The sequence below is a fragment of the Enterobacter sp. JJBC genome (assembly GCF_036936505.1).
Taxonomy (GTDB): domain Bacteria; phylum Pseudomonadota; class Gammaproteobacteria; order Enterobacterales; family Enterobacteriaceae; genus Enterobacter; species Enterobacter hormaechei_C.
Genome location: NZ_CP136935.1, coordinates 1495952 through 1610266, shown reverse-complemented (window position 1 = coordinate 1610266; position 114315 = coordinate 1495952). Strand labels below are relative to the sequence as shown.

General features: G+C 56.7%; 111 protein-coding genes (2 of these 111 only partly in view). 53 read left to right on the top strand and 58 right to left on the bottom strand.

Annotated features, from left to right (window positions below):
* The 10 genes in view from gspL to gspC are tightly spaced (at most 15 nt apart) and all read right to left on the bottom strand, a layout consistent with a single transcriptional unit that may run on beyond the window.
* Positions 1-936, bottom strand: partial view of a type II secretion system protein GspL gene (gene gspL, locus RY075_RS07710; RefSeq protein WP_302378511.1) — the 5' portion only. 198 nt of this gene lie to the left of the window's left edge; the window shows 936 of its 1134 coding nt (coding positions 1-936); it begins with the start codon at positions 934-936; its stop codon lies off the left edge, out of view.
* A gap of 15 nt (positions 937-951) precedes the next feature.
* A complete protein-coding gene (gene gspK / locus RY075_RS07705; RefSeq protein WP_045337399.1) occupies positions 952-1962 on the bottom strand; it encodes a type II secretion system minor pseudopilin GspK in 1011 nt (336 codons plus the stop codon).
* The gene (gspJ, locus tag RY075_RS07700; RefSeq protein WP_032657884.1) at positions 1959-2618 is read right to left on the bottom strand and encodes a type II secretion system minor pseudopilin GspJ; all 660 of its coding nucleotides are present in this window, start codon (positions 2616-2618) and stop codon (positions 1959-1961) included. The genes gspK and gspJ overlap by 4 nt, the downstream gene beginning before the upstream one ends.
* Positions 2615-2995 carry a type II secretion system minor pseudopilin GspI gene (gene gspI, locus RY075_RS07695; RefSeq protein ID WP_023315726.1) on the bottom strand — a complete coding sequence of 127 codons (381 nt, stop codon included), beginning with the start codon at positions 2993-2995 and terminating at the stop codon, positions 2615-2617. Before gspI ends, gspJ begins: the two co-directional genes overlap by 4 nt.
* A complete protein-coding gene (gene gspH, locus RY075_RS07690; protein ID WP_023315725.1) occupies positions 2988-3473 on the bottom strand; it encodes a type II secretion system minor pseudopilin GspH in 486 nt (161 codons plus the stop codon). Before gspH ends, gspI begins: the two co-directional genes overlap by 8 nt.
* Entirely contained in the window at positions 3473-3922 is a 450-nt protein-coding gene (gene gspG, locus RY075_RS07685) for a type II secretion system major pseudopilin GspG (protein ID WP_003858352.1), read from the bottom strand. The genes gspH and gspG overlap by 1 nt, the downstream gene beginning before the upstream one ends.
* 3 nt (positions 3923-3925) lie before the next feature.
* On the bottom strand, positions 3926-5134 hold the full coding sequence (gspF, locus tag RY075_RS07680) for a type II secretion system inner membrane protein GspF (protein WP_017384864.1): 1209 nt from the start codon (positions 5132-5134) through the stop codon (positions 3926-3928).
* On the bottom strand, positions 5134-6612 hold the full coding sequence (gspE, locus tag RY075_RS07675; RefSeq protein ID WP_022650700.1) for a type II secretion system ATPase GspE: 1479 nt from the start codon (positions 6610-6612) through the stop codon (positions 5134-5136). Before gspE ends, gspF begins: the two co-directional genes overlap by 1 nt.
* Positions 6613-6626: 14 nt before the next feature.
* Positions 6627-8549, bottom strand: coding sequence for a type II secretion system secretin GspD (gspD, locus tag RY075_RS07670; RefSeq protein WP_022650699.1), 1923 nt, complete (start codon positions 8547-8549; stop codon positions 6627-6629).
* A gap of 13 nt (positions 8550-8562) precedes the next feature.
* Positions 8563-9294, bottom strand: coding sequence for a type II secretion system protein GspC (gspC, locus tag RY075_RS07665; protein ID WP_059370727.1), 732 nt, complete (start codon positions 9292-9294; stop codon positions 8563-8565).
* A 300-nt stretch (positions 9295-9594) separates the two neighbouring features.
* On the opposite strand from gspC, the gene RY075_RS07660 reads away from it, so the two are divergent.
* Positions 9595-11157, top strand: coding sequence for a peptidoglycan-binding protein (locus RY075_RS07660; RefSeq protein WP_338628381.1), 1563 nt, complete (start codon positions 9595-9597; stop codon positions 11155-11157).
* Positions 11157-11789, top strand: a complete 633-nt coding sequence (locus tag RY075_RS07655; protein WP_023324384.1) for a hypothetical protein — start codon at positions 11157-11159, stop codon at positions 11787-11789. The genes RY075_RS07660 and RY075_RS07655 overlap by 1 nt, the downstream gene beginning before the upstream one ends.
* A 3-nt stretch (positions 11790-11792) precedes the next feature.
* On the opposite strand, the gene RY075_RS07650 is transcribed toward RY075_RS07655, so the two are convergent.
* The 3 genes from RY075_RS07650 to RY075_RS07640 form a co-directional block, all read right to left on the bottom strand.
* Positions 11793-12416, bottom strand: a complete 624-nt coding sequence (locus tag RY075_RS07650; RefSeq protein ID WP_022650695.1) for a helix-turn-helix domain-containing protein — start codon at positions 12414-12416, stop codon at positions 11793-11795.
* Between the two features lie 269 nt (positions 12417-12685).
* Complete coding sequence (locus RY075_RS07645) at positions 12686-13516, bottom strand: N-acetylmuramoyl-L-alanine amidase (RefSeq protein WP_022650694.1); 831 nt, start codon at positions 13514-13516, stop codon at positions 12686-12688.
* Positions 13513-13836, bottom strand: coding sequence for a heavy metal-binding domain-containing protein (locus tag RY075_RS07640; protein ID WP_003858361.1), 324 nt, complete (start codon positions 13834-13836; stop codon positions 13513-13515). Before RY075_RS07640 ends, RY075_RS07645 begins: the two co-directional genes overlap by 4 nt.
* 97 nt (positions 13837-13933) lie before the next feature.
* Here RY075_RS07640 and RY075_RS07635 point away from each other — a divergent pair, with 97 nt between their 5' ends.
* The 6 genes from RY075_RS07635 to artJ all read left to right on the top strand — a co-directional run bounded on the left by RY075_RS07635 (position 13934) and on the right by artJ (position 18453).
* Positions 13934-14452 (top strand): lipoprotein, encoded by a 519-nt coding sequence (locus RY075_RS07635; RefSeq protein ID WP_338628379.1) that lies wholly within the window; start codon positions 13934-13936, stop codon positions 14450-14452.
* A 226-nt stretch (positions 14453-14678) separates the two neighbouring features.
* Positions 14679-15407, top strand: coding sequence for an arginine ABC transporter ATP-binding protein ArtP (gene artP / locus RY075_RS07630; protein ID WP_006809439.1), 729 nt, complete (start codon positions 14679-14681; stop codon positions 15405-15407).
* 18 nt (positions 15408-15425) lie between these two features.
* Positions 15426-16157 (top strand): arginine ABC transporter substrate-binding protein ArtI, encoded by a 732-nt coding sequence (gene artI, locus RY075_RS07625; RefSeq protein WP_006174322.1) that lies wholly within the window; start codon positions 15426-15428, stop codon positions 16155-16157.
* A 6-nt stretch (positions 16158-16163) separates the two neighbouring features.
* Positions 16164-16880: an arginine ABC transporter permease ArtQ gene (artQ, locus tag RY075_RS07620; RefSeq protein ID WP_003858367.1), complete on the top strand. Its 717-nt coding sequence runs from the start codon at positions 16164-16166 to the stop codon at positions 16878-16880.
* Positions 16880-17548: an arginine ABC transporter permease ArtM gene (gene artM / locus RY075_RS07615; RefSeq protein ID WP_003858369.1), complete on the top strand. Its 669-nt coding sequence runs from the start codon at positions 16880-16882 to the stop codon at positions 17546-17548. The genes artQ and artM overlap by 1 nt, the downstream gene beginning before the upstream one ends.
* A gap of 173 nt (positions 17549-17721) precedes the next feature.
* Positions 17722-18453: an arginine ABC transporter substrate-binding protein ArtJ gene (gene artJ / locus RY075_RS07610; RefSeq protein WP_015571008.1), complete on the top strand. Its 732-nt coding sequence runs from the start codon at positions 17722-17724 to the stop codon at positions 18451-18453.
* A 75-nt stretch (positions 18454-18528) separates the two neighbouring features.
* Here the strand turns inward: artJ and RY075_RS07605 are convergent, their stop codons facing one another.
* From RY075_RS07605 to nfsA, 11 genes are all read right to left on the bottom strand, one after another.
* Positions 18529-19998 (bottom strand): ATP-binding protein, encoded by a 1470-nt coding sequence (locus RY075_RS07605; RefSeq protein WP_022650691.1) that lies wholly within the window; start codon positions 19996-19998, stop codon positions 18529-18531.
* Positions 19982-20689: a response regulator transcription factor gene (locus tag RY075_RS07600; RefSeq protein WP_022650690.1), complete on the bottom strand. Its 708-nt coding sequence runs from the start codon at positions 20687-20689 to the stop codon at positions 19982-19984. Before RY075_RS07600 ends, RY075_RS07605 begins: the two co-directional genes overlap by 17 nt.
* A 121-nt stretch (positions 20690-20810) precedes the next feature.
* Complete coding sequence (gene rlmC, locus RY075_RS07595) at positions 20811-21938, bottom strand: 23S rRNA (uracil(747)-C(5))-methyltransferase RlmC (protein WP_232967365.1); 1128 nt, start codon at positions 21936-21938, stop codon at positions 20811-20813.
* A gap of 40 nt (positions 21939-21978) precedes the next feature.
* Positions 21979-22476, bottom strand: coding sequence for a YbjO family protein (locus tag RY075_RS07590; RefSeq protein WP_086527936.1), 498 nt, complete (start codon positions 22474-22476; stop codon positions 21979-21981).
* Between the two features lie 42 nt (positions 22477-22518).
* Positions 22519-23364: a putrescine ABC transporter permease PotI gene (potI, locus tag RY075_RS07585; protein WP_003858378.1), complete on the bottom strand. Its 846-nt coding sequence runs from the start codon at positions 23362-23364 to the stop codon at positions 22519-22521.
* Positions 23361-24314: a putrescine ABC transporter permease PotH gene (gene potH / locus RY075_RS07580; protein ID WP_058658398.1), complete on the bottom strand. Its 954-nt coding sequence runs from the start codon at positions 24312-24314 to the stop codon at positions 23361-23363. The genes potI and potH overlap by 4 nt, the downstream gene beginning before the upstream one ends.
* A gap of 9 nt (positions 24315-24323) precedes the next feature.
* The gene (gene potG / locus RY075_RS07575) at positions 24324-25457 is read right to left on the bottom strand and encodes a putrescine ABC transporter ATP-binding subunit PotG (RefSeq protein WP_017693732.1); all 1134 of its coding nucleotides are present in this window, start codon (positions 25455-25457) and stop codon (positions 24324-24326) included.
* 143 nt (positions 25458-25600) lie between these two features.
* Positions 25601-26713 carry a spermidine/putrescine ABC transporter substrate-binding protein PotF gene (potF, locus tag RY075_RS07570; protein ID WP_022650689.1) on the bottom strand — a complete coding sequence of 371 codons (1113 nt, stop codon included), beginning with the start codon at positions 26711-26713 and terminating at the stop codon, positions 25601-25603.
* Positions 26714-27063: 350 nt separating this feature from the next.
* Entirely contained in the window at positions 27064-27540 is a 477-nt protein-coding gene (locus tag RY075_RS07565; RefSeq protein ID WP_003858385.1) for a YbjN domain-containing protein, read from the bottom strand.
* 63 nt (positions 27541-27603) lie between these two features.
* The gene (rimK, locus tag RY075_RS07560) at positions 27604-28506 is read right to left on the bottom strand and encodes a 30S ribosomal protein S6--L-glutamate ligase (protein ID WP_058658401.1); all 903 of its coding nucleotides are present in this window, start codon (positions 28504-28506) and stop codon (positions 27604-27606) included.
* Between the two features lie 64 nt (positions 28507-28570).
* On the bottom strand, positions 28571-29293 hold the full coding sequence (gene nfsA / locus RY075_RS07555) for a nitroreductase NfsA (RefSeq protein ID WP_003858388.1): 723 nt from the start codon (positions 29291-29293) through the stop codon (positions 28571-28573).
* A 185-nt stretch (positions 29294-29478) separates the two neighbouring features.
* Between nfsA and RY075_RS07550 the strand changes: the two genes are divergently transcribed.
* Complete coding sequence (locus RY075_RS07550; RefSeq protein WP_006809455.1) at positions 29479-29748, top strand: GrxA family glutaredoxin; 270 nt, start codon at positions 29479-29481, stop codon at positions 29746-29748.
* A 30-nt stretch (positions 29749-29778) separates the two neighbouring features.
* Here RY075_RS07550 and RY075_RS07545 read toward each other — a convergent pair whose 3' ends face one another.
* On the bottom strand, positions 29779-30153 hold the full coding sequence (locus RY075_RS07545; RefSeq protein WP_017384878.1) for an inner membrane protein YbjM: 375 nt from the start codon (positions 30151-30153) through the stop codon (positions 29779-29781).
* A 274-nt stretch (positions 30154-30427) separates the two neighbouring features.
* Between RY075_RS07545 and RY075_RS07540 the strand changes: the two genes are divergently transcribed.
* The 4 genes from RY075_RS07540 to arsC all read left to right on the top strand — a co-directional run bounded on the left by RY075_RS07540 (position 30428) and on the right by arsC (position 35151).
* Positions 30428-32113 carry an aspartate:alanine antiporter gene (locus RY075_RS07540; protein WP_032610193.1) on the top strand — a complete coding sequence of 562 codons (1686 nt, stop codon included), beginning with the start codon at positions 30428-30430 and terminating at the stop codon, positions 32111-32113.
* A 949-nt stretch (positions 32114-33062) separates the two neighbouring features.
* Complete coding sequence (locus RY075_RS07535) at positions 33063-33383, top strand: metalloregulator ArsR/SmtB family transcription factor (RefSeq protein ID WP_063159187.1); 321 nt, start codon at positions 33063-33065, stop codon at positions 33381-33383.
* Between the two features lie 40 nt (positions 33384-33423).
* Entirely contained in the window at positions 33424-34713 is a 1290-nt protein-coding gene (locus RY075_RS07530; protein WP_338628638.1) for an arsenic transporter, read from the top strand.
* 12 nt (positions 34714-34725) lie between these two features.
* Positions 34726-35151 carry a glutaredoxin-dependent arsenate reductase gene (arsC, locus tag RY075_RS07525; protein ID WP_022650684.1) on the top strand — a complete coding sequence of 142 codons (426 nt, stop codon included), beginning with the start codon at positions 34726-34728 and terminating at the stop codon, positions 35149-35151.
* Between the two features lie 27 nt (positions 35152-35178).
* Here arsC and RY075_RS07520 read toward each other — a convergent pair whose 3' ends face one another.
* Positions 35179-35730 carry a TetR family transcriptional regulator gene (locus RY075_RS07520; RefSeq protein ID WP_022650683.1) on the bottom strand — a complete coding sequence of 184 codons (552 nt, stop codon included), beginning with the start codon at positions 35728-35730 and terminating at the stop codon, positions 35179-35181.
* Between the two features lie 82 nt (positions 35731-35812).
* Here RY075_RS07520 and RY075_RS07515 point away from each other — a divergent pair, with 82 nt between their 5' ends.
* Positions 35813-37027: an MFS transporter gene (locus RY075_RS07515; protein WP_022650682.1), complete on the top strand. Its 1215-nt coding sequence runs from the start codon at positions 35813-35815 to the stop codon at positions 37025-37027.
* A complete protein-coding gene (locus tag RY075_RS07510) occupies positions 37017-37829 on the top strand; it encodes a Cof-type HAD-IIB family hydrolase (RefSeq protein ID WP_338628373.1) in 813 nt (270 codons plus the stop codon). Before RY075_RS07515 ends, RY075_RS07510 begins: the two co-directional genes overlap by 11 nt.
* Before the next feature lie 524 nt (positions 37830-38353).
* Here RY075_RS07510 and RY075_RS07505 read toward each other — a convergent pair.
* Positions 38354-39586 (bottom strand): MFS transporter, encoded by a 1233-nt coding sequence (locus tag RY075_RS07505; protein WP_032608925.1) that lies wholly within the window; start codon positions 39584-39586, stop codon positions 38354-38356.
* 167 nt (positions 39587-39753) lie between these two features.
* Here RY075_RS07505 and RY075_RS07500 point away from each other — a divergent pair, with 167 nt between their 5' ends.
* From RY075_RS07500 to deoR, 3 genes are all read left to right on the top strand, one after another.
* Complete coding sequence (locus tag RY075_RS07500) at positions 39754-40482, top strand: phosphatase PAP2 family protein (RefSeq protein ID WP_022650679.1); 729 nt, start codon at positions 39754-39756, stop codon at positions 40480-40482.
* Positions 40483-40489: 7 nt separating this feature from the next.
* Positions 40490-41098: an undecaprenyl-diphosphate phosphatase gene (ybjG, locus tag RY075_RS07495; protein WP_003858405.1), complete on the top strand. Its 609-nt coding sequence runs from the start codon at positions 40490-40492 to the stop codon at positions 41096-41098.
* Between the two features lie 67 nt (positions 41099-41165).
* Positions 41166-41924 carry a DNA-binding transcriptional repressor DeoR gene (gene deoR / locus RY075_RS07490; RefSeq protein WP_022650678.1) on the top strand — a complete coding sequence of 253 codons (759 nt, stop codon included), beginning with the start codon at positions 41166-41168 and terminating at the stop codon, positions 41922-41924.
* Between the two features lie 40 nt (positions 41925-41964).
* On the opposite strand, the gene dacC is transcribed toward deoR, so the two are convergent.
* Positions 41965-43170, bottom strand: coding sequence for a serine-type D-Ala-D-Ala carboxypeptidase (gene dacC / locus RY075_RS07485; protein ID WP_048245041.1), 1206 nt, complete (start codon positions 43168-43170; stop codon positions 41965-41967).
* Between the two features lie 243 nt (positions 43171-43413).
* Here dacC and RY075_RS07480 point away from each other — a divergent pair, with 243 nt between their 5' ends.
* On the top strand, positions 43414-44040 hold the full coding sequence (locus RY075_RS07480) for a glutathione S-transferase family protein (RefSeq protein WP_003858411.1): 627 nt from the start codon (positions 43414-43416) through the stop codon (positions 44038-44040).
* Here the strand turns inward: RY075_RS07480 and RY075_RS07475 are convergent, their stop codons facing one another.
* Both RY075_RS07475 and bssR read right to left on the bottom strand, forming a co-directional pair.
* A complete protein-coding gene (locus RY075_RS07475; RefSeq protein WP_338628371.1) occupies positions 44041-45159 on the bottom strand; it encodes a PQQ-dependent sugar dehydrogenase in 1119 nt (372 codons plus the stop codon). It lies immediately after the preceding gene.
* 106 nt (positions 45160-45265) lie between these two features.
* A complete protein-coding gene (bssR, locus tag RY075_RS07470; RefSeq protein WP_003858412.1) occupies positions 45266-45649 on the bottom strand; it encodes a biofilm formation regulator BssR in 384 nt (127 codons plus the stop codon).
* A gap of 216 nt (positions 45650-45865) precedes the next feature.
* On the opposite strand from bssR, the gene rimO reads away from it, so the two are divergent.
* Positions 45866-47191: a 30S ribosomal protein S12 methylthiotransferase RimO gene (rimO, locus tag RY075_RS07465; RefSeq protein WP_022650675.1), complete on the top strand. Its 1326-nt coding sequence runs from the start codon at positions 45866-45868 to the stop codon at positions 47189-47191.
* A 63-nt stretch (positions 47192-47254) separates the two neighbouring features.
* On the opposite strand, the gene gsiD is transcribed toward rimO, so the two are convergent.
* The 5 genes from gsiD to iaaA are packed head-to-tail and all read right to left on the bottom strand — an operon-like array spanning position 47255 to position 53477.
* Positions 47255-48166 carry a glutathione ABC transporter permease GsiD gene (gene gsiD / locus RY075_RS07460; RefSeq protein ID WP_022650674.1) on the bottom strand — a complete coding sequence of 304 codons (912 nt, stop codon included), beginning with the start codon at positions 48164-48166 and terminating at the stop codon, positions 47255-47257.
* Between the two features lies 1 nt (position 48167).
* Positions 48168-49088, bottom strand: a complete 921-nt coding sequence (gene gsiC, locus RY075_RS07455) for a glutathione ABC transporter permease GsiC (protein WP_006809475.1) — start codon at positions 49086-49088, stop codon at positions 48168-48170.
* A 5-nt stretch (positions 49089-49093) separates the two neighbouring features.
* Positions 49094-50632, bottom strand: coding sequence for a glutathione ABC transporter substrate-binding protein GsiB (gsiB, locus tag RY075_RS07450; protein WP_045336955.1), 1539 nt, complete (start codon positions 50630-50632; stop codon positions 49094-49096).
* Between the two features lie 23 nt (positions 50633-50655).
* Positions 50656-52527 carry a glutathione ABC transporter ATP-binding protein GsiA gene (gsiA, locus tag RY075_RS07445; protein WP_048209045.1) on the bottom strand — a complete coding sequence of 624 codons (1872 nt, stop codon included), beginning with the start codon at positions 52525-52527 and terminating at the stop codon, positions 50656-50658.
* 11 nt (positions 52528-52538) lie between these two features.
* On the bottom strand, positions 52539-53477 hold the full coding sequence (iaaA, locus tag RY075_RS07440) for a beta-aspartyl-peptidase (protein WP_023315701.1): 939 nt from the start codon (positions 53475-53477) through the stop codon (positions 52539-52541).
* A 189-nt stretch (positions 53478-53666) separates the two neighbouring features.
* Between iaaA and moeA the strand changes: the two genes are divergently transcribed.
* Positions 53667-54899, top strand: coding sequence for a molybdopterin molybdotransferase MoeA (moeA, locus tag RY075_RS07435; RefSeq protein WP_063855223.1), 1233 nt, complete (start codon positions 53667-53669; stop codon positions 54897-54899).
* 1 nt (position 54900) lies between these two features.
* On the top strand, positions 54901-55653 hold the full coding sequence (moeB, locus tag RY075_RS07430; protein WP_022650669.1) for a molybdopterin-synthase adenylyltransferase MoeB: 753 nt from the start codon (positions 54901-54903) through the stop codon (positions 55651-55653).
* An 89-nt stretch (positions 55654-55742) separates the two neighbouring features.
* Here the strand turns inward: moeB and fsa are convergent, their stop codons facing one another.
* Positions 55743-56405, bottom strand: a complete 663-nt coding sequence (gene fsa, locus RY075_RS07425) for a fructose-6-phosphate aldolase (protein ID WP_017384896.1) — start codon at positions 56403-56405, stop codon at positions 55743-55745.
* A gap of 127 nt (positions 56406-56532) precedes the next feature.
* Between fsa and RY075_RS07420 the strand changes: the two genes are divergently transcribed.
* From RY075_RS07420 to RY075_RS07405, 4 genes are all read left to right on the top strand, one after another.
* Positions 56533-57432, top strand: coding sequence for a glycyl-radical enzyme activating protein (locus tag RY075_RS07420; protein ID WP_126525156.1), 900 nt, complete (start codon positions 56533-56535; stop codon positions 57430-57432).
* 4 nt (positions 57433-57436) lie between these two features.
* The gene (locus tag RY075_RS07415) at positions 57437-59857 is read left to right on the top strand and encodes a formate C-acetyltransferase/glycerol dehydratase family glycyl radical enzyme (RefSeq protein WP_338628366.1); all 2421 of its coding nucleotides are present in this window, start codon (positions 57437-57439) and stop codon (positions 59855-59857) included.
* 155 nt (positions 59858-60012) lie between these two features.
* Positions 60013-60828: a Cof-type HAD-IIB family hydrolase gene (locus RY075_RS07410; RefSeq protein ID WP_232967361.1), complete on the top strand. Its 816-nt coding sequence runs from the start codon at positions 60013-60015 to the stop codon at positions 60826-60828.
* 151 nt (positions 60829-60979) lie between these two features.
* Complete coding sequence (locus RY075_RS07405) at positions 60980-62236, top strand: DUF1479 domain-containing protein (RefSeq protein ID WP_023315695.1); 1257 nt, start codon at positions 60980-60982, stop codon at positions 62234-62236.
* On the opposite strand, the gene RY075_RS07400 is transcribed toward RY075_RS07405, so the two are convergent.
* Positions 62233-63306 (bottom strand): LacI family DNA-binding transcriptional regulator, encoded by a 1074-nt coding sequence (locus tag RY075_RS07400; protein ID WP_232967359.1) that lies wholly within the window; start codon positions 63304-63306, stop codon positions 62233-62235. The two genes, RY075_RS07405 and RY075_RS07400, sit on opposite strands and share 4 nt — an antisense overlap.
* Before the next feature lie 288 nt (positions 63307-63594).
* On the opposite strand from RY075_RS07400, the gene RY075_RS07395 reads away from it, so the two are divergent.
* Positions 63595-64896, top strand: coding sequence for an MFS transporter (locus RY075_RS07395; RefSeq protein ID WP_023324367.1), 1302 nt, complete (start codon positions 63595-63597; stop codon positions 64894-64896).
* Between the two features lie 17 nt (positions 64897-64913).
* Positions 64914-67277 carry a glycoside hydrolase family 31 protein gene (locus tag RY075_RS07390; RefSeq protein ID WP_232967358.1) on the top strand — a complete coding sequence of 788 codons (2364 nt, stop codon included), beginning with the start codon at positions 64914-64916 and terminating at the stop codon, positions 67275-67277.
* A 91-nt stretch (positions 67278-67368) separates the two neighbouring features.
* On the opposite strand, the gene RY075_RS07385 is transcribed toward RY075_RS07390, so the two are convergent.
* On the bottom strand, positions 67369-68964 hold the full coding sequence (locus tag RY075_RS07385; RefSeq protein ID WP_003858434.1) for an ABC-F family ATPase: 1596 nt from the start codon (positions 68962-68964) through the stop codon (positions 67369-67371).
* Between the two features lie 222 nt (positions 68965-69186).
* Here RY075_RS07385 and ldtB point away from each other — a divergent pair, with 222 nt between their 5' ends.
* Positions 69187-70107: a L,D-transpeptidase gene (gene ldtB / locus RY075_RS07380; protein WP_003858435.1), complete on the top strand. Its 921-nt coding sequence runs from the start codon at positions 69187-69189 to the stop codon at positions 70105-70107.
* A gap of 41 nt (positions 70108-70148) precedes the next feature.
* On the opposite strand, the gene RY075_RS07375 is transcribed toward ldtB, so the two are convergent.
* The 10 genes from RY075_RS07375 to mntR all read right to left on the bottom strand — a co-directional run bounded on the left by RY075_RS07375 (position 70149) and on the right by mntR (position 80678).
* The gene (locus RY075_RS07375; protein WP_015571043.1) at positions 70149-70865 is read right to left on the bottom strand and encodes a GntR family transcriptional regulator; all 717 of its coding nucleotides are present in this window, start codon (positions 70863-70865) and stop codon (positions 70149-70151) included.
* Between the two features lie 15 nt (positions 70866-70880).
* Positions 70881-72203, bottom strand: a complete 1323-nt coding sequence (locus tag RY075_RS07370) for a PTS transporter subunit EIIC (RefSeq protein ID WP_023324365.1) — start codon at positions 72201-72203, stop codon at positions 70881-70883.
* A gap of 51 nt (positions 72204-72254) precedes the next feature.
* Entirely contained in the window at positions 72255-73631 is a 1377-nt protein-coding gene (locus tag RY075_RS07365; RefSeq protein WP_109948649.1) for a glycoside hydrolase family 1 protein, read from the bottom strand.
* A 150-nt stretch (positions 73632-73781) separates the two neighbouring features.
* Positions 73782-74174: a YbjP/YqhG family protein gene (locus tag RY075_RS07360; RefSeq protein WP_230683330.1), complete on the bottom strand. Its 393-nt coding sequence runs from the start codon at positions 74172-74174 to the stop codon at positions 73782-73784.
* A gap of 104 nt (positions 74175-74278) precedes the next feature.
* Positions 74279-74647 carry an NlpC/P60 family protein gene (locus RY075_RS07355; protein WP_071787975.1) on the bottom strand — a complete coding sequence of 123 codons (369 nt, stop codon included), beginning with the start codon at positions 74645-74647 and terminating at the stop codon, positions 74279-74281.
* Between the two features lie 164 nt (positions 74648-74811).
* Positions 74812-76335, bottom strand: coding sequence for an efflux transporter outer membrane subunit (locus RY075_RS07350; RefSeq protein ID WP_109948650.1), 1524 nt, complete (start codon positions 76333-76335; stop codon positions 74812-74814).
* Complete coding sequence (locus tag RY075_RS07345; protein ID WP_015571056.1) at positions 76335-77906, bottom strand: DHA2 family efflux MFS transporter permease subunit; 1572 nt, start codon at positions 77904-77906, stop codon at positions 76335-76337. Before RY075_RS07345 ends, RY075_RS07350 begins: the two co-directional genes overlap by 1 nt.
* Positions 77903-78997 carry an HlyD family secretion protein gene (locus RY075_RS07340; RefSeq protein WP_023324361.1) on the bottom strand — a complete coding sequence of 365 codons (1095 nt, stop codon included), beginning with the start codon at positions 78995-78997 and terminating at the stop codon, positions 77903-77905. The genes RY075_RS07345 and RY075_RS07340 overlap by 4 nt, the downstream gene beginning before the upstream one ends.
* Positions 78998-79098: 101 nt before the next feature.
* Positions 79099-80208 carry an anion transporter gene (locus tag RY075_RS07335; protein WP_045343623.1) on the bottom strand — a complete coding sequence of 370 codons (1110 nt, stop codon included), beginning with the start codon at positions 80206-80208 and terminating at the stop codon, positions 79099-79101.
* A complete protein-coding gene (gene mntR / locus RY075_RS07330) occupies positions 80205-80678 on the bottom strand; it encodes a manganese-binding transcriptional regulator MntR (RefSeq protein ID WP_022650657.1) in 474 nt (157 codons plus the stop codon). Before mntR ends, RY075_RS07335 begins: the two co-directional genes overlap by 4 nt.
* Positions 80679-80861: 183 nt before the next feature.
* Between mntR and mntS the strand changes: the two genes are divergently transcribed.
* Positions 80862-80990, top strand: coding sequence for a manganase accumulation protein MntS (gene mntS, locus RY075_RS07325; RefSeq protein ID WP_017384915.1), 129 nt, complete (start codon positions 80862-80864; stop codon positions 80988-80990).
* A 269-nt stretch (positions 80991-81259) separates the two neighbouring features.
* Positions 81260-82843: a phosphoethanolamine transferase gene (locus RY075_RS07320; protein ID WP_032608903.1), complete on the top strand. Its 1584-nt coding sequence runs from the start codon at positions 81260-81262 to the stop codon at positions 82841-82843.
* A gap of 114 nt (positions 82844-82957) precedes the next feature.
* On the opposite strand, the gene ompX is transcribed toward RY075_RS07320, so the two are convergent.
* Complete coding sequence (gene ompX / locus RY075_RS07315) at positions 82958-83476, bottom strand: outer membrane protein OmpX (RefSeq protein WP_003858450.1); 519 nt, start codon at positions 83474-83476, stop codon at positions 82958-82960.
* 354 nt (positions 83477-83830) lie between these two features.
* On the opposite strand from ompX, the gene rhtA reads away from it, so the two are divergent.
* The 6 genes from rhtA (at position 83831) to ybiO (ending at position 90428) form a co-directional block, all read left to right on the top strand.
* Positions 83831-84718: a threonine/homoserine exporter RhtA gene (gene rhtA / locus RY075_RS07310; protein WP_232967357.1), complete on the top strand. Its 888-nt coding sequence runs from the start codon at positions 83831-83833 to the stop codon at positions 84716-84718.
* A gap of 298 nt (positions 84719-85016) precedes the next feature.
* Complete coding sequence (gene dps, locus RY075_RS07305) at positions 85017-85520, top strand: DNA starvation/stationary phase protection protein Dps (RefSeq protein ID WP_000100801.1); 504 nt, start codon at positions 85017-85019, stop codon at positions 85518-85520.
* Between the two features lie 361 nt (positions 85521-85881).
* Positions 85882-86625, top strand: a complete 744-nt coding sequence (gene glnH / locus RY075_RS07300; RefSeq protein ID WP_003858455.1) for a glutamine ABC transporter substrate-binding protein GlnH — start codon at positions 85882-85884, stop codon at positions 86623-86625.
* 93 nt (positions 86626-86718) lie between these two features.
* The gene (gene glnP / locus RY075_RS07295) at positions 86719-87378 is read left to right on the top strand and encodes a glutamine ABC transporter permease GlnP (protein ID WP_003858462.1); all 660 of its coding nucleotides are present in this window, start codon (positions 86719-86721) and stop codon (positions 87376-87378) included.
* Positions 87375-88097, top strand: coding sequence for a glutamine ABC transporter ATP-binding protein GlnQ (gene glnQ / locus RY075_RS07290; RefSeq protein ID WP_003858465.1), 723 nt, complete (start codon positions 87375-87377; stop codon positions 88095-88097). Before glnP ends, glnQ begins: the two co-directional genes overlap by 4 nt.
* Before the next feature lie 120 nt (positions 88098-88217).
* Entirely contained in the window at positions 88218-90428 is a 2211-nt protein-coding gene (gene ybiO / locus RY075_RS07285) for a mechanosensitive channel protein (RefSeq protein ID WP_233131936.1), read from the top strand.
* 43 nt (positions 90429-90471) lie between these two features.
* Here the strand turns inward: ybiO and rlmF are convergent, their stop codons facing one another.
* Positions 90472-91383, bottom strand: coding sequence for a 23S rRNA (adenine(1618)-N(6))-methyltransferase RlmF (rlmF, locus tag RY075_RS07280; RefSeq protein WP_023315680.1), 912 nt, complete (start codon positions 91381-91383; stop codon positions 90472-90474).
* 242 nt (positions 91384-91625) lie between these two features.
* Between rlmF and mcbA the strand changes: the two genes are divergently transcribed.
* The 3 genes from mcbA (at position 91626) to ybiJ (ending at position 92825) form a co-directional block, all read left to right on the top strand.
* The gene (gene mcbA / locus RY075_RS07275; RefSeq protein WP_003858470.1) at positions 91626-91889 is read left to right on the top strand and encodes a DUF1471 family periplasmic protein McbA; all 264 of its coding nucleotides are present in this window, start codon (positions 91626-91628) and stop codon (positions 91887-91889) included.
* A gap of 123 nt (positions 91890-92012) precedes the next feature.
* On the top strand, positions 92013-92279 hold the full coding sequence (locus RY075_RS07270) for a DksA/TraR family C4-type zinc finger protein (RefSeq protein ID WP_003858472.1): 267 nt from the start codon (positions 92013-92015) through the stop codon (positions 92277-92279).
* Between the two features lie 285 nt (positions 92280-92564).
* A complete protein-coding gene (gene ybiJ / locus RY075_RS07265) occupies positions 92565-92825 on the top strand; it encodes a DUF1471 family protein YbiJ (protein WP_109948652.1) in 261 nt (86 codons plus the stop codon).
* Positions 92826-92938: 113 nt separating this feature from the next.
* Here ybiJ and ybiB read toward each other — a convergent pair whose 3' ends face one another.
* Positions 92939-93901: a DNA-binding protein YbiB gene (gene ybiB / locus RY075_RS07260; protein WP_023324357.1), complete on the bottom strand. Its 963-nt coding sequence runs from the start codon at positions 93899-93901 to the stop codon at positions 92939-92941.
* Between the two features lie 255 nt (positions 93902-94156).
* Between ybiB and RY075_RS07255 the strand changes: the two genes are divergently transcribed.
* The 5 genes from RY075_RS07255 to RY075_RS07235 all read left to right on the top strand — a co-directional run bounded on the left by RY075_RS07255 (position 94157) and on the right by RY075_RS07235 (position 99528).
* Positions 94157-94693: a fimbrial protein gene (locus RY075_RS07255; RefSeq protein WP_003858476.1), complete on the top strand. Its 537-nt coding sequence runs from the start codon at positions 94157-94159 to the stop codon at positions 94691-94693.
* A gap of 69 nt (positions 94694-94762) precedes the next feature.
* On the top strand, positions 94763-95437 hold the full coding sequence (locus RY075_RS07250) for a molecular chaperone (RefSeq protein ID WP_023315677.1): 675 nt from the start codon (positions 94763-94765) through the stop codon (positions 95435-95437).
* A 26-nt stretch (positions 95438-95463) separates the two neighbouring features.
* A complete protein-coding gene (locus tag RY075_RS07245) occupies positions 95464-98007 on the top strand; it encodes a fimbria/pilus outer membrane usher protein (RefSeq protein ID WP_165830998.1) in 2544 nt (847 codons plus the stop codon).
* A 22-nt stretch (positions 98008-98029) separates the two neighbouring features.
* Positions 98030-99019 (top strand): fimbrial protein, encoded by a 990-nt coding sequence (locus RY075_RS07240; protein ID WP_023292952.1) that lies wholly within the window; start codon positions 98030-98032, stop codon positions 99017-99019.
* Between the two features lie 5 nt (positions 99020-99024).
* Positions 99025-99528, top strand: coding sequence for a fimbrial protein (locus RY075_RS07235; RefSeq protein ID WP_109948654.1), 504 nt, complete (start codon positions 99025-99027; stop codon positions 99526-99528).
* Here RY075_RS07235 and dinG read toward each other — a convergent pair.
* Both dinG and rhlE read right to left on the bottom strand, forming a co-directional pair.
* On the bottom strand, positions 99515-101692 hold the full coding sequence (dinG, locus tag RY075_RS07230) for an ATP-dependent DNA helicase DinG (protein ID WP_015571073.1): 2178 nt from the start codon (positions 101690-101692) through the stop codon (positions 99515-99517). The genes RY075_RS07235 and dinG overlap by 14 nt on opposite strands.
* 97 nt (positions 101693-101789) lie before the next feature.
* The gene (gene rhlE, locus RY075_RS07225) at positions 101790-103172 is read right to left on the bottom strand and encodes an ATP-dependent RNA helicase RhlE (RefSeq protein ID WP_003858487.1); all 1383 of its coding nucleotides are present in this window, start codon (positions 103170-103172) and stop codon (positions 101790-101792) included.
* Between the two features lie 204 nt (positions 103173-103376).
* Between rhlE and cecR the strand changes: the two genes are divergently transcribed.
* From cecR to RY075_RS07200, 5 genes are read left to right on the top strand one after another with little or no spacing between them, the layout of a single operon-like run.
* Positions 103377-104054, top strand: coding sequence for a transcriptional regulator CecR (gene cecR, locus RY075_RS07220; RefSeq protein ID WP_003858489.1), 678 nt, complete (start codon positions 103377-103379; stop codon positions 104052-104054).
* Positions 104051-105046, top strand: coding sequence for a secretion protein HlyD (hlyD, locus tag RY075_RS07215; RefSeq protein ID WP_023315672.1), 996 nt, complete (start codon positions 104051-104053; stop codon positions 105044-105046). Before cecR ends, hlyD begins: the two co-directional genes overlap by 4 nt.
* Positions 105039-106778: an ATP-binding cassette domain-containing protein gene (locus RY075_RS07210; protein WP_338628361.1), complete on the top strand. Its 1740-nt coding sequence runs from the start codon at positions 105039-105041 to the stop codon at positions 106776-106778. The genes hlyD and RY075_RS07210 overlap by 8 nt, the downstream gene beginning before the upstream one ends.
* Positions 106768-107901: an ABC transporter permease gene (locus RY075_RS07205; RefSeq protein WP_032657664.1), complete on the top strand. Its 1134-nt coding sequence runs from the start codon at positions 106768-106770 to the stop codon at positions 107899-107901. Before RY075_RS07210 ends, RY075_RS07205 begins: the two co-directional genes overlap by 11 nt.
* A gap of 9 nt (positions 107902-107910) precedes the next feature.
* Positions 107911-109017, top strand: a complete 1107-nt coding sequence (locus tag RY075_RS07200; RefSeq protein WP_022647506.1) for an ABC transporter permease — start codon at positions 107911-107913, stop codon at positions 109015-109017.
* On the opposite strand, the gene RY075_RS07195 is transcribed toward RY075_RS07200, so the two are convergent.
* A complete protein-coding gene (locus RY075_RS07195) occupies positions 108979-109389 on the bottom strand; it encodes a YbhQ family protein (RefSeq protein ID WP_003858499.1) in 411 nt (136 codons plus the stop codon). The two genes, RY075_RS07200 and RY075_RS07195, sit on opposite strands and share 39 nt — an antisense overlap.
* Before the next feature lie 133 nt (positions 109390-109522).
* On the opposite strand from RY075_RS07195, the gene RY075_RS07190 reads away from it, so the two are divergent.
* From RY075_RS07190 to RY075_RS07180, 3 genes are read left to right on the top strand one after another with little or no spacing between them, the layout of a single operon-like run.
* Positions 109523-110284, top strand: a complete 762-nt coding sequence (locus RY075_RS07190; RefSeq protein WP_023315668.1) for an endonuclease/exonuclease/phosphatase family protein — start codon at positions 109523-109525, stop codon at positions 110282-110284.
* Entirely contained in the window at positions 110281-111519 is a 1239-nt protein-coding gene (gene clsB / locus RY075_RS07185) for a cardiolipin synthase ClsB (protein ID WP_045894946.1), read from the top strand. Before RY075_RS07190 ends, clsB begins: the two co-directional genes overlap by 4 nt.
* Positions 111519-112481, top strand: coding sequence for a YbhN family protein (locus RY075_RS07180; RefSeq protein ID WP_003858505.1), 963 nt, complete (start codon positions 111519-111521; stop codon positions 112479-112481). Before clsB ends, RY075_RS07180 begins: the two co-directional genes overlap by 1 nt.
* 94 nt (positions 112482-112575) lie before the next feature.
* On the opposite strand, the gene RY075_RS07175 is transcribed toward RY075_RS07180, so the two are convergent.
* The 4 genes in view from RY075_RS07175 to moaC are tightly spaced (at most 58 nt apart) and all read right to left on the bottom strand, a layout consistent with a single transcriptional unit that may run on beyond the window.
* Positions 112576-113283 carry a Bax inhibitor-1/YccA family protein gene (locus tag RY075_RS07175; RefSeq protein ID WP_003858508.1) on the bottom strand — a complete coding sequence of 236 codons (708 nt, stop codon included), beginning with the start codon at positions 113281-113283 and terminating at the stop codon, positions 112576-112578.
* A 58-nt stretch (positions 113284-113341) separates the two neighbouring features.
* On the bottom strand, positions 113342-113794 hold the full coding sequence (gene moaE / locus RY075_RS07170) for a molybdopterin synthase catalytic subunit MoaE (protein WP_003858509.1): 453 nt from the start codon (positions 113792-113794) through the stop codon (positions 113342-113344).
* Between the two features lies 1 nt (position 113795).
* On the bottom strand, positions 113796-114041 hold the full coding sequence (gene moaD / locus RY075_RS07165; protein WP_003858510.1) for a molybdopterin synthase sulfur carrier subunit: 246 nt from the start codon (positions 114039-114041) through the stop codon (positions 113796-113798).
* Positions 114034-114315, bottom strand: partial view of a cyclic pyranopterin monophosphate synthase MoaC gene (gene moaC / locus RY075_RS07160; protein ID WP_003858511.1) — the 3' portion only. The gene runs 204 nt beyond the window's last position; 282 of the gene's 486 nt are visible here — the last part of the coding sequence; its start codon lies off the right edge, out of view; the stop codon is at positions 114034-114036. Before moaC ends, moaD begins: the two co-directional genes overlap by 8 nt.

The window sequence follows — 114315 nt, the reverse complement described above, 5'->3', positions numbered from 1 at the left end:
CCGGGCTTTCTCCAGCTCCTCAAGCTGAAGAAAGAACCCCTTGCTCTGTTTTTTCAGGCTTTGGCCAAAGTGATATTTGATATTGGTCTGCTGGCGCATGCTGGGGAAATGGTGCTGATAAACCTGGACGATCTCCTGCTGCACCCGATTTTCCTGCTGCACCAGCATCCAGGCCATCGCAATGCGTGGCCCCAGCAGCAGACCAACAGACAGCACGCCCGCCGCCACCATCGCGGCTTTCATCCTTTTCGCTGCCCGCCCATGACCGGCCTTAAGGCTGAATTCACCGTGAAGCAGGTTAACGCGACAGGTTTGCCACTGCGGCTGGATCAGCGCCAGCGGATGCTGCCAGGCATGCTGCACGTCAACGTGCACCTTCGCAGGCGCATCGCCGTAACACCACACTTCCCCGACCCCGGCTTTCTGCATTAACAGCGGCAGCAGGGTTGCCTCCATTTCACCCACCACATGGGGCGATAAACGCAGCCAGTAGCCATCATCCTGCGCGACCAGCGTGCTGCCCCCTGCCGTCACGGGCAGGAGCCAGGCATCAGGCAGGGCCTGAATCACGTTTAATCCGGCCTCCTGACAGCGGGTTAATGTTGCGCGCAGGCGGTCGGCGTCAATGGCCACGGCGTCGACGTCGGCGCCTTTTTTGTGGAGTACCGTCCAGTGGAGGTTGTCCACGTCGCCAATCAGCGTCTCTTCTGCCATCCACGAGAAGGCCATTCCCTGAGAAGCCACCTTTTTCGGTAGCCTAAAATGGCGGAAAATCATGTCGCTGGCGGGTAACAGGAGACAAACGCGCGTAGCCAGGGGGTGTTCGGCCAGCATCTCCAGGCTGTCGACCACCTCGACGCGCTCGCTGCCGGACTCACACCACATTATTTTCCCGCCCTCGCGGCTGTCGGGACGAACAAAAAGTACCTGTTTCATAACGTTCTACTTTTCTTATTCAATCATTCGGTAACGACGCTGCCACGTCACGATCTCACCGGCTTCGTTATTCACCTGAAGCTGGCTGACCACGCGAAGCGTTAATTCATCGGTATTGCCGGTGTAATTCACGCGGAAGTACCGGCTGTTTATAGAAAATTGATCCACCACCTGCGGGAGATCGTCTTTTAACTGCGGGAAGGCCTGCTCCAGCGCTTTGCTGAACGCTTCCATATTTTCCCAGCCCGATTCCGGACGCGAATCCAGCAGGCGAACGGCGTCATCCGGCGTGAGTTTTCCCGGGAACATGGCCGCCAGCACGGCGGCCTGTTCCGGTTGCAGGGTGTTCACGTCCACCTTGCTGGCGGCGTCCGGCAGCGCGCATAACAGCTTGCTCACCTTTGGATATGCCGTAACAGGGAACGCCGGCAGCAGTTTGATTTCCGCGATGCTGCGCATCATCTGATTTGCCGGTTGCCGCGCGGGCACGACGCCAGCCCACGCATCGCTTTCGGCCCCCTCCTTCGCCGTGGTGCTGTCACCATCGAGATAATCCACCAGCTGGAAATAGACCGCCTCCGCCGTGCCCGGACTGAGCCCACTTTCCGTCAGAAGTTGTTCTACAATCCGCGCTTTACGCGGTGTTTCCGCCACCGCGGGAGCGCTTTGCCCCTGGGGTGCGATGTCGGCGGTCAACAGGTTATTGACGTTAAAGCAGTCCTGCGCATCTTCCACCTGGCTCACGACCGTGTAATCTTCACCCTGCGTCTCCAGCGGCTGATGCCAGTCGCCGTCCAGCGCCAGCGGCTTGCTCTCGCCGCTGGCGTCGGTCTGTAACCGGTCCTTCACCACTTTTTCCTGGGCCTGCATCGCCCAGCGCAGCTGCTGCTGGCTTACCTGATAATGCGTTTTCTGCAAATTACGGCAGAACTGCTGGCTGATTTTGGCGGCCAGCGCCGACATCATCACCAGCAAAATCAGCACCACCAGCAGGGCTACGCCCTGTTGTTGACGGATCCGCTTCATGGTCTGGTCTCCGGCGAAGGGGCAGGCGCAGGGGCTGCATCCGGGGGCGTCCCAGGCGCGTCGGCGGCTTTCTCTGGCGCCGCGGCAGCGGCCACCTCCTGCATATCACCCGGCGTGGTGAATACCCAGCGCCAGGTATCCCCGTTTTCCATCGTCAACGTAACCTCCACGCCGTCCGGCAGATGGGCGGCGTCGCTCCAGCTTTTCAGCCAGCCCTGACGATAAAACCGCCACTGCAATGATTTAACGCCGCTGACAATCGGCACTTCGTCAGGCTTAACGTCCGCCGGGCCGTCAATGACCGGCCAGACGTCGCGATACAAACGCCCCTCTTCCAGCCGCCAGCGCACGCGCTCCAGCTGGACCGTTCCGCTCACGCCATTCAGGGTGGTCAGTTCAAGGGCATCGCCCGCCTGACGAAACAGCTCCGGCTCATTACGCGGGGCGCGCGCCTGAAGCTGGAAAAAATCACGCTCCATCAGACTCCAGGCGCGTTGAAGCTGGTTGAGCTTTGCGGCGCTGGCATCCGTCGCCGAGCTGGTACGCATCGCGCCGTCCAGAATTTGCCAGGCCAGGGTGCTGATCACCGCGAAGATAGTCAGCGCAATCATGATCTCCAGCAGGGTAAATCCGCGCTGGCGTCGCATTTTCTTCACTTGCTCTCTCCCGGCGGAATGATATGCAGGGAAATAACCGGCTGGCTCTCATCGCCTTCCGCATACACGCGTATTGTATTCGCCCAGACGTTGTCGGCCGTTTTCACCCGCTGCTTACGCCAGTTCCACCTGCGCCCGCCCATGATTTCCGTCCCCTGCTGTTCAGCATCCGGGAAGTCGGTTTTCGTGAGCTGTGCTTCCGCCAGCTGATTTTCCGCCACCCAACTGGCCTGCAAGGTATCGGCCAGGCCATGGGTAAAACGCACGTTCAGGGAGACCGAGTTCATCAGCGCCAGCGCGGCGGTGGAGAAAATCACCAGAGCGACCATCACCTCCAGCAGCGTCATCCCCTTTTGCTTTTTGTTGCCGTTAGCCATCGTTTTCTACCGATACCGGCGCCGCACCTTGCGACACCACGCGGAAATGGTGCTGTTTGTCATAACTTTGCAGCGTCAGCGTAAAGCGGCTGATTTCACCGTCCGGTAAAAAGATTACCTGCGGCTCGGACGTCACCGTCGCGGCCAGGCGCTGCGGCGAGAGCGACACATGCATCTCTTCCGGAAAATCACCTTTGGTGGAAATGCGTCCGGCAGATAATGGCACCCAGTGACGCTCGCCATTTTCATCGGCGATCGTCACCAGCTGATATTTATCGGTGGCGATCACCAGCCCGACAATATTTCCGTCCATCACCGCACGGTCTGAACCATAATCAACGAGCGCTTTTAATTGCTGGCCAAATATATCCGCGCCGCTGCGCGAAGGAATGGTGGACACCACCATCATGGCGCAACTGGCAAATATCACCAGCGCCAGAATAATTTCCAGCAACGTAAAGCCGCGTTGATTTTTCATTATTTCTCTTTCTTATCCAGAGACCAGTTGGTAATGTCATCGGCGGTATTGGCTTCGCCGTCCGGACCGGCTGAGAAGACGTCCACCGCGCCGTGTTCACCCGGGCTCACCAGCAGATAATCATTGCCCCAGGGGTCCTGCGGCAGGCGACGGATATAGCCGTCCGTGCGGTAGCCGTTCGGGATTGGCGCGATTTCAGGTTTGGTCACCAGCGCCTGCAAACCCTGCTCTGTGGTCGGGTAGCGGTGGTTATCCAGCTTGTACATATCCAGCGAGCCTTCGAGCGCGACAATATCGCTGGTTGCTTTTTGCGTATCGGCTTTTTCCTTATTGCCCATTAAATTTGGCACTACCATACTCGCCAGTACGCCGAGAATAACAATGACCACCATTAATTCGAGCAATGTGAAGCCCGCCTGGCGAGCCAGGTTTTTACGTTTTAAAGCCATGATTTAACCTACCATATTATTAAGTTGCAGAAGCGGTTGTAATATTGAAAGCACGATGAATAAAACAATCGTCGCCATGGATACCACCAGCGCCGGTTCAAAGACCGACAGCGTTAATGTAATTCGATGTTGTAAGGCCGATTCCTGATTTTCCGCCGCGCGATCCATTAAATTACCTAATTCCCCGCTCTCTTCACCGGAGGCAATCATATACAGCATGGTGGGCGGGAATAATTTCGCCTGTTCCAGCGCCGCATACAGCGACGCCCCCTGGCGCACGGTGTCGGCGGCCTGCTCCAGCACCTGCCGGGCATAGCGGTTTTCGATACCGTCCATCGCGATATACATCCCCTCCAGCAGCGGCACGCTACTGGCCTGCAAAATACTCAGGGTACGGATATAGCGGGCGCTGTTGATGGCGCAGACCAGCTTTTTAATCGGCGAGCCGTTCACCAGCCAGCTGTGCCAGCGAAAACGGTTTTTGGCATTCCTCAGCCAGGTTTTGAAGCCGATAAAGCCGCCCCCCAGAATGCCCACAATATAAATGCCCCAGGCTTGCAGGAAATCACTTACCGCAATCAGCGTCCGGGTGGTGATCGGCAGCTGCTGCTTCATGTGAGTGAACTGCTCGATCACCTGCGGCACCACCGCCACCAGCAGGATGCTGATGACCGCGATGGCGACCACGGTGAGGGTTATCGGGTAGACCATCGCCTGCGTCAGCTTACTTTTCATTTTCTGGCGCTGCTCGTTGTACTCCGCCAGCTTCTCCAGCACGTCGCCCAGGTGACCGGTTTTCTCCCCGGCCATCACCAGCGTGCAGTAAAGCTTGTCGAAGGTGCGCGGGAACTGGCTGAAGGCATCGAACAGGGTGTGGCCTTCCACCACCTTCTCGCGGATCTCCACCACCATCGCCGCCAGCTTTTTGTCTTCCGTCTGCTTCGAGATCGCTTTCAGCGCGCTCTCCAGCGGCAGCGCGGCGTTGACCAGCGTCGAAAGCTGACGGGTAAACATCGACAGCACCGGAGTGGAGAGCTTCACCCCGGTTTTCGCTTTCCCGCCAGCCGCCGTTTCGCGGGTTTCGGTAATGCTGACGGGCATCAGCTTTTGCTCGCGAAGCCACTGGCGAACCTGCTTCTGCCCCTCGGCCTGTAACGTCCCGCGCTGGGTTTTCCCCGCGGCATCCGTCGCTGTCCAGGCGTAGAAAGCCATTATGCATCCCCCCCACGCTCGGCGGTGACGCGCATGACCTCTTCCAGAGACGTCACGCCGCCGATCACCTTCAGCAGCCCGTTTTCACGCAGGCTGTAGGCCTGCTTAAAGAGCTGCGTTTCGAGGGACATTTCGTCCTTATCTTCATGGATGGCGCGGCGCATGGCGCTGTCCACCACCAGAAATTCATGAATACCGGCGCGGCCCTGATAGCCGCTCTGACGGCAGTGTTCGCACCCCACCGCGCGGTAAATCGCTTCTGGCGGCGCGTCCATAAAGCTGAACAGCGCTTTTTCATTGGCGTCCAGCGGACTGGTGGTCCGGCAGTGCGTACACAGCCGACGCACCAGACGCTGGGCAATGACACCGAGCAACGATGAACCGATTAAGAAGGACTCCAGCCCCATATCCCGCAGACGGGTTATCGCCCCTGCGGCACTGTTGGTGTGCAGCGTCGACATCACCAGGTGACCGGTCAGCGACGCCTGCACCGCAATCTGGGCGGTCTCACCGTCACGAATTTCCCCGATCATTACCACGTCCGGGTCCTGACGCAGAATGGCGCGCAGCCCGCGGGCAAAGGTCATGTCCACGCGCGGGTTAACCTGCGTCTGCCCCACCCCTTCCAGCTCGTACTCAATCGGATCTTCCACGGTCAGAATGTTGCGTTCGTGGCCGTTCAGCGCTGAAAGAATGGCGTACAGCGTGGTGCTTTTACCGGAACCCGTCGGGCCGGTAACGAGGATGATCCCGTGCGGGCGTTCGATCAGCCCTTTCAGCTTCTCCAGTTCTTCATCAATCAGCCCCAGCTTGTTGATGTCGGGCTTGAGATTGCTTTTATCGAGCAGGCGCATCACCACGCGCTCGCCGTACTGGGACGGAATGGTCGACACACGCACGTCGATCGCCTTGCGACCGATGCGCAGGGAGATACGGCCATCCTGGGGGAGACGTTTCTCGGCGATGTCGAGTTTCGACATCACCTTGATTCGCGATACCAGCAGCGGGGCGAGCTTACGCGCCGGTTGCAGCACCGGGCGCAGCACGCCGTCAACGCGAAAGCGAATGCTCAGGGTGCGCTCGAAGGTTTCGATATGAATATCCGACGCGCCGTCCTTCACCGCCTCGCCGAGAATGGCGTTGATCAGGCGGATCACCGGCGAGTTTTCGTCGTTATCGAGCAGATCTTCGTTATCCGGGATCTCCTCGGTTAACGCCATCAGATCGATATCCGCGTCCATGTCGTCCACCAGCTGCTGCGACACGCCGCTGCTCTGCTGCCAGATTTTGGCCAGCATCTCATCAAACGCTTCCGGCGCCAGGGTGATCGGGACGAACGCGCGTCCAAGCACCCGGCGCACCTCCAGCAGTGCTAACGCCGGGGTGTCCTCACGGATATAGACGTCATTGTTGTAAAGCAGAACGCCGTTATCTTTTGCATAGTTGCTGCTACACAGGGATTTACTCAGTTCGTCCACGTTATCCCTCCGCCTTACTCTTTAAACGGATTGCGTGCCGCGGAGGTTTTCACCGGTGCGACGTGAGGGCTTGCTGAAGGAAACGCGGGCAGGACGGCATTGTCGCTCGGCTCAACAATACCGAGCTTTTTCTCTTCCACGCGCTGCATCTGGCGCACCCGGATCTGGTCATATTTCTCTTTCGAGGCTGCGCTGTAGTTGTCGTCGTCACGCAGGACGGTGGTATGAATAAACACCATCAGGTTGCGTTTAGAGGTATCCTGCGAGGTGTAGCGGAACAGCTGCCCGACCAGCGGGATATCGCCGAGCAGCGGCACTTTGGAGACGGACTGTTTGGTCACATTTTCCATCAGGCCGCCGAGCACCACCGTCTGGCCACTGTGAACCATCACTTCGTTATTGATCGTGCGCGTGTTGAAGGTTGGGCCGAGGCTCGAATCTTCCGTCGCGCTGTTGTCAACGCTGGACACTTCCTGCTCAATCTTCAGGTGGATCATGTCGCCATCGTTGATTTGCGGCACAATCTTCAGCTTGGTACCGACGGTTTTACGCTCAACGGAGTTAAACACGTTGTCGCCGCTGGTGGTTTGCGAACCGGAAAGCACCGGCACATCCTGACCGACGTTGAATGACGCTTCTTTGTTATCCAGCGTGACCACGCTTGGCGTGGAGAGGATGTCGTTTTTGCCGTTGGTGGAGAGCGCGGTCATCAGCGCACCGAAATCACCGTTAAAGAAGCCGGTCGCAAGGCCCGTGAAGCTCGCCCCTTTCATGGTGCCATTTTTAATCTGGCTGATTGGCAGGCCGGTAGCGCCAAACTGCACGCCGCCGTGCTTGCTGGTCCACTGCACCCCAAGATCCAGGCCGTTGCCGTCCTGCACTTCGGCAATGATCGCTTCCACCAGCACCTGCGGACGGCGAATATCCAGCTTGTCGATCACCTTCTCCAGGGAGTTCATCACATTAGGCTGCGCAGTGATCACCAGGGAGTTGGTTGACTCGTCGGCGGTGATATTCAGATCGGTTGAGGCGCTCGCGGTTTTCGCTTTGGCCGCGCCCGGCTTGTCTTTCAGCTGCTCGCCAATCCCGGTCAGCACCGGCACCACTTTGGTGGCGCTGGCATATTTGAGGTAGAAGACGCGGGTGTTCCCCTCGTTATTCTGCTCGCGATCCAGCTGATGGATAAGGGAACGGGTACGCGCGCGCGCATCTTCCGAACCGCTGATCACCAGGCTGTTGGTTTCGTCATCCGCCACCACCTTGGTCGCCAGCTGCGGCGCGTTCTGCCCTTTCTGCTCTTCGTTGTTGAGGTTGTTCAACATATCCGAAAGTTCTTTGGCAGAGGCAAAGCGCAGCGGGATGATTTCGCGGCGCTGAATACCGTCTTTATCGACGCGCTGCACCAGATCCACCAGGCGGTTCACCACCGAGGCTTTACCGGTTAACAGCAGGACGTTGGACGGCTCAAAGTGCACCACGTTCCCGATGCCAGTGGCATCGTTGAGCTGACGCAGCAGCGGGGCCAGCTCGCGAACGGGTACGTTTTCCATGCGCACCACGCGGGTGATGATCTCATCACCTTTGCCCGGGTTCTTGCTGTCTGCCAGCGGCGCACCGGCGGTACGCGCCACGCTTGAGCGCACCACTTTGACCATGCCGTTGTCCAACGGGATCACCGACAGGCCGTAGAGATCCAGCACGCTCAGAAAGAATTGATAGTACTCATCTTCTGTCAGCACGTTGTAGGTTCGGACCGAGACGGTGCCCTGGACGGACGGGTCGACCAGAATGGTTTTGTTGAGATTGCGGCCTACCGTATCGATAAACTCGCGAATATCAGTATTTTTAAAACTCGCGCTAAAGTTAGCTGCAAGCAGCGAACTGGAATATAACGACAATGCGGTCAGCGCCACGCACGCCCAGGGAAATTTTTTCATGTCTGCACACTTGTTAATTGTTTAGAACATTAACCCGAATATTTTCAAGGTGAGCGTGACGCCGCACGACGACATCCGCTTCTTTCATTTTCGACCAGTTGGCAATAATGCTTTTCGCTTTTGCTTCATCGGTCATATCGACAGAGTTAACCTGAACCGCCACATCGCCTTTTTCCAGACCTGACTGACTGTAAAAGGCGGAGGCATTCCTTGGATTTATCCTGTAGCCTTCCAGTCGGCCTTTTTCAATGATGGGTTTTAACACCAGATAATCATCAAGATGCAAACTTTCTGCGCCAGCATCTTTCGTCGATTTTGTAACCGGGCCGCTATCCATGCCCCCCTTAAAATAGTCCGGTTTATTTAACGCCAGTACCTGCGTAGCACCTTCATAATTAACCACCACATTATCTTTGTTTATTTCCTGAATAAATGCGTCGTTAAATCCGGCGAGAGGTTCACCCTCACGGTAGCTTCGCTGACCGCCTGGGGTTTTGATAACAGCAAAGGAGAGCCAGGCGTCATCACTGCGCACAATGCCCTCTATCTCCGCTGCCAGCGGGGCTTTTGCCGCATCCGCTAAGTTCTCCTGACGGACGGCAGCCGTAAAAAGCGTGAAGGGTTTATCTTCACGCGTTTTTTTCAGCGGCTGTAGATCAGCTTTAGCCAACTTATTCGTAACTTTTTTATAATCTTTTAAGGTGAGATACCCTTGCTGGCCGCTAAAAATGAGCAGCGCAAACATAATACAAGGCGTTATCCACCGTGACAGAAATGAGAACCTCATTTTTTATCCGGCCTATAGCAAAGCAAAAATAAGCAGCGTCATACTGCGCCAATATGGAGGAAAATAGTAATAAGCTGTTGCAAATACGACCACTGACTTCGCCACCAACTTTCATACAGAAAAATATTGACCGTATAAAATCCAGATGTTAGGCGCGGCCAGCTGGATATTTTTACCCTGTCTGCAAATTGACCGCTCAGGGGCATTACCTTACTTTCTGCTGCTGTTGCTATTCCTAATCAGAGACGGTCAGTCGTTATGTATCAGAGCCACTTTAATTTTAAAAATCCGCCATTCAGGACAATCACCCGTTTATCCGGTGATTTTCTGGTGCCTTATCATCAGGACGTGTTCAACCTGCTGAAAGAGAAAACCCAGCTGGCGGGTATTATCGGGCTTTTTTGCGACGACGCTCCGCTTCTGAGCCACTTCATCGACGCGCTGAAAGCCAGCAGCAATACCGTTATTGCCATCAACGCGTTTCCCAAACTGAGTGCCAGTAGCCTGCTGTACAAACTCAACCCGGGAACGAAAGCGATTAAAGATCGCATGCAGGCGGTGGATGCCGTCCTGCGCCAGTGGCAGGAGGGGAAAGCAAAATCCAGAGTGCTGACCATCGCCCATTCCGAAGCCATGAAGGAGAGCTGCCGTGAAGTCCTGGGAACGCTGCTCACGCGCGCCCAGGAGCTGAACTTCCGGCTCGCCGTGGTGCTGACGGGTGCTGCGGAGCAGGAACGCCTGCTAAAGCAACCTGAACTGCGCGAATATACGCACACACATCATGTCCTGCGCCCCCTCACCTGCCGCGAATACCTGAGCTATGTGCAGGCGCAGTGCGAAGAACACGACTGTGAACATTCGCCGTTGCCGCCTGCCCGCGTGCGCAAAATGCACACGCTGACCAAAGGCAACATCAGCAAACTGAACGCGCTGGCACACCTGTCAATGCTCGCCGCCTGGACGGAACGCGCGGCGCAGGTCAGCCCACGCCATTTACGTCTGGCGGCGGGAGAGATCCTGCCCGCCAAAAAACACGGTAAGCGCCTGGCAACCGTGGGGCTGTTTGCGTCCGTGCTATTTGCCGCCTGCGGCTGGTATTTTACCTCGTCGATCGGCGCGCGCCTGCCGATCCAGCTGCCGGTGACCGTCAGCTGGAAACAGCAGACGCCAAAACCTGAGGCAGCCGTAGTGCCGGTTATCGACAACGAAATAGTTAATCAGCCGGATGCGATGCATCAGCTTTATCTCATGTGGGGGTATGACGCCTCGGCCGACGATGCGCTGTGCCAGAACGCCGCTAAAGTGAACCTGATGTGTAAACAGGGGAACGCGTCCCCGCAGACGCTGGCGCAGGAAGGGTATCCGTGGGTCAGTGAGCTGAAAACCAGCGGTCACCTTAACTATGCAGTGGTCGCCAGGGTCGGAGATACATCAATTGACTTGTTAATGAATAACCGGACCTGGCAGGTAAGCCGCAGCTGGTTTAACCGGCATGCGACCGGCAACTTCACCCAGTTGCACCGCCTGACACCGGAAGGAAAAGACGCGATCGGCACGGCCAGCGACAGCAAAGACATGGTCTGGCTCGATCAGCAGTTAAGCATCGCGTTGAGCCAGCCCGAAACGCATGCCCGGATCTGGACCGCAGAAATGATGAAACGCACCCGCGAGTTCCAGCAAAAAATGCATCTGCACGTGGATGGCATCCCCGGTGAAGAAACGCTGATGCAGCTGATGCGCGTGACCAACAGCACGCCGGGCGTACTGATTCAGGCAACCCGCACCACCCCGGACGCAAAAATGCAGGAGAAGAAAGCCTAATGTCGACCATCTGCCTTGCGGCCCAGCGCAGCTATACAACCGGGGAAGCGGTCTGGTTTTCGTACCGCCTCCCCAGCCTGAAAAACGTATTCGGCAAAACAGCGTTATGGCTGGTCGGGCTTTGCGCCATGCTGGTTGTCGGCCTGTATATGCACGTCTACTGGAACCTGCGCCACCCGGCACCTGAACCGGTCAACGCCAGCGTTGCCAAACCGGAAACGCAGCTTTCGGAAATGCATTACGTGTACGTGAGTAAACCGTTCCCGCATCCGCAGCCTAAAGTTGCGCCAGTGCATGTTGATGTTCCACCGATGCAGGATCTGCCGATCAGCAGTGATGATGCCGACTGGCAGCAGGCGCCCGAGGGCGCGGTGCCGCACGATACCTCGCGGGATACCTTACCCGGAACCGAGGCGCATGAACACGATATCGCCCCCGCCAGCACGAGCAGTGAAGAGTCATCATTAACGGAATTATTTAAGCAGGCATTAAAAGAGCAGGAGCAGGATTATTCTCAAGGAAAAATTCCCGCGCCGCCGGTTGACGAAACGCAGGATAATTCACAAGCGAGTGTAAAAAACAGTGGAAATAACCGTTCTCCTTTGAGTGAGAAAGGAGAACGGCGGGAGTAGGTATTAATATTTTTCAGGCAGTGCGGTGAGGTTAAGCAATCGACCTTTTTCCACCACAATATATTGACCTTTTTTCAGATCGGAGAGGATTTTGATAATAGTACTACGTGCGAGGTTAGTGTATTCCTGAATGTAATCATAAACGTTAATATCACGTTGCTGATGAACAGTCAGATCGTTAATCTCATATAAAAATTCACGAACAACAGAATACGCACTGCGGGCAACCAGAACATCATCACGTTTGCTCATCACGCATATGTACCAGGAAAGGACTTTGGTCAGGTCAGGCCACAGATTTTTTTCGGTCATCAGCTGGGCGAAGACCTCTTTCTTGATCGAGCGAACGACCGTATTCGTCCGGACAAGGCCGTACATATGGGTGGCGTTGTAATACATTGACGATAGGCCGAAAAGGCATTGTCCGGTGACAGTAAACATGCACAGTTCGTCAGATTCACGTCGAAATTCGACTTCGCCGCTGACGATGACATGAATGTAACCGGAATCAGTAGTGGAAATTTTCTGCCATTTCTTTAACGTTTTTTCTTCAACGCCTGCGGTTGCAGAAATAATTCTTTCCATTTCATATTGTGGACGTAATTTTTTTCCATAGATGCTTAACATTGTTATACCCGATTTAAGATGTGATTTTTTAAAATAAGATGGCCGCGGCATTTACGCCGAACCATAAATTTTTACCTGATGAAAATCTCAAGAATAAAAATAAAAGAGTAAAGTTTTTGATTAATTCGCTACATTACTTAGCGCGCTATGTGTCCATCTTAAATCGGGATAATTTTAAGTCAATTAACTAAAAATGAAATGAGTTTGTACTTAGGATTAATCTGATAGAAACTTAAGAAAATATACTCACTCGGGGGTAATCCGAAGGTTTACCCCTGCCCGTATTTCTCTAAAAGTGCTTCGGCAATCGCCATGGTTTCCACATCCGCTACGCCATTCCATAACTGCGGGCGGAAATGCATCTGGAAAACCATGATGATGCGTTTTTGCTGTGCGGGCGTGCTGTTTTCTGGCACCTCGTAACCGTAGCGCGCCAGCAGATCGAGCAGCGCTGCGGTATCAACCTGCTGATAATGCGGTCGGCCGTTGATATAAAAATTCACCCGCGCCGGATCGGGCCAGGCCCCGATACCCTGCTGCGCCAGCTCGCGCCACGGAAACATCGGGCCAGGATCGTCTTTGCGCTGCGGGGCGATATCCGAGTGTGCCACCACGTTCTGCGGTTTTATGTCGTAGCGGGCGATGATATCTCTGGCAAGCGGGATCAGCGCCGCAATTTGCCCCGGTTCGAAGGGGGTAAAGGTTTTCACGCCATCGGTTTGCCGCCAGCCGCGGTTTTCCAGCTCAATGCCGACGGAGGTATCATTTATGCGGTTGGTGCCACGCCAGAAGCTGATGCCCGCATGCCAGGCCAGCTCGCTCTCCGGGACCAGCTGCCAGATACGCGGTTTGCCCTGTGGTGCTGGGGGCTTTGCGGGAATGAGATAGTGAGAGCTGACGTTTTTATCGGTCAGGGTCGCAAGCGAGGTGTCGAAATCGTCGGCGGTGTAGTGAATAACCAGCACCTTTATACGCGGGTAGGCCGCCTGCGCCTGATGGCGCGTATCCAGCTCGTACGCGCCTTTATCAACGATGCCCTCTTCCGAGGCGCATCCTGCCAGCAATATCGCCAGCAGGAGGGTTGAGAGCGAACGCTTCATCGACGGGTTTTCACCGCCGTACCGCTTACGCTCACCATCAGCATGCTGGCATCTTTCCCGACCGTTTCGTAGTCGATATCAATGCCTACCACCGCATCCGCGCCCAACGCTTTGGCCTGCTCGCCCAGCTCCTTAAACGCAATGTCACGCGCTTTACGCAGCTCTTTCTCGTACGCGCCGGAGCGCCCCCCGACGATATCCCGAATGCCGGCAAAGAAGTCCCGGAATATGTTCGCGCCCAGAATCGCCTCACCGGTGACCACGCCGCAGTACTCGGTAATCGGTTGACCTTCCAGGGTTGGCGTTGTTGAAAACTGCATACTTTCTCTCCTTCTTTAGCGTTCAATGCGTTAGCAACTGCATTATCGGTTCGTTACGCTATGATTGAAAGGATAGTTAATAAATAAGGAAATCAACATGCGCTACTCTGCTTTAACGCTTTTAGTGCCATGCGCGCTGGTGCTCAGCGCCTGCACAACGCCGGTCACGCCAGCCTTTAAGGATATCGGAACCCGCAGCGGCCCTTGTATTGAGGGTGGCCCGGACGCCGTGGCGCAACAATTTTATGATTACCGTATTCAGCATCGCGGTAATGACCTGACCGCCCTGCGCCCGTACCTGAGCGATAATCTGGCGAAACTGCTCACCGACGCTTCGCGCGATCCGCAGCATAACGCCCTGCTGTCATCCGATCCGTTCTCAAGCCGCGCCACGCTGCCGGACAGCGCCGACGTCGCCAGCGCATCCACCATTCCAAATACTGACGCACGCAATATTCCCCTGCGCGTGAAGCTAACCCAGGGGACGCAAACCTGGCAGGATGAGGTGCTGATGATCCGTGAAGGCCAGTGCTGGGCAGTAGATGATGTACGCTACATTGGCGGCAGCGTTCATGCCCCGGCAGGCACCCTTCGCCAGTTGATTGAGAACCGCTAACGCATCCGTTAAATAAACGTTAACCCCGTAAAATGTCCGGCATTTCAGGCGGAATGCCGACATTTATACTCGCCCCCCTTTCCCGTCGCTATTTTGTGCTATGTTTAAGAGTAAACACGGGTTATATTTAACTTTTAACGCATAAATATTGCATAACTATTCTGTCAACGGTACTATCTGCGGCCTCAATTGCTATAGTTTGCCTGGATGAGTAAAGACTGCCCCGATGAGTATTAAACTAAACGGCATTAACTGCTTCTACGGCGCACACCAGGCGCTGTTCGACATTACGCTGAGTTGCCCGGAGGGCGAAACGCTGGTTTTGCTTGGCCCAAGCGGCGCGGGAAAAAGCTCCCTTCTGCGTGTTTTAAATCTGCTTGAAATGCCCCGTTCGGGAACGCTGGCCATCGCCGGTAACCATTTTGACTTCGCGAAAACCCCTTCTGATAAAGCGATTCGTGAACTGCGTCAAAACGTGGGCATGGTTTTCCAGCAATACAATCTCTGGCCGCATCTGACGGTGGTGCAAAACCTGATTGAAGCCCCGTGCCGCGTGCTTGGCTTAAGCAAAGACCAGGCGATGGCGCGCGCTGAAAAGCTGCTGGAACGTCTGCGTCTGAAACCGTACAGCGACCGTTATCCTCTGCATCTCTCTGGTGGTCAGCAACAGCGTGTGGCGATCGCCCGTGCGCTGATGATGGAGCCAGCGGTGCTGCTGTTCGATGAGCCGACCGCGGCGCTGGACCCGGAAATTACTGCCCAGATCGTGAGTATCATTCGTGAGCTGGCGGAAACCAACATTACCCAGGTCATCGTGACCCACGAGGTGGAAGTGGCGCGCAAAACCGCCAGCCGCGTGGTCTATATGGAAAACGGGTATATCGTTGAGCAGGGTGACGCGAGCTGCTTCACTAACCCGCAAACCGATGCCTTCAAAAACTACTTATCACACTGATGTGTTAGGGAAATTATAATGAAAAAAGTATTGATTGCCGCGCTGCTTGCTAGCGTCAGCCTTTCCGCTACCGCAGCCCAGACCATCCGTTTCGCCACTGAAGCGTCCTACCCTCCGTTTGAATCCATTGATGCGAACAACAAGATTGTTGGCTTCGACGTGGACCTGGCAAATGCCCTGTGTAAAGAGATCGACGCGACCTGTACCTTCAGCAACCAGGCGTTCGACAGCCTGATCCCAAGCCTGAAGTTCCGCCGTATCGACGCCGTAATGGCCGGTATGGACATCACACCGGAGCGTGAGAAGCAGGTTCTGTTCACCACCCCTTACTACGACAACTCGGCGCTGTTCATCGGTCAGAAAGGTAAATACGCCTCCGTTGACCTGCTGAAAGGCAAGAAAGTCGGCGTGCAGAACGGCACCACGCACCAGAAATTCATCATGGATAAGCACCCGGAAATCACCACCGTGCCGTATGACAGCTACCAGAATGCGAAACTGGACCTGCAAAACGGTCGTATCGATGCGGTGTTCGGGGATACGGCTGTCGTGACTGAATGGCTGAAAGCGAACGACAAGCTGGCTGCCGTGGGTGACAAGGTGACCGATAAAGACTACTTCGGTACAGGTCTGGGTATTGCCGTACGTCAGGGCAACACCGAGTTGCAGCAGAAATTCAACGCTGCGCTGGAAAAAGTGAAGAAAGACGGCACCTACGAAACCATCTACAAAAAATGGTTCCAGAAGTAATTCCTGATGAATGAAATTTTTCCTTTAGCAAGCGCCGCCGGGATGACCGTCGGCCTTGCCGTTTGTGCACTGATTATCGGCCTCGTACTGGCGATGTTCTTTGCGGTGTGGGAGTCCGTTAAGTGGCGCCCTGTCGCATGGCTCGGTTCAGCGCTGGTGACTGTGCTGCGTGGACTCCCGGAAATTCTGGTGGTCCTGTTTATCTATTTCGGCTCCTCACAGCTGCTGTTAACGCTGTCGGACGGCTTCACGATTAATCTCGGCTTTGCGCAAATCCCGGTGCAGATGCAGATCGAGAACTTCGACGTCAGCCCGTTCCTGTGCGGCGTGATTGCGCTCTCCCTGCTCTATTCAGCCTATGCGTCGCAAACGCTGCGCGGCGCGCTGAAAGCGGTGCCACAGGGTCAGTGGGAATCCGGTCAGGCGCTGGGCCTGTCGAAAGCGGCGATCTTCTTCCGCCTGGTGATGCCGCAGATGTGGCGTCATGCCCTGCCAGGGCTGGGTAATCAGTGGCTGGTACTGCTGAAAGATACCGCGCTGGTAAGCCTGATCAGCGTGAACGATTTGATGCTGCAAACCAAAAGTATCGCCACCCGTACGCAGGAGCCGTTTACCTGGTACATCGTCGCGGCGGCAATCTACCTGGTGATCACGTTGCTGAGCCAGTACGTTCTGAAGCGTATTGACCTGCGCGCAACGCGTTTTGAACGGAGACCAGGCTGATGCTGGATTATTTACCCGAACTGATGAAAGGGCTGCACACCAGCCTGACGCTGACCGTCGCGTCTATCATCGTGGCGCTGATCCTGGCGCTGATCTTCACCATCGTCCTGACGCTGAAAACGCCAGTGCTGGTGTGGATTGTACGTGGCTACATTACGCTCTTTACCGGTACGCCGCTGCTGGTGCAAATCTTCCTGATTTACTACGGCCCGGGGCAGTTCCCGTCGTTACAGGAATACCCGGTGATCTGGCACCTGCTCTCTGAACCGTGGCTCTGCGCCCTGATTGCCCTCTCGCTGAACAGCGCCGCCTACACCACGCAGCTGTTCTACGGTGCCATTCGCGCGATCCCGGAAGGCCAGTGGCAGTCCTGCGGAGCGTTGGGCATGAGCAAGAAGGATACGCTGGCGATCCTGCTGCCCTATGCCTTTAAGCGCGCGCTCTCTTCCTATTCCAACGAAGTCGTTCTGGTGTTCAAAAGCACCTCACTGGCCTACACCATCACCCTGATGGAAGTGATGGGCCACGGACAGCTGCTGTACGGACGCACCTACGACGTAATGGTGTTCGGTGCGGCGGGTCTGGTCTATCTGGTGGTCAACGGTCTGCTGACGCTGATGATGCGTCTTATCGAGCGTAAGGCGTTAGCGTTTGAGCGCAGGAATTAACCACGCAAATGCATAAAACGGTATTCATGGAGCGGGTAACCTGATGGGTTATCCGCTTTTTTTTGTGATTGAAATAATACTTAATCATTTTTATTGCATATAAATTCATTAACTGGCATTGTACATCCAGGCCGCAGACACGGCGCATCAATAAGACAGACGGGAGCATTACAATGAAAAAGTTAGTTCTGGCCGCATTACTCGCAACCTTCGCCGCTGGCGCATCCGCCGCCGATAAAATCAATTTTGGCGTTTCTGCCACCTATCCGCCGTTTGAATCGCTGGATGCCAGCAACCAGATCGTCGGTTTCGACATTGACCTGGCGAAAGCGCTGTGCAAACAGATGCAGGCCGACTGCACCTTTACTAACCACGCGTTTGACAGCCTGATCCCGTCCCTGAAATTTAAAAAATACGATGCGGTGATCTCCGGCATGGACATTACGCCAGAGCGCAGCAAGCAGGTCGCGTTCACCGACCCGTACTACGCGAACTCTGCGGTGGTGATTGCGAAGAAAGGAGCTTATAAATCTTTCGACGAGCTGAAAGGCAAGCGCATCGGCATGGAGAACGGCACCACGCACCAGAAATACCTCCAGGACAAGCATCCTGAAGTGAAAACCGTGGCCTACGACAGCTACCAGAATGCCATTATCGACCTGAAAAATGGCCGTATCGATGGCGTATTTGGCGACACCGCAGTCGTGAATGAGTGGCTGAAAACCAACCCGCAGCTGGGTACAGCGACGGAGAAAGTGACCGATCCGCAGTATTTCGGCACTGGCCTCGGTATTGCCGTGCGTCCGGATAACAAGGCTCTGCTTGAGAAACTGAACGGCGCGCTGAAAGCGATCAAAGCTGACGGTACGTACCAGAAAATCAGCGAGCAGTGGTTCCCTCAGTAATCTCTTTTTGCCGGGTGGTCTGGCCTGCGGGGGTGGTCTGTAGGCCGGATAAGCGCAGCGCCACCCGGCAATTTCTCATAGCGGTACAAAGAACCTGAACCGCGCCCCGCTCACGGACTCCATCAGCCTGATCCCACCGCCGTGCAGCTCCAGCATTCTCTTCACGATTAACAGCCCTAATCCCCCACGGTTCTCTCGCGACGCCTGAGGATTTAACGCTGAAGGCCGCTGGAACAAATCGTCGCGCAGCGAGGCATCTACGCCCGTACCATTGTCTGCCACTTCGACCTGAAGTCGTTCATTCTCCTGCCAGACCGCCAGACGAATTTCTCCGCCGCTCGGCGTATGACGGATGGCGTTATCCAGAAGGTTAGTGACCACGCGCTCGATCATCGACACGTCGGCGTTCACCAGCGGCAATCGCCCCGGCACATCAATACGCAGGTTCACCTCGCGCGTGCGGGCGGTAAGCTCAAACTTCTGCGCCACGTCGGAAATCAGTTCAGCCATGGCAAAACGTTCGCGCTGGGGCTTGATGCCGCCGTGCTCAAGACGCGCCAGCTCGAACAGCTGCTGCGACAGATGGCGTACCTTTTGCCCCTGACGCAGCGCGGTAGCGAGGTACTGCTGATGCTCCTGCGGCGACAGCGTGGCGGATTTGAGCGACAGCGTTTCCAGATAACCCAGCAGCGACGTCAGCGGGGTGCGTAAGTCGTGCGAAATGTTGGCGATAAACTCCCGGCGCTGGCGGTCGCTGTCGGCCAGCCGATCCCACTGAGAGGTGATTTTGCGCGCCAGCTCGATAAAGGTATTGCGCAGGATCGCCACTTCATCCTGGCCGGCAGGCTCAAGCGGCTGGGCCGCCAGCTGCTTAATCGCGCTGATGCTGTCCTGCTCCAGCCCGGCCACGTCCAGCGTGAGCTCTTTAACCGGGCGCGTCACCCAGTACCAGAGCAGCACCCCCGCCAGCAGACCAAACAGCGCCACCAGCAGCATCGACCACAGCGCCGTACTCCAGAGCGCTTTGTGCCAGGCCATCTCCGCCAGCGCGTTGGACTCTTCCCCCTGCAAAATAATGTACAGATACCCCTTCAGCTCGCCGTCCTGCCGCAGCGGGGTGGCGCTGAAGACTTTCTTATTCTGGCTTCGGGGATCGTCGCCAAACACCGGCATCACCGTCCCGCTCAGGAAATTCTGTATCGGCGCGAGGTCAATTTTTTGCCGCTGAATGTGCCCCGGCGGGGCGGCATCGGCCAGGATATCGCCATCAGGCGAGACAACATACAGCTCGACGCTCGGATTAAAGGTCATCAGCCGGTCGAACAGCGGTTTTAAGGCGCTGCGATCCACCCTGCCCTGCGAATCCAGAATCGCTTCCCGCTGCACAATCTGCTGCGCCAGCCCGCCGGAGAGCCGCTGCACCATCGCGTTGCCGTACTGCATGCTACTGTAGAGCTGCACCGCACAGGCGACGGTGGCGCAGAGCAGCAGTAACACCGTAAACAGCAGCGTCAGGCGCTGGCTCAGGCTAAAGCGACGCATCATGATTCTGCTCCGCAAATTTGTAGCCTTTGCCCCAGACGGTGCGAACGATCTCCGGCTCGGCGGCATCTTTTTCTATTTTGATGCGCAGGCGGTTAATATGGGTGTTGACGGTGTGTTCGTAGCCTTCGTGCTGATACCCCCACACCTGCTCCAGCAATGCCAGACGTGAAAAGACCTCTCCAGGATGACGAGCAAAAAAATAGAGCAGTTCAAATTCACGCGGAGTGAGATCGACGTGTTGACCGTTAAGACGCACGGTGCGCGCCAGCGGATCGATAGTCAGACCGTGCGCCTGAATAATGCCGTCCGTCTGCGCCTGGCCCATCGCCTGCTGTCGGCGGAACAGCGCCTTAATGCGGGCAATCAGCTCCTGCACCGAGAAAGGTTTTGCCAGATAATCATCCGCCCCGGTTTCCAGGCCGGTAATACGGTCAGTTTCACTGCTGCGGGCGCTAATGATGATAATGGGCAGGTAACGGGTCATCTGGCGGATACGGCGGCAAATCTCCAGACCATCAACATTCGGCAGCATCAGATCGAGGATCACCGCGTCCCACGGCTGTGTTTCAAGACGCTGTAAGGCGTTGCCCCCGTCGGGCTCGTGGGTAATGGCGTAGCCTTCATCTTCCAGGTTAAGACGCAGGAGTGCCGCGATATCGTGGTCATCTTCTACCAGCAGGATCTGCTTCATGGGTAAGCCTTCAATCATTTGTTATGTCGTAAGCTTACCTGATTTCGAGCGGGGGAAGAGTTCACATTTTGTTGAACATTGTGTGGGGTTTATGCCGGGGGGCGGCTTCGCCTTACCCGGCCTACGCTTTGGTTAACAACGTCAACACTTCATAATGGGCGGTATGGGGGAACATATCGAAAAGCTGAACGCGCGCGATGCGGTAGCCCGGCAGGCTGGCGATATCCTTCGCCATGGTCTGCGCGTTACAGCTGGAGTAGACGATGTACTCCGGCCCCATCTGGCTCAGGTAGTCGCAGAGCGCCTGGCCGATGCCCCGGCGCGGCGGGTTCACCAGCACCAGCTCCGGCACGTTGCCCTGCCCGGTCGCGAACTGCGTGGAGTCCAGCGCCTGGAAGTGCAGATTCGTCAGCCCCAGCTCCGCGGCGGACTGCTTCGCGCAGGCAATCGCTTCGGCGGAGATCTCAATGCCGGTGAGCTGCATGTCTGGCGTGGCACAGTGCAGGCCAAAGCCGCCGACGCCGCAGAACAGATCCCACATGTGATGAACCTGTAACGCACGCACCCAGTCGCGCGCGGTGGTGTACAGCGCGCTGGCGACGGTGGGGTTAGTCTGAAAGAAGCTTTGCGGACGGATCCACAGCGGCACGCCGTTAAAACGCTCCTCCAGCGCATGCTGTTCGGTGAAGAAGATCTCTTTCTCCCCTTCCATGATCGCCATATGCACCGGCTGAATATTTGCGGTGATAACCTTGAGCTGCGGAAGCTGTTGCTGCAATCCCGGAAGTGCCGCGCGCAGCTGCTCCAGCTTGTTTTCCGAACGCAGCACAAAGCGCAGCATCATCCCGCCGTCGATCTGGCTTTCGGTCAGCAGAAGGTATTTCAGCTCGCCGCGCCTGCGGGCAACGTTATAGGGCGTTAACCCCGCCCGGGCGATAAACGGTTTCAGAGCGCTAAACACCGGCTCAAACGAGGCGGGATACAGCGGGCAGTCGGTTAAATCTTCCGGCGTACCGTCGCGGTGCAGCATCCCCAGCAGCGGCTTTTCAACGCTGCCGCTGACCACCATTTTGGCTTTATTGCGAAAGCCCTGCTCCGGGCCGCTGACGGGTGCGCACCACTCGCCCACCGCGTGTGCTGCCAGCAGCTGTTGCAGGTTGGCCATTTTGGCGGTGAGTTGTTGAGAGACCGGCTGTTCTATCCACTGACAGGAGCGGCAGCGTCCGGCGTCATAGAGTGCGCACTGCATATGAAAACCTTAAGAAACACGAGGGCTGCGATTATACACATTATTGCAGGCGGAAGAACCGCCGGCTCGAAGCTGGTGCAAATAGCAGGAACAGAACCAGCATATCCGGCAGTTTTTGCATCACCAGTGAATGGAAAATCTCACGTCGCGACTCACCGGGTATGCTGAACAGCTCCGGATAGCCATAGCCCAGCGAGGCGGCCCACAGGTAGCCTGCGGCGGTGATCTGCGTCAGCAGATACACCCAGCGCGCCCAGTTACGGCCTTTCACCAGCGAGAACGCACAGTAGATCTCAATAAACACCAGCATCAGGCTGCTGAGAAACACCAGCGTCAGATTCCACGTCTGCGCGCTGCGGTGAATAAATTCCCCCATTCCGCGCGGACCCAGCGTGTTCATTATCATCAGCACATCCAGACAGCGGATCATAATAATGGCGAGCGCCGCCACCTGCACCAGCGCAGGGACGTTCGGACGGGCGTGCGAATGACGTGTTTTTTGTAAGAATCCCAATGTTTTTACTTCCCTGAAAAACAGTGCCGCGTCATACGCGGCACATCACTGGAAATAGTAATTCCTTCAGCCGCGTCTTGCACGCTGGATATCGCGCACACGCTGTTTTTCCGCGCGCGCCATCAAATACCAGGCGATAAATCCGACAATTCCGACCACGCCAAGGATGATGGAGGCCAGGGCGTTGATCTCCGGATTCACCCCCATCCGCACGCTGGAGAAGACCAGCATCGGCAGCGTCGTCGCGCCCGGTCCCGACACAAAGCTGGCGATAACCAGATCGTCGAGCGAGAGCGTGAACGCCAGCAGCCAGCCGGAGATCACCGCCGGCATAATCATCGGCAGCGTGATGATGAAAAAGACCTTCAGCGGCGTGGCGCCGAGATCCATCGCCGCCTCTTCAATGGAGCGATCCAGCTCGCGCAGCCGCGAGGAGATCACCACCGCCACATACGCCGTACAGAAGGTGACATGTGCCAGCCAGATGGTGAGCATCCCGCGATCCGCTGGCCAGCCGATGGCGTGCGCCAGCGCGACAAACAGCAGCAGTAGCGACAGCCCGGTGATCACGTCCGGCATGACCAGCGGGGCGGTGATCATAAACGCAAAACCATTTGCCCCGCGGAAACGGCCAAAGCGCACCATCACCAGCGCGGCAATCGTGCCCAGCACGCAGGCCATCGTCGCCGCCAGCGCCGCAATGGTCAGGCTCAGCCCCACCGCGCTCATCATCGCATCATCGTGGAACAGCTCGCTGTACCAGCGCGTCGACCAGCCCGCCCAGACGGTGACCAGCTTAGAGCTGTTGAACGAGTAGATCACCAGCATCAGCATCGGCGCATAAAGGAAGGTAAAGCCGATAATCAGGATCGCAATTCGCCACGGGGAGCGTACTACCGGTAAGTTGTTCATCCGTGGTCTCCCATCTGTTTCTGCTGATGTTTATGGAACCACATGATCGGCACGATCAGCAGCAGTAACATGACGATCGCCACCGCCGAGGCCACCGGCCAGTCGCGGTTATTGAAGAACTCCTGCCATAGCACGCGGCCAATCATGATGCTGTCCGGGCCGCCGAGCAGTTCCGGGATCACAAACTCCCCGACAGCCGGGATAAACACCAGCATCGATCCGGCGATGATCCCGCCTTTGGTGAGCGGCACAATGACGCTGAAGAAAGTCTTCAACGGGCGTGCGCCGAGATCCAGCGAGGCTTCCACCAGCGAGTAATCAATACGCGTCAGCGCCGTATAGATCGGCAGCACCATAAACGGCAGATAGGCATAGACAATCCCGATATACACCGCAAGGTTGGTATGCAGGATCGTCAGCGGCTGGTCGATCACCCCAAGCCACAGCAGGAAGTTATTCAGTATGCCGTTATTCTTCAGGATCCCCATCCACGCGTACACGCGGATCAGGAACGACGTCCACGACGGTAAAATGACCAACAGCAGTAAAATATTTCGCGTCGACGGCTTGCTGTGCGCCACTGCCCACGCCAGCGGGTAGCCCATCAACAAGCAGCAGATCGTAGAAATAGCCGCAACCTGTAACGACTGCAAATAGGCTTCGAAATAGAGCGGATCGTCGGTCAGTTGCAGGAAATTACCGAGGTTTACGGTCAGCGTCAGCTGCCCGTCGGCCCACTCCCACAGATCGGTATACGGAGGGATCGCCCGCGCCATCTCCGCCAGGCTGATCTTAAAGACGATCAGGAACGGCAGCAGAAACAGCAGGATCAGCCAGATATAGGGCATGGCGATGACCAGCTTGCGGCCATGCGCCATCTGTATGCGCGCCAGCCAGAGCGCGAAATCGCCCGGTTTTTTGACGCGGGCTGGAGGTTCAAGTGTACTCATGACCGCTCCTTATACCGTCAGGACTACGCAACTGTCCGCATCCCAGCAGAGGCTCACTTCGTCGCCCCAGGTTGGCTGTCCCTTGCGATACCGGTGTTCGTTCTGTAACTGGGCGCTGAGCATCTGGCCGCTTTTCAGGCGCACATGGTAAATCGACAGATCGCCGAGATAGGCAATGTGCACCACTTCGCCCACGGCAAAGTTATAGCCATCGGCGGGTGGCTCATCGCATAGCATGATTTTTTCCGGGCGCAGGGCAACGTAAACCGGCACGTTGTCCACCACGGAGTTATCAGAATCAACCTTCAGCGGGTGCACCAGCCCCGGCGATTCAATCACCAGACCGTCGTCCTGGCGTTCCTTCAGCAGCCCTTCGAAGACGTTCACCGAGCCGATGAACTCCGCGCTGTAGCGGGTTGTCGGGTGTTCGTAAATCTCTTCCGGCTCGCCGATCTGCACGAACTTACCGCGATTCATGATCGCAATGCGCCCGGCCATGGTCATCGCCTCTTCCTGGTCGTGAGTCACCATCACGCAGGTCACCCCCACGCGCTCGAGGATATCCACCACTTCCAGCTGCATCCGGTCGCGCAGCTTTTTATCCAGCGCGCCCATCGGCTCGTCGAGCAGTAATAATTTTGGACGCTTCGCCAGACTTCTTGCCAGCGCAACGCGCTGACGCTGACCGCCGGAAAGCTGATGCGGCTTACGCTTCGCAAACTCCTGCATATGCACCAGGCTCAGCATCTCCGCCACGCGCGCGGTGATTTCGGCTTTCGGCAGTTTGTCCTGCTTCAGGCCGAAGGCGATGTTCTGCTCGACGGTCATGTGCGGGAACAGGGCATAGGACTGGAACATCATGTTGATGGGCCGCTGGTACGGCGGCACGCTGGAGAGGTCTACCCCATCCAGCACGATCTGCCCGGCGGTGGGCTGTTCAAACCCGGCCAGCATGCGCAGCAGGGTCGATTTACCGCAGCCGGATGCGCCAAGCAAAGCAAAAATTTCACCTTTGTAGATCGTCAGGCTGACATCGTCCACGGCATGCTGGCCGTCGAAGGATTTGGTGAGGTTACGAATTTCAAGAAGCGGGGTCAGCGCTTTACGGACTTTCGCCTGCGGGCGGGGGATCGCGTCATTCACGGGGTGCTCTCCGGCATAGATCAACACTGGTGCAAACGCACCGTCAGGGTGCGCATCGCCGGGCGGCGCTAACGCTTGCCCGGCCTACGGTATTTGTCGGCCCGGTAAGCGACGGCGCTACCGGGCAACGATATCAAACGCCGTTACTTACCACTTTTCACCTTGGTCCACGCGCGGGTACGCACACGGTCAATTTTTGGTTCCTGCACTTTCAGGGTGAAGAGCTTGGCAAACACATCGGCTGGCGGGTAGATCGCCGGATTATTGCGGATTTCTTCGCTCACCAGCGGCTCGGAGGCCTTGTTACCATTGGCGTAGTAGACGTGGTCGCTGATGTGAGCAATCACGTCCGGACGCATCAGGTAGTTGAGGAACTGATACGCTTCCTCTTTGTTTTTCGCATCAGCCGGCATCGCGAAGACGTCGAAGAACGCCAGCGCCCCCTCCTTCGGAATGAAGTAGGAAACATTCACGCCGTTTTTTGCCTCTTTCGCGCGGTTCGCCGCCTGCCAGACGTCGCCCGCCCAGCCGATGGCCACGCAGATATCCCCGTTCGCCAGGTCGTTGATATACTGAGAGGAGTGGAAGTAGCGAATATTTGGACGCAGCTTCAGTAGCAGGTCGGTCGCCGGACCGGTGTAGTCGTCGGCCTTGCTGCTGTTTGGATCCTTGCCGAGATAGTTAAGCACGGTGGCGAAAATCTCTTCCGGCGCATCGAGGAAAGAGACGCCGCAGCTTTTCAGCTTCTCGAGGTTTTCCGGCTTCAGCACCACGTCCCAGCTGTCCAGCTTGACGTCCGGGCCCAGCGCCGCTTTGACTTTATCCACGTTATAGCCAATACCGGTGGTCGCCCACAGGTAAGGCATCGCGTATTTGTTGTCCGGATCGTGCTTCGCCACCAGCTTCAGCACGTCCGGATCGAGGTTTTTCCAGTTCGGTAATTTGCTCTTGTCCAGCGGCTGGAAGACACCGGCGGTCAGCTGACGCTCCAGGAAGCTTGCCGACGGCACCACCAGGTCGAAACCGGTGCTGCCCGCCATCAGTTTGCCTTCCAGCACTTCGTTGGAATCGAATACGTCGTAGACAACCTTAATGCCGGTCTCTTTTTCAAAATTGGCGACGGTATCCGGCGCAATATAGTCAGACCAGTTATAGACGTGCAGCGTTTTTTGTTCCGCAGCGAGCGTGCCGGCAGAGACGGCCATCAGAGCACCCGCAACCAGACCCGATAACCATTTTTTATTCAAGGCGATCATATTGTTATTCCTTCTGAAAGTTCGTTAACAAACGAACCAAAACTGTGCAGCCTGAAGATATGCAATAATCATGCATAGTTTGTCGCTCTGCCCGAAATAAAATACCCCCCTCATCCCGGCAGGTTCCGCTCGCTTTTTTAAGCACCGCAAGAATAACTGTAGCCCGTGTCTCCGGCTATAGCCCAGACGAAAAAACGCCTTTTATCAATTTTTTATGCAGATTATGTCTACGTGATAAGCCGAAACGGCCGGAGAGGAGGTGAAAAATTCTTTAAAGAAAGGTTAAAAGCAGCAGAAAAAACGGTGTTATGCAGCCGCTCTGGCAGCGACTGCGCAAAAGTCAGACAGGCTTAGTGGAGAAAATTGGGAGATGCATCATTATTCTCGGCGTCATCTTCCGCGCTATACAGCAGGTGATGTGCGTTGGCTTCCATCATGACCATGGAAATTTGCTCTTCGCTCAGGCGCATAAACCAGGCGAACTGCTTGAAGGAGAGCCCCGCGCCGGAGAATAAAGACTGGCAAACCACCAGCTTTGGCAGATTATCATCCTGTATGTCGAGAAACGCTTTCACCGTCAAAGAACTGGCGTTGATCGCTGACAGATCGGATGCCAGCGCCAGCAGCGCGGACGGCTTTACTTCAGCCAGCGCGGAGAAAAGGATCACGTCGTTAATCAGATCGATTTTGGCATCGAAAATGCCGTCGAAATTTTGCATGTGAGGCAGATGCAGCGCCTGGCAGGAGTCGCATTCGAAGAAAGTAATACCGGCATCATCGAGCCATTGACGTAACGTATCCAGTGTAGGTACGACCTGTAAATCCATCGCAGTGCAGCCTCTTAAATAAAAACGTTGTCCAGATTACGCAAAAAGTGCGCGCCGATCCATTTAACCGCCCGTTTTCAGGCAAAATCCCGGCGTTGCATGGCATTCAATCCATGCGATCATTTTACCTGCAATATCGACGCCTGTGGTTTTTTCCACCCCTTCCAGCCCCGGCGAGGCGTTAACTTCCATCACCAACGGCCCGCGGTCGGCACGCAGCAGATCGACCCCCGCCACGTCCAGGCCCAGCGTCTGCGCCGCTTTCACCGCAATCTCACGCTCGCGCTCGCTGATAAGGGCCACCCGTGCGATACCGCCGCGGTGAAGGTTAGAGCGAAAATCGCCCTCTTTCGCCTGCCGCTCTATGGCGGCCACCACTTCATCGCCCACCACAAAGCAGCGGATGTCGCACCCTTTAGCCTCTTTAATATACTCCTGCACCAGAATATGGGCATTCAGACCGCGAAACGCATCGATCACGCTTTCCGCCGCCTGACGCGTCTCCGCCAGTACCACTCCAATACCCTGCGTACCTTCCACCAGCTTAATGACCAGCGGCGCACCGCCCACCATATCGATTAAATCGCTGGTGTCGTCCGGGGAGTGGGCAATCCCGGTGACGGGCAGATCGATCCCCTGGCGCGCCAGCAGTTGCAGCGAGCGCAGCTTATCGCGGGCGCGGGAGATCGCCACGGACTCGTTGAGCGGATAACTTCCCAGCATTTCAAACTGGCGCAGCGCAGCCGTGCCGTAATAGGTGATCTGGGAGCCAATACGGGGAATTACCGCATCAAAATGCGGGAGTTTGCGGCCTTTGTAATGAATCGACGACGCCGCAGGGTCGATGTTCATATAGCAGGACATCGGATCGAGGATCTCAACCTGATGTCCGCGTTTCGCCGCCGCTTCTCGCAGGCGTTTACATGAATAGAGCGTTCCATCCCGGGACAATATGGCAATTTTCACCCTGCACCTCTCTAAAGACATGGTAAAAGCCTGCCTATCATACACGAGGCGCAGGAGGAATGGACTACCGCGTTGCCCAGCCCTGTTTGTGCAGGTAGTCGAGAATGAACGGGCGGTTCTCCTTGATAATGGTGCGACGAATATGGTCGCTCCAGGTGTCGCGGCGGTTGTTGCTGTCGCGCGTCAGATAGTAGTTCGCCAGCTCTTCATCGTATTGATGCAGAACGTCCTGGTCGACCGGCTGGTAGTGATTTTCATGCACCAGCATCGCAGCAGGAATGCGCGGCTTCAGATCCGGGTTGTCCGCCGGCCAGCCGAGGCACAGACCAAACAGCGGCAGCACGTGTTTCGGCAGCTTCAGCAGTTCCGTCACGCTTTCGATGTTGTTACGCAGCCCGCCAATATAGACGCCGCCAAGCCCCAGTGATTCCGCCGCCGTGAACGCGTTTTGCGCCATCAGTGCCGTATCCACAACGCCCAGCAGCAGCTGTTCCGCCAGCCCCAGCTCGGCCTCAGGACAGATTTGCAGGTGACGGTTAAAATCGGCGCAGAACACCCAGAACTCAGCCGCCTGGGCAACGTGCTTTTGTCCGCCCGTCAGCGTTACCAGCTGCTCACGCATCGCCGGATCGGTGATGCGGATAATGGAGCTGCACTGCAAAAAGCTGGAGCTGGAGGTGCCTCTTGCGCTGTCGATGATCGCGTCCCGCTGCGCCTGGGTAATCGGCTCATCGGTGAAATGGCGAATGGAACGGTGGGAACGAAGCAGGTCAATGGTTGGCGTCATTTTGTCTCTCTTTGTGTTGCGTAAAACGTATGGCAGCCAGTATAGGCAATGATCCACCTGATGTAATTGGCGAAACATAGCCTGACTGTATCAAAGTGACAGGTGAAACCTTCTTTCCATGACGGCAGGTTATCGTGCACTATAGGTGCTATTCGCCGTCAGGCTTGTTTTTTGAGGAGAGAGAAATGTTTGCAGTAATTTTTGGTCGTCCAGGATGCCCTTACTGTGTGCGCGCGAAAGAACTGGCAGAGAAACTGACTGAAGAGCGTGATGATTTCAACTTCCGTTATGTGGATATCCACGCGGAAGGCATCACTAAAGCCGATCTGGAAAAAACCGTGGGTAAACCGGTTGAAACCGTGCCGCAGATCTTCCTCGATCAGAAACACATCGGCGGCTGCACCGATTTTGAGGCCTACGCCAAAGAACACCTGGGCCTGTTTGCGGCTCAGTAATGCGAAGACGCCCTCACCCTGAGGGCGTTTTTATTTACGGTGCTTCCGCTGTTGCAGCAGGCTGCGCGTAAATAAGAAACAGAGCGCGCCCAGCGCACACCAGAAAACGCCACTCAGTAGCCACGCCACTTCCTGCCAGACGCTTCTCGACGAGAGAAACAGCACGCGCATCAGAAGCAGGCAGAGCGGGGCCGCAAGCATTGCCCCAATAAGCGGCATCACCACCTCGCCTTTACGTGAGAGAAAACCGGCTACTACCCCCGGCAGGATGAAGAACAACAGGCCCAGCTCGGGATGACCGGACGCTCTGAAGGCGCCTTTCACGTTAAAAGCGAGTGACATGCAAACGACCGTAAACAGCAAAAAACAGCTGATTACGCCAGCCCAGTTTCGTTTAAAGTTCAAACTATCCTCCTGACTTATCTCTATCAAATACAAAAATCGTCCGGTGAACGCCCAGTCAGATAAAGCAATGCGGCAATCCTTGCCAAAGCACGCACAGAAGTCGTGCGATAATAGGTGGCTGTCGGTAGCTATTACGATTAAACTAACCGACTGCTAGTGTTTAGGGTATTTATCAGGAAGCAGGGAGATGCAAAGTGATTCCCTGACTCTGAAAACAGTAGCCCAAATAGTCCTTTCATTCAACAACTTACTGGTAAACAAGAAGTTAGCCTCCGTGAATATAAACGTCGCAGACTTGTTAAATGGGAATTACATCCTGTTATTATTTGTGGTACTGGCGCTGGGCCTTTGTCTGGGTAAATTACGCCTGGGTTCAGTTCAACTTGGTAATTCCATTGGCGTTTTAGTCGTCTCCCTGTTATTAGGTCAACAACATTTCAGTATTAACACGGACGCGCTTAACTTAGGTTTCATGCTGTTTATTTTTTGCGTAGGCGTGGAAGCCGGTCCGAACTTTTTTTCCATTTTCTTCCGAGATGGCAAAAATTACCTGATGCTGGCTCTGGTGATGGTCGGCAGCGCCCTGCTGATTGCGTTAGGGCTGGGCAAGCTGTTTGGCTGGGACATCGGCTTAACGGCCGGTATGCTGGCAGGCTCGATGACCTCCACACCGGTGCTTGTCGGCGCGGGGGATACGCTTCGTCATTCTGGCATGGCCGGCACGCCGCTTTCCTCCGCGCTGGACAACCTGAGTCTGGGCTATGCCCTGACCTATCTGATTGGTCTGGTGAGCCTGATTGTTGGCGCGCGCTATCTGCCAAAACTTCAGCATCAGGATCTCCAGACCAGCGCCCAGACCATCGCCCGCGAGCGCGGCCTGGACACGGACTCCAAACGTAAAGTTTACCTGCCGGTGATCCGCGCCTACCGCGTCGGGCCGGAGCTGGTTGCCTGGACCGACGGGAAAAACCTGCGCGAGCTGGGGATCTACCGTCAGACCGGCTGCTACATCGAACGTATCCGTCGTAACGGCATTCTGGCAAACCCGGACGGTGACGCGGTGCTCCAGATGGGCGATGACATCGCCCTTGTTGGCTACCCGGACGCCCACGCGCGTCTCGATCCGAGCTTCCGCAACGGGAAAGAGGTGTTTGACCGCGACCTGCTGGACATGCGTATCGTCACCGAAGAGATTGTGGTGAAAAACCACAACGCCGTGGGCCGCCGTCTGGCACAGCTGAAGCTGACCGACCACGGTTGTTTCCTCAACCGCGTGATCCGCAGCCAGATTGAAATGCCTATCGACGATAACGTGGTGCTCAATAAAGGCGATGTGTTGCAGGTCAGCGGCGATGCCCGACGTGTTAAAACCGTTGCCGACCGTATCGGCTTTATCTCGATCCACAGCCAGGTGACGGACCTGTTAGCCTTCTGCGCCTTCTTCATTGTCGGCCTGATGATCGGGATGATCACCTTCCAGTTCAGCAACTTTAGCTTCGGCATTGGTAACGCAGCCGGTCTGCTGTTCGCCGGGATCATGCTGGGCTTCCTGCGAGCGAACCATCCCACCTTCGGCTATATCCCTCAGGGTGCGCTGAACATGGTGAAAGAGTTCGGTCTGATGGTCTTTATGGCGGGTGTCGGCTTAAGCGCCGGGAGCGGCATTGGCAACGGCCTGGGCGCGGTCGGCTGGCAAATGTTGGTTTCCGGACTTATCGTCAGCCTGGTACCGGTGGTGATCTGTTTCCTGTTCGGCGCTTACGTGCTGCGCATGAACCGCGCCCTGCTCTTCGGCGCGATGATGGGCGCACGCACCTGCGCACCGGCGATGGAGATCATCAGCGACACCGCGCGCAGCAACATCCCGGCACTGGGCTATGCAGGCACGTACGCGATCGCCAACGTACTGTTGACGCTGGCAGGTACGCTGATCATCATTATCTGGCCAGGACTCGGATAACTCTTAAGTTTGCGTGTGGCGCAAAAAATTTTCGTTACGCGCAGAACTTTTTACGCAGGGTGTAGTCATAACTAGTGCCACTGCTTTTCTTTGATGTCCCCAATTTGTGGAGCCCATCAACCCCGCCATTTTTGGTTCAAGGTTGATGGGTTTTTTGTTGCCTGAAATTAATACCCTTCCCTATCAATTACTTATAACACTACCTTATTTCCATGGCGGTATAGCTGATCTTCTTGCGCGGTTAAATTTTGCCTGGTCAATATCTTAAAAGAACAACGATTGAGCGTAGATATGATCGGGTTTGAACTTCGATACAGGCAGCTGGCATAAGCTGGAACGAATTAATCCACCTGATGACAGGAAAAGGAATGAAGGCTTCATCCGGGGATAGCGGCAGAAGTCTACATAAAGCTCGCTCACCACTCCAATTTCGGAATCGCTCTTCTGAAACCGGAATTTATTTAGGTCCCATGTATGCGTTCACATATCGCGTGCAATAGTATTGAGGTTATTGACGGTGGATATCACTACCCTTGCCCGTAAATGGGGCTCAAGACTACTTAAGGCCGTCTGGTTTGTGTTAATTAGCTTCCTGGCAGGACGTATGCTGGGTCCTTCAACAGCTTATATTAACCACGACGTTGCAACTGCTATTTGCGGCTTCATCTATGGTGATATTAATGCGGAGACAATGTACGAAACATATACAAATATTGATATTTTGATTCTGTTAACATCTGCAACGATCGTCTGTCTCATAACATTGAAGATATTCAACAAAACCAGGAATCATTAATCTTCTAATCCCGCCCTGTCTGTGGCTCAAAGACGACGGCTCAACGTAGTGGTACTTCACTGAGGGCAATTATTTGCCCTTATTGCCCTTCCCTCACTCGCCACAAACATATATGATTTAATGCATATGACAAAAACCACGCAGGATCACCCGATGCTACACCCCATCCAGCTCTTCAAAACCCTCTCCGATGAAACGCGGCTCTCCATCGTCATGCTTCTGCGTGAGGCGGGCGAGTTGTGCGTCTGCGATCTCTGCGCCGCGACCACCGAGCCGCAGCCGAAAGTCTCGCGCCATATGGCCTTACTGCGCGAGGCCGGGCTGGTCATCGATCGTCGTGAGGGTAAATGGATCTACTACCGTCTCTCTCCCAACATGCCCGCGTGGGCGGCAACCGTTATCGATAACAGCTGGAACTGCCTGCGAGAAGAGACACGTATGAAGCTGAAAAACCGCCTCCCGGGCTCTTGCTGATCGCAATACATTCACCAAATCAGATCTAATGGAGTAAATGATGTTTCTGGCAGGGGCTATTTTCCTGTTTACGCTGGTTCTGGTCATTTGGCAGCCCAAAGGGCTCAGTATCGGCTGGAGCGCCACCATCGGCGCCGTGCTGGCGCTGGCCAGCGGCGTGATTCACATTAACGATATTACGGTCGTGTGGAATATCGTCTGGAACGCCACGGCAACGTTTATCGCCGTCATCATTATCAGCCTGCTGCTGGATGAGTCCGGATTTTTCGAGTGGGCGGCGCTGCACGTTGCTCGCTGGGGAAACGGTCGCGGGCGGTTGCTGTTTACCTGGATCGTGCTGCTGGGTGCGGCCGTGGCGGCGCTGTTCGCCAATGACGGTGCGGCATTGATCCTGACGCCTATCGTTATCGCCATGCTGCTGGCGCTGGGGTTCAGCAAGCAGGCCACGCTCGCGTTCGTGATGGCGGCGGGATTTATCGCCGATACCGCCAGCCTGCCGCTGATTGTCTCCAACCTGGTCAACATCGTCTCAGCGGACTTCTTTAAGCTGGGCTTTAGCGAATACGCCTCGGTGATGATCCCGGTTGATATCGCTGCGATTGCCGCAACGCTGGTGATGCTGCATCTGTTCTTCCGAAATGAAATCCCCCCCGAATATGACCCGGCAAAACTCCGCGAGCCTGCTTTGGCCATTCACGACCTGCCAACGTTCAGAACGGGCTGGATCGTGCTGCTGCTACTGCTCGTCGGTTTCTTTGTGCTTGAACCTCTGGGTATCCCGGTCAGCGCTATCGCAACAACTGGCGCGCTGATTTTGTTTGCCGTTGCTAAACGCGGGCACGCCATTAACACCGGAAAAGTGCTGCGCGGCGCGCCGTGGCAAATTGTTATCTTCTCGCTGGGGATGTATCTGGTGGTGTATGGCCTGCGCAACGCCGGGCTGACGGAGTCTCTTTCAGGCGTTCTTGATTACTTAGCCGGGTACGGACTCTGGGTCACCACGCTGGGAACCGGATTTATCACCGCCTTCCTGTCATCCATAATGAACAATATGCCAACGGTGCTGATTGGCGCGCTCTCCATTGAGGGTAGTGCTGCAACAGGGTTGGTTAAAGAGGCGATGATTTACGCTAACGTGATTGGCTGCGATTTGGGGCCGAAAATTACCCCCATCGGGAGCCTGGCTACCCTGCTATGGCTTCATGTGCTGGCACAGAAAAACATGACTATTACCTGGGGCTACTATTTCAGGACGGGCATCATAATGACGCTGCCAGTTCTCTTTGTGACGCTTGCCGCGCTGGCGCTACGTCTCTCCTTCACACTGTAATGAGTAACGGATATGAGCCATATCACTATCTACCACAACCCGGCCTGCGGCACGTCGCGCAATACGCTGGAGATGATCCGCAACAGCGGTACGGAACCCGAAATTATTCTCTATCTTGAGAACCCACCGTCGCGTGATGAACTGACCAGGCTGATTGCAGATATGGGGATTTCCATAGGCGATCTGCTGCGCAAAAACGTCGAGCCTTATGAGCAACTGGGCCTTTCACAGGGACATTTCACCGACGACCAGCTTATCGATTTCATGCTGCAATACCCTATTCTGATTAACCGTCCGATTGTGGTGACGCCGCTGGGTACCCGGCTGTGCCGCCCTTCTGAAGTCGTTCTCGACATCCTTCCGGACGCGCAAAAAGGGGCATTTACGAAGGAAGATGGCGAAGTCGTCGTTGACGCCAGCGGGAAAAAAATCTCCTGACATCAGGCGTGGCCGGGGCGAGCGCTATCAGACGGTATCCTCGCCTGCAATCCGCCCCACCATCACCCGGATCTCCTCCCGGGTTAACGGCGACCGGTCGGTTACAAAATGCAGCGTCATCCCCTCGATAAACGCATCCAGCGCACGGGCGGTGGCCGGATCAAACCACTGCTCAAGCGTAGTCTGGCTCATCTTCATCCAGTCCTGCATCACCGTTTTCAGCGCGGCGCTGCGGTGCATAAACGCGTATAACTGATACATCAGCGCCATATTGTGTGGCGTGGTCACGGCTGAACTGTGGATCAGCGTGGTAATGGCCTCGCACGCCCTCTCCCGCCCGGTCACCCCCGCGAAGAAATCCCGGTACTGCTGAGACATCTGTTGCGTAAACCACGTGAATGCCTCCTCCAGAAGCGACTCCATCCCGTCGAAATAGTAGGTCATCGACCCCAGCGGCACGCCTGCGCAGGTGGCAATTTTGCGGTGCGTGACGGCATGAATACCGTGCTCAGCAATGGTGTCCAGCGTCGCCTGGAGTATCTTCTCGCGGCGGTTAGGGTCGTTCGGTGGTCTGCTCATAAAATCCTCATCCAGTTTGTGTACAAATGTACACAAAGTTGCTAGTGTTGTCGCTATTGTTGTACTTCTGGTGCTGATCCCAATGACGCTAACTTCTCCTCGCAAAGCCCTGCATCTGCGCATGTGGGCGCTGTTTATGTTCTTCTTCATCCCCGGGCTGCTGATGGCTTCCTGGGCAACGCGCACCCCGGCAATCCGCGATACGCTGTCCGTCTCGACGGCGGAGATGGGGATCGTACTGTTTGGCCTGTCGATTGGCTCGATGAGCGGCATCCTCTGCTCGGCCTGGCTGGTGAAGCGCTTTGGCACGCGCGCGGTGATTCGCACCACCATGTGCTGCGCCGTGGTGGGAATGCTCGGTCTGAGCGTGGCGCTGTGGTTCGCCTCGCCGCTGATGTTTGCCCTTGGGCTGATGGTATTTGGCGGCAGCTTTGGTGCGGCGGAAGTGGCCATTAACGTCGAGGGGGCCGCCGTCGAACAGGCGATGAACAAAACGGTGCTGCCGATGATGCATGGTTTTTACAGCCTCGGCACGCTGGCGGGCGCGGGCGTGGGGATGGCGCTGACGGCGCTGGGCATTGCGGCCAATGTGCACATTTTGCTGGCGGCGCTGGTCTGTATTATCCCGATCCTCACCGGCATCAGGGCTATTCCCGCAGGCACAGGACAACACGCCACGGACGAACAGAAGTCTGCGGAAAAAGGGTTGCCCTTTTATCGTGATTTCCAGCTAATGCTGATTGGCGTGGTGGTGCTGGCGATGGCGTTTGCTGAAGGCTCCGCCAACGACTGGCTACCGTTGCTGATGGTGGACGGGCACGGATTTAGCCCCACCTCCGGCTCGCTGATTTACGCCGGGTTTACGCTCGGCATGACCGTCGGACGCTTTACCGGGGGCTGGTTTATCGACCGTTACAGCCGCGTGGCTGTCGTCCGTGCCAGCGCCCTGCTGGGCGGGCTGGGCATCGCGATGATTATCTTTGTGGATGTGGACTGGATTGCCGGCGTGTCGGTGATCCTGTGGGGACTGGGCGCCTCCCTTGGCTTCCCGCTGACCATTTCCGCTGCCAGCGATACCGGCCCCGACGCGCCGACGCGCGTGAGCGTCGTGGCGACCACGGGCTACCTCGCTTTCCTGGTGGGCCCGCCGCTGCTTGGATTCCTCGGTGAGCACTACGGGTTACGCAGCGCGATGCTGGTGGTATTAGGGTTAGTCATTATTGCCGCCCTGGTGGCGCGAGCGGTGGCAAAACCGGAAGCAGAAACAACGTCAATGGAGAAGGGATATGAGCGTTAAACTGATTGCAGTCGACATGGATGGCTCCTTCCTGAGCGATGCGAAAACCTATAACCGCGCGCGTTTTCTGGCGCAGTACGCGCGCATGAAAGCGCAAGGCATCCGTTTTGTGGTCGCCAGCGGAAACCAGTACTACCAGCTGATCTCATTTTTCCCGGAGATCGCCCATGAAATTGCCTTCGTCGCCGAAAACGGCGGCTGGGTGGTAGATGCGGGCGAAGACGTGTTTAACGGCGAACTGTCGAAAGAGCATTTTCTGACCGTCGCCACCCTGTTAAACGACGTGCCCGGCATTGAGATAATTGCCTGCGGAAAAAACAGCGCCTACACGCTGAAAACGTATAACGACCTCTTCAAAGAGATTGCTGCGAAATACTATCACCGCCTTGAAAGCGTCAGCAGCTTTGACAACCTCAACGATATTTTCTTCAAATTCGGGCTAAACGTCTCTGACGACGAAATTCCGCGCATTCAGGCGCTGCTGCATGAGAAGCTTGGCGACATCATGGTGCCGGTGACCAAGGGACACGGCAGTATCGACCTGATTATCCCCGGCGTACACAAAGCTAACGGCCTGCGGATCCTGCAAGCGCGCTGGGGCATTGAGGACAGTGAAGTGGTGGCCTTTGGCGACAGCGGTAACGACGTGGAGATGTTGCGCCAGGCTGGGTTTGGCTTCGCGATGGCCAATGCCAGACCGCACATTAAGGCGGTGGCCCGCTATGAAGCGCCGAACAATAATGACGAAGGGGTGCTGGACGTAATTGATAGGGTGCTGGACGGGGAGGCGCCGTTTAATTGATTCCGTGCGCTCTGGTGCCCTCATCCTAACCCTCTCCCACAGGGCTGAGGGTTCCCCACAAAATAATGCCTGCACAGACGGCCCCCTCTCCCTTGAGGGAGAGGGCTGGGGTGAGGGGGAACATACGGCTCTGGTGGTCATTCCGTTCACTTTATGTTCCTTGCTACTCTGTCACGACATGACCGGTGAACGTGCCAGGGTGGCTCAGTCGCCACCACCCTGGCGACCCGGGCTTCCGGCGGAAAATCGCCGCTTCGCGGTGCCTTCGGCTTATTCCTTCCGGCTTATCGGGGACGGGCGGAGGTAACATCCCTGTAAAGCCCGCTCTCTCGGCGCATCCCTGCGCCTCGCCCCGGCCTACAGGAAACGCCTCAGCGATTTACAGCCGGACCGGGGCATCGCTGAAAGCCCTCAGTTATTCTGAGGCAACGTTATCGCTTTTGCTTTCAAATTACTGGGGATCCCTCAGCCCACACGGAGAGGGAACTGTCCCGAGCTCGCCCAGGGGGGAGAGGGGATAAGGATTACGGTTGCAGGGCGTTTCCGACGCGTTTGTCTTTCAGGAATACCACCATCAGGGCAATCCACAGCACGCCGTTGGCGAGGTTGAACAGGCTGAACAGCCCGTTTCCGCCAAAAGCATAAGCATGCTTGCTCACCTCAATTCCGACGGTGAAAATCAGCATTTGCAGCATCCCCATCGCGGCAGACACCGTGCCTTTACTCATTTCACTGGCGAACAGCGTCAGGCGTACCAGACCGGCATTCGCCACGCCGATACCAAACGCGTAAATGCTCAGCCCCGCCGTCATCCACAGGTACGCATGAGACGAGGCTACGGTCGCCACCGCCGCGATAATCAGCCCTGCCGCTATGGGCCAACCGCCCATAATAATCAGCGAACGCACGGTACGGCGTGACGTCAGACGCGCCAGCACCAGGTTACCGATAATCAGCGCGCCAAAAATCGGCACCTGTAACAGGCCATACTCATAGCTGCTAAGCTGTTCGCCGCTGATGATAATGACCGGCGACTGGGCAATCCACGCCAGCAGCGGCAGGCTGACAAAGCCCGTCGCCAGCGCGCCCGCGACAAAACGGCCGTTTTTCAGCACCGCCTTATAATCACGCCCCAGCTCTTTAAGCGAGAGCTTTTCGCCCAGGCGGGTGGCGGTCTCCGGCATCGCACGGTGCAGACCAAAGAAAGAGATGGCCGCAAGCGCGGCAAAGAGCACGAACATCCCTTCCCACGGCGCGACGTGGACCCATGCGGCTCCCACCAGCGGCCCCAGAAGCGGTGCAATCAGCGCCACGTTCGCCATCAGCGCGGTAATTTTGATACATACCGCCTCCTCAAACGACTCCTGAATAGCGGCGTAGCCCACGGCACCAATAAAGCACAGGCTCACGCCCTGAAGGAAACGCAGCAACGTAAACTGCTCAATGTTCTGCGCCAGCAGCGTGGCGAGACAGGTGACGATAAACCATACCACGCCCGTCAGCATCACTGGGCGGCGGCCAATACGATCCGACAGCGGCCCTAAAAGCCACTGTAAAAACATGCCGCCCGCGAGATAGGCGGTCATCGATGTAGGTACCCACTCAATACCTGCGTTGTACTGCTCAACCACAGCCAGCATGCCTGGCTGGATCATGTCGTTGCCGATGTAGGTAGAGAATTCATAAAGCACCAGACACAGAGGAAAAAGTAACGCCTGACGACCCAGACGATTACCGGAAGAAGAACGGTTTATCATGCAATCTCTTTAATATGAAAAAATCGCGATGAGTGTAATGAATTGTCGCTGTCTGAGATAGCAAATTAACGTGAAAAAACAGAAATAAGGCACTTATCGTTGTTGTTTAAGGTTTCCTTAAGTTGCCCTCCTTATGATAGTGCTATTTCACGTTATTGACCGAAACTATGACACACGCCGTCAGCCCTTCAGAATTATCTAAGTTACCGACAAATAAGACAAAACGCCTTTACCGTTTGCCTGCCCGCTTTTATGGTTATCAGCTTTTCGTGCTGATCGTCCTTGCGCTGCTTTTTACCTGGCTTTCGCGCGATGAATCGCTTGACCGATGGATCACCGGCTTCTGGTATGACGCGGCGACGCATCATTTCCCGCTACAGCAAAATCCGCTGCTGGATCTGCTCAACCATCGGCTGGCGAAATATGTGGCCATTGCCCTGGCCGTCATCGCGCTGGTTTACGGGGCTTACAGACGCAATGCCCGGCTGGTGACGGCCGCGCTTCTGATGGGTCTGGGCGCGCTCGTTGTAGGAGCCCTGAAAAGCATGAGCCACCACAGCTGTCCGTGGGATCTGGTGGAGTATGGCGGCAAAGCCGTCTCGTATCCCCTGTTCAGCGCGATTCCGGCCGACAGCGGACCGGGACGCTGCTTTCCCGGCGGCCACGCCTCAAGCGGGTTTATGGTGATGGGGCTGTTTTTTGCCTTCTGGCGTGAACGTCCACGCCTGGCCTGGACCTTTGTCGCGTTGGGCGTTGTTATGGGGCTGCTGATGGGATTCGGGCAGGTCATGCGCGGCGCGCATTTTTTCTCTCACAACCTGTGGGCCGGGTGGTGGGTCTGGTTTTCCCAGGTGCTGGTTTACGGGCTGGTTTCCGCCTGGTTTGCTAAAGAGTAACGAGATTATGTTAGAAAATCTGAACTACGAACTGTTTTACCTGCTCAACGCCACGCCGTCGTCACCGGAATGGATGATCGATCTCGCCACCTTCATTGCGAAAGATGTGATCAGCATTGTACCGGCGCTGGCGGTGATCCTCTGGTTATGGGGACCTCGTACACAGGTCACCGCCCAGCGCCATCTGGTGATCAAAATGGCGATGGCGATCGGCGTCAGCGTGCTGGCAAGCTACGTGCTGGGCCACGCCTTCCCACACGATCGTCCGTTTGTCGATCGCGTCGGCTACAACTTCCTGCACCATGCGCCGGACGACTCGTTCCCGAGCGATCACGGCACGGTGATCTTCACCTTTGCGCTGGCCTTCCTGTTCTGGCATCGCCTGTGGTCCGGCGTAGTGCTGATGGGCGTGGCGGTCGCCATCGCCTGGTCCCGCGTCTACCTGGGCGTGCACTGGCCGCTGGATATGGTCGGCGGTTTCCTGGTGGGACTGATGGGCTGCGTCAGCGCAGCCATCCTGTGGAGCCTCTTTGGTCCGGCGCTTTATCGTGGATTATCACAGGCCTATCGCGTTCTGTTTGCCCTTCCGATCCGCAAAGGCTGGATACGTGACTAACCCCGGTCCGTCAGGTTACACTTGAGCCCCCGCCCTGCGGGGGCTCACTTTTTTAGCCCGAGGATCTATGGAAACACGTCGCGATGACCGCATTGCTCAGCTGCTCCAGGCGCTGAAGCGCAGCGATAAGCTGCATCTTAAGGAAGCCGCTACCCTGCTTGGCGTGTCTGAAATGACCATTCGTCGCGATCTGAACAGCGACAGCGCCCCCGTTGTGCTGCTTGGCGGGTATATTGTTCTGGAGCCGCGTAGCGCCAGCCATTATCTGTTAAGCGATCAAAAAACACGCCTGGTGGAGGAGAAGCGCAAAGCCGCGCGGCTCGCCGCCTCGCTGGTGCAGCCGCATCAAACGCTTTTTTTTGACTGCGGTACGACAACCCCGTGGATCATCGAGGCCATCGACAGCACCGTTCCCTTTACCGCCGTCTGTTATTCGCTAAACACCTTCCTGGCCTTGCAGGAGAAACCGGCGTGCCGGGTGATTTTGTGTGGCGGCGAATTTCATGCCAGCAACGCCATTTTCAAACCGCTGAATATTCAGGACACGCTGAGCAATGTATGCCCGGATATCGCCTTTTACTCTGCGGCGGGCGTGAATGTGAAACAGGGGGCAACCTGTTTTAATCTTGAAGAGTTACCGGTGAAACAGTGGGCGCTCAACGCCGCACAGCAGCATGTGCTGGTGGTTGATCACAGTAAATTTGGCAAGGTCCGTCCGGCAAGAATGGGAGAGCTGTCGCGCTTTGACGCCATCGTCAGTGATTGCCGCCCGGATGACGAGCTGGTGGCATACGCGAAAGCGCAGCAGGTGAAGTTGATGTATTGAGGTTATGCCGGGTAAGGCGAAGCCGCCACCCGGCAAAAACTTAGCTGAACCAGCTGCCAAACCAGCCGTGGAATTTCATTAACACAAAGTCCCATATCCGGCTGAAGAAGCCGCCCTCTTCCACCGCTTCCATTACCACCAGCGGACGCTGCTCAATGGATTTGCCGTTAAGCTGGAAATCTATCGTCCCGACCACCTGGCCTTTTTTTAACGGCGCGGTCAGCTGTGGCTCGGTCAGGGTATAGCTCGCTTTCAGGTTTTTCAGCTGGCCGCGCGGAATGGTGACGGACCCCGCTTCACCTGCCCCCAGGTTTACTTCACTTTTATCACCAAACCAGACGCGCTGGCTGACGAAGGTGGCGTCCGGCTTAATCGGCGTGACGGTTTCAAAGAAGCGGAAACCCCAGGTCAGCAGTTTTTCTGACTCGTTAAAACGAATGCGGTCGGTTTTCGTGCCCAGCACCACCGAGATCAGGCGCATATCGCCCTGCGTCGCAGAAGCCACCAGGTTGTATCCGGCCCCGGCAGTTGTACCGGTTTTCATGCCGTCCACGTTAACGTTACTGCTCCAGAGCAGGCGGTTACGGTTAGGCTGGCGAATATTATTGAAGGTAAACTCTTTCTCTTTATGGATGGCGTACTCATCCGGAACGTCATGGATCAGCGCTTTGCCCAGCAGCGCCATATCGCGCGCGGTACTGAACTGACCCGGCGCATCCAGGCCGTGAACGGTTTTAAAGGTGGTATTGTTCAGACCCAGTTTTTTCGCGTAGCCATTCATCAGCCCAATAAATGAGTCCTGACTGCCCGCGACGTAATCGGCCAGCGCAATACAGGCATCATTTCCCGACTGAATAATGACCCCTTTATTCAGATCGGAAACGGAGACCTGATCACCGGGCTTCAGGAACATCACGGACGAGCCGCGCAGCGCCGGGTTACCGGTCGCCCAGGCATCTTTCCCGACGGTGACCATGTCATTCAGCTTGATCTTGCCTGCTTTTAACGCCTGGCCGACCACATAGCTGGTCATAATTTTCGTCAGGCTCGCCGGGTCGAGTTTTTCGTCGGCGTTACCTTCCGCCAGCACTTTCCCGCTGGCGTAATCCATCAGGATCCAGGCGCGCGCATCAACAGGCGGCGCTTCGGGCGCTGTCTGTTCCGCCGCATGAAGCGTTGGGGCAAAAAGGAAAAGCAGCGCCGAGCCTGCCGCCAGGCTGCGCAGAGAAGAAGTTTTTTGCGTCATAAATGCCACCCGAGTGTCCATTCTAAAAATCACGTCACAATCACCGTGTCGCAAGAAGCGATGAGTAATAGCGCACTACAGCCTTCAAAGAAACCTGTTCCAGGTAAAGTTTTTAAAGTTTATGCAATAACATTCAGATACGCTTTGATTGCGGCGTTTTTTTTAGCATCTGTTGCGTAATTGTTAGGTTTATCTCACCATGGCGAAAAGCTGACTCGGATTCACATCTCATCGGGAGTAAATATGATTACGCTGTGGGGCAGGAACAATTCGACTAACGTGAAGAAAGTGCTCTGGACGCTGGAGGAGCTGGATTTACCGTTCAACCAAATTATGGCTGGCATGGCGTTCGGGGTGAATAAAGACGCCGACTATCTGGCGATGAACCCAAACGGGCTGGTGCCGTTGCTGCGCGATGACGAGACAGACGCCACGCTGTGGGAGTCCAATACCATTGTGCGTTATCTTGCCGCGCAGTACGGCCAGGGTCGCCTGTGGGTTGAAAATCCGGCCCAGCGCGCGCAGGGCGAAAAATGGATGGACTGGGCAAACCAGACGCTTTCCCCCACGCACCGCGTGATCCTGATGGGGCTTATCCGTACGCCGGAAGCCGATCGTGATTATCCCGCCATTCATGCCGCCCAGGATGCGTGTGAGTCGCTGTTTGCGATGATGGACGACGAACTGGCGAAGCATACCTGGTTCTCCGGCGACACGTTCGGCGTGGGCGATATCGCCGTCGCCCCCTTCGTCTGGAACCTCACTAACATGGGTCTCAGCTGGACCCCGCGCCCTCACCTTGAGCGCTGGATCCAGCAGCTCAGCGAGCGCCCGGCGTATCGCAACGTGGTGATGATCCCGGTGACCTGATTACGACCCGGACGGGCTGACTTTCCAAAGCTGCCCGTCCGTCTCGTCGGTCAGCACGTACAGATAACCATCCGGCCCGACGCGCGCATCGCGGATACGCTGATCTTTATCCCCAAGAATTCGCCCATCCTCCGTCACGCTATTGCCCTTCACGCTCAGCACGATGACGTCTTTCTCCTTCAGCGCGCCGATAAACAGCTTGTTTTTCCACTGCGGGAAGACGTCGCTGTTGTAGAACGCCATGCCGCTGACGGCGGGCGACACTTTCCAGACAAACAGCGGTTTTTCAGTGCCCTCAACGTGCTCGCCTTTCGCTTCCGGGATTTTCAGCCCGCTGTAATTGATCCCGTGCGTCGCCAGGGGCCAGCCGTAGTTTTTGCCCTTCTCAGGAATGTTAATCTCATCCCCACCGCGTGGTCCGTGTTCGTTGAGCCACAGCGTGTCACTCCACGGGTTCATCGCCATTCCCTGCGGGTTGCGAATGCCATAGGACCAGATTTCCGGGCGCGCTCCGGCGGTGTTCACAAACGGATTATCCGGTGGCACTTTTCCGTCCTCCGTCAGGCGCACCACCTTGCCCTGAAGCTTGTCCAGATCCTGCGCCGTCGGGCGCTGGTTGTTTTCACCCAGGCCAATAAAGAGATGGCCTTTGCCGTCGAACACCAGCCGTCCGCCAAAGTGGTTGCCGGTAGAGAGCTTCGGCATCTGTCGGAACACCACCTGGAAGCCCTCAATGCGCGACAGGTCATCGCTCAACCGCCCATAGCCCACCGCGGTACCCGCTTTGCCATCATTACCTGCCTCGGCGAAGCTGAGCCAGACCCGCCGTGATTGTGCAAAATCCGGGGCCAGCGCGACGTCCAGCAGTCCGCCCTGGCCGCTCGCCCACACTTTCGGCACGCCGACAATCGGATCGGAGAGCCCTTTCCCTGCCTGCCAGTGCTTAAGCTGCCCGTCTTTGAGCGTGATGAGCAGCCCCTTGTTATCTGGCAGAAACGCCAGCGACCAGGGGTGATCCAGTTTTGTCTGTAGCACGTCGACCTTAACCGTCTCAGGCGCTGCAAGCAGTGAAAGCGGGAATAACAAGACTGGAAGGAAAATCAGCGAGGATCGAGGCATAACGCACTCCTTTATCGACATATGGCTTAAAGATTAGCCACTGTTCCCGGGTGCGTTACCACTTTTACAAAAGCTTAATCAGAAGGGGGAGTTGCCTCCCCCGCGTTCAGTGCCGGGCAAGCGTTTCCGGCTTGTTCAGACACATAATGCAAAGCGCGAGCGTGGTCAGGCAGTTTTCAAGCTTCTCCGCGTTAACGGCAATAAAATTCGGGCAGTCGTGACGTCCGTTCATCAAACAGACCCCGGCGATGGAGAGCACCTCGGCGGCGCGGCGCAGCGCCACTAATTCGCTTTCAGCGTAGTGCGCTTTCAGGATGGGTGCTTTTTCACGCATGAAATTGCAAAGTTCAAAGAAGTTATCACGCAGATTTTCGCTTTCGCTGACTGACATATACCCTTTCGCCTTGCGGAGTTGCAGATATGCAGCCAGGTCGATTCGGGCGTTGATCAGCTTGTTAAGCAGATCGCGTTTCAGTCTGTCAACGGACATGCTATTCCTCCTCTGTCAGCCATGTTACCTCATTAAGAATAAGGTCATTTTTTGTACAATGTAATGCCTGGGATCAATAAACGATAACTGATTAACATTCTTTACAATGTTACAACGATTGCCGGCCTCAACTGCGCCATCAAGAGTGTATAAATCCCCTGCGATACGCTGTAAAATCCCGCCCTGATAACTCCATAATTGATGAATTTTTAACCTATGAGCAATGTTACGCACCCGCCGAAAATCGGCTTTGTCTCCCTGGGCTGCCCGAAGAACCTGGTGGACTCCGAACGCATCCTGACTGAACTTCGCACTGAAGGCTATGACGTGGTGCCAAGCTACGACAACGCCGACATGGTGATCGTCAACACCTGCGGCTTTATCGACAGCGCGGTTCAGGAATCCCTGGAAGCCATTGGTGAAGCCCTGACGGAAAACGGCAAAGTGATTGTGACCGGCTGCCTGGGCGCAAAAGAAGACCAGATCCGTGAAGTGCACCCGAAGGTGCTGGAGATCACCGGTCCACACAGCTACGAGCAGGTGCTGGAACATGTTCATCACTACGTCCCCAAACCAAAGCACAACCCGTTCCTGAGCCTGGTGCCGGAACAGGGCGTGAAGCTGACGCCGCGCCACTACGCCTACCTGAAAATTTCCGAAGGCTGCAACCATCGCTGCACCTTCTGCATCATCCCGTCGATGCGTGGCGATCTGGTGAGCCGTCCGATTGGCGAGGTGCTGGCAGAAGCCAAACGCCTGGCCGACGCGGGCGTGAAGGAGCTGCTGGTCATCTCCCAGGACACCTCCGCCTACGGCGTGGACGTTAAACACCGTTCCGGTTTCCACAACGGCGAGCCAGTGAAAACCAGCATGGTCGGCCTGTGCGAGCAGCTGGCTAAGCTCGGGATCTGGACGCGCCTGCACTACGTCTACCCGTACCCGCACGTTGACGATGTGATCCCGCTGATGGCGGAAGGCAAAATCCTGCCGTACCTGGATATCCCGCTACAGCATGCCAGCCCGCGCATTCTGAAGCTGATGAAACGCCCTGGCTCCGTTGACCGCCAGCTGGCGCGCATCAAGCAGTGGCGTGAAATCTGTCCGGATCTGACCCTGCGCTCCACCTTTATTGTCGGCTTCCCGGGTGAAACCGAAGAAGATTTCCAGATGCTGCTCGACTTCCTGAAAGAGGCGCGTCTGGATCGCGTCGGCTGCTTCAAGTACAGCCCGGTTGAAGGCGCAACGGCCAACGAGCTGGCGGACCAGGTACCGGAAGAGGTAAAAGAGGAGCGCTGGAACCGCTTTATGCAGCTGCAACAGCAGATCTCTGCTGAACGCTTGCAGGAGAAAGTGGGCCGCGAAATTCTGGTGATTATCGACGAAGTGGACGAAGAAGGCGCGATTGGCCGCAGCATGGCGGATGCGCCTGAAATCGACGGCGCGGTGTACCTGAACGGCGAAACCAACGTCAAGCCGGGCGATATTATTCGCGTGAAGGTCGAAAACGCCGACGAGTATGATTTGTGGGGCAGCCGGGTTTAATCTCCCCACGCCTCTGTTCCAGGCCGGGTAAGGCGTCGCCGCCACCCGGCACATTCCACAGCACTACCCTTTTATCCGCGGATCCAGCGCGTCGCGCAGCCCATCCCCCAGTAAATTAAACGCCAGCACGGTCAGGAAAATCGCCAGGCTCGGGAAGATCGCCACGTGTGGCGCAATCACCATATCCGCCCGCGCCTCGTTCAGCATCGCGCCCCACTCCGGCGTCGGCGGCTGTGCGCCTAACCCCAGAAACGACAGGCTGGCCGCCGAGATAATCGACACGCCTATGCGCATGGTGAAATAGACCACGATAGACGAGACCGTTCCCGGCAGAATATGGCTGAACAGGATGGTGGCATCGCTGGCTCCCATGCTGCGCGCCGACTCGATAAAGGTCTGCTGCTTCAGCACCAGCGTGTTGCCACGTACCAGACGCGCGAAAGCGGGAATCGAGAATACCGCCACGGCGATGATGACGTTCGCCATGCCGCTGCCCATCACCGCCACCACGGCAATCGCCAGCAGAATACCGGGAAAGGCAAACAGCACATCGCAGATACGCATGATGATGCGGTCCCACCAGCCTTCGTAGTACCCGGCCACCAGCCCCAACACGGTGCCAATTGCTGCGCCCATCAGCACCGCAAAGACCCCGGCCGCCAGCGAGATCTGCGCCCCTACCAGCACGCGGCTGAAAATATCGCGCCCGAGCGAGTCCACGCCAAACCAGTGCATCATCGATGGTCCATCGTTCAGCCGGTCGTAATCGAAGTAGTTTTCCGCATCAAACGGGGCTAACCAGGGGGCGATAATCGCCACCAGGATCAGCAGTAACACAAACAACCCGGCGACCATAGCGACGGGCTGACGACGGAATCGACGCCAGAACTCAATCCACGGGGTGCGAATATGGTCCGGCCTGACCCCCGGCATAGCGTTTAAAATTGCCTGGCGACGCCAGTTCAGTAATCGCATCTTACTTATACCTGATGGCCGGGTTAATGGCGGCGTACAGCACATCCACCACTAAGTTGATAAGAATAAACTCCAGCGAGAAAAGCAGGACTTCAGCCTGAATGACCGGATAGTCACGCATATCGACCGAGTCGACCAGCAGGCGCCCCAGCCCCGGCCAGTTAAAGACCTTCTCAACCACAATAGAGCCGCCCAGCAGGAAGCCGAACTGTAGCCCCATCATCGTGACCACCGGTATCATCGCATTACGAAAACCATGCTTCAGAATGACCCATTTCTCACTCACCCCTTTTGCCCGCGCGGTGCGAATGTAATCTTCGCTCAACACGTCGACAAACGAGGCGCGGGTAAACCGGGCCATCACCGCCGCAACGGCCGCGCCAAGCGTCATAGAGGGAAGAATGTAGTGCTTCCAGGTGTCGGCCCCGACGGTCGGCAACCAGCCCAGCTCAACGGAGAAAATCTGCATCAGTAGCATACCCAGCGCAAACGCCGGGAAAGAGATGCCGGTGACCGCCAGCGCCATACCGAGCTTATCCGGCCAGCGGTTGCGCCAGACGGCGGCGACAATCCCCGCTCCCAGGCCAAACACTACCGCCCAGCTCATACTGGCAATCGTTAACCAGAAGGTAGGCATAAAGCGGCTGGCAATCTCCTCCGACACCGGACGACGCGACACCATTGAGATGCCGAAATCGCCCTGAAGGACATTGCCAATGTAACGCAGAAATTGCCTGTACAGCGGCTGGTCAAGACCGAGCTGTTTACGCACCAGTTCAATAACCGTCGCATCCGCTTCCGGTCCGGCAATCAAACGCGCTGGATCGCCGGGCAGCATATGGACAAACAAAAACACCAGCACGGCCACAATCAGCAGCGTCGGGATAAGCCCCAGCAGGCGTTTACACACATAATTCAGCATGAGTTTTATTTTAAATCCGCGTCATCAAAGCTAAAGCCCGTATCCGGCATGATGTAAAAACCGGTCAGCGCTTTGTTGTGGGCTGAGACCAGTTTTTCCACCACCAGCGGCACCCACGGCGACTCTTTCCAGATAATGTCCTGCGCCTCTTTGTACAGGCGCGCTTTCTCTTCCGGTTTGGTGGTTTTCAGGGCATCGGCCAGATCTTTATCCACCTGCGGATTACTGTAGAACGCGGTATTGAACAGCGTTGGCGGCCAGTTCTGGGAAGCAAACAGCGGCGACAGGGACCAGTCCGCTTCACCGGTTGAAGCCGTCCAGCCGGTGTAGAACATCCGCACGCCGCTCTCTTTCTGTCCTTTGCCTTCCACTTCCGCCGCTCGCTGTCCGGCATCCATCGCCGTGACCCTGGCTTTAATGCCCACCTGCGCCAGCTGCTGCTGGGTAAATTGCAGCACCTTCTGCGCGGTACTGTGGTTATGCGACGACCACAGCGTGGTGTTAAAGCCGTTCGGATAGCCCGCCTCTTTCAGCAGCTCCCGCGCTTTCGCCGGATCGTACGGCCACGGCTGGTAGCTCTGCGCATACTCGATGGCTGGCGGCATCACGCCCGTCGCGGGAGTGGCGTAACCGGCAAAGGCCACCTTCACCAGCGCCTGACGGTTAATGGCGTAGTTGATGGCTTCGCGCACCTTCGGGTTATCGAACGGTTTCTGCGTGACGTTCATGCTGATGTAGCGCTGCATTATCGACGGGCTGGCCACCAGCTCCAGCTTACTGTTTTTCGCCAGCAGCGCCGCCTGTTCGTAAGGAATTGGGAAGGCAAACTGCGCTTCGCCGGTTTGCAGCATCGCGGCACGGGTATTGTTGTCCACGACCGGACGCCAGGTGATGGTATCCAGCTTCGGCAGCCCCTGCTGCCAGTATCCGGCGAATTTTTTTACCTTCACAAAATCGGTCTGGTTCCAGGTAAGCAGTTCGTACGGCCCGGTTCCCACCGGGTGGAAGCCAATCTCTTTGCCGTATTTTTTCAGGGCGGCGGGCGAAATCATCGCCGTCGCGGGATGCGCCAGAATATTGATAAACGCCGAGAACGGCTCTTTCAGGGTGATCTTCACCGTCGCCGGGTCAACCACTTCGGTGCTGGCGATATTTTTATACAGGTTGTAGCGCTTAAGACCGTTCTCCGGATTGCTGGCACGGTCCAGGTTGATCTTAACCGCCTCGGCGTTGAAGTCGGTGCCGTCCTGGAACTTCACGCCGGTACGGAGCTTAACGGTATAGACCAGCCCATCGTCCGACACGGTATAGCCTTCCGCCAGCACGTTTTTCAGCTTCATCTCGCGGTCCAGGCCGAACAGCCCCTGGTAGAAAGATTTTGCCACCGCCTGAGAAAGGGTGTCGTTAGCATCATACGGATCCAGCGTCGTGAAGTTAGACCCCACAGCCACCACCACATCTTTCGCCGCGAACGCGGGGGCGGCGGCCAGCGCAGCCGTCACGCTCGCGGCAAGCAGCCATTGACGAGCAACAAAAGGAACCATTGTGTTCTCCTGCCTGTTGTAAGTTATAACCGCGAGAATGCATTGCCCTGACGCGGTGGTGCGACAAAATGACCGGGACCCACCTCACGCAGCGCCACGCGCTCAAGGGTTTCGCCCCGTTTACGAATATTGCTCGGCATTTCGTCCTGCAACAGCACGCGCTGGGCGTGACGATGCTCAGGATCGGCAACCGGTACGGCGGCCATCAGCTTGCGGGTGTACGGGTGCTGCGGGTTTTCAAACACCGCCCGACGGGGGCCGATTTCAACTATTTGCCCCATGTACATCACCGCCACGCGATGGCTGATCCGCTCCACCACCGCCATATCGTGGGAGATAAACAGAAACGCAATGCCTAAATCCCGCTGTAAATCGAGCAGGAGATTGATGATTTGCGCGCGGATGGAGACATCCAGCGCTGACACGGACTCATCCGCAATCACCACCTTCGGATTCAGGGCTAATGCCCGGGCTATGCAGATACGCTGTCGCTGACCACCAGAAAATTCGTGCGGATAACGCCAGGCATGCTCCGGCTTCAGGCCCACGCGCTCCAGCAGCCACGCGACGCGGCGCTGCGCGGCTTCACCGTCGAGCAGGTTATGCACCCGCAGCGGCTCCATAATCGAGTACCCCACCGTATGGCGCGGATCGAGCGACGCATAAGGATCCTGGAATATAAACTGAATATCCCGGCGTACCGCCTGCAATTTACTGTTAGGTAGCGTGTCGATGCGCTCACCGTTGAAGGTGATGCTCCCCTCCTGCGACGCCACCAGCCTGAGCAGCGCCCGTCCGGTGGTGGATTTACCGCAGCCGGACTCCCCCACCAGCGCCAGCGTTTCGCCCGGCCAGAGATCAAAACTGACGTTTTCAACCGCATGCACTTCGCGCTTCACGCGATTGAGGATCCCGCTACGCAGCGGGAAACGGGTCACCAGGTCACGCACTTCGAGGATTGGCCTGCCGGGAACCACCGTATCCTGCTCGGTTTCGTCTTCCTGCTTGCCCTGTTCGGTCTGTGAGATCAGCGGAAAACGGCGCGGAAAATCACTGCCATTCATGGCCCCCAGACGCGGGACCGCCGCCAGCAGCGCTTTGGTATAAGAATGCACCGGCGCATGAAAGACCTGCTCCACCGTGCCGGTTTCCACGGCATTGCCCTGATGCATAACCAGCACCCGATCGGCAATGTCCGCCACCACCCCCATATCGTGGGTAATGAAAATCACCCCCATCTCCATCTCCTGCTGCAACACCTTAATCAGTTGCAGGATCTGGGCCTGAATGGTGACATCCAGCGCCGTGGTGGGTTCGTCCGCAATGAGTACCGCCGGACGGCACGACAGCGCCATCGCAATCATCACCCGCTGGCGCATGCCGCCGGAAAGCTGATGCGGGTAGCGGGACAAAATCGCGTGCGCCTCAGGGATACGCACCAGCTCCAGCATCCGTTTTGCTTCGTTGAGCGCCTCATCACCGCTCAGTCCCTGATGCAGGCGGATAGATTCGGCAATCTGCTCGCCCACCGGGAAAACCGGGTTCAGGGAGGTCATCGGCTCCTGAAAAATCATCGCAATGTCTGCCCCGCGCACACCCTGCATCCGGGACGCGCTCAGCTCGTTGAGATCGATAACCTGACGGTTGCGACGGCGCAACAGCATACGCTCGCTGGTGACCTGCCCGCCCGTCTGCTCAAGCAGACGCATCAGCGCCAGCGCGGTAACGGATTTACCGGAACCTGATTCGCCAACAATCGCCAGCGTCTCGCCGCGTCTGAGCGAAAACGATAAATTCTGTACTGCGGGGATGAACTGCCGCTCTTCCTGAAACGCAATATTCAGTTGGTGGACAGCCAGCACTTCGCAGTTGTCCAGCTCTTCACGGTGCGGCACGCAATGCCCCCTTATTCACGATAAATGCCTGTGCTGGGCGCATCGCCGGCATACCCCCACGCCCGGTACATCCCTTCACTGTTAAACGGCAGAGCCACGTTGCCCTCCCGATCCACCGCAATTAAGCCGCCAATCCCGCCCAGCGCCGGCAGTTTCTCCATCACTACCCGCTCGCAGGCTTCACTCAGGCTTAATCCGCCGTAATCCATTAGTGCGGTAATGTCATAGGCCGCCAGCGCGCGGATAAACACTTCGCCGGTGCCGGTGCATGACACCGCCGCGGTGGCGTTATTGGCGTAACACCCGGCCCCCGGCAGCGGGCTGTCGCCGACGCGACCGGGAAGTTTGTTGGTCATGCCGCCTGTCGACGTCGCGGCGGCGAGGTTACCGGCTTTATCCAGCGCCACCGCGCCTACCGTGCCCATTTTGCTGCGTTCATCGAGCGGCGCGGCATGGTCCAGCTGCGTCATCCCCGCTGTACGGGCCTCCAGCAGTTGCCGGTAACGCTCCTCGGTGGAAAAAAGCTCGGGCGAGACCGTGTCCATACCGTGCTCGACGGCAAATTTTTCCGCCCCCGCCCCGGCCAGCAGCACATGCGGGCTTTGTTCCATCACCAGACGCGCGGCCAGCACCGGATTACGCAGACGGCTGACGCCCGCTACCGCGCCCGCTTTCAGGGTGACGCCGTCCATCACGCAGGCATCCAGCTCGTGCGTTTCATCGCGCGTAAAGACCGAGCCAATACCGGCATTAAACAGCGGACACTCCTCCAGCAGACGCACCGCTTCGGTCACCACGTCCAGCGCGCTGTCGCCCGCTTCCAGCATCCGCTGGCCTGTTTCCACAATGGCGTTCAGCGCATCGATATAACGCTTCTCCTGCTCGGGACTGAGCTGTGCACGGGTGATTGCCCCGGCACCGCCATGAATTGCGATAACCGCTTTACTCATTTCGCATCACCCATCAGCCTGGCTGGCTGCTTTTTCTATAAATATCATTATCGTCGACGAATCTTCAGATGATTTTTGAATATAGAAAGACGCAACTGTGATGTAAAGCGTACACCCATCGGGTCATACAGTTAGCCGCACTTTTCTGCCATAATGAGCGCTTTCGTTGTTACTCCGCAGGAGCCCACCATGGATTTTACCGCCGGACTGATGCCGCTTGAGACGGCACTCTCGCAGATGCTTGATCGTATTACTCCCCTGCACGACGTTGAGACGCTGCCGCTTGTGCGCTGTTTTGGCCGTATTGCCGCGCGCGATATCGTCTCGCCGCTGAACGTGCCGGGGTTCGATAACGCGGCGATGGACGGCTATGCCGTACGTCTGGCGGATCTGCAAACGGGTCAGCCGCTGCCGGTGGCAGGGAAAGCGTTTGCCGGGCAGCCGTTAAACGGTGAGTGGCCAGCGGGCACCTGCGTGCGCATTATGACCGGCGCGCCGGTGCCAACGGGCTGTGAAGCCGTGGTGATGCAGGAAGAGACCGAACAAACGGACGACGGCGTGCGTTTTACCGCCAGCGTCAAAGCGGGACAGAATATCCGCCATATCGGGGAAGACATTACCCTGGGCGCAACGGTCTTTGCCGCCGGGCAAAAACTGACGGTCGCCGAACTGCCGGTGCTGGCATCGCTTGGCATCGCGGAGATTGACGTGGTCCGCAAAGTGCGCGTAGCGGTGTTCTCCACGGGAGACGAGCTACAGCTTCCGGGTCAGCCGCTGAACGAAGGGCAGATTTACGACACCAACCGTCTGGCGGTGCACCTGATGCTTGAGCAGCTGGGCTGCGAGGTGATTAACCTCGGTATCATTCCTGACGATCCGCAAAAACTGCGCGCGGCGTTTATCGACGCTGACGCCTCTGCCGACGTGGTGATCAGCTCCGGCGGCGTTTCGGTTGGCGAAGCGGATTACACCAAAACCTTGCTTGAAGAGCTGGGTGAAATCGCCTTCTGGAAGCTGGCGATTAAGCCGGGCAAACCGTTCGCGTTTGGCAAACTTCCGCACAGCTGGTTCTGTGGCCTGCCGGGTAACCCGGTCTCTGCCGCGCTGACCTTCTACCAGCTGGTGATCCCGCTGCTGGCGAAGCTTTCAGGCAACAATGCCAGCCCGCTGCCGGAACGTGTGCGCGTGCGGGCGGCAACGCGCCTCAAAAAATCACCGGGCCGTCTCGATTTCCAGCGCGGCATTCTGGCGCGCAACGCCGACGGCGAGCTGGAGGTGAGCACCACCGGGCATCAGGGTTCGCACATCTTTAGCTCCTTCAGCCAGGGTAACTGCTTTATCGTGCTGGAGCGCGATCGCGGCCACGTTGAGGCGGGCGAATGGGTTGAAGTGGAACGCTTTAACCACCTGTTCGGAGGCTGACATGACGATGGAACTGAGCGACCCGGAGATGATGCGCTATAACCGCCAGATCGTGCTGCGCGGATTTGATTTCGAGGGTCAGGAGGCGCTCAAGGCGGCCAGCGTGCTGGTTGTGGGTCTGGGCGGGCTGGGCTGCGCGGCAGCACAATACCTGGCTGCGGCGGGCGTCGGCAGCATGACGCTGCTGGATTTCGACACCGTGTCGGTGTCCAACCTGCAACGCCAGACGCTGCACAGCGACGCGACGGTCGGTCAGCCTAAAGTGGAATCAGCACGCACGGCGCTGGCGCGCATTAACCCCAACGTTCAGTTCACCCTGATTGACGCGATGCTGGATGACGACGCGCTGTTTGCGCAGATTGCACGGCATGACCTGGTGCTGGACTGCACCGATAACGTCGCCATTCGCAACCAGCTCAATGCGGGCTGCTTTGCCCATAAAACGCCGCTGATTTCCGGCGCGGCCATCCGCATGGAGGGGCAAATCACCGTATTCACCTACGCTGAAGGAGAGCCCTGCTACCGCTGCCTGAGCCGTCTGTTTGGCGAGAATGCGCTGACCTGCGTCGAGGCGGGCGTAATGGCGCCGCTGGTTGGCGTTATCGGTTCCTTGCAGGCCATGGAGGCGATCAAAGTGCTGGCGCACTATGGCACGCCCGCCGCGGGTAAAATCGTGATGTATGACGCGATGACCTGCCAGTTTCGCGAGATGAAGCTAATGCGTAATCCCGGGTGTGAGGTGTGCGAAGGTTAAAGCAAACGGCAACCTTCAGGTTGCCGTTTTAGTGTTTGCTCCCTCTCCCTGTGGGAGAGGGTTGGGGTGAGGGCATCAGGCCACACCCATCAAATAGACGTCCGCCCAAACGCCCCCTGCCAGTCCTGCTCAAACTTCACAATTGCCGCATCCACCGCCGGAGAGGTAATAAACTGCTGCGCCACGTCCAGCGGCAGCGTGATGGACTCGCACCCTGCCAGCAGGCAGTCCAGCGCCTGGCGCGGGGTTTTAAAGCTCGCCGCCAGCACCTTTGACTGCGGCGCGTGCAGGGTCAGCAACTGTTGCAGTTCGACCACCGTCTGGATCCCGTCCCCGCCCTGCGCGTCCACGCGGTTCACGTAAGGGGCCACATACTCAGCCCCCGCCAGTGCGGACAACATCCCCTGCGCGGCACCGTACACCGCCGTGCCCAGCGTCGGGATCCCTTCCGCTTTCAGCATCTTGATCGCCGCCAGCCCTTCAGCGGTCACGGGCACTTTCACCACCAGGTCATTGATTATCGCGCGCAGCTTACGTGCGTCTTCCACCATCCCCTCGGCAGTCTTCGCCATCACCTGAGCGAACAGCCGGCCCTTGCCGCCCAGCGCGTCGTGCAGCGCGGGCAGCAGCTCTTCCAGGGGGGTTTTACCCGCCGCCACAATGCTTGGGTTAGTGGTCACGCCCGCCAGCGGGAAGATACGCGCCAGCTTTTTGACTGCCGCAACGTCAGATGTGTCGAGATAAAGTTCCATGATGTCACCCTCAAATTTAGCCTGCACTTACCCTATCACAGCAAAACCTGCTCAGGAATTGACCCACATCAAGATAGCTTTCATTCGAAAGTAATTTAATATTCATATGTAATCCGAGGGCAAAAAAATGATCTTCAATATACAGCGTTACTCCACCCACGACGGCCCAGGTATTCGAACCGTGGTATTCCTGAAAGGCTGCTCGCTGGGCTGTCGCTGGTGTCAGAACCCGGAAAGCCGCTCCCGCAGCCGGGACGTGCTGTTTGATGCGCGTCTGTGCCTGGACGGCTGCGACCTGTGCCAGCAGGCGGCACCGGGCTGCATCGAACGCGCGCTGAATGGCCTGGTCATCCACCGCGAAAAGCTGAGTGAAGAGACGCTTGATGCCCTCACCGACTGCTGCCCGACGCAGGCGCTGACCGTTTGCGGCGAAGAACAGCAGGTCGAAGAGATCATGGCGACCGTATTGCGCGATAAACCCTTCTACGACCGCAGCGGCGGCGGGATCACCCTTTCCGGCGGCGAGCCGTTTATGAATCCGGAGCTGGCGCACGCGCTGTTTAAAGCCAGCCACGACCAGGGTATCCACACCGCCGTCGAAACCTGCCTTCACGTGCCGTGGCACTATATTGAGCCGTCATTACCGTACGTCGATCTGTTCCTCGCCGACCTGAAGCATGTCGACGGAGACGTTTTCAAGCAGTGGACGGACGGTTCGGCTAAGCGCATCCTGGACAACCTGAAACGCCTGGCCGCCGCCGGGAAAACGATCACCATCCGCGTGCCGCTGATCCAGGGCTTTAACGCCGATGAAGCGTCCGTTACCGCCATTACCAATTTCGCCGCCGATGAACTCGGCGTCGATGATATTCATTTTCTGCCGTATCACACGCTGGGCATGAACAAATACACCCTGCTCGGCCAACCCTACTCTGCCCCTGACAAACCGCTGGATAACCCTGCCCTGCTGGACTTCGCACAGCAGTATGCCTGCCAGAAAGGGTTAACCGCGACCTTACGAGGATAAACTTATGACCACCCTGAATCTCAACACCCTCAGCGAGCGCATCAAGGCGCACAAAACGGCTCTGGTGCATATCGTTAAGCCGCCGGTCTGTACCGAACGCGCGCAGCACTATACCGAAATGTATCAGCAGCATCTGGACAAGCCGATCCCGGTGCGCCGCGCCCTGGCGCTGGCGCATCACCTGGCCAAGCGTACCATCTGGATCAAGCACGACGAGCTGATCATCGGTAACCAGGCCAGCGAAGTGCGCGCCGCGCCGATCTTCCCGGAATATACCGTCTCCTGGATTGAGAAAGAGATTGACGATCTGGCGGACCGTCCGGGCGCGGGCTTTGCGGTGAGCGAAGAGAACAAGCGCGTGCTGCATGCGATCTGCCCGTGGTGGCGCGGCCAGACGGTGCAGGATCGCTGCTACGGCATGTTCACCGACGAGCAGAAAGGCCTGCTGGAAACCGGCATCATCAAAGCCGAAGGCAACATGACCTCCGGCGACGCGCACCTGGCGGTGAACTTCCCGCTGGTGCTGGAGAAAGGTCTCGACGGCCTGCGCGCCAAAGTGGCCGAGCGCCGCTCACGCATCAACCTGACGGTGCTGGAAGACCTGCACGGCGATCAGTTCCTGAAAGCCATTGATATTGTGCTGGAAGCCGTCAGCCTGCACATCAAACGCTTCGCCGATCTGGCGCGCGAGATGGCCTCCAGCGAAACCCGCGAAAGCCGCCGCGACGAGCTGCTGGCAATGGCGGAAAACTGCGACGTGATTGCTCACGAGCCGCCAAAAACCTTCTGGCAGGCGCTACAGCTGTGCTACTTCATTCAGCTAATCCTGCAAATTGAGTCCAACGGTCACTCCGTTTCCTTCGCCCGTATGGACCAGTACCTTTACCCGTACTATCGCCGCGACGTGGAGCTGGACCAGAGCCTGGATCGCGAGCACGCCATCGAGCTGCTGCACAGCTGCTGGCTGAAGCTGCTGGAGGTGAACAAAATCCGCTCCGGCTCGCACTCTAAAGCTTCCGCAGGTAGCCCGCTGTACCAGAACGTCACCATCGGCGGCCAGAAGCTGGTTAACGGTGAGCCTATGGACGCGGTGAACCCGCTCTCCTACGCGATTCTGGAATCCTGCGGTCGCCTGCGATCCACCCAGCCTAACCTGAGCGTGCGCTACCACGCGGGCATGAGCAACGACTTCCTCGACGCCTGCGTGCAGGTGATCCGCTGCGGCTTCGGGATGCCGGCGTTCAACAACGATGAAATCGTCATTCCGGAATTCATCAAGCTCGGCGTTGAACGCGACGACGCCTACGACTACGCGGCCATTGGCTGTATCGAAACCGCGGTGGGCGGCAAATGGGGCTACCGCTGCACCGGTATGAGCTTTATCAACTTCGCCCGCGTGATGCTGGCCGCGCTGGAAGGCGGCCGCGACGCCACCAGCGGCAAGGTGTTCCTGCCGCAGGAGAAAGCCCTCTCTGCCGGTAACTTCGATAACTTCGAGGAGGTGATGGCGGCGTGGGACACCCAGATCCGCTACTACACCCGCAAATCCATCGAAATTGAATACGTGGTGGACACTATGCTGGAAGAGAACGTCCACGATATTCTCTGCTCGGCGCTGGTTGACGACTGCATCGAGCGCGCGAAAAGCATTAAGCAAGGCGGCGCGAAGTATGACTGGGTTTCCGGCCTACAGGTGGGGATCGCCAACCTCGGCAACAGCCTGGCGGCGGTGAAGAAGCTGGTGTTTGACCAGGGTGTTATCGGTCAGCAACAGCTGGCGGATGACTTCGAGGGGCTAACCCACGAGCAGCTGCGCCAGCGCCTGATCAACGGCGCGCCGAAGTACGGCAACGACGACGACAGCGTGGACCTGCTGCTGACCCGCGCCTACGAAACCTACATTGAAGAGCTGAAGCAGTATCACAACCCACGCTACGGCCGCGGCCCGATTGGGGGTAACTACTACGCGGGCACGTCGTCTATCTCAGCAAACGTGCCGTTTGGCGCAGCGACCATGGCGACGCCGGACGGGCGTAAGGCGCATACCCCTCTGGCGGAAGGGGCCAGCCCGGCTTCCGGTACCGACCACCTCGGGCCGACGGCGGTGATTGGCTCCGTGGGTAAACTGCCGACGGAAGCGATTCTTGGCGGCGTGCTGCTTAACCAGAAGCTGAACCCGTCGACGCTGGAAAACGACATCGATCGCCAGAAGCTGATGGTGCTGCTGCGCACCTTCTTCGAGGTGCATAAGGGCTGGCATATTCAGTACAACATCGTCTCGCGCGAAACGCTGCTGGAAGCGAAGAAACACCCGGACCAGTACCGCGACCTGGTAGTGCGCGTCGCGGGCTACTCGGCGTTCTTCACCGCCCTGTCGCCGGATGCGCAGGACGATATTATCGCCCGTACTGAGCATACGCTGTAATAGTGTATCCCCTCTCCCTTGAGGGAGAGGGAGAAAACACTAAAAACGGCAACCTCGGTTGCCGTTTTGCTTTTACTTTCGAATGAAATTAAATTTGTGCTCCCCGTCACCTTGTTATTAGAATGTTTCAAAACGCAGTGACCCAGGAGCACAGTATGACCGTAAAAGTTATCGTCACCGATATGGACGGAACTTTCCTTGATGATGCCAAGCAGTACGATCGTGACCGCTTCCAGGCACAGTTTAAACAGCTTAAAGCCCGCAACATTGAATTTGTTGTCGCCAGCGGCAACCAGTATTACCAGCTCATCTCGTTTTTCCCGGAACTGAAGGATCAAATCTCCTTCGTGGCGGAAAACGGCGCGCTGGTCTTCGATCACGGCGAACAGATTTTCCACGGCGAACTGACCCGCCATGAGTCGCAGATCGTGATTGGCGAACTGCTGAAAGACAAAGGGCTGAACTTCGTGGCCTGCGGGCTGGAGAGCGCCTACGTCAGCGATAAAGCGCCGGACGCGTTCGTGGCGCTAATGTCAAAGCACTACCACCGCTTAAAGCGCATCAGCGATTACCGCGACATTGACGACGTGCTGTTTAAGTTCTCCCTGAACCTGCCGGACAGCGATATTCCTAATCTGGTGGATAAACTCCACGTCTCCCTGGACGGCATCATGAAGCCGGTCACCAGCGGCTTTGGCTTTGTCGATTTAATTATCCCCGGCCTGCACAAAGCCAACGGCATCAGCCGCCTGCTGAAGCGCTGGAAAATCTTTCCGCAAGAGTGCGTGGCCATTGGCGACAGCGGCAACGATGCCGAGATGCTGAAGCTGGTGAAATATTCCTTTGCGATGGGTAACGCGGCAGAGAGCATCAAAGAAATCAGCCGCTACAGCACCGATGACAACAACCATCACGGCGCGCTGAACGTCATTCAGGCCGTGCTCGACGCGCACTCCCCGTTCGACGCCTGATCCTCTTCTCGCCGGAGCCCTGCTCCGGCACCCTCACTCATTTTCCCGTCCTGTGGCGCACGTCAAGTTTTTAAACTTGCATTAACTTATTTTTAACTTAAAGTATCGCTTGTAGATACTTTTACTTTCGAATGAAAGATGCGAGGCAGTTATGACCTTTACCAGTGAAACCTTGCCGGCGGATCACAAAGCGGCAATCCGTGAGTTGAAACGTGAATTACGCGCGCAGATCGGCGACGTGCAGGCGGTGTTCGACAAGCTCAGCGACAGCATTGCCACCCGCGTGGCGGAAATTAACGCCCTTAAAAATAAAGGTGAATCCGTCTGGCCGGTGATCCCGTTTAACGATGTGAAAAACGGCACGATTACCGACGCACAGCGCGAGGCCGTTAAGCGCCGCGGCTGCGCGGTGATTAAAGGTCACTTCCCGCGCGAGCAGGCGCTGGCGTGGGATCAGTCGATGCTTGACTACCTCGATCTGAACAAGTTTGATGAGGTGTACAAAGGGCCAGGCGATAACTTCTTCGGCACCCTGACCGCCTCCCGTCCGGAGATTTACCCGATCTACTGGTCGCAGGCGCAAATGCAGGCGCGCCAGAGCGAAGAAATGGCGCAGGTGCAGTCGTTCCTGAACCGCTTATGGACGTTCGAGAGCAACGGCAAGCAGTGGTTCGACCCGGACGTGAGCGTGATTTACCCGGATCGTATTCGCCGCCGTCCGCCGGGAACCACCTCGAAGGGACTTGGCGCACACACTGATTCTGGCGCGCTGGAGCGCTGGCTGCTGCCCGCTTATCAGCAGGTCTTTGCCCGCGTGTTTGACGGCAACGTTGAGAAATACGATCCGTGGAACGCCGCGCATCGTACCGAAGTGGAAGAGTATACCGTCGATAACACCACCAAATGCTCGGTGTTCCGCACCTTCCAGGGCTGGACGGCGCTGTCGGACATGATCCCCGGTCAGGGGCTGCTGCACGTGGTGCCGATCCCGGAAGCAATGGCCTATATTCTGCTGCGTCCGCTGCTGGACGACGTGCCGGAGGACGAGCTGTGCGGCGTGGCGCCGGGGCGCGTGCTGCCGGTTTCCGAGAAGTGGCACCCGCTGCTTATCGAGGCGCTGACCAGCATTCCTGCGCTGGAGGCGGGTGATTCGGTGTGGTGGCACTGCGATGTGATCCACTCCGTCGCGCCGGTGGATAATCAGCAGGGCTGGGGCAACGTGATGTATATCCCCGCCGCACCGATGTGCGAGAAGAACCTCGCCTATGCGAAGAAGGTCAAGGAAGCGCTGGAGACCGGCGCGTCGCCGGGAGACTTCCCGCGCGAGGATTATGAAAAAACCTGGCAGGACCGCTTTACCGTGAACGATCTCAACATCCACGGCAAACGCGCGCTGGGCATGGTCTAGCTGTCGTACAGCCCTTCCCGCTCCACGGCGGTGCGTCGTTTCCCCTGACGTATCCGCCGTACCGATTCCCGCACGGCCAGCGTGCCGTTCAGCAGCAATGTGCCCACCGGCGCGTCCGGGCGCATGAGCCGCTGCTGGAGCATGTGTACCGCTTCCGTTCCCAGCTCATCGCGGGGAACATGCACGGCCGTTAATGGAACATCCTGTATCGCCGCCAGGTTAAAGCCGTCGATGCTCATCACCGAGACGTCCTGCGGCACGCGCAGGCCGTGGTTTTGTAATGCGCTGATGGTGCCCGCCGCCATAAAGTCGCCGCCAACCAGGAAAGCCGTCGGCATGTCTTTTCCCTGCTGCTGATTTAGCCAATCGCTCACCAGCTGCTCCGTCTCTCTGGCGCTGAAGCTCGGCACCACCAGCAGATCGCGCTTGTCGTTGAACGCCAGGTTGTGGGACTGCCACGCGTCGCGGATCCCCGACAGGCGCAGCTCCATCGTGTAGCGACGCAGGCACAGCACGTTCATCACCTCGCGGTGTCCCATCTCGAACAGGTACTCCGCCGCCCGCTCGCCGATGGCGCGGTGATCCGGCGCAACGGCAGGCAGACGCATGTGCCGGTCGCGGCAGTTAATCAGCATGCAGGGTTTGCCCACGTCCACAGCCAGATCGTGGATATGCGGATCGTCAATACCGAGAAGAATGGCCGCCTGGGTATCCGGCTCGTTCATCCGCGTCAGAAACAGCTGGGCGTCGCTGTCGTTCTCCTCCAGCGCGCAGTAGCGCAACCGGACCTCGTGGGAGGCAAGTGCTTTGCTTACGCTCTGGATCACGCGGTAGTAAAAGATGTCTGACCGCTCGTCGAAGGCGCGCTGCGGGGCAAAAACCACCAGGCTGTTAAGCAGCAGACGCCCTGCCGCCATGCCGTTCATTACCCCCAGCTCGCGCGCGCACGCCAGCACCTTTGCACGCGCTTTTTCGCTGGTATTCGCTTTCCCCGCCAGCACCCGCGAAACGGTGCTGATGGAGAGCTGCGTACGGGCCGCGATTTCGGTGATTTTTAGCCTTTTGTCCATTTTGTGATCTGGCTCCATTTGCGAAATGAAAAAATTTTCATAGCGTGTGTGTCAGGCAATAACTGACGTGAATGCCATCATGCCAGAGTGTTTTCGTCGGTTATGAGAAATTTTGCACAAAATCCACTTTTGCCCACTCATTTTCTTCCTTAAGGTGAACTTGTCACACAGCTTCCATACTAGTTGTATAGCAACTTAAGCATTATAAGCGGATTGAAATCAAAGGCATAACAATCTGTGTGACACCTGAACCTCCGTCCCCTTACCGTCCGTCTTGTGGAGAGTAAAATGAGTCAGGACATCAATAACACCATTGCGACAAGCAAAACCCGTCGCGTCATCAAGAACCTGCGCTGGTACGTGCTGGTGCTGTTTTTGCTGGGCGTCACCGTTAACTACATCACCCGAAATTCCTTAGGTATTCTCGCTCCGGAGCTGAAAGAGAGCCTCGGGATCACCACCGAGCAATACTCCTGGATCGTCGGCGCGTTTCAGATCGCCTATACCATTTTCCAGCCCCTGTGCGGCTGGCTGATTGACGTCATTGGCCTGAAGATTGGCTTTATGGTCTGCGCCGGGATCTGGGCGCTGATGTGTATTTTCCACGCGGGCGCCGGAAGCTGGCTGCACCTGGCCATACTGCGCTTCTTTATGGGGGCTTCAGAGGCCGCCGCCACCCCGGCGAACGCCAAAACCATCGGTGAATGGTTCCCGAAATCAGAGCGTCCCGTTGCTGCTGGCTGGGCGGGCGTGGGCTTCTCCATCGGCGCGATGCTGGCTCCGCCTATCATCTACTTTGCTCACGCCTCGTTCGGCTGGCAGGGGGCGTTCATGTTTACCGGCGTGCTGGCGCTGCTGTGGGTGATCCTCTGGTGGGCGTTCTACCACAACCCCGAGCAGCACCCGAACCTGAGCAAGGACGAGCTGGCGTTTATCAAGCAGGATAACGAACCAGCGCCGGTCAAATTGCCCTTCCTGACCGCGCTGAAAACCGTTTCAAAAAACAAACGTTTCTACGGTATCGCCATTCCGGCCTTTATGGCAGAACCCGCCTGGGCGGTGCTGAGCTTCTGGGTGCCGCTGTACCTCGCCAAAGAGCACGGCATGGACCTGAAGCAGATTGCGATGTTTGCCTGGCTGCCGTTCCTCGCCGCCGACCTCGGCAGCGTGGCGAGCGGCTACCTGACGCGTCTGTATACCCGCCTGTTCGGCTGCTCCCGCGTGAACTCGGTGGTGGCCAGCTCCGTCACAGGCGCGTTTCTGATGATTTCACTGGCGGTCGTCGCCGTAACCCGCGACCCGTATATCACCATCGTGCTGATCTCCATCGGCGGCTTCGGGCACCAGATTATCTCCTGCATGCTGAGCGCGCTGGTGGTGGAGTCCTTCGATAAGGGCCAAATGGCGACCGTCAACGGCATGCGCGGCTCGGCGGCGTGGATCGCCAGCTTCCTGTTCTCGCTGTTAATCGGGGTGACCGCCGACAAAATCGGCTTCAACCCGCTCTTTATCGCCATGGGGTTCTTTGACCTGATTGGCGCTTTCTTCCTGGTAGCATTTATTGCTGAACGTCGCGCCAAGCGCGCCTGATTGTGGATGTATTGCATATGAAAACCCTGAAAAACTGGACCCTTGATACGCAGTCGGCAAACCATCTGGAACTGCTGGTCGATAGCCAGCACCGCCTGTGCCTGTATGTGCTGGAAGAGAACCTGTTCCGCGTGCTGATCAAACGCAAGGGCGAGCTGGCGCTGGACCGCACCTGGAGCATCGCACCGGAAAAAGACGTGCCGTGGGAAGGTCGCCGTCGTGACGATCTGAGCGGATTTACCTGCCCGGCCTGGACGCTTACGCAGCAGGACGATACGTTAACCGTGGCAACCGAGCAGCTGCGCGTCACCGTCCACCAGCCGCTGTGGCTGGAGTGGCACTACCGCAATGACGCGGGCGAGTGGCAGCCGCTGGTCAATGACCGCCCGACCAGCGCCTACCTGCTGAACGCCCACGGTGACGGCGTGGCGCACTATCTCAGCCGCCGTAAGGATGAACGTTTTTACGGTCTGGGTGAGAAAGCGGGCGATTTACAGCGCAACGGCAAACGCTACGAGATGCGTAACCTGGATGCGATGGGCTATAACGCGGCCAGCACCGATCCGCTGTACAAGCACATCCCGTTCACCCTCACCCGTCGCGATGACGTGAGCTACGGTCTGTTCTACGATAACCTGAGCAGCTGCTGGCTGGATCTGGGTAACGAGATCGACAACTATCACACCGCCTACCGCCGCTGGCAGGCGGAAGCGGGCGATATCGATTACTACATCTTTACCGGCAAGCGCGTGCTGGACGTCACTAAAGCCTTTGTTCGCCTGACCGGAAAAACGCTGTTCGGACCGAAATGGAGCCTGGGCTACAGCGGCTCAACCATGCACTACACCGACGCGCCGGACGCGCAGAATCAGCTGATGAACTTCATTCGCCTGTGCGAGGAGCATGCCATTCCGTGCGACTCGTTCCAGCTCTCCTCCGGCTATACCTCGATTAACGGCAAGCGCTACGTTTTTAACTGGAACTACGACAAAGTGCCGCAGCCAAAGGTGATGAGCCAGGCGTTCCACGACGCGGGGCTGCGGCTTGCGGCCAACATCAAGCCGTGTCTGTTGCAGGATCATCCCCGCTACGGCGAAGTGGCGGAACGTGGCCTGTTCATTCGCGATTCAGAAACCGATGCGCCTGAACGTTCCAGCTTCTGGGATGACGAAGGATCGCATCTCGACTTCACCAACCCGCAGACGGTGCAGTGGTGGCAGAACGGCGTGACCACGCAGCTGCTGGAGATGGGCATCGACTCCACCTGGAACGACAACAACGAGTATGAAGTGTGGGACGGGGAAGCGCGCTGCTATGGCTTCGGCAAGGAGATAGCCATCAAGCATATTCGCCCGGTGATGCCGCTGCTGATGATGCGCGCCTCGCTGGAAGCGCAGCAGCGCTTTGCGCCGGAAAAGCGTCCGTATCTGATCTCCCGCTCCGGCTGCGCCGGGATGCAGCGCTACGTCCAGACCTGGAGCGGCGACAACCGCACCAACTGGGACACCCTGCGTTATAACATCCGTATGGGGCTGGGCATGAGCCTGTCCGGGCTGTTCAACGTCGGGCACGACGTCGGCGGTTTCTCCGGCGACAAGCCGGACGCCGAGCTGTTCGTGCGCTGGGTGCAGAACGGCGTGATGCACCCGCGCTTTACCATTCACTCGTGGAACGATGACCACACGGTGAACGAGCCGTGGATGTATCCGGGCGTCACGCCTGCCATCCGCGGCGCGATTGAGCTGCGCTACCGCCTGCTGCCGTATCTTTACACCCTGCTCTGGCAGGCGCACGCCGACGACGAACCGATGCTGCGCCCGACCTTCCTCGACCACGAGCACGATGCGCAAACCTTCAAAGAATGCGACGACTTCCTGCTGGGCCGCGACCTGCTGGTTGCCAGCGTCGTCGAAGCCGGGCAGCGCGAGCGCCGCGTCTGGCTGCCGGATAACGAAACCGGCTGGTACGATTTTTACACCCACGCGTGGTATGCGGGCGGGCAAGCGATCGTCCTTGATGCGCCGCTGGAAAAACTGCCGCTGCTGGTGCGCGCCGGGGCCGGTCTGCCGCTCAGCGAGCGCATCCGTCACGTGAGCGCCGATAAAGACGATACCCGTGAGCTGAAGCTGTTCCCGGTGAAAGGCGTCGGCACAACCTCGGGGCTGCTGTTTGAAGACGACGGTGAAAGCTGGGGCTACCTGAACGGCAATGCGCTGTGGGTGGAATGGGAAATGGTGTGCGATGGCGCAACCATCAACCTGAAGGTGAACGCTCGCGGCGACTATCGTCCGGCATGGAAGGCGCTGAAGGTATCATTACCGGCGGGGGAAAAACGTACGCTGCGGGTGAATGGAGTTGAAGGGGGCGAGTGGGTGGTGTAGTGCGGCCTGTAGCCCTCACCCTAACCCTCTCCCACAGGGAGAGGGGATAAAATGTAGGCCGGGTAAGGCGAAGCCGCCACCCGGCTATTTTTTAACTCTCGATACCTTTACTGCGCAGGTAATCTTCGTAGTTACCGGTGAAGTCCACCACGCGCTCTGGCGTAATTTCGATCACGCGGGTCGCCAGCGAGCTGACGAACTCACGGTCGTGAGAGACGAAGATCAGGGTGCCCTGATACATCTCCAGCGCCATGTTCAGGGATTCGATCGATTCCATATCCAGGTGGTTAGTCGGTTCGTCCATCACCAGAATATTCGGTTTTTCCATCATCAGCTTGCCGAACAACATACGGCCCTTTTCACCACCGGAGAGCACTTTGGCGGGCTTTTTGATGTCGTCCTGGCTGAACAGCAGACGCCCCAGAATGCTGCGTACCGCCTGCTCATCGTCGCCTTCCTGCTTCCACTGGCTCATCCAGTCGAAGACAGTCAGATCGTTTTCGAATTCATATTCATGGTCCTGCGCGTAGTAACCAATCTGCGCGTTTTCAGACCATTTCACGGTTCCGTTGTCCGGTTGCAGTTCACCCACCAGGGTTTTCAGCATAGTGGATTTACCCACGCCGTTGGCGCCGAGGATGGCAATCTTCTCGCCCACTTCCAGCAGCAGGTTGAAGTTTTTGAACAGCGGGCCTTCATCGAAGCCTTTGGTGAGGGCTTCCACTTCCAGCGCGTTACGGAACAGCTTCTTGTCCTGCTCGAAGCGGATGAACGGGTTCTGACGGCTGGAGGCTTTAACCTCTTCCAGCTTGATTTTGTCGATCTGACGCGCACGCGAGGTCGCCTGACGCGACTTAGAGGCGTTGGCGCTGAAGCGGCTGACGAAGGATTGCAGGTCCGCAATCTGCGCTTTCTTCTTGGCGTTGTCGGCCAGCAGACGTTCACGTGCCTGGGTTGCCGCCGTCATGTACTCATCGTAGTTGCCCGGATAAACGCGCAGCTCGCCGTAGTCCAGATCCGCCATGTGGGTACACACCATGTTCAGGAAATGACGGTCGTGCGAAATGATGATCATGGTGCTGTCGCGATCGTTCAGCGTCTGCTCCAGCCAGCGGATGGTGTCGATGTCCAGGTTGTTCGTTGGTTCGTCGAGCAGCAGGATGTCCGGGTTAGAGAACAGCGCCTGCGCCAGCAGCACACGTAGCTTCCAGCCTGGCGCAACTTCGCTCATCGGACCATAATGCTGTTCAACAGGAATGCCGACGCCCAGCAGCAGTTCGCCCGCACGCGCTTCCGCAGAGTAGCCGTCCATTTCGCCGTATTGCGTTTCCAGGTCGGCCACTTTGTAACCGTCTTCTTCGCTCATCTCAGCGAGACCGTATATACGATCGCGCTCCTGCTTCACTTCCCACAGCTCCGCATGCCCCATGATCACGGTGTCGAGCACGGTGAACTCTTCGAAGGCGAACTGATCCTGACGCAGCTTACCGATGCGCTCGTTAGGGTCGAGCGACACGTTACCGAGCGTTGGCTCCAGGTCACCGCCGAGGATCTTCATAAAGGTGGATTTTCCGCTACCGTTGGCACCAATCAGGCCGTAACGGTTGCCGCCGCCAAATTTGACGGAAATATTTTCGAACAGCGGCTTACTGCCAAACTGCATAGTGACGTTGCTGGTAACTAACACGGAGAGATTCCTGCGAAAAGTGTGATAAACGCGGCATTATGCCACAATTCCGAATTGAGATCCCGTGTTGCGGTAATCCACTAAACTTTAACAAAATCGAAAAAAATGTGATTTCGTACACATCTGAATTCCCAGTTAACGGGAATGCACATATAATGCGCTCCCATTACTGATTCAGACTTATCAACTCATCGCCAGAATGGCTTAGATACCTCGCATAACATGAACATGAAATTAACAACGCTTTTTGCGGCGGCGTTAGCCGTAGTAGGTTTTTGTAAGACCGCGTCTGCGGTGACGTATCCCCTGCCGACAGACGGAAGCCGTCTGGTGGGTGAAAACCAGGTGGTGACGGTGCCGGAAGGTAACACTCAGCCGCTGGAATACTTCGCGGCGCAGTATCAGCTCGGCCTGTCTAACATGCTGGAAGCGAACCCGGGCGTTGACCCGTATCTGCCGAAAGCGGGTACCGTACTCAACATTCCACAGCAGCTGATCCTGCCGGATACCGTGCACGAAGGTATCGTAATTAACAGCGCCGAAATGCGTCTGTATTACTACCCGAAAGGCACCAACACCGTGATCGTTCTGCCTATCGGTATCGGTCAGCTGGGTAAAGACACCCCGCTGAACTGGACCACCAAAGTGGAGCGTAAGAAAGCGGGCCCAACCTGGACGCCGACCGCCAAAATGCACGCTGAGTACATTGCTGCCGGTGAACCGCTGCCAGCCGTTGTGCCTGCCGGCCCGGATAACCCGATGGGTCTGTACGCGCTGTACATTGGTCGTCTGTATGCCATCCACGGTACAAACGCCAACTTCGGTATCGGCCTGCGCGTAAGCCACGGCTGCGTGCGTCTGCGTAATGAAGACATCAAATTCCTGTTCGATAACGTGCCGGTTGGTACGCGCGTGCAGTTCATTAACGAACCGGTGAAAGCGACGTCAGAGCCGGACGGCAGCCGTTACATTGAAGTGCATAACCCGCTGTCCACCAGCGAAGATCAGATCAACAACAACGAAATCGTACCGATTAAGCTGACCAGCGCGGTGCAATCCGTTACCTCTCAGGCGGATGTTGACACGACCATCGTTGACCAGGCGATTCAGAACCGTTCCGGTATGCCGGTGCGTTTAAACTAATCGTGATAATTAAAAAAGCGGACCTTGAAGTCCGCTTTTTTTTATCCGTTATTCACGATAACGATACCGCCATGGTCATAGCGATAGTGACAATGGGCGTACTCCAGCGGCGTACCATCTTCCAGATAGATCACCTGCTCTACCTCCAGCACCGGGTCGGTTGGCTCGCAGACAAGGTGCTGCATATCCAGCGCACTGGGCTTCAGCGCCCGCACCACCCGATACGATCCCATGATCTTCAGCCCCAGCGTCTCCTGCACATACCGGAATACCGAACTTTCAAGATGGGTTTTGTTCAGACCGGGGACCAGATTGAGCGGCATTACCGTGGCGTCCAGAGACATCGGCTCACCGTTTAGTAAACGCAGACGGATAAAGTCATAGATCGGCGTATCCGGATTTATCATCAGCGATGCCTGCTCTTTCTCGTTCGGGAAGCGCAGTTCGAAGTGCACCACCTGGCTCGTCACCGTGCCTAAATGTTCCCAGGTTTTGGTCGCCCCGAAGTAGTCGCTGCCGGAGAGATCCCACTGGGAAAGCTGGAGGAAATTTTTGCGGATGAACGTGCCCTGCCCCTGTCGGGTATAGACCAGCCCTTCAACGATCAGCTGGCGCATCGCCTGCTGAATGGTCATCCGGCTGGTGCTGAACTCCGCCGCCAGCGCGAACTGGTCCGGCAGCGGTTCATTGGCGGCGTACTGCTGGGTAATAATGCGTTTCTTAATTTCCCGCGCTATGGTGATGTACTTCGCCGCCATCTTCCTTCCTTTCAGTTAGTTTTCTATCCCGCTGTTTTTCAAGGCCACTCGCTCGGCCACCTTTAGGAAAGGCAGGTAGAAGAATACACCAAATACGATGATTGCCAACTGCACCACCACCGCCCGCCAGTCCCCCGCCGTCGCCAGCCAAGCGCTAAGGATCGGCGGGGTCGTCCACGGGATCATCACCACGCAGCGCGACATGAACCCCAGCGTGGTACAGAGCCACGCAAAGTAAATCCCGATAGCAGGCAGCAGCACAAACGGGATCATAAGCGGCAGGTTAAAGACTATCGGCAGGCCGAAAATCACCGGCTCGTTGATGTTAAACAGACCCGGCGCCAGCGACAGACGCGCCACCTGCTTCGCTGATTTCTGTCTTGAGAAGATGAAGATGGCGATCAGCAATGAGATTGTGCTGCCCGTCCCGCCCACCATGCCAAAGGTCGGCACAAAGATGTTGTTGATGATGTGCGGGATCGGCTGGCCGTTGGCGAAGGCCAGCATATTTTCATTGGTATTGATCAGCAGGAACGGCTCCAGCACCACGCTGTTGACCACCGACTGATGAATACCGAGCGTGAACAGGAAGTTACCGAAGCTGTAGATGAAAATCGTCCCGGGCAGACTGGTGTTGATCAACCGCAGCGGCTGCTGAATAAATGTCGTAATGAGATGGATCAGATCCGTGTGCAGCACGTTCGCCAGTATGGCCGCCAGCACCGCAAACAGGGAGAGCGTGAGGATCGTTGGGATCAGCGCGGTAAAGGATTTGCTCACCGCTGGCGGTACGTTCTCCCCGAGCGAAATGTGCAGCGCCTTCAGCCGTGAAATGGCGATAAACAGCTCGGTTGAGAGCAGCCCAATCAGCACCCCGGCGAAAATCCCGGTGGAGCCAATGTTGGCGAACGTCAGCACCTGGGTGACGTTTACCGTGGCGTCGCTGCCGACGGGGGTAATCTGTAAGCGCATCGGCATCATGATAATGAAACTGCTGACGGCGATAACCACTGCCGAGACCGGATTGTCGAAATCTTTGTTACGCGCCAGCGACCAGGCGATCATCGGGGCCAGCAGCAGCGCGGCGATGTTCAGCGTGCCGTTGATAATCGCCTCGCCCCACACCTTAAACTGCGTAAGCGTGTCGCCCGCAAAAATCCACGGGAACACCACGTTATTCACCAGCACCGCCAGACCGGCAAGGATGAAAATCGGCATTACCGTGGCGAAGGCATCGCGAAGGGAGCGAAGATGCACCTGGTTTGCCAGGCGCGCCGAGAACTCTACAAATTTATCGACAAAAGACTGCATGTGCGGTGTTATTTTTGTTTCAGACATAGCGGAGTGTTCCCATTAATCAGTCACAAAAACGGCCCGGCAGCGTACGGCTTACATCTCGCGTCCGTTAGTATGGATAACCTGTTTTAACCACGCGTAGCTCTTCTTCGGCACGCGCTTCAGGTCTTTCAGGTCGTGATTTTCACGGTTGACGTAGACCACGCCGTAGCGCTTGCGCATGTCACCCTGCGAGCTGAGAATGTCAATCAACCCCCAGCCGAGATAGCCCATCACCTCTGCCCCATCCTCGAATATTGCCGCTTTCATCGCCTCGATGTGCGCCCGGTGGTAGTCGATGCGGTAGGTGTCCTCAACCGGATTCATGCCATCCCAGGACTCAATCACCCCAATACCGTTCTCAATCGGGAATACCGGCATCCGCCAGTTGTTGGCGTAGCGGGTGATGATGGTGCGAAAGCCCAGCGGATCGATCTGCCAGTTCCACTCGGTGGCCTTCAGGTACGGATTGTTTTTCTCGCCGTGCAGCAGGTAATAGTTAACCGGCGTGCCTTCCGGGATGGCATCGCTGTCCAGCGTTTTGCTGGCGTAGTAGCTGAAGGCCATAAAGTCGTTCTTCGTGCGCGCAAACAGCGCGAGATCGTCTGCGCGGTAGATATCGCCGAAGCCCTCCTGCTCCACCACCGCCATTACCGCCGGGCTGTAGCCCTGGCCCGCGAAGACGCGCAGCAGGTTCTGGTTGAGGAATTCGTCGTACTGCTGGGCGCAGAAGATATCGCGCGGTTTGCAGGTGGCCGGATAAATCAGCTGGTGCGCCAGCATGCCGCCCATCAGCTTGCCCGGCTTAGTCTGGTGCAGGTATTCGGTCAGAGTCATGTGCGCCACCATCGCATGGTGCTGAAGCTCATACAGCTCGCGCAGGGTTTGCTCACCTTTCATGTAACCGGAAATGCGAAAAGCTTCCGGCATATGGAAAATGTTCTGCTCGTTGAAGGTCAGCCAGTACTTCACCCGGTCAGCGAAGCAGTCGATCATCTTTTTGCCGTAGCGGATAAAGGCGTCCACCACGCGGCGATCGTTGAAGCCGTTGTACTCCTGCGCCAGCGCCAGCGGCATATCGAAGTGGTAGAGACAGACCATCGGCTCGATACCGCGGGCGAGCAAATCGTCAATAAAGCGGTCGTAAAAGGCGATGCCTTCGGCGTTGAACTCGCCGTCACCCTGCGGGCAGACGCGGCTCCAGGAGATCTGGAAGCGGTAGCAGTTCATGCCCAGATCCTGCATCAGGTCGAAATCTTCCCGGTAGCGGTGGTAGGAGTCGGTCGCCACTTTCCAGTCAGAGATGTTTTCACCGGCTTCCCGAATGTCATACACCGACATCCCCTTCCCGCCCTCATTCCAGGCCCCTTCCGTCTGCATGCTGGATACCGAGTTGCCCCATAAAAAGTTGGCTGGCAGTGATTTGTTCATGGTTGCTCCTAATATGACTAGTCATTTAAATTTCATGACTAGTCATATAGGCGAAGATGAAATGTCGATCAAAGGTGTGGATCGTTTTTTGTGAGGTTGATGGAAATAAAAAGCCCCGGCAGTTGCCGAGGCTAAGTTCCTGTTTAACGTTTAAAGCCCGCTTTCGGCTGCAACTTTTGCCTGGGCAATTGCTCCGGCATTGAATATGGGATGCTCATAGTTGTCGGTGACATCACGAACCCTGTATATCTTCCATGCGCCAGCCTCACGACGAACGAATACCTGCAACTCTACTTTTCCGCCGTTTTCTCTCCCGATCCAGACTGGCATAACCTCACCTCCCATAAACGATTTGGCTGGCCCGACATTTAACGCCGACACCCAGGCGGGATCATAGTCCTGCGCATAAGCGAAGTAATCAGATCCAAGCAGGTCTTGTTCGGGTATCGACTCTATATCATCCAGTCTCTTAATCGTGTCAGCAGAGACATATACGCGCAGATCAGACGGCGAATATTCATTGTCGCTACTTGTAAGTGACATCAGATACGTGGCGTAAAAAGAATGTACTCGCGTCGGCGCGCTCTGTTCCGGCTTAACTGAGCAAGCTGAGAGCAAGCATACGCCTAACACTATTGCGGCTCGCATCAATTCATCCTGTATATTTTGAAAGTCGGTTGAGCTGCGCGATACCCTGGACCAGGGTACATGCTGCGCTGTCGGAAATCGGAGATCCATTGTGTCCCATCATACATTGTCATATGCCCACTGGAGTTTCCTCCCGGATAAGGTTGGATCACTGCGACATCACCGCTCAATAATGTTGAACCCGGCGGGACTTCACGAAATCCCGCCCGCAATAATGATGGCCCATAATCTTTTGCGTTTAGCGTTCTCTCCAGACGAATGCCGCCTGCCGCTATAGCCTCTCTGGTAAAAGTCGCACATTCGTTATGCGAACGACCAAGAGCGTGTGACCGGAGGTGTGAAATAGCAACATCTTTATTCCAACTCATTCTTAGTTCCCTTAAGTAAGTAAGAACGGAATTATTGTGCCAGTCATTAACCTGATGTTGGCTAAATAATGCTTAAATTTGTCCGGCCAAAATATTAATTTCGCGCCCAATAAAAAGGCCGGATTCGCTGCGCGGATCCGGCCAGAGTCATCGCTGTTAACAGATTATCCGCGCGGGGCGTCGCCAAAGACGCTGTAGTCTGGCAGCCGCACCTGCTGATACGGCTCCCAGCCGCCGCCGAGGGCTTTGTAGAGCGCCACCAGATCAAGCGCGCTCTGCACCTGCGCCTGCGCCCGCTGCTGTTCGGCCTGAGCGAGCTGACGCTGGGCGTCCAGTACGTCAATAAAGCTGGCGATCCCCTGCCGGTAGCTGTCGCTGGCGAGATCAAAGGCGTTTTGCAGCGCGTCGATGGTTTTCGCCAGGCCCGCTTCACGCTGCTGGTCGGTGCGATAGCTCACCAGCGCGTTTTCAACGTCGCCGAGCGCCGTCAGCACCGTCTGACGATAGTCCAGCACCGCCGCCCCCTGCTGCGCGCGCGCCACCTTAACGCTGGAGACCAGCCGTCCGCCCTGGAAAATCGGTATGGAAACCTGCGGGCCAAAGCTGTAGAAGTGGCTGCTCCAGTCGGTTAGCCAGTTGGATTCGCTGTTGCGCAAGCCAAACTGCCCGGAGAGGGTAAAGCTCGGGAACAGCTCTGCCACCGAGACGCCAATCTGCGCCGTGGCGGCATGAAGATTCGCCTCCGCTTCGCGCACGTCCGGGCGACGGCGCGCCAGGGTGGACGGAATACCGGTCTGCACAATATCCGGCAGGGCAGGCATCGACTGCACGGATTGCAGTTCGGCATCCAGCGCCCCCGGCGGTTTGCCAAGGAGGATCGCCAGCCCGTTCATCGCCTGGCGTTCCTGCGCCTGATACTGCGGCAGCTGCGCTTCAAGGTTGCCCAGCTGCGCCCGGGCGTTCTCCACGTCCATCTGCGGCGACAGCCCGCCCCGCTGGCGGCTTTCGGTCAGATCCAGCGTCTGCTGTGCGCTTTCAATTTGCGTATTAAGCGTGGCAATGATGCTCTGCGCTCCACGCAGCTGTAGCCACGCCCGCGCCACTTCGGCTTCCAGCGAGACCAGCGCATCGTTACGCTGCTCGATCGCTGCCCGCTGCTGCGCCTCGGCCGCTTCTACCTGACGGCGCACCTTGCCCCACAGGTCGATTTCCCACTGGGCGTCGAAGCTGCCCTGATAGAGGTTAATCGGCTGCGTCAGCGGGCCTAACGCGCCCCGCAGTTCAGGATCGACATTATTCAACTGGTCGTACACACCGTGGGATTTTAGCTCCCCTTCCAGCCCAAGCTGCTGGCGCGTCGCCTGCACATTGCCATTCACCGACGGGAAAAACGCCCCGCCGGCCTGGTTAATCTGTTCGCGCGCCCCGGCAATGCGTAATACGGTTTGCTGTAGCGTCAGATTTCCGGCGATGGCGCGTTCAATCAGGCTGTCGAGCTGCGGCGAGCCGAAGGTTTTCCACCAGCGCGGGTTAGTGGCGGCGGAGGAAGTTTGCGATTTCACCGCGCTGTCGCCCTTATCGTTCCAGTGCGTGGTGGCGAGCGGTGCAGGCTGTTGGTAGTCCGGCCCGACGGCGCAACCCACCAGCAGCATCATTATCATCAGGGGGTGTAAACGTCTGTGTATCATCAGTGTGCTCCTGCACTCCCCTCGCTCTTAACCGGCGAGAGCAATAAACAAAACGGAATCAGTAATAAGGCCACCGCGCTCAGAATGGTGAAGACGTCAATGTAGGCCAGAAAGCGCGACTGCTCGATCATCGTCTGGTACATCCGTCCGGTGGCAATGCCGGTCGGATCGCCCACCTGAGTGGTGAAGTTCTGGATCGCCTGGGCGCTTTCGCGAATCGCCAGCTGGAATTGCTCGTTAAACGGTGAAGCGTGGTAAGCCAGATGCGCGCTGTGCGCCTGCGAGCGCTCGGTGATCGCCGCCGTCGAGAGCGAAATCCCAATCGAGCCGGCCACGTTGCGGAACATGGTAAACAGCGCCGCCGCGTCGGCGTTAAGCCGCCTCGGGATCGAGATAAAAGCAATGGTGGTAAGGGGCACAAACAGGAACCCCAGTCCAATCGACTGAGCGCTGCGGAACAGCACCAGCGTTTCGAAATCGATATCCGGCGTCAGCGTGCGGGACCAGAAGAACGACACCGCCAGGCAGGTAAAGCCGAAGGCGATGATCCAGCGCGTCTGCACCACCGGCATCAGCTTCAGCACCAGCGGGATGGTCAGCACAATCAGTACCGCGCCGGGCGAGAGCACCAGCCCGGACCAGGTGGCGGTATAGCCCAAATCCTGCTGCGCCAGCTGCGGAATAACCACCGAACTGCCGTACAGGATCATCGCCATCCCCGCCATCAGCAGGCTGGAGATCGCAAAGTTGCGGTCCTTCATACAGTGCAGATCCACCACCGGCTTTCTGGCATACATCAGCCAGTAGATCGCGCCGATAATACCGACCAGCGTCAGTACTGCGAAGGTGCGGATAAAGTTCGAATAAAACCAGTCATCATCTTCGCCCCGGTCGAGCATCACCTGCAAACAGCCAAGACCGAGGGCGATCAGGCCGATCCCCGTCCAGTCGACGGTGAGCTTCTCTTCCGACTTTTTCTCCCACGGCGGATCTTCCAGCAGCTGATAGATGGCCAGCACCGTCACAATCCCTACCGGGATATTGATAAAGAACACCCAGCGCCAGGAGTAGTTATCGGTGATCCAGCCCCCCAGCGTGGGGCCGAGTACTGGCGCGACGATAATGGCAATGGATGAAAGGCCAAAGGCTTTGCCCCTGTCCTCCGGCTTGAAGTAGTCAAGTAGCACCGACTGCTGGGTAGGCTGCAACCCGCCGCCAAAGAAGCCCTGCATCACGCGGAACAGGATGATTTGCCATAGCTCGGTGGCGATACCGCACAGGAACGAGCAGATGGTGAACATCACAATGCAGATCAGGAAGAACTGTTTGCGGCCAAACAGGCGGCTGAGAAAGGCCGAAATCGGCAGCACGATGCCGTTCGCCACCAGGTAGCTGGTGAGCACCCAGGTGGATTCGTCATAGCTGGCCGAGAGCGACCCCGCGACGTGGGGCAGCGCCACGTTGACGATGGTGGTGTCCAGAATTTCCATAAACACCGCCAGGGTGACCACAATCGCCACCGCCCACGGGTTACTGGCTGGCTTCCAGTTATCGTGGCTGTGATCCGTCATTCCACGGTGACCTTCGGTTCAACCGACAGCCCCAGCGGCAGCGGCTTGTTCGGATCCAGCCCTTTATCAATCACGATTTTCACCGGTACGCGCTGAACGATCTTCACAAAGTTACCGGTGGCGTTTTCCGACGGGAAGGCGGAGAAGCGCGAGCCGCTGCCCTGCTGGATGCTGTCGATATGGCCTTCCAGCTCCATATCCGGCCAGGCATCGACGGACACGGTCACTTTGTCGCCCGGCTTCATGCGCTCAAGCTGCGACTCCTTGAAATTCGCCACCACCCACACGTTCGGGGAAACCAGCGAGAACAGCGCCGTGCCGGCCTGCACCAGCGTACCGGGCTGGACGTTGCGTTTAGTGACGAAACCGTCGAACGGGGCGCGGACTTCGGTATAAGAGAGGTTCAGGTTGGCGGTTTCCAGCTGCGCTCTGGCCTGATCGACCTGCCGTTCGCGGGCTTCGACGTTGGTCTCCTGCTGGCGGATTTGCAGCTGGACCTGCTCCGCCACCTCCAGCTGCGCCTGGGCGCTGGCCAGCCCCGCCTGCGCGCTGCGCAGCTGAGCGTTCGCGGCATCGATACTTTGTTGCGTGGTCGCGCGCGGGTCAACGCCGCGCTGACGGCGGTACTCCGCCTGCGCGTTGGCCATATCCGCCTGGGCTTTAAGTACCTGGGCTTTGGCTTCATCACGCTGGGCGGGATATTGCACCTTCGAGAGCGCCAGCTGCGCCTGGGCCTGATGCAGCTGCGCCAGCGCCAGCCCAAGCTGGGCCTGAGCCTGATCGCGCTGGGCGGTGGTATCACGCGGATCGATCACCACCAGCACATCCCCTTTTTTCACGCGCTGGTTATCCCGTACGCGAAGTTCTGTGACGTAGCCTGCCGTTTTTGGGGCAATGGTCACTACGTCGCCATCGGTAAAGGCGTCGTCGGTGGTCTCTTCGTTACGGGTTAAAAACCACCAGACCAGCGCCACAATCACCATCACGATGACCACGATACCAAGGATAATTAACGGTTTTTTCCCCGGGCGCTTGCGCTCGTTATTGTTTTGATCCTGCTCGTCAGCAGGTGGGTTTTGATCTTCTGCCATAGTTCAGCAACGGTCCTGTCAGTGAGCGGCATCACACTATGCCGTTCACTAAAGCTAGGACGTTGCTATACATTTGCCAGGAAAAACTGACAAATTGCGCACTATATGAGAAGGAATAGTCCGAAACCGACCGCCGCTGACCAGAGCAGCATCGGGATTGACCATAAATGGAAGCGCCACCAGATGCGGCGATCGTTGGCCATCCGCAGGGCGATGAGGTTAGCCAGCGAGCCGGGCAGCAGCCCAAAGCCGCCGACGTTGACCGCCCACGCCAGCAGTACCGTAGGGGGAACATAGTTAAGCAGCAAAATGGTGGACGGCACGTTACTGATCACCTGCGAGAGACCAATCGCCGTCAGCCATAATCCCGGCTGCGACAGACCGCCAACGCTATGGAGAACGTTCTGCAATACCGGGAGCTGGATCAGCAGATGGACGTCAATAAACATCGCCATAAACACCAGCAGCAGCGTCCAGTCAACGCTCACCAGCACCCGCCGGGCGAGGAACAGGAAGCCGCACGCCACCAGCAGCGCGCCAGCCAGCGCCTGGTTTAACTCCAGCGCGATAAGAAAAACGATATACAGCCCCAGGCAGCTCCAGACGAGACGCGGCTGCCACTGGGGGCCGGTTGTACCGCTGTGGTACTGCAACGTTTTATTCGGGAAAGCAAACCAGCCCACCGCCAGCAGCGACGCCACGATCGCCAGCGCCAACGGCGCCATCTGCCCGGTAAATGCGGTAAACGACAGGCCGGAGCGTCCCCACAGCAGAATGTTCTGCGGGTTACCGATCGGCGTGAGCAGCGAGCCCGCATTGACGGCCAGCGCTTCAAAGATAATCAGACGGGTAACCGGTATTTCGCACAGCTTACGCAGCGTGAGCGTAAGCGGCACCACGATAAACAACGCCACGTCATTAGTGAGAAACGTCGACAGCAGCGCCGCCGAAAAGACCATGAACAGGGCCAGCTTGCGCTCGGTGGCGAAGCGGCGCACCATTTTGCGCCCCAGCACGTCAAAATAGCCGCTCAGCTCCACGCCTTTGGTGAGCATCATCAAACCGCTCAGGGTAATTATGGTGCGCCAGTCTATGGCCGCCGGCCAGGTGTGCGGCGTGAAGGGCACAAAGACGCTGAGCCCAACGCCAGTGATAAGTAAAAGATGGAAAAAGCGATCGCGTTTCAGGGCCTGCAAGCCGGGGATGTTCATTCAGCGGAGGGACCGTATTTGAGCGTAAATTCGCGGAACTTCACCAGCGTCTCTTCGCTGACGTGGTGTTCCATACCTTCGGCATCCCGACGGGCAATTTCCGGGCTGACGCCCAGTACCAGTAAAAAATTCTCGACGATCTGATGGCGCTCGCGGCTCTCCTGCGCCAGTTTTTCGCCTTCAGCGGTGAGAAACACCCCGCGCCAGGGGATCATCTCGATCAGCCCGACCGACGCCAGACGTTTTAACATTTTTGCAACGGTTGGCTGCGACACCCCAAGGCGTGCGGCCATATCCACCTGGCGCGCTTCTCCAACCTCACGAATCAGATCAGAGATCAGTTCGACATAATCATCAATCAGCTCCCGGCGATGCGCCTCGCGCACCTGGCGGAAGCCTTCCACATGCTCTTCAACGTTCACCAGTTGCGTCGTTTTTTTTGTTGTTGGCTTACCTGCGCGACGGTTCATTGTGCTTCCTCAATGGGGTTGACGCTTCCAGCGCCCTGTAACGGAGCGCACATTGTAAACCATAGCTCTACAAGCACAAAAAATTAACGAATTAGCCATAGCTATACAATATAGCCTGTGCTATATCTGTATGTAATGCAGTCACCCTTCACGGATCGAAGGGATCATGAATCAGGAGGTCTTATGAACGAATTCAAGAGGTGTATGAACGTGTTTACCCACTCTCCTTTTAAAGTGCGCCTGATGCTGTTGAACATGCTGTGCGATATGTTTAACGCCAAACCCCAGCAGGACGACAACTCTTCCCACTAAGCGGCGTCGCGGTACGCCGCTTCATTTTCCTGTCACACTTTCGCGGTAAGCTGGCCTGTTCCCGATTATTTTTGCGTATTTGCAGCCCCCTTCGCAAAACATCTGTTTAGCAACTGTTGACCTTAATTCACGCTCGCACTATCTTCTTGCAGCCCTGCACAATTTGCGGCTCGCTGAAGCGGACCTCTCATTCCCTTTCCACGCACTGTCCGGCAGGCTTTGACCCTTGACGCCAGGGTGAGCACATGGCGTTTTCGTGATAGTGATCTATGAACGTAACCCTGATTGATACACTTGTTACCCGCAGCCGGGGCTTAAGCCCGTGGACGGGATTCTATTTTTTGCAATCGCTGTTGATTAACTTTGCTCTTGGCTACCCCTTTAGCCTGCTTTATGCCGTCGGGTTCACCTGTATTCTTCACCTTCTCTGGCGAAGCGCACCGCGCATGCAGAAGGTGCTTATCGGGATCTGTTCTCTGGTTGCTGCCGCCTATTTCCCGTTTGGCCAGGCCTATGGCGCGCCAAACTTTAATACCCTGCTGGCGCTCCACTCCACCAATATGGAAGAGTCCACAGAGATCCTGACGATCTTTCCGTGGTACAACTACGTGGTTGGCCTTTTCATTTTTGCCCTCGGCGTGATTGCGGTTCGCCGTAAGCCCGTCGGGAAAAAAGCATGGGGTAAAATTGAAAGCCTGTGCCTGGCCTTTAGCGTGGTGACGTTTTTTGTTGCGCCGGTACAAAATCTGGCCTGGGGCGGCGTGTTTAAGCTTAAAGATACCGGGTATCCGGTGTTTCGCTTCGTCAAAGACGTGGTGGTGAATAACGAGGAAGTGCTCGACGAGCAGGCACGTATGGCCGAGCTTTCCACCATGAAAGACACCTGGAACGTGCTGGCGGTGAAACCGAAGTATCACACCTACGTGGTGGTGATCGGAGAAAGCGCGCGTCGCGATGCGCTCGGCGCGTTTGGCGGTCACTGGGATAACACGCCGTTTGCCAGCGCCGTTAACGGTACGCTGTTTACCGACTACGTGGCGGCCAGCGGCTCGACGCAGAAATCACTCGGTCTGACGCTCAACCGCGTGGTGGATGGAAAACCGCAGTTTCAGGATAATTTTGTCACCCTGGCCAACCGGGCAGGTTTTCAGACATGGTGGTTCTCTAACCAGGGACAGATCGGCGAATATGATACCGCCATCGCCAGCATCGCGAAGCGTGCCGACGAGGTACAGTTCCTGAAAAGCGGTGATTTCGAAGCCGATAAAAACACAAAAGATGAAGCGTTGCTAAAAATGACGGCGCAGGTCTTTGCCACCCAGCGCACCCAGCCGCAGCTGATTGTCCTGCACCTGATGGGGTCACACCCGCAGGCATGCGATCGTACCGGGGGAAAATATGCGGAGTTTGTGCAATCCAAAGAGACGTCCTGCTACCTCTACACCATGACGCAAACCGACGATCTGCTCAGCAAGCTGTACGGGCAGTTGCGCAACAGCGGCGACAGCTTCTCGATGGTCTATTTCTCTGACCATGGTCTGGCGTTTAAGGAGCGCGGTAAAGAGGTGCAGTATCTGGCCCACGATGACAAGTTCCAGCAGAACTTCCAGGTACCGTTTATGGTGCTGTCGAGTGATGACAAAACGCATCGCATTATAAAAGCGCGCCGTTCCGCGAACGATTTCCTGAAATTCTTCTCACAGTGGACGGGGATTAAGGCAAAAGAGATAAAAAATGATTACCCGTTTATCTCCGGGAAGAAGGGCCCACCAGTCTACATTACCAACTTTAAGTTACAGAAAGTCGACTATAACCATCTGGGGACGGATATTTTCGATATTAAGAGTAAGTAATTTCTGCCGTTTCGTGCGGGCTGATGCTCACCCTGGCCCTCTCCCACGGGGAGAGGGTACAAACAAAAAAAATCCGCCACATTGGGCGGATTTTTTACTGGCTCACCGAAGTGATTAGAAGCGGTAACCTACGCCCGCGATCCAGGTGCCAACGTCAACGTTGCGGATACGGCTCTGCTCATAGGAGAAGTCCAGAGCAACGTTTTCGATTGGGTTGAACTGCATACCTGCGCCATAGGAGAAACCATAGTCGCTGTTGCTTGCAGTACGGTTCAGACCCTGGTTTTCGGTCTGCTGGAATTTACCGTAGCCAACACCTACAACACCGTAGATGCTTGCCCAGTCATTCAGGCGGTAAGCAGGACCCGCGGTGATGCCGTAGTACTGACCTTTATTGTAAGAGCCATTTTCAGTACGATCTTTCTCGGTGTAAGTGAAAGAACCGATCACACCCAGCGGGTTGTTGTCTTGCTCGTAACGGTACTTCAGGTTGAAACCGTTGGTTTTGTTCATCACGCCCTGCATATCGCTCTGAGCGTAACCACCAGTTACAGTAGAAGTTGCCGCTACAGCGGTACCTGCGGAAACAGCCAGAACAGCTGCCAGTGCTGAAAGACATGCAATTTTTTTCATAACCACCTCAAATGTGCTTCAAGTAAGTCCGTAAGTTTTAAATATATCAAAAAAATCTGTGAAACTCTTTGTCATTCACGATGTCTAATGCGACCTTTCCTGTAACAGAACATTTCCAGCACCAGCTATCTTGTTAAAATAACTCCAGATTTTCACCTTCAAACGCTAATAGTGCGCGTCATCGCCAGAAAGTTCATCCAGATTATTCCTAATCTTTCAGGCGATAAAAGCATCAACCCTTCCTCATTTTACGGATTTTCCCTGGATTTTTTTCAACAGTAGCTCAACCGTCGCAGCTTATTTCCATTACACTGCCACTTTTACCTCTTTTGACAAAAATTGACAGGAGAAAGGATGCCAGGTTTACCCCGTAAATCGTCGGTCTGGATGCCGGTGGCAGTTATACTTATCGCGATGATGTCCATACAAAGCGGCGCGTCGCTGGCAAAATCGCTGTTTCCGCTGGTTGGTGCGCCCGGCGTCACGGCGCTGCGTATCGCATTAGGCACCCTGATCCTCGTGGTTATCTTTAAACCCTGGCGGCTACGGTTTAAAAAGGAGCAGCGACTGCCTTTGCTTTTTTATGGGCTGGCACTGGGAGGGATGAACTACATGTTCTATCTCTCTATTCAGACTATCCCGCTGGGGATCGCGGTCGCGCTTGAATTTACCGGCCCGCTGGCGGTTGCCCTCTTCTCTTCTCGTCGTCCGGTAGATTTTATCTGGGTCATACTGGCCGTGCTGGGGCTATGGTTCCTGCTGCCGCTCGGGCAAAGCGTTTCACAAATCGATTTGACAGGGGCAGCTCTGGCGCTGGGCGCGGGGGCATGCTGGGCGGTGTATATTCTCACTGGCCAGCGTGCGGGCGAAGAGCACGGCCCCGCGACGGTCGCCTTAGGCTCACTAATTGCCGCCGTAATCTTTGTCCCAATCGGAATGGCACAAGCGACAGACTCAATATGGCAGTGGTCAATCCTGCCGGTTGGTCTGGCGGTTGCCATTCTCTCTACGGCCCTGCCCTACTCTCTGGAGATGATCGCCCTGACGCGCCTGCCCACACGCATTTTTGGTACGCTCATGAGCATAGAGCCCGCGCTGGCCGCCATCTCAGGAATGATTTTCCTCGGTGAAACCCTGACCCTGGTACAAACGCTGGCGCTCTGTTCCATTATCGCGGCGTCAATGGGCTCCACCCTGACCATGCGCCCGGAACCTAAAGTGCAAAAAATCGATCTCAACTAGGCCTTAAATTCTGCATGGCTAACCCGCCATGCAGAATATACGCCTCGTCAGTACTTCAAATAATTTCTTACAAACTATCTTGTATTGCCAAAATATTTCACCTGCCCGGCTTCCCGAAGAATGAATTAAGATTGATCTGTATCAACTTTAATAAACTACTTATTTTTCAATCAGTTGATAATACAATCTTACTTTCACTATTAAACCAATAGGCAGAGCCAAACCGCAGAGAAAAAATCCGGTGCTATACTTAGTCCCGTAATTACCTGGGACACAAACATCAAGAGGATATGAGATTATGAGTACCGCTAAACTGGTGAAAACGAAAGCGTCTAATCTGCTTTATACCCGTAACGATGTATCGGATAGCGATAAAAAAGCGACCATTGAGCTGCTGAATCGCCAGGTGGTCCAGTTCATCGATCTTTCGCTGATCACCAAACAGGCTCACTGGAATATGCGCGGTGCAAACTTTATTGCCGTTCATGAAATGCTGGATGGCTTCCGCACAGCACTGGTGACTCACCTGGATACCATGGCCGAACGTGCCGTACAGCTGGGTGGCGTGGCACTGGGTACCACACAGGTGATCAACAGCAAAACGCCATTGAAAAGCTATCCGCTGGATATCCATACCGTTCAGGATCACCTGAAAGAGCTGGCGGACCGCTACGCGATTGTGGCGAATGATGTTCGTAAAGCGATTGGCGAAGCCAAAGATGAAGATACTGCTGATATCTTCACTGCCGCATCACGCGACCTGGATCAGTTCCTGTGGTTCATTGAGTCCAACATCGAATAATCCCTGCGGATTTTCCGAATAACCCTCGCCCCTGGCGGGGGTTTTGCACATTTATGGTGCGCACTTTTGCCCGCAACGGCCGCAAAAGTGAATAAAATGTAATAATCACCTCACACAACCGTTAACGGAAGATTGTTTTTTCGTCAGATTCTGCGCTAAATATCCCCCTGTCAGAAGACCTTAACGAAGCGCACCAAAACGGTGCTCCATTCTGGTGCAACCTGGCAGAATTGCCACGCTTTTCGTGCAATGCGTGACATCATCCCCTTTGCAAAACAACAGCTTGTAAAATTGGCACGATTTTTTCATTGTGCCTGAGGTTCTCGCAGGGGATCGCCCCGTGGATATAAAAGGAAATGCTATGAAGTCTGTATTAAAAGTTTCACTGGCTGCACTTACCCTGGCGTTTGCGGTGTCCTCGCAGGCTGCCGACAAACTGGTTGTGGCGACGGACACGGCGTTCGTACCGTTTGAATTTAAACAGGGTGATAAATACGTTGGTTTTGACGTGGATCTGTGGGCCGCTGTCGCAAAAGAACTCAAACTGGATTACACCCTGAAGCCAATGGACTTCAGCGGCATTATCCCGGCACTGCAAACCAAAAACGTTGACCTGGCGCTGGCAGGCATCACCATTACCGAAGAGCGTAAAAAGGCCATCGATTTCTCTGACGGCTACTACAAAAGCGGCCTGCTGGTGATGGTGAAAGCGGATAACAACGATGTGAAAAGCGTGAAAGATCTCGACGGTAAAGTGGTCGCCGTGAAGAGCGGCACTGGCTCAGTTGATTACGCGAAAGCCAACATCAAAACCAAAGACCTGCGTCAGTTCCCGAACATCGACAACGCTTACATGGAACTGGGCACCAACCGCGCGGATGCGGTGCTGCACGATACGCCTAACATCCTTTACTTCATCAAAACTGCCGGTAACGGCAAGTTCAAAGCGGTAGGTGATTCTCTGGAAGCTCAGCAGTACGGTATTGCATTCCCGAAAGGCAGCGACGACCTGCGTAACAAAGTTAACGGCGCGCTGAAAACCCTGAAAGAGAACGGCACCTATAACGAAATCTACAAAAAATGGTTCGGTACCGAGCCTAAATAATTTCACCTGACTTCAGGTTTGTAACGCCCGGTGGCGCTTACGCTTACCGGGCCTACGTTTTTCGTTTTTCACCACGGTATACAGGAATACATCATGCAGTTTGACTGGAGCGCCATCTGGCCTGCCATTCCACTCTTGCTTGAAGGCGCTAAAATGACCCTGTGGATTTCGGTCCTCGGTCTGGTTGGCGGGTTGATTATCGGTCTTGTCGCCGGTTTCGCCCGCACCTACGGTGGCTGGATTGCAAATCACATCGCACTGGTTTTCATCGAAGTGATCCGCGGCACACCCATTGTGGTGCAGGTCATGTTCATCTACTTCGCCCTGCCGATGGCCTTCACCGACCTGCGCATTGACCCGTTCAGCGCCGCCGTTGTCACCATCATGATCAACTCCGGCGCCTACATTGCGGAAATTACCCGCGGTGCGGTGCTGTCGATTCATAAAGGGTTCAGTGAAGCTGGCCTGGCGTTAGGTCTTTCCCGTCGCGAAACCATCCGTCACGTGATCCTGCCGCTGGCGCTGCGCCGCATGCTGCCGCCGCTGGGTAACCAGTGGATCATCAGCATCAAAGACACCTCGCTGTTTATTGTTATCGGCGTGGCCGAGCTGACCCGTCAGGGCCAGGAGATCATCGCGGGTAACTTCCGCGCCCTGGAAATCTGGAGTGCGGTCGCCGTTGTCTACCTGATTATCACGCTTGTCCTGAGCTTTGTTCTGCGTCGTCTTGAAAGAAGGATGAAAATCCTGTGATTGAATTTAAAAACGTTTCCAAGCACTTTGGCCCAACCCAGGTGTTGCACAATATCGATTTGAACATCAGGCAGGGCGAAGTGGTGGTGATCATCGGGCCGTCGGGTTCCGGAAAATCCACCCTGCTGCGCTGCATTAACAAGCTCGAGGAGATCACCAGCGGCGATTTGATCGTTGATGGTCTGAAGGTTAACGATCCGAAAGTGGACGAGCGCCTGATCCGCCAGGAAGCGGGCATGGTGTTCCAGCAGTTCTACCTGTTCCCGCACCTCACGGCGCTGGAAAACGTGATGTTTGGTCCTCTGCGCGTGCGCGGGGCCAGCAAAGCGGCAGCGGAAGCGCTGGCAAAAGATCTGCTGGCGAAGGTTGGTCTGGCGGAGCGTGCCCACCACTATCCTTCCGAGCTGTCCGGCGGCCAGCAGCAGCGCGTGGCCATTGCCCGTGCGCTGGCGGTGAAGCCAAAGATGATGCTGTTCGATGAGCCAACGTCGGCTCTCGACCCGGAGCTGCGTCACGAAGTGCTGAAAGTTATGCAGGATCTGGCGGAAGAAGGCATGACGATGGTCATCGTTACCCACGAAATCGGCTTTGCCGAAAAAGTGGCGTCCCGTCTGATCTTCATTGATAAGGGCCGCATCGCGGAAGACGGTAATCCGCAGACGCTGATTGCGAACCCACCAAGCCAGCGCCTTCAGGAGTTCCTGCAACACGTCTCCTGATAACCACACACAGAGCCGGGCATGCCCGGCTTTTTTATGCCGGATTGTTCCCAAAAACTTCCCTCCGCTCCGCGCGCTCTATACTTATCATTTTGCACGATATTTTTGTCGGAGGACGCCGTGCCGTGGATCCTGTTGCTACTGTTTAGCCTGTTTAGCGCGCCATCACTTGCTGTAACCCTTCCCGGCGTCACCACCGGAACCACCGCCACCCAGCAAAATGCGCCGCCAGAGCCAGACGCTGAAAAGAAAAAAGCCGCTTACGGCGCGCTTGCCGACGTGCTTGAGAACGACACGTCCCGGCAGGAGCTGATCGATCAGCTGAGGAAGGTGGCCGCCACGCCGCCTCAGGATCCGGTTCCTGCTATTGCGCCGCCGGAAGCCGAAGAAGAAAAGACGGTGCTGGAAAACGTCACCGACATCAGTCGCCGCTACGGGGAAGCCCTGTCGTCGCGTTTTGCCCAGCTCTATCGCAACCTGGTTGGCACCTCACATAAGCCTTTTAATCCTCACACCTTTTCCGCAGCCGCTACCCAGTTTGCTATTCTGGCTGGCGCCGTCTTCATTTTTTACTGGCTGTTGCGCCTGTCTGTCTGGCCGCTTTACCGGAAAATGGGCCAGTGGGGACGCAAAAAGAATCAGCATAAAAGCAGCTGGCTGCATCTTCCGGCAATGATTACCGGGGCGTTTGTCATCGATTTGCTGCTGCTGGCCCTGACGCTGTTTGTCGGTCAGCTGCTGGCTGACCGACTTAATACCGGAAACAAAACCATCGCGTTTCAGCAGGGACTGTTCCTCAATGCGTTTGCCCTGATTGAGTTCTTTAAAGCCCTCCTGCGGTTGATCTTCTGCCCACGCGTGCCTGACCTTCGCCCCTTCGCCATTTCGGATCAGAGCGCCAAATACTGGGCGGTGCGGCTTAGCGTGCTGAGCGGGTTGATTGGTTATGGCTTGTTGGTTGCCGTGCCGATTATTTCCAACCAGGTTAACGTGCAGTTCGGGGCGCTGGCGAACGTGCTGATCATGCTGTGCATTACCGTCTGGGCGCTGTACCTCATCTTCCACAATAAAAAAGCGATCACCGACAGCCTGCTGCACCTGGCCGATCGCTCCCTCTCCTTTTTCAGCCTCTTTATTCGCGCCTTTGCGCTGGTGTGGCACTGGCTGGCCAGCGCCTATTTTATTGTGCTCTGTTTCTTCTCCCTGTTCGACCCGGGCAATAGCCTGAAATTTATGATGGGGGCGACGTTCAAAAGCCTGGCCATTATCGGCATCGCGGCATTTGTCTCGGGGCTGCTGTCGCGCTGGATCTCGAAAACCATCACCCTGTCGCCGCAGGTACAGCGTAATTACCCGGAACTGCAAAAACGGGTGAACAGCTGGATGTCGGTATCCCTCAAGGTGGCGCGCATTCTCACCGTCTGCGTGGCGATCATGCTGCTCCTTAACGCGTGGAGCCTGTTTGATTTCTGGAACTGGCTGCATAACGGCGCAGGTGAAAAAACGGTCGACATTCTGATTCGCATCGCGCTGATTTTGTTCTTCTCTGCCGTCGGCTGGACGCTGCTGGCGAGCCTCATCGAGAACCGTCTGGTGTCGGATATTCACGGCAGGCCCCTGCCCAGCGCGCGGGCCCGCACATTGCTGACGCTGTTCCGCAACGCGCTGGCGGTCATCATCAGTACCATCACCATCATGATTGTGCTGTCAGAAATCGGCGTGAATATCGCCCCGCTGCTGGCGGGTGCCGGTGCGCTGGGGCTGGCGATCTCCTTCGGTTCTCAGACGCTGGTGAAGGATATTATCACCGGCATTTTTATCCAGTTTGAGAACGGGATGAATACCGGGGATCTGGTGACCATCGGTCCGCTCACCGGCACGGTCGAGAGGATGTCCATTCGCTCCGTCGGCGTGCGTCAGGATACCGGCGCGTACCACATTATTCCGTGGTCATCGATCACCACCTTTGCCAACTTTGTGCGCGGCATTGGTTCGGTGGTGGCGAATTATGATGTCGATCGTCACGAAGATGCAGATAAGGCGAAGCAGGCGCTGCGGGATGCGGTGAACGAACTGATGGAGATGGAGGATATTCGCGGGCTGGTGATTGGTGAACCATCGTTCGCGGGCATCGTCGGGCTGACGAACACTGCCTTTACCCTGCGCGTGTCGTTCACCACCCAGCCGCTGAAGCAGTGGACGGTGCGCTTCGCCCTCGACAGCATGGTGAAAAAACACTTCGATCTGGCGAACGTGAGAGCGCCGGTGCAGACGTATCAGGTATTGTCGCCGCCCGCTTCGCCGCTCCCTCCGCAGGAGCCGACGCTGTAAACGAGCCGGGTGGCGGCTTCGCCTTACCCGGCCAGAGAAACGATTATTTGCGGCGTTTGTTATCGTCCATAAAGGACCAGGCAATAAAGCGGCTCTGCTTCTGGCCCTGCGCCATCTCTTTTTTAACCACTTTCACCGCGCCGACGTCGGTCAGCGCGCGGTAAAGCGGCGGCAGGTTATCGCCACGGGAGACCAGCGTGGTAAACCATTTCACCTGACGACCGAAGCCCTTACTCTCGGCAATCATGCGCAGAATAAATGCCACTTCCCCGCCCTCGCACCACAGCTCCTGCTGCTGGCCGCCAAAGTTCAGCGCGCCATCTTCAGCCTGGCCCAGGTTACGCCGCTTGCGTTCACTTCCCGCACGAGCGGAGGCGGCGGAGTCGTGGAATGGCGGGTTGCACAGGGTGGCATCATATTGTTCGTTCTTATGAATAATGCCGTTGAAAATAGCAGCGGCATCCTTCTGACGACGCAGACGAACGGCCCGGCTTAACCCCGGGTTAGCGTTGATAATGGCCTGCGCGCTGGCGAAGGCCTCGGCACCGATCTCGCTACCGGTAAACCGCCACTGATATTCATGTGCGCCTATCAGGGGGTAGATCAGGTTCGCGCCCGTACCGATATCAAGCACGGTGGCCTGTTTTGGCACCACGCCGCCATTGTCATCCGCCAGCAGATCGGCAAGATGATGGACGTAATCCGCACGTCCTGGCACCGGTGGGCAGAGAAAGCCATCCGGGATGTCCCAGTGCGTAACGCCATAAAAATGGGCCAGCAGCGCTTTGTTCAGCGTCTTAACCGCCAGCGGATCGGCAAAGTTTACCGACGGTTCACCGGCTGGTGTCTGAACAATAAAATCCTGCAATTCGGGGCAGCTCAGGCACAGGGCTTTCATGTCGTAGCGGCTACGGTGGCGGTTACGCGGGTGCAATCCCGGCTTTTGGGAAGTCATGGCATTCTCCTTTAAACAGCCGCGTAAGATACCCTGTGACGGCGCGGGGGTAAATATCTGTCTGAGTCGCACAAAAAAACGACAAAAATCATCGACCTGTATGTCTATGATCTGTCAACAAATTGTCAGAATTTATCGTTCAAAAAATAAGCAGATCATCATCAAATTTTTGCGCTAAATCACACGCGTCAGGCTTCTAAACTTAAGAGGAATCACCTGTTGTTTCCCCTGAGGATGTGATTATGAAAAAATATCTGACCTTTATTATTGCGGGTGCGCTGGCAGGCGCATCTTTCTCAGCCTGGTCCGTTCAACCTCTGACCGACAGCAACGACACCAGCCAGCTACGTGCGGCGGGGACGGTCTCTGTCAGCCGGGCAAGCAACCTTGATGACCTTCAGGACAAGCTGGCCGAAAAAGCGCGTCAGGAAGGGGCTAAAGGCTTCGTGGTGAACGCTGCCGGTGGTGATAACCATATGTACGGCACCGCGACCATCTATAAATAATCGATTTCCTTCCCACACTGCATCTGCCAGGCAGATGCAGTTCTCATTCCCTTCCTTCGCCTTGACTGTGCGTTTTTTAACCCCATATTAAGATGAATGGCTTAAACAGATCAGGAGAACATGATGGCTTCCGGCTGGGCGAATGACGACGCCGTTAACGAACAGATCAACAGTACTATTGAAGATGCGGTCGCGCGTGCTCGCGGTGAAATTCCACGCGGCGAAAGTTTGACGGAATGCGAAGAGTGCGGAGATCCGATTCCTGAGGCACGGCGTAAAGCCATTCCTGGCGTACGGCTATGTATTGCCTGTCAGCAGGAGAAAGATTCGAAAAATGCGACACATTCAGGATATAATCGCAGAGGATCGAAAGACAGCCAGTTACGTTGACTTTCCTTTACCGAAGTTAACCGCGCCAGCCGTTTACTTTACGCTCACGATTTTTAGCGAAACGCGTAGCAAATCGTGCCCTTCCGATGGCTTCTGTAAAGCGCATCCACAAGAAGTGTCAATTCCGCTTCTGAATTTATTAATAATCAATAAGTTATTTGTCATTCAATTTTTTTGATCAACCACGTCAATTCTCTTCGATTTTATCTTCCGCTAAAAACCGTGATACTTATCACATCGACGGAACATCGTCCCTTTAACAGAATAACCTGCGAGAATTGACCTATGAAAACCATCAAATATGCTGTTGCCGCTGCTGCCCTGTCCGCTCTCTCTTTCGGCGCTTTCGCCGTAGAGCCAGTCTCCTCTACTCAGGCACAGGATCTGAACAAAATCGGGGTGGTGAGTGCTGAAGGCGCGACCACGCTGGACGGTCTGGAAGCCAAACTGGCGGAAAAAGCAGCCGCTGCCGGCGCAAGTGGATACACCATCACGTCCACTAACGGTAATAACAAACTGAGCGGTACTGCGGTTATCTACAAGTAATCGAACGAATTATGCTCCACCCTCACCATACCCTCTGGTGAGATGCTCCAACCCTCATTGACCCTGTTGTTACCCTTGTTTGCCCGTCCGCCACTGGACGGGCTTTTTTTTGCTTAAAACGACTGTGCCACGCGCTGCAATCCGGCTTCCACGGATGCCACTTCTCCTGCCGCCAGCAGGCAGCAGGCCATTTGCAGCTTGATCGACTGCGGAACCGGCACCTTTCCGGCCAGACACTGTACGATCCAGTGCGCGGTGACCTGCGGATCTTTTGACTCGGGCAAGATCACATCGCAGTTCTCCTCCCCACGTTCCAGTACGACCCGCGTCCCGGCAGGCTCAATCAGCATCAGCTGTGGACAACGCTGCGGGTTGGCATAAACCTCCCCTTCCGTCCCGTGCATCAGCAGCGCCCGCCCGCCGATTTCGGCAAAAAATTGTCCGACCCGCGTCACGTACTCCGGATGGGAGACGCTGGAAAGACGTAGCGCGGCGTCTTCGGCAAACGGCGTCGCCAGCTTCGCCAGGGTGTGGGCGCTGTTACGTACTCCCATTCGCCATCGCATGTCCAGCTGCTTTTCCAGCGGCGGGCAGAGCGCGCGCACGGGAATATAGACCGGCTGGTTCCCCTCCAGTTTGGCCTGCGCCTGGCCAGCATGGAGAGTAGGTTCGATGCCTAATAATTCCAGAATGGTTTCTGTCAGCACGCGCGTTGGATCTTCGCTCACGCCATGCACCACCACCGGGAAACCGAGTTTCTGCAACAGAATAGCCAGCAGCGGCGTGAGGTTTGCCTGCTTACGCGCGCCATTGTAGGTCGGGATCACTATCGGCATCGGCTTCGTGACGGGCGGGGTTAAACGCATCGTCTGCGACTGCATGGCCTCATAAAAACCCCGCATCTCCGCCTCACCTTCCCCTTTGATGCGCAGCGCAATCAGAATGCCGCCCATTTCCAGCTCCGGCACGTCGCCATTCAGCATATGCGTGTACAACGCACGGGCCGTGTCCTGGTCCAGATCGCGAGCATGGTTTTTCCCACGCCCTACCTCTTTGATAATTTTGCGGTAATCCACGACATTTCTCCTGACAGCATCATCTTGTTAACAATATAGCCCGATGGACACGCACCCGATAGTGTTTTGTGATCATTATCAACCTGCTGTTTTCAGATAAAAAAATAAACTCAAGCATTATTTGCAATATTTGTGATTGGGACAAAAGATTCGTCTCTGTCCTTTTTTTGATTAAATAAACATCGAAAAGTCATTAAAGGTCAACGGTGAAAACGTCCAGGCAACGTTTTTGCCAGAAACGCATCGGGATTTACTATGAACAAGGTTGCATTAGGGTTGTTTATCGCCGCAACGGTGGGATGTTCTGCATCTGCATTTGCGGCAACCAACGGTGAAGGGCAGATTAATTTCACCGGAGAAATTATCGATTCTGCTTGCCAGGTCGTGAATGGATTAAGTAATCCATTAGATGTTCAGTTGGGAAAAGTATCTAAAACGGTATTTACCGGCGCAGGCTCTACCAGCACATTAACGAAGTTTGATATTAAGTTAACCAATTGTCCGGAAACCGTAACCTCGGCAGCGATTAACTTCGGTGGTACCCCGGATGCGGATAATAATGCCGCGCTGGCGTTAACGCCCGATACCGATGCGGCTACCGGTGTGGCTATTCAGCTGGTTGACACGTCCGGGCAGCCTGTCAGCCTGTATACCCCTTCGAAGCAATATCCTTTAGCCTCCGGCACGGCGGTTAACGATCTGGAGTTTGGTGCGCGTTATATTCAAACCCAGGCGGCAGTCACCGCAGGCCCTGCTAACTCTGTATCAACCTTCACCGTTATTTATAACTGATCTTATCAATCCTGAGATATTAATGCTTTTGCGAGCATTAATATCTCATCTTTTTATTGTGAAATCTTTATGCGCCACGGTTATTTACTGAGCACTCTTTTACTGGTAGCAGCCTCGGCACAGGCGGGGGTCGTGATTAATGGCACCCGGCTGGTCTATCAGGGAGATAAAAAGGAATCATCTCTCGGTCTTTCAAACCCGGATACCACGGATTATCTGGTGCAGTCCTGGGTCGATTCTGGCGGTAAAAACCAGGCCAAAGCCCCGTTCCTGATCACCCCGCCGCTTTTTCGACTGGATGCGAAAGAGGATAACGTCCTGCGCGTAGTCCGTACGGGAGGAAATTTACCGGAAGACAGGGAATCTCTGTACTGGCTGAATATTAAAGCGATCCCGTCCTCGAAGCATGTCGAAGGGGTAAATACGCTGCAAATTGCCATTAATACCCGCATTAAATTGCTCTATCGCCCGTCAGCGGTAAAAGGCAGACCAGAAGATGTGGCCGATAAACTTGAATGGCATCGCGAAGGGAATGATTTAGTGGTGAATAATCCCACACCTTTCTTTATGAATTTTCAGACCGTCACCCTGAATGGTCAGAAAGTCAAAAAAGCCACCTGGGCTGTGCCGAAAACTGAAACGCATTTTGCTTTACCTGGCAACGTCGGAGGTTCTACCGTCGCGTATTCCATTATTACCGATTACGGCAGCATCAGTCAGACATGGTCTAAACCCGTTCATTAATCGTATTACCCGGTAATAAAATCATCATGTACAGCCATAAAAAGCCGTTCACCTGCCGATTTTCGTCATTGCTGATGGCTATTTGTTGCCTGGCAATGGCGATCTTTGCGCAGCAGGTTTTGGCTGATGATTATTTTAACCCTGCCCTGCTGGACATTGATAACCCGCAGCAGGGAAAGACCGATCTGTCTGTCTATGAAAAAGGTCCCGGCCAGGCGCCAGGTAAATATCAGGTCGCGATCTTTATCAATAACAATAAAATTGATACCCGCGACGTGACCTTCAACTTAGTTAAAGATCCACAGGGCACCAGCACGCTCCAGCCTTGTTTTACACTGGACGAATTAAAGAGCCTCGGGATCAAAACGCAAAAATATCCGCAGCTGAGGGCAGAAGGTCAGTGCGCCGATCTACACGCCATCCCTTCGGCATCCGCGACCTTTCGCGTGCGCAATCAGCAGCTGCTGCTGAGCATTCCGCAAAAGGCGCTCGGTCAGGTACCTCGCGGTTACATCGACCCGAAAGAGTTTGACGAAGGGATCAACGCGGGCCTGCTTAATTACAGCGTCAACGCCAGCCAGAGCCATGCGCGCCAGCAGGGTGAAGAGAATAGCAGCAGCCAGTACGTTAACCTGCGTCCCGGCTTCAACATCGGGGCATGGCGCGTTCGTAACTACTCCACCTGGAATCGCAGCACCACGGGTCATGAGGAGAAACAGAAATTCACCTCCGTTTATACCTATGCGCAACGCGATATTGTGGCGATGAAAAGTGACGTGACGGTGGGCCAAAGCACCTCACCTTCCGACGTTTTTGACAGCGTCCCCTATACCGGCGTGGAGCTAAAATCCGACAGCGACATGCTGCCGGACAGCGAGAAAGGCTATGCCCCTATTATTCGCGGCAGCGCCCACAGCAACGCGCTAGTGATGGTCCGCCAGAACGGGTACGTAATTTATCAGAATACGGTCGCGCCGGGTGCGTTCGAGATTAACGACCTCTACCCCACCGGCAGCAGCGGCGACCTCCAGGTCACGGTGAAAGAAACAGACGGCAGCGAAAGCCACTTCGTGGTGCCGTTTGCCTCCGTGCCGGTATTGCAGCGTGAAAAAAACCTGCGCTACAGCGTAACCGCCGGGCGTTATCGCTCTTATGACAAAGACGTTGAAAAGACCCCGTTTGCCCAGGGCAGCGCCATCTACGGTTTACCCTACGGTTTCACCGCCTACGGTGGCGTGCAGCAGAGCAGCCATTACCAGTCTCAGGCGGCTGGCGTCGGGAAAAACATGGGCGATTTAGGCGCCTTTTCCATTGACGTGACCCGCGCGAAGGCCCTGTTGAAAAAACAGCAGGCCAGCAAAGGCCAGTCGTGGCGCGTGCGCTATAGCAAAGACATCGCCCGGTCAGGCACCAACTTCTCGCTGGCCGGCTATCGCTATAACAGCAAAGGGTTTTACACCCTGGACGACACCATGGAGTCATATACCCGCTCCGACAACTGGTCTGCACCGCAGCAGCGCCGCGCCCGAACCGAAGCCACCATCGACCAGACGCTGCCGGAAGGCTGGGGATCCGTCACCCTGAGCATGGTGAAAGAGACGTACTGGAGTCAGAGCCAGAACATGACCTCGATGAGCGTCAGCTACAACAATAGCTGGCACGGGGTGAGCTACAGCCTCAGCTACAGCATGAACAAAAACACCCAGGACAGCGATGAAGACGGTAACGAGGTGACAAACGACAACCAGTTCTCGCTGAGCGTCTCGGTGCCGCTGGACCGCTGGATGCATAACACCTGGGCCACCTACAACCTGAACAACACCAAAGACGGCACGACGCAGAACATCGGCCTGAACGGCACGGCGCTGAAAGAGGACAACCTGAACTGGAACATCCAGGAAGGGCTGAGCAGCACCGGCAGCGGTAACTCCACCAGCATCAACGCCGATTACAAAGCGACCTATGGCGAAGTGAGCGCAGGCGTCAGTCAGGATAAGTATCAGCAGACCCTGAACGTCGGTTTGCAGGGCGGCGTGGTTGCCCATGCGAACGGAATAACCCTGAGCCAGCCGCTCGGTGACACCATCGCGCTGGTGAAAGCGCCGGGCACGCACGGAACCCATATCACAAACCAGACGGGCGTCGAGACCGATTTCCGCGGCTACACCGTCGTGCCGTTTGTTACCGCGTATCGCCACAACACCATCGCGCTGGATACCGAAACGCTACCGGACAACGCCGACGTCACCCACGCGGCGCAGATCGTGACGCCAACCCGCGGGGCCGTGGTGCGCGCCAGCTTTAACACCCGCGTGGGTAACCGCGTCCTGATGACGCTTACGCAAAAGGGTAAACCGCTGCCCTTCGGCGCAACGGTCACCACCGAAGATAAGGACAGCGAATTTATTGTCGGGAATGACGGCCAGACCTACCTCTCTGGTCTACCGCAGCAAGGGCATCTCTACGTTTCCTGGGGACAGGGGGCGAACGAGCACTGCGTCGCTGACTATGCGCTAACGGATGAGAAAGAGCAAACCAGCATCATTAACGCTGCCGCGCAGTGTCACTGATCCACCGTTCAGGCTAACGATTATGCAAATGATTAAACAGTGCTTTTTCTTACTGGTTCTGGGAACCGCCGCGTTATTTATGCCGCATGCGAAGGCGACCTGTACTACCCCAGACCTGCCGAAAATGATCAACGTGGCCTCTATCTCCGTTCCCACGACGCTGGCCGTTGGCGAAACGATCCCGGGTACAGAGCAAATCGCCCATATCGCCGGTAATTGTGACAATGCGGAAGATAAGGGGCTGGAAATTGTCTCTTGTTACTACGGCACTGGGTCTGAGATTCCAGGCCTGAAGGGTGTCTACGATTCGGGAGTCCCTGGGATCGGTGTGGCCCTGATGAACGATCAGGGGCAGCGCATCAGCGGAGCCGGAGGCGTTAACTGCATTTCCACAGGAACGCCGTTGGGTTATGTTTCCAGCGATGGCAAACAGACCTTTAATTTCGACGTTACGCTGGAGTTGGTCAAAACCAGCGATACCGTAGCGTCAGGCACGCTGAATCAAAGTCAGACCCGTTTTGGGATCGGGGTTTATCACCACGAAGGGCTGGGCGATCCCAACACCATCTCCTATGCAGGCAACGTTATTCTGAAAGAGGTCACCTGCTCCGTCCTGCCGAAAAACCTGACGGTCAATCTGGGGGATTTCCCGGTCAGCGATTTTATCAGCGTGGGGATGCTCTCTTCCCCGGCACGAAACTTTGACGTCACGGTGAACTGCAACAGCACCGTACAGCCTGAAGTGAAAATTACCAGCTCAAACGGCTATGAAACGGCCTTCGAAGGGGTGCTGAAACTCACGCAGCAGACCGGCGTCGCGACGGGCGTCGGTGTCCGAATGCTGTTCGACGACAATATCGCCACCTTTGATACCTACGTTAACACCCGAAGCGAAGCCATTGCCAACGAAACGCTGACCATACCGTTTGAGGTGCGTTACGAGCAGGTCAGCGACGTGGTCACTCCCGGTCCGGCCAACACCGTTGCCACCATCACGCTTGCTTATAAGTAACTGACATGAAGAAGATAATTGCGTTTCTGGCGCTGGGGCTGATCGCCCAGGCACACGCCGAGGATATTCAGATCCAGATGACGGGTAACATTTACGCCAATACCTGCATCATCGACAGCGCCAGCCGGAACCTGACGGTGGATTTAGGTCAGGCGGCATCCGGTGATTTTAAAGACGTGGGCGATACCGGCGAGTGGAAAGACTTCTCCCTGTCAGTATCCCACTGCCCGCCAAGCCTCGCGCTTGCCACCGCCTACTTCTATGGACAGGCGGACAGCACGCACCCCACTAAATTCGCCAATATCGGCAGCGCAAAGGGGCTGGCGCTGGAGCTGGCAGACCGGCAGGACAAAATACTGATTGCCCCGCAGGCCGCCTTTAACGCCGCCATCAATCCGAGCGACCACACGGCAACCTTTCCCCTGTCCGCGCGCTACTACGCCACCTCAATGCCCGTCACTGCCGGGACGTTCAGCAGCGTGATTCAGGTGACATTCACTTACCAGTAGGACCGCGCCTCTTTGCACGGATGCTTTTTGTACGCCCGGCAGAGGGTTTTGCCGGGCGTTTTTTTACCTCCGGCACTTCTGGCTGCTCAATCGGGAAGATCGGCAGCGCATTCAGCAGCCGTTGGCCGTAGTTTTTGGTGAGCAGTCGTTTGTCATAAATCACCACCTCGCCCCAGCAGCCGTGGCTACGGATCAAGCGCCCGACCTGCTGAATAAGGTTAAACGACGCCGCAGGCAGGCTTTGCACTTCAAACGGATAACGGTTCAGGCTTTTCAGCCATTCGCCTTCAGTGATCACCACCGGGCTGTCGATGGGCGGGAAGGCAATTTTGTGGATATGCACCTGCGTCAGGTAGTCACCTTTCAAATCAAGCCCTTCCGCAAAGGACTGTAACCCCACCAGCACGCTGCGCTCGCCGTTATCAATGCGTTTACGGTGGGTTTCCACCAGCCGATAGCGCGGCTGATCGCCCTGCACCAGCAGGAGCAAGCGCAGATCGGTGACGTGCTCCAGGAAGCGTTGCATCGCGCGGCCGCTGGCAAACAGCACCAGCATACCGGGGTATTTTTTACTCTCAACCTGCTCGCGGAAGTAGGCCGCCATTTCCGCAATATGCTGCTCTTCGTTATCGATAAGCGGCTCATAGTTCATGCGCGGGATCACCAGCTTGCCCTGCTCACAGTGGTTGAACGGCGAGTCCAGGGCCACAAAACGGTCCCCCGCTTTCTCTTTCAGGCCGCTCATTTCCTGCAACCTTGAGAAGCTGTTCAGTGAACGCAGGGTCGCCGACGTCACTACCACGTGCGGCACGCTGCGCCAGATCAGCTTTTCCAGCTGATCGGCCACGCGGATGCCCACGCAGTGGAAGAACAGATGTACCTGCCCGTCTCGCACTTCGCGGGTGGCCCACTTTGTCACCGGCGCGCCGGACGCCTGCGCCATTGAGGCCAGCCGCCAGAGTTTGCTCTGCGCCTCAAACATGCCCAGCGCGCGGTTCATTTGCAGCAGAATGCGGTGCAAACGCACCACGTCATGGGTACCGGTTTTCTCGCTGAGATCGTTGAGAAACATCTCCGCCAGCCCGCGCAGCTTTTCAAGGTGCTTCGCCAGCTGCTGACAAATTTCCATCACTTCCTGCGGCAACTCCCCCATCGCAAAGCGGTGTTCCGCCTCCTGGGTGGCGGGGAGATACAGGTTAAGAATGTTATTCAGCGAGGCGATGAGGCCGTACACCTCTTCACAGTGCTCGCTCAACCGCTCCGGAACCGCCAGCGGCGGCGTGGTTTTCGGGCGGAACTGCTCCATGCAGGTTGCCACCAGCTTACAGAACAGATCCAGTTGCAGGCGAAACCACGGGGCGGTAATTTCCGCGCTCATCTCCAGCGCATCCCGCGCCACGTCGGGCAGATGATGACCTTCATCGAGCACCAGCAGCAGGTTTTTGGGCTCCGGCAGGACCGCTTCACTCTCCAGTGCGGCCATCACCAGCGCATGGTTGGCGACAACCACCTCCGCTTCCTGAATCTCACGCCGGGCAACAAAGAAAGGGCATTCGCGGTAGTAGTGACAGTTGCGGTTCAGGCAGCTCGCTTTATCGGTGCTGAGCCTGCGCCACAGGTCGTCGCCGATCGCCTGGCTGGTGTGATCCCGCAGGCCGTCCCACCTGTAGCCGTCGAGATCGGCCTTCAGCTTTGCGCACTGCTCCTGCTCCGCCTTGTTGTTTGGCGTCAGCTCGTCATCAAGAAACGCGAGCAGATCCTGCTGGGAGGGTTCACTGCTGGCCAGCGCCGCCAGATTGCGCGGGCAGACGTAGCGCCCGCGACCAAAGGCGGCGGTGAAGCGTAAATCGGGGATAATTTTGCGCAGCAGCGGCAAATCTTTGCTGAAGATCTGATCCTGCAAGGCCACGTTGGCGGTGCTGACCACCAGCGTTTTGTCCTCCTCCCGCGCGATGGCGATGCCGGGAATGAGATACGACAGGGTTTTCCCGACGCCGGTCGGGGCTTCAATCGCCAGATGTCGCCCGTCGTCCCCGGCGAGCGTTTTTGCCACGTCGGCAATCATCTGCCGCTGCGGCGCTCGGGGGATAAAATCGGGGATCTGCTGCTGTAGCGCCTTATACCAGGCGCCTATTTGCGCTTTCAGCGCAGCGGTTAAAGCCATCGGAAAACCTGAAATACTGTATAAACAGCCACTATTGTGGCACTTTCTCTCCGCTGCCGCAAAAAGAAAAGCCCGGCTTTACGACCGGGCTTCCAGATTACTGCGGGTTAGCAGGTTTACGCGGGCGGCGTCGGCGCTGCCCCTCGCCTGCCGGTTTCCCTTCGCCGCTACGCCACGGGTTTTCACCGGCTGGTTTGCTGTCGTTATTACGACGCGGCGGTTTGCCCGAAGATTTCGGCGCGCCACCTTCTGAACGACGCGGCTGCTGACCGCGACCACCGCCGCCCTGACCGCGTCCGCCACCCTGACGACCGTTCTGAATTGGCTCGGCTTTGATCGACGGGTCCACTTCATAGCCCGGGGTTTCAATGCGCGGGATCTCTTTCTTCAGCAGGCGTTCGATGTCACGCAGCAGCTTGTGCTCGTCCACGCAAACCAGAGAGAGCGCTTCACCGGTGGCCGCCGCACGGCCGGTACGGCCGATACGGTGAACGTAATCTTCCGGCACGTTTGGCAGCTCGTAGTTCACCACGTGCGGCAGCTCTTCGATATCCAGACCGCGTGCGGCGATGTCGGTTGCCACCAGCACGCGAATGTCGCCAGATTTAAAGTCCGCCAGCGCGCGGGTACGCGCGCCCTGGCTCTTGTTGCCGTGGATCGCCGCGCTGCGGATGCCGTCTTTATTCAGCTGTTCCGCCAGGTGGTTGGCGCCGTGCTTGGTGCGGGTAAAGACCAGCACCTGCTGCCAGTTGCCCTGTCCGATCATCTGGGAGAGCAGTTCCCGCTTGCGCTTCTTATCCACAAAGTGAACGTGCTGCGTCACCTGCTCGGAGGCGGTGTTGCGGCGCGCGACTTCCACTTCCAGCGGGTTATGCAGCAGCTTTTCCGCCAGCGCCTTGATCTCGTCGGAGAAGGTCGCGGAGAAGAGCAGGTTCTGACGACGCGTCGGCAGCTTCGCCAGCACGCGGCGAATGTCGTGGATGAAGCCCATGTCCAGCATACGGTCGGCTTCGTCCAGCACCAGAATTTCGATGTTATCGAGCTTCACCGCGTTCTGGTGTTCCAGATCCAGCAGACGCCCCGGCGTTGCCACCAGCACGTCCACGCCGCCGCGCAGCTTCATCATCTGCGGGTTAATGCTTACCCCGCCGAAAACTACCAGCGAACGAATGTTGAGGTAGCGGCTGTATTCACGCACGTTCTCGCCAATCTGGGCCGCCAGCTCGCGGGTTGGGGTGAGGATCAGCGCACGCACCGGACGACGGCCTTTGGCGTGCGGCTGGTTTTTTACCAACAGCTCCAGCAGCGGCAGGGTAAAGCCCGCGGTCTTACCGGTACCGGTCTGCGCGCTTGCCATCAGGTCACGGCCCTGCAAAACGGCCGGAATGGCCTGCTGCTGGATAGGGGTTGGCTCAACGTAGCCCTGCTCTGCGATGGCGCGCAGAATTTCCGGGTTCAGACCAAGGGAATCAAAAGACATAAAAACTCCGAACCGCCCCGACCATCACAGGTGTAGTTTTCAGGGAGATATAACGAATAGAAGGACAAAAACCACAATGTCGCGAAGGTGCGGAGTGTAGCAGCTTTTGTGACGTGGCGCATAAAATATCCCCGGCGATGACTCGACGTTTGCGCAAATCAGGCATAATCTTAATCAATCGATTGATTAATTTTTAATGCTGCTATGAATACAACCCCAACGACAACCAAAGGCGAACAGGCGAAAAGTCAGCTTATCGCCGCCGCGCTGGCGCAGTTTGGCGAGTATGGTCTGCATGCCACCACGCGGGATATCGCCGCTCAGGCCGGGCAGAATATTGCGGCCATTACCTACTATTTTGGTTCAAAAGAGGATTTATACCTCGCCTGCGCCCAGTGGATCGCGGATTTTATCGGCACCAGCTTTCGCCCGCACGTGGAAGAAGCCACCGCGCTGTTCAGCCAGCCAGAGCCTGACCGGGCTGCCATCCGCCAGCTGATCCTTAACGCCTGTCACAACATGATCCGCCTGCTGACGCACGACGATACGCTGAACCTGAGCAAATTTATCTCCCGCGAGCAGCTCTCCCCCACTGCCGCGTACCAGCTGGTGCACGATCAGGTGATCGCCCCGATGCACAGCCATCTGACCCGGCTGATCGCCGCCTATACCGGACGGGACGCCAGCGATACCGACACCATTTTGCATACCCACGCCCTGCTGGGCGAAGTGCTCGCCTTCCGTCTGGGGCGTGAGACCATCCTGTTACGTACGGGCTGGACACAATTCGATGAGGATAAAGCCGCGCAAATTAGCCAGGTCATTACCTGTCACGTTGATCTGATCCTGCAAGGCTTAACGCAAAGGAGCCAGAAGTCATGAAAAAACCTGTCGCCATCATTCTGGTGGTTGTTGTCTTGCTTGCCGCGGGAACAGGCGGCTGGCTGTGGTATCAGAGCCAGCAGGATCGTGGCCTGACGCTGTATGGCAACGTGGATATCCGCACCGTGAACATGAGCTTCCGCGTTGGCGGACGGCTGGCCTCGCTGAACGTTGACGAAGGCGATGCCATCAAAGCCGGGCAGACGCTGGGGATGCTGGACAAAGCCCCGTTTGAGAACGCGCTGATGCAGGCAAAAGCAGGCGTCTCCGTCGCACAGGCGCAATACGACCTGATGCTGGCGGGCTATCGTGACGAAGAGATCTCCCAGGCGGCCGCTGCCGTTAAGCAGGCAAAAGCCGCCTATGACTATGCGCAGAATTTCTATAACCGTCAGCAAGGCTTATGGAAAAGCCGTACTATTTCCGCCAACGACCTGGAAAACGCGCGCTCATCCCGCGACCAGGCACAGGCGACGCTGAAATCTGCCCAGGATAAGCTAAGCCAGTACCGCACCGGTAACCGTGCGCAGGACATTGCCCAGGCGAAGGCCAGCCTTGAGCAGGCGCAGGCGCAGTTAGCCCAGGCGGAGCTGGATCTGCACGACACCACGTTAATCGCCCCGTCTGACGGCACGCTGATGACCCGCGCCGTGGAGCCGGGCAGCATGCTCAGCGCGGGCAGCACCGTGTTAACGCTCTCCTTAACCCGTCCGGTGTGGGTGCGCGCTTACATTGATGAGCCGAATCTTGGCCAGATGCAGCCGGGCCGCGAACTGCTGCTCTATACCGACGGTCGCCCGGACAAGCCTTATCACGGCAAAGTGGGCTTCGTCTCCCCTACCGCCGAGTTCACGCCAAAAACCGTTGAAACCCCGGACCTGCGTACCGACCTGGTGTATCGCCTGCGCATCATCGTCACCGATGCGGACGACGCGCTGCGTCAGGGCATGCCTGTTACCGTGACCTTAAACGACGGGGAACGACATGAATGACGCGGTTATCCAGCTCAACAATCTGGTCAAACGCTTCCCGGGAATGGCTAAACCGGCGGTCGCACCGCTGAATTGTACGATTCAGAAAGGCTATGTGACCGGGCTGGTGGGGCCGGACGGCGCGGGTAAAACCACGCTGATGCGGATGCTGGCGGGATTGCTGAAGCCGGATGAAGGCAGTGCCAGCGTGCTTGGCCTCGATCCGATCAAAGACGACGCGGCGCTCCACGGCATACTCGGCTATATGCCGCAGAAGTTTGGTCTGTACGAAGACCTGACGGTGATGGAAAACCTCAACCTGTACGCCGACCTGCGCAGCGTCACCGGCGAAACCCGGGAGAAAACCTTCGAGCGCCTGCTGGCGTTCACCTCCCTCGGCCCGTTCACCGAACGGCTGGCGGGCAAACTTTCCGGCGGGATGAAGCAGAAGCTGGGGCTGGCCTGCACGCTGGTGGGCGAACCGAAGGTGCTGTTGCTGGATGAACCCGGCGTCGGCGTGGACCCGATTTCCCGCCGTGAACTGTGGCAGATGGTGCACGAGCTGGCGGGTGACGGCATGCTGATCCTCTGGAGTACCTCATACCTTGATGAAGCAGAACAGTGCCGCGACGTGCTGCTGATGAATGAAGGCGAACTGCTCTATCAGGGCGAACCCACCGAGCTGACGCAAACCATGGCCGGGCGAAGTTTTCTGCTGCACAGCGCGCAGGAATCCAACCGCACGCTGCTGCAACGGGTGCTGAAGCTGCCCCAGGTGAGCGACGGGATGATTCAGGGCCGTTCGGTGCGCGTGATCCTCAAAAAAGAGGCCACCGCCGACGATATCCGGCGTGCGCAGGGGATGCCTGAGATCGACATGACAGAGACCGCGCCGCGCTTTGAAGATGCGTTTATCGATCTGCTGGGCGGGGCGGGAACCTCAGAATCACCGCTTGGCGCCATTCTGCACACGGTGGAAGGTACGCCGGGCGAAACGGTCATTGAAGCGAAATCGCTCACCAAAAAATTCGGCGACTTCGCCGCCACCGATAACGTCAATTTTGCCGTGAAGCGCGGCGAGATATTTGGCCTGCTCGGGCCGAACGGCGCAGGAAAATCCACCACCTTTAAAATGATGTGCGGTCTGCTGGTACCGACATCCGGCAAGGCGCTGGTGCTGAACATGGATCTCAAAGTCAGCTCCGGCAAGGCGCGCCAGCACCTGAGCTATATGGCGCAGAAGTTTTCGCTCTACGGCAACCTGACGGTGGAGCAAAATCTGCGATTTTTCTCCGGCGTCTATGGCCTGCGGGGACGGGCGCAGAACCAGAAGATCGGCCGCATGTGCGACGCCTTCGGCCTGACCGATATCGCCTCGCAGGCGACCGACGCGCTGCCGCTTGGCTTCAAACAGCGGCTGGCGCTGGCCTGCTCGTTGATGCACGAGCCGGATATCCTGTTTCTTGATGAACCTACGTCAGGCGTGGACCCCCTCACCCGCCGTGAATTCTGGTTGCATATCAATAGCATGGTGGAAAAAGGCGTGACCGTGATGGTCACCACCCACTTTATGGACGAGGCGGAGTATTGCGACCGTATCGGGCTGGTCTATCGCGGCAAGCTGATTGCCCACGGCACGCCGGATGACCTGAAAGCGCAGGCCGCCGACGACGCGCAGCCAGACCCGACCATGGAGCAGGCGTTTATCACCCTCATTCACGACTGGGATAAGGAGAATACTCATGCGCAGTAACGCCCTCTCCTGGCGCCGGGTGCGCGCCCTGTGCGTTAAAGAGACGCGTCAGATCGTGCGCGACCCCAGCAGCTGGCTGATTGCGGTGGTGATCCCCCTGCTGCTGCTGTTTATCTTTGGCTACGGCATTAACCTGGACTCCAGCAAGCTGCGGGTCGGGATTTTACTCGAACAGCAGAGCGAAGAGGCGCTGGACTTTACCCACGCCATGACCGGTTCGCCCTACATTGACGCCACCATCAGCGACAATCGTCAGGAGCTGATCCAGAAGATGCAGGCCGGGAAGATTCGCGGTCTGATCGTCATTCCGGTGGATTTTGCCGCCAACATGGCGCGGGCGAATACCGATGCGCCGATCCAGGTCATCACTGACGGCAGCGAGCCAAACACCGCGAACTTCGTGCAGGGCTACGCGGAGGGGATCTGGCAGCTCTGGCAGATGCAGCGCGCCGAAGACCGGGGGGAGGAGTTTGAACCGCTGATTGACGTGCAGACGCGCTACTGGTTTAACCCCGCCGCCATCAGCCAGCACTTTATTATTCCGGGCGCGGTAACGATTATTATGACGGTGATCGGCGCGATTCTGACCTCGCTGGTCATCGCCCGCGAATGGGAGCGCGGCACCATGGAGGCGCTGCTCTCGACCGAAGTGACGCGCGTCGAGCTGCTGCTGTGCAAGCTTATTCCCTACTACTTCCTCGGCATGCTGGCGATGCTGCTCTGCATGCTGGTGTCCGTCTTTATCCTCGGCGTGCCGTACCGCGGCTCGCTGGTGGTGCTGTTCTTTATCACAAGCCTGTTCTTACTCAGCACGCTGGGGATGGGACTGCTCATCTCCACCATCACCCGCAACCAGTTTAACGCCGCGCAGGTGGCGCTGAACGCCGCTTTCCTGCCGTCAATAATGCTCTCAGGGTTTATCTTCCAGATAGACAGCATGCCTGCCGTCATCCGCGCCGTGACCTACATTATCCCGGCGCGCTACTTCGTGAGCACGCTGCAAAGCCTGTTCCTGGCGGGGAATATTCCGGTAGTGCTGATTATCAACACGCTGTTTTTAATGGCGTCGGCGGTGATGTTTATCGGGTTGACGTGGATGAAAACCAAACGGCGGTTAGATTAAGGAGCGCGCATGTTTCACCGTTTATGGACACTGATCCGCAAAGAGCTGCAATCCCTGCTGCGCGAGCCGCAGACCCGCGCCATTCTGGTGCTGCCGGTGCTGCTTCAGGTTGTACTGTTTCCGTTTGCCGCCACGCTGGAGGTCACCAACGCCACCATCGCCATTTACAACGAAGACAATGGCAAGCATTCCGTCGAGCTGACGCAGCGTTTCGCCCGCGCCAAAGCCTTTACCCATGTCCTGCTGCTGCAAAGCCCGCAGGCGATCCAGCCCACCATCGACACGCAGAAAGCATTATTGCTGGTGCGCTTCCCGGCGGATTTCTCCCGCAATCTGGATACCTTCCAGACCGCGCCGATGCAGCTGATCCTCGACGGGCGTAACTCCAACAGCGCCCAGATTGCGGCGAACTATTTGCAGCAGGTAGTGAAGGACTACCAGCAGGAGCTGATGGCGGGCAAACCCAAACCCAACAACAGCGAACTGGTGGTGCGCAACTGGTATAACCCGAATCTGGACTACAAGTGGTTTGTGGTGCCGTCGCTGATCGCCATGATCACTACCATCGGAGTGATGATTGTGACCTCTCTCTCCGTCGCCCGCGAGCGCGAACAGGGCACGCTGGATCAGCTGCTGGTCTCGCCGCTCGCCACCTGGCAGATATTTGTCGGCAAGGCGGTGCCGGCACTGATTGTCGCGACGTTCCAGGCCACCATCGTGCTGGGGGTGGGAATATGGGCGTACCAGATCCCGTTTGCCGGATCGCTGGCGCTGTTTTACTTCACGATGGTGATTTACGGCCTGTCGCTGGTGGGGTTTGGGCTGCTGATTTCCGCGCTATGCTCAACGCAGCAGCAGGCGTTTATTGGGGTGTTTGTCTTTATGATGCCGGCGATTTTGCTTTCTGGGTACGTTTCGCCAGTGGAGAACATGCCGGTGTGGTTACAGGATTTGACGTGGATAAACCCGATTCGTCACTTCACGGATATCACCAAGCAGATCTATCTGAAGGATGCGAGTCTGGATATTGTGTGGGGAAGTTTGTGGCCGCTACTGGTCATCGCGGCCACTACGGGCTCAGTGGCCTATGCGATGTTTAGACGAAACATCGCGTAGCTTTTTCTCTTTGGTGAGCAACGACACCACCGCGGGTCCTGCGAGGATAGCCAGACCCGCCAGGGCCAGCAGCAGGTTGTTTTGCAGCACGCGTGACAACAGCCACAGGACGATCATTGCCGCACCAAAATACCAGGTGGTGGTGAGCTCTTCGAGCACATCTCCCACTTCGCGCCAGCGCGCGTCGTGATGACGCTGTAAAAACAGCATCGACAGCACGGTCACGCCGTAAACCACGCATAACCCTAAGCCAACACGCACCAGCGTGCCGCTCATCCAGCCCATCACCAGTACGGCCACGACCAGTAAATGCAACATTATCTGCCAGCAACTCAAACCGGTTGCGACACGAACGCGTTGTTGCCACTTCATGGCTTCTCTCCTGAAGGATTTTTCTCTGCTAATTCAGACTACCGCACTTTACGGAAAATTCCGTAACGCCGCATCTTTTTGTGACGCCTACTACACTTTATTTTCATCGGGATAGTCACCCAGGAAGGTGTTTATGAGCAAAAAAACGCAGCATTTCTCGCTTAAGGTGCTGACGATAAACATTCATAAGGGCTTCACAGCATTTAACCGCCGCTTCATTTTACCGGAGCTGCGCGACGCGGTACGCACCGTCAGCGCCGATATTGTCTGCCTCCAGGAGGTCATGGGCGCGCATGAAGTGCACCCGATGCATTTCGAAAACTGGCCCGACACGCCCCACTACGAGTTTCTGGCGGATACCATGTGGAGCGATTACGCCTACGGGCGCAATGCGGTCTACCCGGAGGGGCATCACGGTAACGCGGTGCTGTCGCGTTTTCCTATCGAGCATTATGAGAACCGGGACGTCTCCGTTGGCGAGAGTGAAAAACGCGGGCTGTTATACTGTCGTATCACCCCCCCAGAGCTCGATTTTCCCATTCATGTAGGCTGTGTTCATCTTGGCCTGCGTGAAGCCCACCGTCAGGCTCAGCTACAGATGCTGGCAGACTGGACCAATGCGCTGCCGGAGGGCGAGCCCGTGGTGGTGGCCGGTGATTTCAACGACTGGCGACAGCGTGCCAACCATCCGCTGAAGGTGAATGCGGGGCTGGAGGAGATTTTTACCCGCGCACGCGGTCGTCCCGCGCGAACGTTTCCGGTGCGCTTCCCCCTGCTGCGCCTTGACCGCATCTACGTAAAAAATGCCCACGCCAGCAGCCCGACGGCGCTGGCTTTACTCAACTGGCGACATCTCTCCGACCATGCCCCACTCAGCGCGGAGATCCACTTATGAAATGCACATGGCAGGAAGGTAACCGTATTACGCTGCTGGAAAATGGCGATAACTATTATCCGGCGGTTTTTGAGGCGATTAGCCACGCACAGCAGAAAGTCTTTCTGGAAACGTTTATCTGGTTTGAAGATGACGTGGGCAGGCAGTTGCATAGCGCACTGCTGCATGCCGCTCGTCGCGGTATAAAAATCGAGGTCCTGCTCGACGGATATGGTTCGCCGGATCTCAGCGACGAATTTGTTAACGAGCTCACCGCCGCAGGGGTGGTGTTCCGCTATTACGATCCCGGCCCGCGTCTGTTCGGGATGCGCACCAACCTGTTCCGCCGTATGCACCGCAAAATTGTGGTGGTGGATGAAACGGTGGCCTTCGTTGGCGGCATTAACTACTCCGCCGAACATATGTCGGATTACGGTCCTGAGGCCAAACAGGATTATGCAATCCGCATTGAGGGGCCGGTGGTACAGGACATCCAGCTGTTCGTGCTGGAAAACTTACCCGGCAAAGAGGCCGCTCGCCGCTGGTGGCGACGCCGTCATCGCCCGGAAGAGAACCGCAAGCCCGGCGAGGCGCAGGCCCTGTTCGTCTGGCGTGATAACGAGGAGCATCGGGACGATATCGAGCGTCATTACCTGAAGATGCTGGCGAACGCGAAGCGCGAGGTGATTATCGCCAACGCCTATTTCTTCCCCGGTTACCGGATTTTGCATGCCATGCGCAACGCGGCCCGACGCGGCGTGAGCGTGAAGCTTATCGTGCAGGGTGAGCCCGATATGCCGATTGTGAAGGTGGGCGCGCGTCTGCTCTATCGCTATCTGGTCAAAAGCGGCGTGCAGATCTATGAATATCGCCGCCGCCCGCTGCACGGCAAAGTCGCCGTGATGGATGACCACTGGGCGACCGTCGGCTCCAGCAACCTTGATCCGCTGAGCTTATCGCTGAATCTGGAAGCGAACCTCATCATCCACGATCGCCAGTTTAATCACACCCTGCGCGATAACCTTCAGGGTCTTATTAATAAAGACTGCGTGCGTGTGGATGAGTCCATGGTGCCGAAACGCAGCTGGTGGAACGTGGGCATCGGCGTGGTGGTGTTCCACTTCCTGCGCCACTTCCCGGCCATGGTGGGCTGGCTGCCCGCGCATACGCCGAAACTGGCGCTGGTGGATCCGCCTGTGCAACCCGAAATGGAAACCCAGGACCGCGTAGAGGCGGAAGATGGAGGGAAAACCTGATGTCAAAATCTCATCCTCGCTGGCGGCTGGCGAAAAAAATCCTGACCTGGCTGTTCTTTATTGCCGTCGCGGTCCTGCTGGTGGTGTATGCCCAGAAGGTGGACTGGGAAGAGGTGTGGAAAGTTATTCGCAACTACAACCGGACAGTCCTGCTGGGTGCCGTTGGGCTGGTGATTGTGAGCTACCTGATGTACGGCTGCTATGACCTGCTGGGACGCGCCTACTGCGGGCATAAGCTTGCCAAACGGCAGGTTATGCTGGTGTCATTCATCTGCTACGCCTTTAACCTGACGCTGAGCACCTGGGTGGGCGGGATTGGTATGCGCTATCGCCTGTACTCCCGCCTTGGCTTACCGGGCGGCACCATTACGCGTATTTTCTCCTTAAGCATCACCACCAACTGGCTGGGGTATATTCTGCTGGGCGGGGTGATTTTCACCATCGGCGTGGTGCAGCTGCCTGCGCACTGGTACATCGATGAGGCCACTCTGCGCATTCTGGGCATCGTACTGCTGCTGATCATCGCGGCCTACCTGTGGGCCTGCGCCTTTGCCAAACGTCGTCACATGACCATTAAAGGCCAGAAGCTGGTGCTGCCGTCATGGAAGTTTGCCGTCCTGCAAATGGTGGTTTCCAGCGCCAACTGGATGGCGATGGGGGCTATTATCTGGCTGTTAATTGGCGAAGATGTGAATTACTTCTTCGTGCTGGGCGTGTTGCTGGTAAGCAGTATTGCCGGGGTGATTGTGCATATTCCGGCGGGTATTGGCGTACTGGAAGCGGTGTTTATCGCGCTGCTTGCGGGGGAGCATGTGTCTCACGGGACGATTATCGCCGCCCTGCTCGCGTACCGCATGATCTACTACTTCCTGCCGCTGGCGCTGGCAACGGTCTGTTATCTGGTGCTGGAGAGTCGGGCGAAGAAGCTGCGCGCGAAGAACGAGAAGGCGATGGCAAAATAAAAGCAAAACGGCAACTTCGTTGCCGTTTTTAGGGTTTGTTCCCTCTCCCTGTGGGAGAGCGTCAGGGTGAGGGCATCAGACAGCGCCACCCTCACTAACGACGGTTGCCGAAGATACGCAGCAGCATCAGGAACAGGTTGATGAAGTCCAGATAAAGCGTCAACGCGCCCAGAATCGAGTATTTGCGCAGGTTTGAACTGTCACGAACATCAATTTGTTCACCGATGTTTTTCAGCTTCTGGGTGTCGTAGGCGGTTAAGCCCACGAAGATCACCACCCCGATATAGGTCACCGCCCACATCAGCGCGTCACTTTTCAGCCACAGGTTCACCAGCGACGCCAGCACAATCCCAATCAGCCCCATAAACAGCATGTTGCCGAAGCCGCTCAGGTCACGTTTGGTGGTGTAACCGTACAGGCTCATCACACCGAACATCCCGCCGGTCACCACAAAGGTGCTGGCGATGGAGGAGTAGGTGTAAACGATGAAAATACTGGAAAGCGTCAGCCCGGTCAGCGCCGAATAGAGCATAAACAGCGTGGTCGCCATACCCGAGCTGAGCTTGTGCACCAGCCCGGAGAGCACAAATACCAGCGCCAGTTGCGCAATAATCAGCCCAAAGAAGGTGATTTTGCTGGAGAAGATAAACATCATCAGTTCAGGCGTGTTTGCCGCATACCACGCGATAAACGCGGTAAGCAGCAGGCCAACCGTCATCCAGCCATATACCTGAGCCATGTAGGTTTGCAGCCCGCTACGGGTCTGCTGAACTATCGAATCGGAACGCGGAAATCGGTCCATGATTCACTCCTGATTAAGTAAACACACACGTTAAGACTAACACATCCACGTAAACCTGTTACCAACGGCTGGCGGCATGCTTATCGCTGTCGCGTGATTCCACCCAGCGCTCACCTTCCGGCGTCGCTTCACGTTTCCAGAACGGCGCTTTGGTTTTAAGATAATCCATGATGAACTCCCCCGCCGCAAACGCACTCCCGCGATGGGCGCTGGTGACGCCGACAAACACAATCTCTTCGCCGGGCCACATTTCGCCGATGCGATGGATAACCGTAACGCGTCCCAGCGGCCAGCGGCCTCGCGCCTCTTCGACAATGGCCGCCAGTGATTTTTCGGTCATCCCCGGATAGTGCTCCAGCGTCAGCGCTTTTACGCTGTCGCCGAGGTTGTGGTTACGCACTTTTCCGGTAAACGTCACGACCGCGCCGTCTTCATCGCGCTCTGCCAGCCAGCTGTATTCGGTACCGACGCTAAAGCGCTCAGGGCCGACCAGAATTCGGGTTTCCGTCATCTTAACCCCCTGTTACCGGCGGGAAGAAGGCCACTTCGTCCCCATCGGCCAGCGGGTGGGTCAACTCCACCAGCGTCTGATTCACGGCGGCCAGCAGTTTGCCTTCATCCAGCGCCAGCGCCCAACGGTCGCCCTGCGCCGCCAGATGCGCGCGCAGGGCGGCGACGTTTTCGAAAGAGCCGTCCAGCGTCAGGCTGTCGGTATTGACCAGCTCACGGACCTGGGCAAAAAAGAGCACCTTAATCATGGCTTTCCACCTTAAAATCACCGGATTTGCCGCCGCTTTTTGCCAACAGACGCACCGGGCCAATCACCATATCTTTCTGCACCGCTTTACACATGTCGTAGATGGTCAGCGCCGCCACGGAGGCCGCCGTCAACGCCTCCATCTCCACGCCGGTTTTCCCGGTTAAGCGGCACAAGGACTCGATACGCACGCGGTTATGCGCCGGCTGCGCCTGCAAATTTACCTCCACTTTGCTGAGCATCAGCGGATGGCAGAGCGGGATGAGGTCCCAGGT

Bases quoted from the DNA above. Each gene is read 5' to 3' on its own strand.
- gspK (WP_045337399.1), bottom strand. From the start codon at position 1,962: ATGAAGCGGATCCGTCAACAACAGGGCGTAGCCCTGCTGGTGGTGCTG.
- gspI (WP_023315726.1), bottom strand. From the start codon at position 2,995: ATGGCTAACGGCAACAAAAAGCAAAAGGGGATGACGCTGCTGGAGGTG.
- gspH (WP_023315725.1), bottom strand. From the start codon at position 3,473: ATGAAAAATCAACGCGGCTTTACGTTGCTGGAAATTATTCTGGCGCTG.
- gspG (WP_003858352.1), bottom strand. From the start codon at position 3,922: ATGGCTTTAAAACGTAAAAACCTGGCTCGCCAGGCGGGCTTCACATTG.
- gspF (WP_017384864.1), bottom strand. From the start codon at position 5,134: ATGGCTTTCTACGCCTGGACAGCGACGGATGCCGCGGGGAAAACCCAG.
- gspD (WP_022650699.1), bottom strand. From the start codon at position 8,549: ATGAAAAAATTTCCCTGGGCGTGCGTGGCGCTGACCGCATTGTCGTTA.
- gspC (WP_059370727.1), bottom strand. From the start codon at position 9,294: ATGTTTGCGCTGCTCATTTTTAGCGGCCAGCAAGGGTATCTCACCTTA.
- RY075_RS07660 (WP_338628381.1), top strand. From the start codon at position 9,595: ATGTATCAGAGCCACTTTAATTTTAAAAATCCGCCATTCAGGACAATC.
- RY075_RS07655 (WP_023324384.1), top strand. From the start codon at position 11,157: ATGTCGACCATCTGCCTTGCGGCCCAGCGCAGCTATACAACCGGGGAA.
- RY075_RS07650 (WP_022650695.1), bottom strand. From the start codon at position 12,416: ATGTTAAGCATCTATGGAAAAAAATTACGTCCACAATATGAAATGGAA.
- RY075_RS07645 (WP_022650694.1), bottom strand. From the start codon at position 13,516: ATGAAGCGTTCGCTCTCAACCCTCCTGCTGGCGATATTGCTGGCAGGA.
- RY075_RS07640 (WP_003858361.1), bottom strand. From the start codon at position 13,836: ATGCAGTTTTCAACAACGCCAACCCTGGAAGGTCAACCGATTACCGAG.
- RY075_RS07635 (WP_338628379.1), top strand. From the start codon at position 13,934: ATGCGCTACTCTGCTTTAACGCTTTTAGTGCCATGCGCGCTGGTGCTC.
- artP (WP_006809439.1), top strand. From the start codon at position 14,679: ATGAGTATTAAACTAAACGGCATTAACTGCTTCTACGGCGCACACCAG.
- artI (WP_006174322.1), top strand. From the start codon at position 15,426: ATGAAAAAAGTATTGATTGCCGCGCTGCTTGCTAGCGTCAGCCTTTCC.
- artQ (WP_003858367.1), top strand. From the start codon at position 16,164: ATGAATGAAATTTTTCCTTTAGCAAGCGCCGCCGGGATGACCGTCGGC.
- artM (WP_003858369.1), top strand. From the start codon at position 16,880: ATGCTGGATTATTTACCCGAACTGATGAAAGGGCTGCACACCAGCCTG.
- artJ (WP_015571008.1), top strand. From the start codon at position 17,722: ATGAAAAAGTTAGTTCTGGCCGCATTACTCGCAACCTTCGCCGCTGGC.
- RY075_RS07605 (WP_022650691.1), bottom strand. From the start codon at position 19,998: ATGATGCGTCGCTTTAGCCTGAGCCAGCGCCTGACGCTGCTGTTTACG.
- RY075_RS07600 (WP_022650690.1), bottom strand. From the start codon at position 20,689: ATGAAGCAGATCCTGCTGGTAGAAGATGACCACGATATCGCGGCACTC.
- rlmC (WP_232967365.1), bottom strand. From the start codon at position 21,938: ATGCAGTGCGCACTCTATGACGCCGGACGCTGCCGCTCCTGTCAGTGG.
- potI (WP_003858378.1), bottom strand. From the start codon at position 23,364: ATGAACAACTTACCGGTAGTACGCTCCCCGTGGCGAATTGCGATCCTG.
- potH (WP_058658398.1), bottom strand. From the start codon at position 24,314: ATGAGTACACTTGAACCTCCAGCCCGCGTCAAAAAACCGGGCGATTTC.
- potF (WP_022650689.1), bottom strand. From the start codon at position 26,713: ATGATCGCCTTGAATAAAAAATGGTTATCGGGTCTGGTTGCGGGTGCT.
- RY075_RS07565 (WP_003858385.1), bottom strand. From the start codon at position 27,540: ATGGATTTACAGGTCGTACCTACACTGGATACGTTACGTCAATGGCTC.
- nfsA (WP_003858388.1), bottom strand. From the start codon at position 29,293: ATGACGCCAACCATTGACCTGCTTCGTTCCCACCGTTCCATTCGCCAT.
- RY075_RS07550 (WP_006809455.1), top strand. From the start codon at position 29,479: ATGTTTGCAGTAATTTTTGGTCGTCCAGGATGCCCTTACTGTGTGCGC.
- RY075_RS07535 (WP_063159187.1), top strand. From the start codon at position 33,063: ATGCTACACCCCATCCAGCTCTTCAAAACCCTCTCCGATGAAACGCGG.
- RY075_RS07530 (WP_338628638.1), top strand. From the start codon at position 33,424: ATGTTTCTGGCAGGGGCTATTTTCCTGTTTACGCTGGTTCTGGTCATT.
- arsC (WP_022650684.1), top strand. From the start codon at position 34,726: ATGAGCCATATCACTATCTACCACAACCCGGCCTGCGGCACGTCGCGC.
- RY075_RS07520 (WP_022650683.1), bottom strand. From the start codon at position 35,730: ATGAGCAGACCACCGAACGACCCTAACCGCCGCGAGAAGATACTCCAG.
- RY075_RS07515 (WP_022650682.1), top strand. From the start codon at position 35,813: ATGACGCTAACTTCTCCTCGCAAAGCCCTGCATCTGCGCATGTGGGCG.
- RY075_RS07510 (WP_338628373.1), top strand. From the start codon at position 37,017: ATGAGCGTTAAACTGATTGCAGTCGACATGGATGGCTCCTTCCTGAGC.
- RY075_RS07505 (WP_032608925.1), bottom strand. From the start codon at position 39,586: ATGATAAACCGTTCTTCTTCCGGTAATCGTCTGGGTCGTCAGGCGTTA.
- RY075_RS07500 (WP_022650679.1), top strand. From the start codon at position 39,754: ATGACACACGCCGTCAGCCCTTCAGAATTATCTAAGTTACCGACAAAT.
- ybjG (WP_003858405.1), top strand. From the start codon at position 40,490: ATGTTAGAAAATCTGAACTACGAACTGTTTTACCTGCTCAACGCCACG.
- deoR (WP_022650678.1), top strand. From the start codon at position 41,166: ATGGAAACACGTCGCGATGACCGCATTGCTCAGCTGCTCCAGGCGCTG.
- dacC (WP_048245041.1), bottom strand. From the start codon at position 43,170: ATGACGCAAAAAACTTCTTCTCTGCGCAGCCTGGCGGCAGGCTCGGCG.
- RY075_RS07480 (WP_003858411.1), top strand. From the start codon at position 43,414: ATGATTACGCTGTGGGGCAGGAACAATTCGACTAACGTGAAGAAAGTG.
- RY075_RS07475 (WP_338628371.1), bottom strand. From the start codon at position 45,159: ATGCCTCGATCCTCGCTGATTTTCCTTCCAGTCTTGTTATTCCCGCTT.
- bssR (WP_003858412.1), bottom strand. From the start codon at position 45,649: ATGTCCGTTGACAGACTGAAACGCGATCTGCTTAACAAGCTGATCAAC.
- rimO (WP_022650675.1), top strand. From the start codon at position 45,866: ATGAGCAATGTTACGCACCCGCCGAAAATCGGCTTTGTCTCCCTGGGC.
- gsiD (WP_022650674.1), bottom strand. From the start codon at position 48,166: ATGCGATTACTGAACTGGCGTCGCCAGGCAATTTTAAACGCTATGCCG.
- gsiC (WP_006809475.1), bottom strand. From the start codon at position 49,088: ATGCTGAATTATGTGTGTAAACGCCTGCTGGGGCTTATCCCGACGCTG.
- gsiB (WP_045336955.1), bottom strand. From the start codon at position 50,632: ATGGTTCCTTTTGTTGCTCGTCAATGGCTGCTTGCCGCGAGCGTGACG.
- iaaA (WP_023315701.1), bottom strand. From the start codon at position 53,477: ATGAGTAAAGCGGTTATCGCAATTCATGGCGGTGCCGGGGCAATCACC.
- moeA (WP_063855223.1), top strand. From the start codon at position 53,667: ATGGATTTTACCGCCGGACTGATGCCGCTTGAGACGGCACTCTCGCAG.
- moeB (WP_022650669.1), top strand. From the start codon at position 54,901: ATGACGATGGAACTGAGCGACCCGGAGATGATGCGCTATAACCGCCAG.
- fsa (WP_017384896.1), bottom strand. From the start codon at position 56,405: ATGGAACTTTATCTCGACACATCTGACGTTGCGGCAGTCAAAAAGCTG.
- RY075_RS07420 (WP_126525156.1), top strand. From the start codon at position 56,533: ATGATCTTCAATATACAGCGTTACTCCACCCACGACGGCCCAGGTATT.
- RY075_RS07415 (WP_338628366.1), top strand. From the start codon at position 57,437: ATGACCACCCTGAATCTCAACACCCTCAGCGAGCGCATCAAGGCGCAC.
- RY075_RS07410 (WP_232967361.1), top strand. From the start codon at position 60,013: ATGACCGTAAAAGTTATCGTCACCGATATGGACGGAACTTTCCTTGAT.
- RY075_RS07405 (WP_023315695.1), top strand. From the start codon at position 60,980: ATGACCTTTACCAGTGAAACCTTGCCGGCGGATCACAAAGCGGCAATC.
- RY075_RS07400 (WP_232967359.1), bottom strand. From the start codon at position 63,306: ATGGACAAAAGGCTAAAAATCACCGAAATCGCGGCCCGTACGCAGCTC.
- RY075_RS07395 (WP_023324367.1), top strand. From the start codon at position 63,595: ATGAGTCAGGACATCAATAACACCATTGCGACAAGCAAAACCCGTCGC.
- RY075_RS07390 (WP_232967358.1), top strand. From the start codon at position 64,914: ATGAAAACCCTGAAAAACTGGACCCTTGATACGCAGTCGGCAAACCAT.
- ldtB (WP_003858435.1), top strand. From the start codon at position 69,187: ATGAACATGAAATTAACAACGCTTTTTGCGGCGGCGTTAGCCGTAGTA.
- RY075_RS07375 (WP_015571043.1), bottom strand. From the start codon at position 70,865: ATGGCGGCGAAGTACATCACCATAGCGCGGGAAATTAAGAAACGCATT.
- RY075_RS07370 (WP_023324365.1), bottom strand. From the start codon at position 72,203: ATGTCTGAAACAAAAATAACACCGCACATGCAGTCTTTTGTCGATAAA.
- RY075_RS07365 (WP_109948649.1), bottom strand. From the start codon at position 73,631: ATGAACAAATCACTGCCAGCCAACTTTTTATGGGGCAACTCGGTATCC.
- RY075_RS07360 (WP_230683330.1), bottom strand. From the start codon at position 74,174: ATGTCACTTACAAGTAGCGACAATGAATATTCGCCGTCTGATCTGCGC.
- RY075_RS07355 (WP_071787975.1), bottom strand. From the start codon at position 74,647: ATGAGTTGGAATAAAGATGTTGCTATTTCACACCTCCGGTCACACGCT.
- RY075_RS07350 (WP_109948650.1), bottom strand. From the start codon at position 76,335: ATGATACACAGACGTTTACACCCCCTGATGATAATGATGCTGCTGGTG.
- RY075_RS07345 (WP_015571056.1), bottom strand. From the start codon at position 77,906: ATGACGGATCACAGCCACGATAACTGGAAGCCAGCCAGTAACCCGTGG.
- RY075_RS07340 (WP_023324361.1), bottom strand. From the start codon at position 78,997: ATGGCAGAAGATCAAAACCCACCTGCTGACGAGCAGGATCAAAACAAT.
- RY075_RS07335 (WP_045343623.1), bottom strand. From the start codon at position 80,208: ATGAACATCCCCGGCTTGCAGGCCCTGAAACGCGATCGCTTTTTCCAT.
- mntR (WP_022650657.1), bottom strand. From the start codon at position 80,678: ATGAACCGTCGCGCAGGTAAGCCAACAACAAAAAAAACGACGCAACTG.
- mntS (WP_017384915.1), top strand. From the start codon at position 80,862: ATGAACGAATTCAAGAGGTGTATGAACGTGTTTACCCACTCTCCTTTT.
- RY075_RS07320 (WP_032608903.1), top strand. From the start codon at position 81,260: ATGAACGTAACCCTGATTGATACACTTGTTACCCGCAGCCGGGGCTTA.
- ompX (WP_003858450.1), bottom strand. From the start codon at position 83,476: ATGAAAAAAATTGCATGTCTTTCAGCACTGGCAGCTGTTCTGGCTGTT.
- rhtA (WP_232967357.1), top strand. From the start codon at position 83,831: ATGCCAGGTTTACCCCGTAAATCGTCGGTCTGGATGCCGGTGGCAGTT.
- dps (WP_000100801.1), top strand. From the start codon at position 85,017: ATGAGTACCGCTAAACTGGTGAAAACGAAAGCGTCTAATCTGCTTTAT.
- glnH (WP_003858455.1), top strand. From the start codon at position 85,882: ATGAAGTCTGTATTAAAAGTTTCACTGGCTGCACTTACCCTGGCGTTT.
- glnP (WP_003858462.1), top strand. From the start codon at position 86,719: ATGCAGTTTGACTGGAGCGCCATCTGGCCTGCCATTCCACTCTTGCTT.
- rlmF (WP_023315680.1), bottom strand. From the start codon at position 91,383: ATGACTTCCCAAAAGCCGGGATTGCACCCGCGTAACCGCCACCGTAGC.
- mcbA (WP_003858470.1), top strand. From the start codon at position 91,626: ATGAAAAAATATCTGACCTTTATTATTGCGGGTGCGCTGGCAGGCGCA.
- RY075_RS07270 (WP_003858472.1), top strand. From the start codon at position 92,013: ATGGCTTCCGGCTGGGCGAATGACGACGCCGTTAACGAACAGATCAAC.
- ybiJ (WP_109948652.1), top strand. From the start codon at position 92,565: ATGAAAACCATCAAATATGCTGTTGCCGCTGCTGCCCTGTCCGCTCTC.
- RY075_RS07255 (WP_003858476.1), top strand. From the start codon at position 94,157: ATGAACAAGGTTGCATTAGGGTTGTTTATCGCCGCAACGGTGGGATGT.
- RY075_RS07250 (WP_023315677.1), top strand. From the start codon at position 94,763: ATGCGCCACGGTTATTTACTGAGCACTCTTTTACTGGTAGCAGCCTCG.
- RY075_RS07245 (WP_165830998.1), top strand. From the start codon at position 95,464: ATGTACAGCCATAAAAAGCCGTTCACCTGCCGATTTTCGTCATTGCTG.
- RY075_RS07240 (WP_023292952.1), top strand. From the start codon at position 98,030: ATGCAAATGATTAAACAGTGCTTTTTCTTACTGGTTCTGGGAACCGCC.
- RY075_RS07235 (WP_109948654.1), top strand. From the start codon at position 99,025: ATGAAGAAGATAATTGCGTTTCTGGCGCTGGGGCTGATCGCCCAGGCA.
- dinG (WP_015571073.1), bottom strand. From the start codon at position 101,692: ATGGCTTTAACCGCTGCGCTGAAAGCGCAAATAGGCGCCTGGTATAAG.
- rhlE (WP_003858487.1), bottom strand. From the start codon at position 103,172: ATGTCTTTTGATTCCCTTGGTCTGAACCCGGAAATTCTGCGCGCCATC.
- cecR (WP_003858489.1), top strand. From the start codon at position 103,377: ATGAATACAACCCCAACGACAACCAAAGGCGAACAGGCGAAAAGTCAG.
- hlyD (WP_023315672.1), top strand. From the start codon at position 104,051: ATGAAAAAACCTGTCGCCATCATTCTGGTGGTTGTTGTCTTGCTTGCC.
- RY075_RS07210 (WP_338628361.1), top strand. From the start codon at position 105,039: ATGAATGACGCGGTTATCCAGCTCAACAATCTGGTCAAACGCTTCCCG.
- RY075_RS07205 (WP_032657664.1), top strand. From the start codon at position 106,768: ATGCGCAGTAACGCCCTCTCCTGGCGCCGGGTGCGCGCCCTGTGCGTT.
- RY075_RS07200 (WP_022647506.1), top strand. From the start codon at position 107,911: ATGTTTCACCGTTTATGGACACTGATCCGCAAAGAGCTGCAATCCCTG.
- RY075_RS07195 (WP_003858499.1), bottom strand. From the start codon at position 109,389: ATGAAGTGGCAACAACGCGTTCGTGTCGCAACCGGTTTGAGTTGCTGG.
- RY075_RS07190 (WP_023315668.1), top strand. From the start codon at position 109,523: ATGAGCAAAAAAACGCAGCATTTCTCGCTTAAGGTGCTGACGATAAAC.
- clsB (WP_045894946.1), top strand. From the start codon at position 110,281: ATGAAATGCACATGGCAGGAAGGTAACCGTATTACGCTGCTGGAAAAT.
- RY075_RS07180 (WP_003858505.1), top strand. From the start codon at position 111,519: ATGTCAAAATCTCATCCTCGCTGGCGGCTGGCGAAAAAAATCCTGACC.
- RY075_RS07175 (WP_003858508.1), bottom strand. From the start codon at position 113,283: ATGGACCGATTTCCGCGTTCCGATTCGATAGTTCAGCAGACCCGTAGC.
- moaE (WP_003858509.1), bottom strand. From the start codon at position 113,794: ATGACGGAAACCCGAATTCTGGTCGGCCCTGAGCGCTTTAGCGTCGGT.
- moaD (WP_003858510.1), bottom strand. From the start codon at position 114,041: ATGATTAAGGTGCTCTTTTTTGCCCAGGTCCGTGAGCTGGTCAATACC.